General features: G+C 70.4%; 101 protein-coding genes, 1 tRNA gene, 1 other RNA gene and 2 pseudogenes (2 of these 105 cut by a window edge). 50 read left to right on the top strand and 55 right to left on the bottom strand.

Translation table 11 applies throughout. The annotated features are described in order from the left end of the window. Positions 1-601 carry the 3' portion of an AAA family ATPase gene (locus WMF39_RS34020; RefSeq protein WP_437740635.1) on the top strand. Its footprint begins 4427 nt before the window's first position, so 601 of the gene's 5028 nt are visible here — the last part of the coding sequence; the start codon falls outside the window, past its left edge; the stop codon is at positions 599-601. Between the two features lie 122 nt (positions 602-723). Here the strand turns inward: WMF39_RS34020 and WMF39_RS34015 are convergent, their stop codons facing one another. The 5 genes from WMF39_RS34015 to WMF39_RS33995 form a co-directional block, all read right to left on the bottom strand. Next, the gene (locus tag WMF39_RS34015; protein WP_437740634.1) at positions 724-1185 is read right to left on the bottom strand and encodes a hypothetical protein; all 462 of its coding nucleotides are present in this window, start codon (positions 1183-1185) and stop codon (positions 724-726) included. A gap of 82 nt (positions 1186-1267) precedes the next feature. Next, entirely contained in the window at positions 1268-2332 is a 1065-nt protein-coding gene (locus WMF39_RS34010; protein ID WP_437740633.1) for a DUF1835 domain-containing protein, read from the bottom strand. Positions 2333-2522: 190 nt separating this feature from the next. Further along, positions 2523-4067 carry a hypothetical protein gene (locus tag WMF39_RS34005; protein ID WP_437740632.1) on the bottom strand — a complete coding sequence of 515 codons (1545 nt, stop codon included), beginning with the start codon at positions 4065-4067 and terminating at the stop codon, positions 2523-2525. A gap of 38 nt (positions 4068-4105) precedes the next feature. Further along, positions 4106-5701: a hypothetical protein gene (locus tag WMF39_RS34000; protein WP_437740631.1), complete on the bottom strand. Its 1596-nt coding sequence runs from the start codon at positions 5699-5701 to the stop codon at positions 4106-4108. 17 nt (positions 5702-5718) lie between these two features. Further along, positions 5719-6792, bottom strand: a complete 1074-nt coding sequence (locus tag WMF39_RS33995) for a PEGA domain-containing protein (RefSeq protein WP_437740630.1) — start codon at positions 6790-6792, stop codon at positions 5719-5721. A gap of 215 nt (positions 6793-7007) precedes the next feature. Between WMF39_RS33995 and WMF39_RS33990 the strand changes: the two are divergent. Beyond that, positions 7008-7496, top strand: a pseudogene (locus WMF39_RS33990) (RNA polymerase sigma factor); the annotation flags it as partial. Positions 7497-7601: 105 nt separating this feature from the next. Here the strand turns inward: WMF39_RS33990 and WMF39_RS33985 are convergent. The 4 genes from WMF39_RS33985 to WMF39_RS33970 all read right to left on the bottom strand — a co-directional run bounded on the left by WMF39_RS33985 (position 7602) and on the right by WMF39_RS33970 (position 12977). After that, the gene (locus WMF39_RS33985; protein WP_437740629.1) at positions 7602-9458 is read right to left on the bottom strand and encodes a transposase; all 1857 of its coding nucleotides are present in this window, start codon (positions 9456-9458) and stop codon (positions 7602-7604) included. A gap of 359 nt (positions 9459-9817) precedes the next feature. Beyond that, positions 9818-10495, bottom strand: a complete 678-nt coding sequence (locus tag WMF39_RS33980; protein WP_437740628.1) for a hypothetical protein — start codon at positions 10493-10495, stop codon at positions 9818-9820. Next, a complete protein-coding gene (locus tag WMF39_RS33975) occupies positions 10492-11427 on the bottom strand; it encodes a PEGA domain-containing protein (RefSeq protein WP_437740627.1) in 936 nt (311 codons plus the stop codon). Before WMF39_RS33975 ends, WMF39_RS33980 begins: the two co-directional genes overlap by 4 nt. 14 nt (positions 11428-11441) lie before the next feature. Then, positions 11442-12977, bottom strand: a complete 1536-nt coding sequence (locus tag WMF39_RS33970; RefSeq protein WP_437740626.1) for a serine/threonine-protein kinase — start codon at positions 12975-12977, stop codon at positions 11442-11444. A 339-nt stretch (positions 12978-13316) separates the two neighbouring features. Between WMF39_RS33970 and WMF39_RS33965 the strand changes: the two genes are divergently transcribed. The 6 genes from WMF39_RS33965 to WMF39_RS33940 all read left to right on the top strand — a co-directional run bounded on the left by WMF39_RS33965 (position 13317) and on the right by WMF39_RS33940 (position 19548). After that, positions 13317-13967 carry an Isoquinoline 1-oxidoreductase subunit gene (locus WMF39_RS33965; protein ID WP_437740625.1) on the top strand — a complete coding sequence of 217 codons (651 nt, stop codon included), beginning with the start codon at positions 13317-13319 and terminating at the stop codon, positions 13965-13967. After that, complete coding sequence (locus WMF39_RS33960) at positions 13964-14422, top strand: (2Fe-2S)-binding protein (protein WP_437740624.1); 459 nt, start codon at positions 13964-13966, stop codon at positions 14420-14422. The genes WMF39_RS33965 and WMF39_RS33960 overlap by 4 nt, the downstream gene beginning before the upstream one ends. 2 nt (positions 14423-14424) lie before the next feature. Next, positions 14425-16695 carry a molybdopterin cofactor-binding domain-containing protein gene (locus tag WMF39_RS33955; protein WP_437740623.1) on the top strand — a complete coding sequence of 757 codons (2271 nt, stop codon included), beginning with the start codon at positions 14425-14427 and terminating at the stop codon, positions 16693-16695. Positions 16696-16870: 175 nt separating this feature from the next. Further along, positions 16871-17563, top strand: a complete 693-nt coding sequence (locus WMF39_RS33950) for a DUF969 domain-containing protein (protein WP_437740622.1) — start codon at positions 16871-16873, stop codon at positions 17561-17563. After that, positions 17560-18516 (top strand): DUF979 domain-containing protein, encoded by a 957-nt coding sequence (locus tag WMF39_RS33945; RefSeq protein WP_437740621.1) that lies wholly within the window; start codon positions 17560-17562, stop codon positions 18514-18516. Before WMF39_RS33950 ends, WMF39_RS33945 begins: the two co-directional genes overlap by 4 nt. Before the next feature lie 12 nt (positions 18517-18528). Then, positions 18529-19548: a DUF2891 domain-containing protein gene (locus tag WMF39_RS33940; protein ID WP_437740620.1), complete on the top strand. Its 1020-nt coding sequence runs from the start codon at positions 18529-18531 to the stop codon at positions 19546-19548. A 59-nt stretch (positions 19549-19607) separates the two neighbouring features. Here the strand turns inward: WMF39_RS33940 and WMF39_RS33935 are convergent. Both WMF39_RS33935 and WMF39_RS33930 read right to left on the bottom strand, forming a co-directional pair. Further along, a tRNA-Gly gene (locus WMF39_RS33935) sits at positions 19608-19682 on the bottom strand. 246 nt (positions 19683-19928) lie between these two features. Beyond that, complete coding sequence (locus WMF39_RS33930; RefSeq protein WP_437740619.1) at positions 19929-21563, bottom strand: sigma 54-interacting transcriptional regulator; 1635 nt, start codon at positions 21561-21563, stop codon at positions 19929-19931. 151 nt (positions 21564-21714) lie between these two features. Here WMF39_RS33930 and WMF39_RS33925 point away from each other — a divergent pair, with 151 nt between their 5' ends. The 4 genes from WMF39_RS33925 (at position 21715) to WMF39_RS33910 (ending at position 26448) form a co-directional block, all read left to right on the top strand. Then, positions 21715-22887: a cytochrome P450 gene (locus tag WMF39_RS33925; protein ID WP_437740618.1), complete on the top strand. Its 1173-nt coding sequence runs from the start codon at positions 21715-21717 to the stop codon at positions 22885-22887. 54 nt (positions 22888-22941) lie between these two features. Further along, complete coding sequence (locus WMF39_RS33920; protein WP_437740617.1) at positions 22942-24192, top strand: hypothetical protein; 1251 nt, start codon at positions 22942-22944, stop codon at positions 24190-24192. A 372-nt stretch (positions 24193-24564) separates the two neighbouring features. Then, positions 24565-25584: an STAS domain-containing protein gene (locus tag WMF39_RS33915; RefSeq protein WP_437740616.1), complete on the top strand. Its 1020-nt coding sequence runs from the start codon at positions 24565-24567 to the stop codon at positions 25582-25584. 75 nt (positions 25585-25659) lie between these two features. Then, positions 25660-26448 carry an ATP-grasp domain-containing protein gene (locus tag WMF39_RS33910; RefSeq protein ID WP_437740615.1) on the top strand — a complete coding sequence of 263 codons (789 nt, stop codon included), beginning with the start codon at positions 25660-25662 and terminating at the stop codon, positions 26446-26448. A 143-nt stretch (positions 26449-26591) separates the two neighbouring features. Here WMF39_RS33910 and WMF39_RS33905 read toward each other — a convergent pair whose 3' ends face one another. Then, the gene (locus WMF39_RS33905) at positions 26592-27503 is read right to left on the bottom strand and encodes a peptidase dimerization domain-containing protein (protein ID WP_437740614.1); all 912 of its coding nucleotides are present in this window, start codon (positions 27501-27503) and stop codon (positions 26592-26594) included. Positions 27504-27686: 183 nt separating this feature from the next. Beyond that, positions 27687-28274: a hypothetical protein gene (locus WMF39_RS33900; protein WP_437740613.1), complete on the bottom strand. Its 588-nt coding sequence runs from the start codon at positions 28272-28274 to the stop codon at positions 27687-27689. A 504-nt stretch (positions 28275-28778) separates the two neighbouring features. Here WMF39_RS33900 and WMF39_RS33895 point away from each other — a divergent pair. Next, entirely contained in the window at positions 28779-29150 is a 372-nt protein-coding gene (locus WMF39_RS33895) for a 6-pyruvoyl trahydropterin synthase family protein (RefSeq protein ID WP_437740612.1), read from the top strand. Positions 29151-29195: 45 nt separating this feature from the next. On the opposite strand, the gene WMF39_RS33890 is transcribed toward WMF39_RS33895, so the two are convergent. From WMF39_RS33890 to WMF39_RS33870, 5 genes are all read right to left on the bottom strand, one after another. Beyond that, on the bottom strand, positions 29196-31613 hold the full coding sequence (locus tag WMF39_RS33890; RefSeq protein WP_437740611.1) for an ATP-binding cassette domain-containing protein: 2418 nt from the start codon (positions 31611-31613) through the stop codon (positions 29196-29198). Between the two features lie 8 nt (positions 31614-31621). Beyond that, a complete protein-coding gene (locus tag WMF39_RS33885) occupies positions 31622-32041 on the bottom strand; it encodes a DoxX family protein (protein ID WP_437740610.1) in 420 nt (139 codons plus the stop codon). Next, complete coding sequence (locus tag WMF39_RS33880) at positions 32038-32478, bottom strand: SRPBCC family protein (protein WP_437740609.1); 441 nt, start codon at positions 32476-32478, stop codon at positions 32038-32040. The genes WMF39_RS33885 and WMF39_RS33880 overlap by 4 nt, the downstream gene beginning before the upstream one ends. Beyond that, positions 32475-32804 carry an ArsR/SmtB family transcription factor gene (locus WMF39_RS33875; protein ID WP_437740608.1) on the bottom strand — a complete coding sequence of 110 codons (330 nt, stop codon included), beginning with the start codon at positions 32802-32804 and terminating at the stop codon, positions 32475-32477. The genes WMF39_RS33880 and WMF39_RS33875 overlap by 4 nt, the downstream gene beginning before the upstream one ends. A 309-nt stretch (positions 32805-33113) precedes the next feature. Next, complete coding sequence (locus WMF39_RS33870) at positions 33114-34175, bottom strand: toll/interleukin-1 receptor domain-containing protein (RefSeq protein ID WP_437740607.1); 1062 nt, start codon at positions 34173-34175, stop codon at positions 33114-33116. 68 nt (positions 34176-34243) lie between these two features. Between WMF39_RS33870 and WMF39_RS33865 the strand changes: the two genes are divergently transcribed. After that, positions 34244-34456, top strand: coding sequence for a hypothetical protein (locus WMF39_RS33865; RefSeq protein ID WP_437740606.1), 213 nt, complete (start codon positions 34244-34246; stop codon positions 34454-34456). Positions 34457-34673: 217 nt separating this feature from the next. Here the strand turns inward: WMF39_RS33865 and WMF39_RS33860 are convergent, their stop codons facing one another. The 5 genes from WMF39_RS33860 to WMF39_RS33840 all read right to left on the bottom strand — a co-directional run bounded on the left by WMF39_RS33860 (position 34674) and on the right by WMF39_RS33840 (position 38167). Further along, complete coding sequence (locus WMF39_RS33860) at positions 34674-35075, bottom strand: hypothetical protein (protein ID WP_437740605.1); 402 nt, start codon at positions 35073-35075, stop codon at positions 34674-34676. A 606-nt stretch (positions 35076-35681) separates the two neighbouring features. Continuing rightward, the gene (locus WMF39_RS33855; RefSeq protein WP_437740604.1) at positions 35682-36080 is read right to left on the bottom strand and encodes a VOC family protein; all 399 of its coding nucleotides are present in this window, start codon (positions 36078-36080) and stop codon (positions 35682-35684) included. Positions 36081-36126: 46 nt separating this feature from the next. Then, the gene (locus WMF39_RS33850) at positions 36127-36330 is read right to left on the bottom strand and encodes a transposase (protein WP_437740603.1); all 204 of its coding nucleotides are present in this window, start codon (positions 36328-36330) and stop codon (positions 36127-36129) included. A 106-nt stretch (positions 36331-36436) separates the two neighbouring features. Beyond that, entirely contained in the window at positions 36437-36811 is a 375-nt protein-coding gene (locus tag WMF39_RS33845; RefSeq protein ID WP_437740602.1) for a VOC family protein, read from the bottom strand. Between the two features lie 102 nt (positions 36812-36913). After that, positions 36914-38167, bottom strand: a complete 1254-nt coding sequence (locus WMF39_RS33840) for a serine hydrolase domain-containing protein (RefSeq protein ID WP_437740601.1) — start codon at positions 38165-38167, stop codon at positions 36914-36916. Between the two features lie 101 nt (positions 38168-38268). Between WMF39_RS33840 and WMF39_RS33835 the strand changes: the two genes are divergently transcribed. The 5 genes from WMF39_RS33835 (at position 38269) to WMF39_RS33815 (ending at position 41851) form a co-directional block, all read left to right on the top strand. Next, complete coding sequence (locus WMF39_RS33835) at positions 38269-38481, top strand: hypothetical protein (protein ID WP_437740600.1); 213 nt, start codon at positions 38269-38271, stop codon at positions 38479-38481. Between the two features lie 24 nt (positions 38482-38505). Further along, the gene (locus tag WMF39_RS33830) at positions 38506-39159 is read left to right on the top strand and encodes a glutathione S-transferase family protein (protein WP_437740599.1); all 654 of its coding nucleotides are present in this window, start codon (positions 38506-38508) and stop codon (positions 39157-39159) included. A gap of 158 nt (positions 39160-39317) precedes the next feature. Then, positions 39318-39944, top strand: a complete 627-nt coding sequence (locus tag WMF39_RS33825; RefSeq protein WP_437740598.1) for an acyl-CoA-like ligand-binding transcription factor — start codon at positions 39318-39320, stop codon at positions 39942-39944. Positions 39945-40354: 410 nt separating this feature from the next. Further along, positions 40355-41185 (top strand): SDR family oxidoreductase, encoded by an 831-nt coding sequence (locus WMF39_RS33820; protein WP_437740597.1) that lies wholly within the window; start codon positions 40355-40357, stop codon positions 41183-41185. A gap of 210 nt (positions 41186-41395) precedes the next feature. Further along, positions 41396-41851, top strand: a complete 456-nt coding sequence (locus tag WMF39_RS33815) for a RidA family protein (protein WP_437740596.1) — start codon at positions 41396-41398, stop codon at positions 41849-41851. Positions 41852-42016: 165 nt separating this feature from the next. On the opposite strand, the gene WMF39_RS33810 is transcribed toward WMF39_RS33815, so the two are convergent. The 4 genes from WMF39_RS33810 to WMF39_RS33795 form a co-directional block, all read right to left on the bottom strand. After that, positions 42017-42895: a hypothetical protein gene (locus WMF39_RS33810; RefSeq protein WP_437740595.1), complete on the bottom strand. Its 879-nt coding sequence runs from the start codon at positions 42893-42895 to the stop codon at positions 42017-42019. 258 nt (positions 42896-43153) lie between these two features. Beyond that, entirely contained in the window at positions 43154-43351 is a 198-nt protein-coding gene (locus tag WMF39_RS33805) for a DUF3817 domain-containing protein (RefSeq protein WP_437748061.1), read from the bottom strand. A 698-nt stretch (positions 43352-44049) separates the two neighbouring features. Continuing rightward, positions 44050-45183, bottom strand: coding sequence for a hypothetical protein (locus WMF39_RS33800; protein ID WP_437740594.1), 1134 nt, complete (start codon positions 45181-45183; stop codon positions 44050-44052). Positions 45184-45535: 352 nt separating this feature from the next. Then, positions 45536-45688, bottom strand: a complete 153-nt coding sequence (locus WMF39_RS33795) for a hypothetical protein (protein WP_437740593.1) — start codon at positions 45686-45688, stop codon at positions 45536-45538. A gap of 471 nt (positions 45689-46159) precedes the next feature. Between WMF39_RS33795 and WMF39_RS33790 the strand changes: the two genes are divergently transcribed. Then, positions 46160-46708 carry a hypothetical protein gene (locus WMF39_RS33790; RefSeq protein WP_437740592.1) on the top strand — a complete coding sequence of 183 codons (549 nt, stop codon included), beginning with the start codon at positions 46160-46162 and terminating at the stop codon, positions 46706-46708. Between the two features lie 1239 nt (positions 46709-47947). Here WMF39_RS33790 and WMF39_RS33785 read toward each other — a convergent pair. Next, entirely contained in the window at positions 47948-49042 is a 1095-nt protein-coding gene (locus WMF39_RS33785) for a sigma-70 family RNA polymerase sigma factor (RefSeq protein WP_437740591.1), read from the bottom strand. 228 nt (positions 49043-49270) lie between these two features. Here WMF39_RS33785 and WMF39_RS33780 point away from each other — a divergent pair, with 228 nt between their 5' ends. Continuing rightward, on the top strand, positions 49271-50347 hold the full coding sequence (locus tag WMF39_RS33780) for a hypothetical protein (protein ID WP_437740590.1): 1077 nt from the start codon (positions 49271-49273) through the stop codon (positions 50345-50347). Between the two features lie 1364 nt (positions 50348-51711). Then, positions 51712-52002, top strand: a complete 291-nt coding sequence (locus tag WMF39_RS33775; RefSeq protein WP_437740589.1) for a hypothetical protein — start codon at positions 51712-51714, stop codon at positions 52000-52002. A gap of 1032 nt (positions 52003-53034) precedes the next feature. On the opposite strand, the gene WMF39_RS33770 is transcribed toward WMF39_RS33775, so the two are convergent. Further along, entirely contained in the window at positions 53035-53442 is a 408-nt protein-coding gene (locus WMF39_RS33770; RefSeq protein WP_437740588.1) for a hypothetical protein, read from the bottom strand. Positions 53443-53746: 304 nt separating this feature from the next. On the opposite strand from WMF39_RS33770, the gene WMF39_RS33765 reads away from it, so the two are divergent. The 3 genes from WMF39_RS33765 (at position 53747) to WMF39_RS33755 (ending at position 54698) form a co-directional block, all read left to right on the top strand. Beyond that, positions 53747-54016, top strand: coding sequence for a hypothetical protein (locus WMF39_RS33765; protein WP_437740587.1), 270 nt, complete (start codon positions 53747-53749; stop codon positions 54014-54016). 369 nt (positions 54017-54385) lie between these two features. Further along, positions 54386-54553 carry a hypothetical protein gene (locus WMF39_RS33760; RefSeq protein WP_437740586.1) on the top strand — a complete coding sequence of 56 codons (168 nt, stop codon included), beginning with the start codon at positions 54386-54388 and terminating at the stop codon, positions 54551-54553. Continuing rightward, positions 54522-54698, top strand: a complete 177-nt coding sequence (locus tag WMF39_RS33755) for a hypothetical protein (RefSeq protein ID WP_437740585.1) — start codon at positions 54522-54524, stop codon at positions 54696-54698. Before WMF39_RS33760 ends, WMF39_RS33755 begins: the two co-directional genes overlap by 32 nt. A gap of 280 nt (positions 54699-54978) precedes the next feature. Here WMF39_RS33755 and WMF39_RS33750 read toward each other — a convergent pair whose 3' ends face one another. Beyond that, positions 54979-55125: a hypothetical protein gene (locus WMF39_RS33750; protein ID WP_437740584.1), complete on the bottom strand. Its 147-nt coding sequence runs from the start codon at positions 55123-55125 to the stop codon at positions 54979-54981. Positions 55126-55170: 45 nt separating this feature from the next. On the opposite strand from WMF39_RS33750, the gene istA (WMF39_RS33745) reads away from it, so the two are divergent. After that, positions 55171-56706, top strand: a complete 1536-nt coding sequence (istA, locus tag WMF39_RS33745) for an IS21 family transposase (RefSeq protein ID WP_437740583.1) — start codon at positions 55171-55173, stop codon at positions 56704-56706. 11 nt (positions 56707-56717) lie between these two features. Beyond that, positions 56718-57080 carry an ATP-binding protein gene (locus WMF39_RS33740; protein ID WP_437740582.1) on the top strand — a complete coding sequence of 121 codons (363 nt, stop codon included), beginning with the start codon at positions 56718-56720 and terminating at the stop codon, positions 57078-57080. 113 nt (positions 57081-57193) lie between these two features. Here the strand turns inward: WMF39_RS33740 and WMF39_RS33735 are convergent, their stop codons facing one another. The 6 genes from WMF39_RS33735 to WMF39_RS33710 form a co-directional block, all read right to left on the bottom strand. Continuing rightward, on the bottom strand, positions 57194-57451 hold the full coding sequence (locus tag WMF39_RS33735; protein ID WP_437740581.1) for a hypothetical protein: 258 nt from the start codon (positions 57449-57451) through the stop codon (positions 57194-57196). After that, positions 57448-57894: a hypothetical protein gene (locus tag WMF39_RS33730; RefSeq protein ID WP_437740580.1), complete on the bottom strand. Its 447-nt coding sequence runs from the start codon at positions 57892-57894 to the stop codon at positions 57448-57450. The genes WMF39_RS33735 and WMF39_RS33730 overlap by 4 nt, the downstream gene beginning before the upstream one ends. A gap of 6 nt (positions 57895-57900) precedes the next feature. Then, complete coding sequence (gene ltrA, locus WMF39_RS33725) at positions 57901-59490, bottom strand: group II intron reverse transcriptase/maturase (protein WP_437740579.1); 1590 nt, start codon at positions 59488-59490, stop codon at positions 57901-57903. A gap of 485 nt (positions 59491-59975) precedes the next feature. Next, positions 59976-60485: an AAA family ATPase gene (locus WMF39_RS33720; protein WP_437740578.1), complete on the bottom strand. Its 510-nt coding sequence runs from the start codon at positions 60483-60485 to the stop codon at positions 59976-59978. A 2-nt stretch (positions 60486-60487) separates the two neighbouring features. Next, a complete protein-coding gene (locus tag WMF39_RS33715; RefSeq protein WP_437740577.1) occupies positions 60488-61837 on the bottom strand; it encodes a helix-turn-helix domain-containing protein in 1350 nt (449 codons plus the stop codon). A gap of 126 nt (positions 61838-61963) precedes the next feature. Next, on the bottom strand, positions 61964-62572 hold the full coding sequence (locus tag WMF39_RS33710; protein ID WP_437740576.1) for a hypothetical protein: 609 nt from the start codon (positions 62570-62572) through the stop codon (positions 61964-61966). A gap of 424 nt (positions 62573-62996) precedes the next feature. Here WMF39_RS33710 and WMF39_RS33705 point away from each other — a divergent pair. Further along, positions 62997-63404, top strand: a pseudogene (locus WMF39_RS33705) (ATP-binding protein); the annotation flags it as partial. 66 nt (positions 63405-63470) lie between these two features. Here WMF39_RS33705 and WMF39_RS33700 read toward each other — a convergent pair. Further along, complete coding sequence (locus WMF39_RS33700) at positions 63471-64283, bottom strand: hypothetical protein (RefSeq protein ID WP_437740575.1); 813 nt, start codon at positions 64281-64283, stop codon at positions 63471-63473. A gap of 604 nt (positions 64284-64887) precedes the next feature. On the opposite strand from WMF39_RS33700, the gene WMF39_RS33695 reads away from it, so the two are divergent. Genes WMF39_RS33695 through istB form a run of 3 tightly spaced genes read left to right on the top strand, consistent with a single transcriptional unit; the run spans position 64888 to position 67542 of the window. Beyond that, complete coding sequence (locus WMF39_RS33695; protein ID WP_437307435.1) at positions 64888-65259, top strand: hypothetical protein; 372 nt, start codon at positions 64888-64890, stop codon at positions 65257-65259. Beyond that, positions 65256-66755 carry an IS21 family transposase gene (istA, locus tag WMF39_RS33690; RefSeq protein ID WP_437740574.1) on the top strand — a complete coding sequence of 500 codons (1500 nt, stop codon included), beginning with the start codon at positions 65256-65258 and terminating at the stop codon, positions 66753-66755. Before WMF39_RS33695 ends, istA (WMF39_RS33690) begins: the two co-directional genes overlap by 4 nt. Continuing rightward, positions 66742-67542 carry an IS21-like element helper ATPase IstB gene (gene istB / locus WMF39_RS33685; RefSeq protein WP_437740573.1) on the top strand — a complete coding sequence of 267 codons (801 nt, stop codon included), beginning with the start codon at positions 66742-66744 and terminating at the stop codon, positions 67540-67542. Before istA (WMF39_RS33690) ends, istB begins: the two co-directional genes overlap by 14 nt. A 137-nt stretch (positions 67543-67679) precedes the next feature. On the opposite strand, the gene WMF39_RS33680 is transcribed toward istB, so the two are convergent. Both WMF39_RS33680 and ssrA read right to left on the bottom strand, forming a co-directional pair. Beyond that, on the bottom strand, positions 67680-67889 hold the full coding sequence (locus WMF39_RS33680) for a putative sensor domain DACNV-containing protein (protein ID WP_437740572.1): 210 nt from the start codon (positions 67887-67889) through the stop codon (positions 67680-67682). 510 nt (positions 67890-68399) lie between these two features. After that, positions 68400-68744: a transfer-messenger RNA gene (ssrA, locus tag WMF39_RS33675) on the bottom strand. Between the two features lie 423 nt (positions 68745-69167). Between ssrA and WMF39_RS33670 the strand changes: the two genes are divergently transcribed. Continuing rightward, positions 69168-69458: an oxidative damage protection protein gene (locus tag WMF39_RS33670; protein WP_437740571.1), complete on the top strand. Its 291-nt coding sequence runs from the start codon at positions 69168-69170 to the stop codon at positions 69456-69458. Positions 69459-69549: 91 nt separating this feature from the next. On the opposite strand, the gene WMF39_RS33665 is transcribed toward WMF39_RS33670, so the two are convergent. Next, on the bottom strand, positions 69550-70332 hold the full coding sequence (locus WMF39_RS33665) for a hypothetical protein (RefSeq protein WP_437740570.1): 783 nt from the start codon (positions 70330-70332) through the stop codon (positions 69550-69552). 347 nt (positions 70333-70679) lie between these two features. On the opposite strand from WMF39_RS33665, the gene WMF39_RS33660 reads away from it, so the two are divergent. Next, positions 70680-71744 (top strand): esterase/lipase family protein, encoded by a 1065-nt coding sequence (locus tag WMF39_RS33660; protein ID WP_437740569.1) that lies wholly within the window; start codon positions 70680-70682, stop codon positions 71742-71744. A gap of 106 nt (positions 71745-71850) precedes the next feature. Next, positions 71851-73626 carry a hypothetical protein gene (locus WMF39_RS33655; RefSeq protein WP_437740568.1) on the top strand — a complete coding sequence of 592 codons (1776 nt, stop codon included), beginning with the start codon at positions 71851-71853 and terminating at the stop codon, positions 73624-73626. Positions 73627-73657: 31 nt separating this feature from the next. Here WMF39_RS33655 and WMF39_RS33650 read toward each other — a convergent pair whose 3' ends face one another. Then, a complete protein-coding gene (locus WMF39_RS33650) occupies positions 73658-74899 on the bottom strand; it encodes a BamA/TamA family outer membrane protein (protein ID WP_437740567.1) in 1242 nt (413 codons plus the stop codon). A 496-nt stretch (positions 74900-75395) separates the two neighbouring features. Between WMF39_RS33650 and WMF39_RS33645 the strand changes: the two genes are divergently transcribed. After that, complete coding sequence (locus WMF39_RS33645) at positions 75396-77006, top strand: NTP/NDP exchange transporter (RefSeq protein ID WP_437740566.1); 1611 nt, start codon at positions 75396-75398, stop codon at positions 77004-77006. 2 nt (positions 77007-77008) lie between these two features. Here the strand turns inward: WMF39_RS33645 and WMF39_RS33640 are convergent, their stop codons facing one another. The 5 genes from WMF39_RS33640 to WMF39_RS33620 form a co-directional block, all read right to left on the bottom strand. Further along, the gene (locus WMF39_RS33640) at positions 77009-78457 is read right to left on the bottom strand and encodes a GDSL-type esterase/lipase family protein (protein ID WP_437740565.1); all 1449 of its coding nucleotides are present in this window, start codon (positions 78455-78457) and stop codon (positions 77009-77011) included. A 172-nt stretch (positions 78458-78629) separates the two neighbouring features. Beyond that, positions 78630-80141, bottom strand: a complete 1512-nt coding sequence (locus tag WMF39_RS33635; RefSeq protein WP_437740564.1) for an FHA domain-containing protein — start codon at positions 80139-80141, stop codon at positions 78630-78632. A 307-nt stretch (positions 80142-80448) separates the two neighbouring features. After that, positions 80449-81135 (bottom strand): TIGR00266 family protein, encoded by a 687-nt coding sequence (locus WMF39_RS33630; protein ID WP_437740563.1) that lies wholly within the window; start codon positions 81133-81135, stop codon positions 80449-80451. A gap of 15 nt (positions 81136-81150) precedes the next feature. Beyond that, complete coding sequence (locus tag WMF39_RS33625) at positions 81151-81819, bottom strand: TIGR00266 family protein (protein WP_437740562.1); 669 nt, start codon at positions 81817-81819, stop codon at positions 81151-81153. Between the two features lie 20 nt (positions 81820-81839). Next, complete coding sequence (locus tag WMF39_RS33620) at positions 81840-82535, bottom strand: TIGR00266 family protein (protein ID WP_437740561.1); 696 nt, start codon at positions 82533-82535, stop codon at positions 81840-81842. A 159-nt stretch (positions 82536-82694) separates the two neighbouring features. On the opposite strand from WMF39_RS33620, the gene WMF39_RS33615 reads away from it, so the two are divergent. Next, on the top strand, positions 82695-85262 hold the full coding sequence (locus tag WMF39_RS33615) for a protein kinase domain-containing protein (protein WP_437740560.1): 2568 nt from the start codon (positions 82695-82697) through the stop codon (positions 85260-85262). A gap of 9 nt (positions 85263-85271) precedes the next feature. Here WMF39_RS33615 and WMF39_RS33610 read toward each other — a convergent pair whose 3' ends face one another. The 3 genes from WMF39_RS33610 to WMF39_RS33600 form a co-directional block, all read right to left on the bottom strand. Continuing rightward, positions 85272-85793 (bottom strand): hypothetical protein, encoded by a 522-nt coding sequence (locus WMF39_RS33610; protein ID WP_437740559.1) that lies wholly within the window; start codon positions 85791-85793, stop codon positions 85272-85274. A gap of 9 nt (positions 85794-85802) precedes the next feature. Further along, a complete protein-coding gene (locus WMF39_RS33605) occupies positions 85803-87683 on the bottom strand; it encodes an AarF/UbiB family protein (protein WP_437740558.1) in 1881 nt (626 codons plus the stop codon). A 74-nt stretch (positions 87684-87757) separates the two neighbouring features. Beyond that, positions 87758-88900 carry a serine hydrolase domain-containing protein gene (locus tag WMF39_RS33600; RefSeq protein ID WP_437740557.1) on the bottom strand — a complete coding sequence of 381 codons (1143 nt, stop codon included), beginning with the start codon at positions 88898-88900 and terminating at the stop codon, positions 87758-87760. Positions 88901-89052: 152 nt separating this feature from the next. Between WMF39_RS33600 and WMF39_RS33595 the strand changes: the two genes are divergently transcribed. From WMF39_RS33595 to WMF39_RS33570, 6 genes are all read left to right on the top strand, one after another. Next, the gene (locus WMF39_RS33595) at positions 89053-89928 is read left to right on the top strand and encodes a protein-L-isoaspartate O-methyltransferase family protein (RefSeq protein ID WP_437740556.1); all 876 of its coding nucleotides are present in this window, start codon (positions 89053-89055) and stop codon (positions 89926-89928) included. A gap of 571 nt (positions 89929-90499) precedes the next feature. Then, positions 90500-91717 (top strand): type II secretion system F family protein, encoded by a 1218-nt coding sequence (locus WMF39_RS33590; RefSeq protein ID WP_437740555.1) that lies wholly within the window; start codon positions 90500-90502, stop codon positions 91715-91717. Continuing rightward, entirely contained in the window at positions 91717-93180 is a 1464-nt protein-coding gene (locus tag WMF39_RS33585; RefSeq protein ID WP_437740554.1) for a sensor histidine kinase, read from the top strand. The genes WMF39_RS33590 and WMF39_RS33585 overlap by 1 nt, the downstream gene beginning before the upstream one ends. Positions 93181-93545: 365 nt before the next feature. Beyond that, a complete protein-coding gene (locus WMF39_RS33580) occupies positions 93546-94139 on the top strand; it encodes an MlaC/ttg2D family ABC transporter substrate-binding protein (RefSeq protein ID WP_437740553.1) in 594 nt (197 codons plus the stop codon). 78 nt (positions 94140-94217) lie between these two features. Further along, on the top strand, positions 94218-96761 hold the full coding sequence (locus WMF39_RS33575) for a tetratricopeptide repeat protein (protein WP_437740552.1): 2544 nt from the start codon (positions 94218-94220) through the stop codon (positions 96759-96761). A 143-nt stretch (positions 96762-96904) separates the two neighbouring features. Beyond that, complete coding sequence (locus WMF39_RS33570; protein ID WP_437740551.1) at positions 96905-98185, top strand: aspartate kinase; 1281 nt, start codon at positions 96905-96907, stop codon at positions 98183-98185. A gap of 30 nt (positions 98186-98215) precedes the next feature. Here the strand turns inward: WMF39_RS33570 and WMF39_RS33565 are convergent, their stop codons facing one another. Then, on the bottom strand, positions 98216-99916 hold the full coding sequence (locus tag WMF39_RS33565; protein ID WP_437740550.1) for a hypothetical protein: 1701 nt from the start codon (positions 99914-99916) through the stop codon (positions 98216-98218). A gap of 359 nt (positions 99917-100275) precedes the next feature. Between WMF39_RS33565 and WMF39_RS33560 the strand changes: the two genes are divergently transcribed. From WMF39_RS33560 to WMF39_RS33550, 3 genes are read left to right on the top strand one after another with little or no spacing between them, the layout of a single operon-like run. Continuing rightward, positions 100276-100614 carry a DUF4911 domain-containing protein gene (locus tag WMF39_RS33560; RefSeq protein ID WP_437740549.1) on the top strand — a complete coding sequence of 113 codons (339 nt, stop codon included), beginning with the start codon at positions 100276-100278 and terminating at the stop codon, positions 100612-100614. Between the two features lie 7 nt (positions 100615-100621). After that, positions 100622-101344, top strand: coding sequence for a hypothetical protein (locus WMF39_RS33555; RefSeq protein ID WP_437740548.1), 723 nt, complete (start codon positions 100622-100624; stop codon positions 101342-101344). Then, the gene (locus tag WMF39_RS33550) at positions 101341-101904 is read left to right on the top strand and encodes a TlpA family protein disulfide reductase (protein WP_437740547.1); all 564 of its coding nucleotides are present in this window, start codon (positions 101341-101343) and stop codon (positions 101902-101904) included. The genes WMF39_RS33555 and WMF39_RS33550 overlap by 4 nt, the downstream gene beginning before the upstream one ends. A gap of 135 nt (positions 101905-102039) precedes the next feature. Here WMF39_RS33550 and WMF39_RS33545 read toward each other — a convergent pair whose 3' ends face one another. Continuing rightward, positions 102040-102162: a hypothetical protein gene (locus WMF39_RS33545; RefSeq protein ID WP_437740546.1), complete on the bottom strand. Its 123-nt coding sequence runs from the start codon at positions 102160-102162 to the stop codon at positions 102040-102042. Positions 102163-102242: 80 nt separating this feature from the next. On the opposite strand from WMF39_RS33545, the gene tnpA reads away from it, so the two are divergent. The 4 genes from tnpA to WMF39_RS33525 all read left to right on the top strand — a co-directional run bounded on the left by tnpA (position 102243) and on the right by WMF39_RS33525 (position 105410). Next, entirely contained in the window at positions 102243-102584 is a 342-nt protein-coding gene (gene tnpA, locus WMF39_RS33540; RefSeq protein ID WP_437740545.1) for an IS66 family insertion sequence element accessory protein TnpA, read from the top strand. Then, positions 102581-102952: an IS66 family insertion sequence element accessory protein TnpB gene (tnpB, locus tag WMF39_RS33535; protein ID WP_437740544.1), complete on the top strand. Its 372-nt coding sequence runs from the start codon at positions 102581-102583 to the stop codon at positions 102950-102952. The genes tnpA and tnpB overlap by 4 nt, the downstream gene beginning before the upstream one ends. Before the next feature lie 41 nt (positions 102953-102993). Next, positions 102994-104676: an IS66 family transposase gene (gene tnpC, locus WMF39_RS33530; protein WP_437740543.1), complete on the top strand. Its 1683-nt coding sequence runs from the start codon at positions 102994-102996 to the stop codon at positions 104674-104676. 317 nt (positions 104677-104993) lie between these two features. Further along, positions 104994-105410: a VOC family protein gene (locus tag WMF39_RS33525; protein ID WP_437740542.1), complete on the top strand. Its 417-nt coding sequence runs from the start codon at positions 104994-104996 to the stop codon at positions 105408-105410. Between the two features lie 85 nt (positions 105411-105495). Here the strand turns inward: WMF39_RS33525 and WMF39_RS33520 are convergent, their stop codons facing one another. The 4 genes from WMF39_RS33520 to WMF39_RS33505 form a co-directional block, all read right to left on the bottom strand. Next, entirely contained in the window at positions 105496-106338 is an 843-nt protein-coding gene (locus WMF39_RS33520) for an SHOCT domain-containing protein (protein ID WP_437740541.1), read from the bottom strand. A gap of 87 nt (positions 106339-106425) precedes the next feature. Beyond that, positions 106426-107703 (bottom strand): aminotransferase class I/II-fold pyridoxal phosphate-dependent enzyme, encoded by a 1278-nt coding sequence (locus WMF39_RS33515; RefSeq protein WP_437740540.1) that lies wholly within the window; start codon positions 107701-107703, stop codon positions 106426-106428. Between the two features lie 147 nt (positions 107704-107850). Then, complete coding sequence (locus WMF39_RS33510; protein WP_437740539.1) at positions 107851-109806, bottom strand: 2-hydroxyglutaryl-CoA dehydratase; 1956 nt, start codon at positions 109804-109806, stop codon at positions 107851-107853. Positions 109807-109877: 71 nt separating this feature from the next. After that, positions 109878-113486, bottom strand: a complete 3609-nt coding sequence (locus WMF39_RS33505) for a BadF/BadG/BcrA/BcrD ATPase family protein (protein WP_437740538.1) — start codon at positions 113484-113486, stop codon at positions 109878-109880. Positions 113487-113849: 363 nt separating this feature from the next. On the opposite strand from WMF39_RS33505, the gene WMF39_RS33500 reads away from it, so the two are divergent. After that, positions 113850-113889, top strand: partial view of a TetR/AcrR family transcriptional regulator gene (locus tag WMF39_RS33500; RefSeq protein ID WP_437740537.1) — the beginning only. 668 nt of this gene lie beyond the right edge of the window; 40 of the gene's 708 nt are visible here — the first part of the coding sequence; it begins with the start codon at positions 113850-113852; its stop codon lies off the right edge, out of view.

Raw genomic sequence — 113889 nt, 5'->3', positions numbered from 1 at the left:
CGTGCAGCAGGCCCGCGAGCAGCTCGAGCAGCAGGTCGAGGCGCGCACACACGAGCTGCAGACCGCGCTCGAGCAGCTCCAGGCGGTCAACGCCGACCTGGTGCGCCAGGGCGAGGCGCTGCGCGAGGCCCACGCGCAGACGCGCCGCGAGATCGGCGAGCGCGAGCGGGCCGAGCGCGAGCGGTCGGCGGCGCAGGCGGAGATCTTGCGCGTCCAGGAGGAGCGCCTGGCGGACATGGCGGCGCCGCTGCTGCCGATCACGGAGAGCATCGTGGTGATGCCGCTGATCGGGGTGCTCGACGACGCCCGCGCGTCGCAGGTGCTGGCGACGGCCCTCGAGGGCTCGGTCCGCACGCGCGCGCAGGTGGTGATCCTCGACATCACCGGCGTGCGCCAGCTCGATGCCGCCCCGGCGGCGATCCTCGCCCGGGCCGCGAGCGCGCTGCGCCTGGTCGGCGCCCAGGCGATCCTCACCGGGGTGCGGCCCGCGGCGGCCCAGCGGCTCGTCCACGACGCCGCCGGGCTCGACGGCCTGCTGACGCTCGGCACGCTGCAGAGCGGCATGGCCTACGCGCTCGCCCATACCCGCGGCCGCGGCTGAGGCGCCGGCGCCGCGGCCGGGGCATTTCGGCCGCTCCCTCGCGCCTCGCCAGCGTGTCGGCTCCCGGCGCTCGCTTGACAGGCGGGCAGGGGCGGACTTCGATCGCGCGGTGATCGCCGCACCTACCGCCGACGTTCCTGGGCGCCCCGCGGGCTGGGGGGCTGGAGGTAGAACGGGCTTACCTCCTCATCGAGCGTCTCGTACTCCTCCGAACTCGACTTGTGATTCAGGTGCATGAGGACCGCCCGCGCGGCCTCCTGCAACGGCATGGGCGGCGCTCTGGTGCCGTCCCATGCTTCGCAGAGCGCCCGGAAGCTCTCGAGGCGCTCGAGCAGCGCTAGCCACCATGCCCGCGTCTCCGGCTGATCCCGGCGGACTGGCCGGAAGGTGGCGAGCAGGCTGTCGATGTGGCCGAGCGCAGGGCGGCGCAGATCCGCGGGGGGGATCTTCGCGACCATCCTGGGTGACGCGAGATAGCCGCACCACACGAGGGCTGCGGCGAAGGTGGCCGTATCCGGGATCGCTGCCAGCTCCGCCTCGGTAGGCGGCGGGCGCGGGTCCTGGTCTTCCGGCTCAGGGGGCATGGCGAGTCCCTCTATCACTTCGGTCTACAGGGCTGAATCCAGTGGGCCAGCTGGCTTCCGATCGCGGGTTTTAGGCTAGCCCTCACAGGCGAGCGAGCCGTCCGTCTTCGAGCAGCACCCAGGGGGCCACAGGTGAGTACGCTTCGGTCCCCGCTACGGGAAGGCGCGGCGCGTCCGCGAGTTGATCAAGTCCCCTGTCTCGGAGCTGCGCGCCACGTTCGGTGAGGCGGTACACCCACGACTTCATCGCAACGTCAGGCCTCACGTCGGGTGCGGGCTCTACGAACTCGTTCGAAGCGTGCCTCGCCCATTGGGCCAGACGATCTTCCAGGAACAGGTCGCCTGTACAGGAGAGGAGCTCCCGCAGCTCCAATCCAGACTGCGACTTGTGGCAGAACACGGGCACGTCAGTTTGGTACTCACCTGCCGAGAGGATGGTCAGGATGAGTTCATCGAGTTGGCTGAGGCGCAGGCTACATTCCGTGGTCTTCCTGGGAAAGAAAGATGACAGAAGTTCCCACAAGGGGGCAAGTTCCGGAAACCCTTCGACACCAGCCATACAGCTTTCGACGAAGGGCAAAGGATCCTCATCGGCGTAGCTTTCCCAGAGGCGAACGGCACGATCGTAGCGTTCCACTGGCCAAGGGCACGACTTGGCGAGACGATCCAGAAGAACGTTGTCGAGATGGTCGGCGACCGACGCGGAGCAGTTGAACCGCGGCATGCTCGGTGGCTCGCGGAACCTATTCATTGTGCCGTAGACACGCTCGAGCTCGACGATGAGGACGTCACTGCACGCGATCCCGATGTGCCGCAGCCAGCTACAGACCCTCCATAGGTTCACTCGTTCATGGAGGCTCACTGATACCCACAAAACAACGGGCAGCTCCCAGCGAACATCCTGCGAATAGAGCTGATCCCACTTTTGGCCCGATTCGTCTGCATCCGAACGCTTTTCAGACAAAGAGCGCCAGGCCTCACGCGTCCGCACATGTTCCAGGGCATCGAGGCGGCTCGGCCCGACAACAAGGCAATCTGACGAACGCACGACGTTGGCCGCGCCGAGTTGCACCAGGCGGTCTGCTGTTGGCGGGTCAAAGGCAACATGCGTCGCGTCGAGGAGGGCAGGCAGGTCCGTCGTGTTCATTCGAATCCACAGCTGTAGCATTCACTGTACTTGTACGGGCGCTTATCCTGACAATCCTCGCGACAGTAATCGCAAAGGCTCCGATGGCCGATCGGACGCGTGCCTAACCGCACCTTACGGGCGTCGCCCTGGGCTCGTCTGCCTCCGCGGATCGTCTGCGGACCGCGTCGTCCTTCCGAGAAGATCCCGACTAGTCAGGAAACCGGAACGTCTCGGCGGCGATGCCCTCCTCCCCCGTGACCTCGTCGCCGGACCAGATATCCCAGCTCACGCCGCCCTTGCCCGGCAGTCCGAGCTCATAGGAGACGCCCTCCAGCGTGAGCTGATCCTCGTCGAGGTAGGCGATGCCGATCGAGTCGCCGCCACGCCCGGGGCCGCCGTAGCCGCCGGGACCCCCGTCGCCCCCGTTGGCACCCTGACAGGACCACAGGCCGCCCCCCAAGGCGCCTCCCGGAGCGCCGCGACCGCCTCGGCCGCCTTCCTCGGGGGGCCCGCCGTCGCCGCCCTGCCCGGCCTCGGATGTCTCGATCTCGCTATCGCGCACGGTCAGCTTGGCATGAAGCGCGATGATGCCGATCGACGGATAGCCGTTCTCGCCACCTCGGCCGCCTCGACCGCCGCAGCCGCCGGCGCCGCCGGAGCCGCCGCCGGCTCCTCCCTTCGACCCCGCACCGCACACGGAGAGCCCTCCCCGATGGCCGCCACCCCCGCCGCCACCCTGGCCTGGCATGCCCCTGCCCCCGTCGCCGGCTTTGTCGGATTCCCACCCTGCCTCGGTGATGCGCCCCATGCCCTTGCCGGCGGCACCGGTCACACCTTGCGCGCCGCTGCGCCCGACAGCTCCCTCGTCGCAATCGACGCCTGTCACCTCCCCGTCTCCCCCCCGCCCGGACGTCGGGCTGTACGCAACGAACGGCAGCCCGTCCCCGCCGTCGCCAGCGCCGTCGGGAAGCCCGTCCCCTCCCTTCCCGCCGACGCTCGGAATCCCTCCTTCGCACGGGTTCACCGCCGCAGCGCCACCAGGGACGACGGCGGCCGAGCACGCGTCGCCCCCGTACTGCCCATCGGGCCCCTCCGCTGCCTCGTTCGGATAGGGCCATTTCTCGGCATCGCGGCCCCCCCATGCGGACGAGGCGCGAACTTGGCTCCGGATGAGCTCCACGGCCGTGCCGGACTGGACGAGCATCGTGATCGAGCCGTGCGAGACGAGCCGCATGTCGACGATCGTCGATACGCCGTCCGCGGCTCCCGTGTCGCCGGGGCTCGCGGGCACGACGGTCAGGATGGGCTCGAACGTGTCGACGATCTGAAGTGTCGGGCGCCCGCCAGGCTCGTGCTCAAAGCTCAAGCAGTGGTATCCGCCGACGAGATCGACGCCGGATGGCAGCGCCAGGGCGCCGTAGAACCCGTCGTTGCACGCGAAGACTCGCCCTCGTCCGGTGCGCGCGAGCTCGACGCCGCGCTGCAGCGTACGCACCGGCTTATCCCTCGTTGTGCCGGGGTTCGCGTCGTCCCCGTTCCCGAACATGCCCGCGACGAACACCCCGCAGCCATCCTCCAGCACGTTGGCGGCGAGGCGCTCGAGACAGACCGACTCCGGCGGCGCGTCGCCTGGACACGACGACGCGCCGTCGCACGCCGCTCCGCCAGCGTCGCTCGGGCCTGGCGCGGTGCCGCAGCCGGCCGCGACGAGCAGCACCGCGGGGAACAAGGTGATCGCTGCTGTGATTCGCATGGTTCTCCCTCGATGTGACGCGGCGTGCTCCGGGCTCTTCAGCGGGGCGGCTCAGGGTCGGGCGCACCGAACTGAACGTAGGGCAACGAGTGGCCCGCCTCTCCCTCGCCCACAGGGTCATTGGGCGCTGCGTTGCCGCCGGACCCGCCCTTGCCGGCGCCTCCAGGCTGGAGATGGGCATCTAGGCCGATGCCCACGAAGGCGCCGAAGGATGCGACGCCGTAGGAGGGCCCCCCGAGGCCGCCGCCGGCATCTCCGCCGCGACCGCCGTTGCCTCCACGGCCGCCACGACATGCCTCCCACATACCCATCACGAAGGTCGTGCCCCCGTGCCCGCCCCATCGCCCGACACCACCCGGCTGGCCCGTTCCGCCGACGCCGCCGTTGCCGCCGTTGCCCGCGGTCACGGTGGTCGCCTCGAGCGTCACCGCGCTCCCCTGCAGCGCGACAACACCGATGCTCGCCCCGCCAGAGCCGCCGCCGTGACCTCCCCGGCCCCCGCAGCCGCCGCTCCCGCCCGAGCCACCGGCCGCGCCGCCCTCAGGCAAGCCCGCCCGACACGCGAGCTGCTCGCCTCGCCCCTTGCTGCCGCCCCCGCCGCCCCCCCCATGGCCGACGCCGCCCCGCTCCCCGTCCTGACCGCGAACGCCGACCCAGCCGTCCTCGGTGAGGTAACCCATGCCGACCGCGCCGTCAGCGCGACCGGCGGCGGCGCCGTCGGGGCCAGGATCCCCTTCCTTACATCTCGTGAGGGCATCCGCGCCGCGGCCTCCGAGCCCCGTCTTCTCCGGGTCCTGGTTCCCCGCTGGTCTCGGCTGCCCCGGCGCGCCATCGCCCCCCGCGTCGAGCCCGCCGTCGCCCCCGTAGCCTCCGGTGGACTCGGCGCCGTCGTCGCACGCCGTCACGACCGGAAGGGCACCCGTCGGGGAGTCCTCCGTGCAGGCGTCCGCGCCGTCGATTCCCAGCACGCCGTCCGCTGCCCGCTCGCTGTCCGCGTCCTTCCCCGGCTCCCCGTCCTTGCCGTCGCCCGCGACGATCGCGCTCGATCGCACGATCGCTCCGGCCCCCGCGCTCAAGATCATGGCGATCGACGACTTGCCATCGCTCGCGGAGGCGTCCGCCGCCACGACGCGCACGCCGTAGATGACCGACGTCGCGCCCTCGTCCCCCACGACCCGCAGCGGGATCCCCGAAGGCGGGGCGATGATCGTCGGGTGGTTGGCGCCATCGAACGACCACGCGCCGTCATCGCAGCCACGGCCGCCCCAGAGGTGGATCCCCGAGACCAGGGTGACCTCTTCCTCGAACATCTCGCCGCACGCATAGAGGTGGCGCAAGCCCCGCCCTTGCGCCTCCACGATCGCGGCTTGCAGCGAGCCGAGCGGCTCGAGCCGCGTGCCCGCGCGCGCGCCCTCCGCTGGAGCGCTGGCGCTGGCGAACACCCCGCACTCGTCCATCACGGGCCCCATGCCCGGCTCGTTCACCTCGCACGGCGACGGCGGGGGGGCGAGGCACATCCGCTCCTCACCGCAGTCCTCTGTGTACGTGCAGCCGGAGAGCCCTCCCGCGCCGCTCGTCGAGAAGGCGGCGACGGTGCACAGCCGCCGCACGTGTCGTCCCTGGAGAAAGTGCATGTCCCTGGCTCCTCGGATCACCACACCCCGTGCGCCACGAGGCCGATCTGCCCTGGCGTTGAGGCCGGCGAGAACGCGACGCGGGGTCCCGTGGGCTCGGACTGCAGAAAGGAGAAATCCGTGAAGAACGAGGCGACCGTCATGGCGCCGACCACGCCGCTCGCCACCACCATCGCCGTGCCGAGGGCGGCGAACTGATCTCGCTCTCGCCGGAGGACCGCCAGCTCGTTGCACGCTGAAGGCGGCGACGGTTCGCGGCACGCCCACGGCGTGAACCCGAGCGCGTCCAGCTTGCTGTTACGCTCCTTGAGATCGCCGTTGGATGCGCTCGCGCGGACCATGAACAGGGCGCCGAGTGAGGCCGTCGCCGTGGTCAGACCGATGCCGGCGATACGCGCCGGCCCGAGCCACGATGCCACCGGCCCCGGGGCCTGCGGCTTGACCGGTTCGCTCTTCCTCGCGCCCGGATCCGGCGCGCGCGCGGGCGGGTCGACGGCGCGCACGAGCTGCAGCGCCGCGCTGACCGTCTTCCCCGCATCGACCTCGACCCGCTGCGAGCCCTCCCCGTGCCCCGACAGCCGGGCCCGGAGCGTGTACGTCCCCGGCGCGACGAACAGCTCGTGGACCGTGGCGCCCGTGCCGACGGGCTCCCCGTCCAGGAGGATCTCGGCGTCGGGCGGGGAGGCCGCCACGTAGATCCTGCCGACGTGCTCGATCGCCCTGTTGAACGCACGCGTGAACCTGTCGAGGAGCGCGCGACTCAGCGCGGCGTCCTGCTCGAGGCTCTTTCCCAGGTGCTCGGCGGCCTCCCGGTGCTTGCCCTGCTCCAGCTCGCAAAGCCCGAGATAGCCGAGCACCTCGGCCCGCTGCACCGCGGTCATTCCGGCGGCGTCGGGCGCCGCCAGGACGGCTTCGAAGCTCGCTTCCGCCTCGGTCCACTTCCGCGCGCCGAAGGCAATCCGGGCCTTCTGGCGCGCCTCCATCGCTGCCGCGCTCTCGGTCAGCGCAGGTGCTGCGCGCGCGAGCCCGATGCCGCTGCCCAGCACGCCGAGAAGGCAAATCCCGGACAGGGCCGAGCGCAAGAGCGTCATGCAGCCCACGTTATCAACGAGGCTGTCGGCCCAGCAAGCGCGTGTGGATACCGAGCGCGGCGCTTTTGCATGATAAATCTGACGTCGCCTGCGCAATGATTCCACGGAGCCGTGGCCTTCTCGTTATCCCCCTGCGGACGCACCTTCGCGCACCGTTCTTCGTCGCACCGGTCGATTGGGTCACCTCTTTTCGCGCCTGAAGCATCTGGACGTGCATGTATGTGAGCACCTCGGCGAGCCTGGCCATCGTGGCCCCTGGTACGCTTGGTTCCGATCGCTTCCGCCGGCTCGCGCGCGCCATGCGCGTGCCGGCTCAGGACGTCGACGACGTCATCCAGGACGCGTGGCTTCGCATCCTGGAGAACCGCGCGCGCATCGGCCTGGCGAGGGACGCCGCGGCGTATGTGGACGAGCTCGTCAGAAACGTGGTGCGCAACAGCCGGCGGCGATCGCGCCGCCGGCAAGAGGTGATCGCACCCCTCCAGGACGAGGATCCTTCGGACGAGCGGCCGGGCCCGGAAGCCTCCTTGATCGCCCGCCAGCGGGCTTCCGTCCTCTGGCGCTTCATCGACAAGCTCGACGACGCACGTCGCATGGTCTTCATCGAGCACGAGCTCCTGGGCCGGACGCTCGCCGAGATCGCCGAGGCGCACGCGCTCCCCGAGAACACCGTCAAGTCACGGCTCGCTGCCGCCTGGGACAGGATCGAGCAGGAGGCAGGGCGCTGGCAGGCGGCGCAGCACCGGCGCAGGCAGCCCGCGGTGCCGTGTTTCGTGCCCTTCTTCTCCGGTGCGTGGCTTCACGACGCCTTACGGGGGCTTCGCCGGTTCAGGCTGCATGGGACGGCGGCAGCAGGGCTCGTGCTCGGGGCGGGCGCTGCCTGGCCCGGCCCAGCGGCTGGCCTTGCCGAAGCGCCCCTGCTCGCGGCCTCGGGGCGCGTGCAGCCCGCGCTCGAGATGCCGGCGGCGCCTGCTGGCCAGCGCGGCGTGGGGCCGGGCCGACCCGAGAGCGCGATCCGGCGAGAGGCCGTCACGGCCTCCGCCGTGCCCGCCCATCAGGGCAGCACCACGACGGCCCGCGCGGTCTCCGCCGCGGGCAAGATGTCGTTCCGGGAGCACACCGGCGCGGCGCATGCTCGGATCGATCCGAGGATCGAGCGCGCGCGAGCGATGCTCGAGCTCGGGACCACCGAGGGACAGCTCTCGGCGTGCCGTCTCCTGCACGAGCACCGCGAGCGTCGTGGTCGCGGAGAGCACGCCGCGGGGCGCGATGCGCTCCTCCGGCGGGTTCGCTGCGAACGCCACGGGTCGATCGGGGCGCAGAGGTGATCGCGTCGCGCGTGTGGTGGCGGGATATCGGAGAGGGCACGCGCTGCACTCCTCAGGATCGAACTCGACCGTGTCGCCCGGTTCGAACACTTCGACCTGCCCTGCCGGACACGTAATCGTCTTGGTACGCAGGTCAATCTTGAAGTCGCGCTTGCTGAACAAGTCGGGGCTGCGAGCCCGCTGCCCCCAAGGCTTCGAGAACACCCGGCCCTTCGCGCGGATCACGTCATCAACGACGGGACTGTTCACGTAGGCGCGATCGATGTGGAGTTCGACGATGCGCAGCCGCTGACGCTGAATGTCCTTGGCGATCGGCGAGGCTCCCTCTTCTTCGGGCCGATTCGCGGGCGTGACCGCGCAGGCGACAATGATGGGAAGGTCAAGGTCGCGTGCGATGTGCTCCTTGTAGCCGCCGAACCGCTTCGAGCGGCTCTTGCGGCCGTGGCGCATCTCAGCATCTTCGATGGAGACACGGCGGTCAGGCGCAACGCCTTGCCGGATGCGTACGGTCCCATCCTCGACTGTTTCCAGGTCTTGGTCTCGAACCTGGGTGACCGCATCCAGATAGATGCGAAGCGGCTGCTCGACGACGTCGTCCAGGTGGCGGTCGACCCACTGCTGCAGCGACGAGACCTGCCGCTCCAGGATCTGAATTGCCGCCGCCTTCTGTTTCGGGTCGCTCCAGTCCAGATCGAGCCCGGCCTTGATGCTGGGAGCCAGGAGCAGCGGGATGCCCGCCTTGCGGCAGATCTCCTCGGGCGGACGCTCCGTGATCTTCGACACGACGCGGACGATGCTGCGTGCAGCGTGGCCGAGCAGGTTGATCGTGTCCTCAACCCGCCCGGCCCCCGCTAAAGGGCGGCTATCGATGGCCACGCGCAGCGCCTTGGACACCGCACGCCTCTCGCCCTCCGTCATCGCGCCGGACCGAACAAGCGCCACGGTCCGCTCCAGCAGCATCCCGTCCATCTCGTGCGCGACCATCCTCTCTCGGAACGCCTGCAGTGCGCCCTGCGAGAACGGGGGCGTCGCCGCACCCAGGCAGCCGAGCACCATCTGCCAGCGCAGGTCGACGACGGACAACTCCACCGCCTCGGCATCCGATGCGCCGACGTAGCCTTGGAGCAGCGTGACCATGCACATCAGCGCCGGTGGATGCGGCGGCTCGCCTGCCCCCGTCGTCCGGTACATGCCCTCCAGCTGCTCCTGGAACGTCTCATCGAACAGCTCGTGCCGGTGCAGCCTGAGAAAGCCGAACAGTGCTCTCACGCGCGTCAGCCGCTTCATCAGCGCCTGCTCTTGCCGCGACAGCTCCACCGGCGGCAACCATCGTTCCATCCGTGCACCTCCGGACGCGGACGAGATCATGGCCCGACGAAACCGTCGAGCCTTGCATCGAAGCGACCGGAATTATCGCAAAATCAACCTGATCGGTCCTCTAGTACTACAGCCGCACGTCGCCGAATCTCCGCGGGACTCGATGAGCGGCCGGACGATCATGACGCTTGGCTTGTCCGCACACTGGTGGAGCCCAGCTCGTTCGGCGCTCACCGACGTGCGGCTGTAGTACTAGACGTCGCCGCCCGCCCCCGCGGCGAGCGCTTCCCGCTCCCAAGGATCGGCTGCCCAGGCGAACGCACCGGCGGAGAGCAGGCAGACTCCCCCGCTTGCGGTGCCGTTCGCGAGGCGGGATCGACCTAGTCGCCGGCCGCGCACGCCGGAGGAGGGCAGCGGCCTTCCAGGATGTCGCGGCACACCTTGTCGCGCGCCTTCTTGTCGACCGCGCCGAGCGCTACGTAGATCTGCTGCGTGCTGCACCCGAGCGACCCCTCGACCGTGAGCGAGCCGCACGCATTGAACACCTCCGGCGCCGGCAAGGCCGCGCAGAGGGCCTCGCAGGCCGCGATGTCCGCGAGCTCGATCGGGCAAACGGCCGCGTAGAGCGTGCACATCGCCTCGCACCGCCCGACGCACACGGCGTCGCCCTCCGGGCCGAGCGGCCCGGCCGCGGTGCAGCCGGCGGGATCGCCGGTCTCCGGCGCGCGGCACCCGACATAACCGTCGGGCGACGGCATTGCCTCGCAGACCGTGCAGCACGCCTCGACCGACGGATACTGCGGCGTGAGCTCGCAGAGATCCATCGATCGGGCGCAGTGCGCCGAGCACGCGGCGATCTCGCACGGGCCGGCCTCCTGCGTGGGCGGAACCCAGCTCTCCGGGCTCCCGTCGCCGGCGTCGCCCGCGGCGGCGCCGCTGTCGATGCCGTCGCCCCCGGCCGAGGTGGCGCCGTCCTCGCCGTCGGGCAGCGGGGCGACGACCTGACACCCGGCGACCCACGCGGCGAACGCGCAGGCGGCAGCGCGGCGCGCCCTCACAGCGTCCCTCGCATGCTGATGTAGCCCGGACCGACCGCCCAGGTGACGCTCGGGGCCGGAGCCTTCGAGCGCTCCAGGCCGAGGGTGATGCCGCCGACGGCCGCGCCGGCGATGGCGAGGCCGAACCCCACGTTCGAGATCCAACCCAGCGCGTTGGCGTCGCCTCGCGCATCTGCGGAGCAGCCCGAGGCGCCCTGCCGGCACGCCTCGGCGAGGTCGTTCCTCGCGCTCAGGTAGGCCGCGCCCACGCCGAGCCCCACCGAAAGCCCGGCGCCCGAGGCCACGAACCCGCCGATGGCCCACGGCGAGACGCCGTCCGGGCGGGGCTCCGGGGTGAGCGCGACGTCGAGCGCTGTGATCTCCCGCTCCGGGACGTAGACCCGCTGCCGGGCGCCGACGTAGCCGTCGGCCTCGACCTCGACCCAGTGGTTGCCGGGATCGATCAGGGTCCCCTCCGAGGAGGCCTTCACCTCCTGGCCGTCGATCCGGAGCTTGGCTCCGGCGGGGCTCGGCACGAGCCGCACCTTCAGCCGGGGGATGCGGTCGTCGAGCTCGTCGCGCAGGGCGTCGGCGCGGCGCCGCGCCTGCATGAACGGCCAGGGCTCCCCGGGGAGCGCGCGCGACGAGGCGATCGTGGACGCGAGCTCGCGCGCCTCGCTGAGCCGACCGATCGCCACGAGCGCCTTTGCCACCTCGATGGAGGTCGAGGGCACGCGGACGAGCTGCTCGGCGCGCTGGTAGGCGCGGAGCGCCTCCGCGTACCGCCTCAGGATGAAGAGCTCGTCGCCCAGGTACACGAGCTCCCGGGCGTCGCGCCGCGCCTTCTCGTCCGCGGCGTCGCCGGCGGTGTCCGCCGCGTCGCCGGCGAGCGCCGGCGGCGATGCGAGGATCAGGCTGGTGATCATCAGCAGCGTGCTGGGCCGGGGGCGCATGGGTCTCCTCTCTGTCAGAAGCCGAGATCGCGGCGCCAGCGCGTGCGGGTCGCGACCGTCTTGCCTGGCGTCGCGGCAGGCGCGGCGAGCGCCGCCGGCAGGGCGCTCCGGGCGCCAGACACGGCCGGCACCCTCGCGTCGGCTGCCGCCCTGGCGGCAGCCTGCGCCGTGGCCGCAGCCCGCGCCTCGGCCTGGTGCGGCCTGGCATCGTCCTGCGCCGTGGCCGCCGCTTGCGCCTCGACCTGCGGCGCCGTGGCCGCGGCCCGCGCCTCGGGCTGCGGCCCGATCGTCGCGCACTGGGCCGCGGGCTCGGCGGCGGGGGCGGCGCGCCCGGGGGCTCCGCCAGCAACCATCGCGAGCGACGCGGTCTGCGCTGCCGGCGCGGTCCGGGCGACGCCGGATGCCCCCGCCCACGCCAGGGTGCTGAGGCCCATGACGGCGCCCGCGGCCAGGGCCCAGGTGCGCGCCCGCGCCCGCTGCCGGGGCGAGCTCGCGCCCAGCGTGCCGAACGGCATGAGCGTGGTCACGAGGGACGAGTAGCCTTCGCTCGAGCCGAGGGCCTCGCGCGGGGGCATGAGCTCGGTCTGGGCGGGCCGCGCGGCGCGCGGGGCGGCGACGGCCGCGTCCAGCGCCTCGAGGACGGCGCGCGCGCTCCGGGCGCGGCGCGCCGGGTCGGGCTCGAGCAGCGAGAGGACCCAGGCGTCGATCGCGGGCGGCACACCCGGGGCGAGCTGGGACGGCGGCGGGGGCGGCCCGCGGTCGATCGCCACGGCCACCGCGGCGACGGTGGCGCCGCCGAAGGGGATCTGCCCGGTCAAGCAGAAGTAGGCCACGACGCCGAGGGCCCAGAGATCGCTGTGCGGTCCGACCCGCGCGCCGCCCGCCATCTGCTCGGGCGACATGAAGTGCGGCGTCCCCAGGATGGCGCCCGTGACGGTGAGCCGCTCGGCCTCCTCGACGGTGTTCTTGGCGATGCCGAAGTCGAGCACCTTCACGAAGGGCTCCCCCTCGCCCTCCACGAGGAAGATGTTCTCGGGCTTGATGTCGCGGTGAACGATCCCCGCCTCATGCGCCCTGGCCAGCGCGGCGCAGAGCTGGCGGAGGATGGACACGGTCTCCTCGAGCGACAGCCGCCGGCGGCGCTCGACCCGATCTTGCAGCGTCTGCCCTTCCAGGTGCTCCATCACGATGTAGGGGACCCCCTGGTCGGTGAAGCTCACATCGAACACGCGCACCACGTGCGGGCTCTGGATGCGGGCCGCGGCCTCGGCCTCCCGGTGGAGGCGCACGACGGCCAGCGGGTGGTCCATGTACATGTCGCGGAGGAACTTCACCGCGACATGGGTCCTGAGCGCGACGTGCTCGGCGAGCCAGACGCTCCCCATCCCTCCCTGGCCGAGCGCGCGGATGAGCCGGAGCTGGGAGCCCACGTGCATCCCCGGCAGCGGCCCGCGCTCGGAGCTCGACGCGGTGTGGCAGCCTGCCTCAGCTGGGGCGATCAGGCAGGGCGATGGCTGGGTGGCCTCGCCTATTCCTAACGTCTTGCTCATGCCGGAGCTGGCTTGCACGCCGCGAGCCATCGCTCTGGCAGAGGGGTTGCGGGGACATGCGCCGGCGTCGGGGTGTCTCGTCGTGGCGTGGAGCCGCGCTGCGTAGCGCCCTCGTGACAGTTCGCTACAGGCGCGCTAGCGGCTGCGCTGCGCGCTGTCGACGCCGGCTCACACGGTTCACGGCCGCCGTCCTCGCGCGCTCCACGCGTCGCCCTGTCGCCGGAAACCGTGACGTAACGCGAACTGCGCTGTCAGTGAACGCGACGGGGGACGCGCCGAGGGCGCAGGTCGAATCGGGGCTTGTCGTCCGCGCGCCGAGTCACCAGGGTAGGCCGGGCGATGCAGCCTCTCCTCCTCTGTTCCCTGCTGGCTGGCGTCGGCCTCCTCGCCGCGGCGTGCGACTCGCGTCCCGCGGAGGCGCCCAGTCCGGTCGTTCTTCCGCCCGTCGCTCCGGGCGAGCTCCGCAGTCCGGAGGCGTTCGCGGCGATCCGGGACGACGACGCGCGCGCGGCCTCGCTCTTCCTCGAAGCGAGCAAGGTGCTGCTCCACCCGCGCTGCGTGAACTGCCACCCTCACGATGGCGTCCCGCGCCAGGGCGACGCCGGCGAGCGCCACAGCCCGCTGGCCGAGCGCGGTCCGAACGATCGCGGGGTGGCGGCGATGGAGTGCACGTCGTGCCATCAGGCGCAGAACCTCGAGCTCGCCCGCGTCCCCGGGGCGCCGGGCTGGCACCTCGCGCCGGCGGAGATGGCGTGGCTCGGGCGGTCGCCGGCGGCGATCTGCGCGCAGATCAAGGATCCGGCGCGCAACGGCAAGAAGACGCTCGCGCAGATCGTCGAGCACTCCAACCGCGATGAGCTCGTGGCGTGGGGGTGGGCGCCCGGCCATGGCCGCACGAAGGCGCCCGGCTCGCAGGCGGCCTTCGGCGCGCTCGTCGACGCGTGGGTGAAGGCGGGCGCGGCGTGCCCGCCCGAGGAGTCCCGACCATGATCATCCTGAAGGTGAACGGCGCGGAGCAGAAGCTCGACGTGGATCCGGACATGCCGCTCCTCTGGGTGCTGCGCGACGTGCTCGGCCTCACGGGGACGAAGTACGGCTGCGGCCAGGCGCTCTGCGGGGCGTGCGTCGTGCACCTCGACGGCGAGACCGTGCGCGCCTGCGTGACGCCGGTGAAGCGCGCCGCGGGCGGCGCGGTGACGACGATCGAGGGGCTCAGCCCCACCGGCGATCACCCGCTCCAGCGCGCGTGGGTGGAGCTCGGCGTCCCGCAGTGCGGCTTCTGCCAGGCGGGGCAGATCATGAGCGCGGCCGCGCTCCTGCGGAAGACCCCGCGGCCCTCGAACGACGACATCGACAGGTCGCTCGCCGGCAACATCTGCCGGTGCGGCACGTACACGCGCATCCGCGCGGCGGTCCGCAAGGCCGCCGGCCTTCCCACGGAGTGAAGATGGAACAGCAACGGGTCGTCCTCCTCCGCCGCTCCTTCCTCGCGGGGCTCGGGCTCGCGGTGGGCGGGCTCGCGCTCGGGGTCGCCGAGGCCGCGCCGCCCGCGCCGGCTGTGCCGCCCACGCCCAGCGGCGCGCAGGCGCAGCCGGGGCTCCGGACCGGGGTGTTCCTCCACATCGCGCCCGACGGGACGGTGTCGATCGTCTGCCACCGGTCGGAGATGGGGCAGGGGATCCGCAGCTCGCTGCCGGTCCTCGTCGCCGACGAGCTCGGCGCGGACATGGCGCGGGTGAAGATCGTGCAAGCCGACGGCGACAAGGCCTACGGCGATCAGAACACCGACGGCTCGCGCAGCGTGCGCGGCAGCTACGAGCCGATGCGGCGCGTGGGCGCGACCGCGCGCGCGATGCTCGTCGGGGCCGCGGCCAGGAAGTGGCGCGTCCCCGCCGCGGAGTGCGTCGCCCAGCAGCACGCTGTCCACCACGCGAAGTCGAAGCGCTCGCTGGACTTCCGCGAGCTCGTGGCCGACGCGGCGAAGCTCCCGGTGCCCGACGCGGAGGCGGTCGCGCTCCGCCCCGCCTCGGAGCTCAAGCGCGTCGGCGGCCCGCTCCCGCTGCTCGACGGCCCGGCCATCGTCACGGGCGCGGCCCTGTTCGGCGCGGACGTGCGCCTGCCCGGCATGCTCACCGCGGTCATCGCGCACCCGCCGGTCGTTGGGGGCAGGGTCGTGCGGTACGACGGGACGCGCGCGCTGGCGGTCCCGGGCGTGAAGAAGCTCGTGGAGCTGCCGGCGCCGAAGGGCGTCGGGGTGGGGTTCCAGCCGCTCGGCGGCGTGGCGGTCGTGGCGGACACGACGTGGGCCGCGATGCGCGGCCGCGCGGCGCTGCAGATCACATGGGATCACGGCGAGAACGCGTCGTACGACTCGGCGAGCTACCGCGAGGCGCTCTCGCGCGCGGTGCGCGCGCCGGGCAAGGTCGTGCGGAAGGTCGGCGATGTCGACGGGGCGCTCAAGGCGGCGGCGCGCACGGTCGAGGCCGAGTACTACGTGCCTCACCTCGCGCATGTGGCCATGGAGCCGCCCTCGGCGGTGGCGAAGGTCGACGCGGGCGGCTGCGTGGTCTGGGCGCCGACGCAGAACCCGCAGGCGGCGCGGACCGAGGTGGCGCGGGCGCTCGGCGTCGACGAGGGCAAGGTCACCGTGCACGTGACGTTCCTCGGCGGCGGCTTCGGCCGGAAGTCCAAGCCGGACTACGTCGCCGAGGCGGCGCTGCTCGCGCGCGAGCTGGGCGCGCCGGTGCGCGTGCAGTGGACCCGCGAGGACGACGTGCAGAGCGGCTACTTCCACAGCGTCAGCGCGCAGCACCTCACGGCGGGGCTCGACGCGAGCGGCAACGTGACGGCGTGGCTGCACCGGACGGCGTTTCCGCCGATCCCGTCGACGTTCGACGCGAAGGTGAAGACCCCGAGCGAGAACGAGCTCGGCCTCGGCGTGCTCGATCTCGCGCTCGCGGCCCCGAACGTCCGCGCCGAGGCGTGCGACGCGCCGGCGCACGTCCGGATCGGGTGGCTCCGGTCGGTCTGCAACATCTTCCACGCCTTCGCGGTGCAGAGCTTCATCGACGAGATCGCGCACGCGCGGCAGGCGGACCCGCGCGAGGTGCTGCTCGAGGTGCTCGGCCCTGCCCGGAAGGCGACGCCCGCCGAGCTGGGGGTCGACAAGGTCCCGAACTACGGGGCCTCGATCGAGCAGCACCCGGTCGACGTGGGCCGCCTCCGGCACGTCATCGAGCGGGTGACGGAGCTCTCGGGGTGGGACGCCGCGCGCAAGGCGGGCCGCGCGCTGGGCCTCGCCGCGCACCGGAGCTTCCTCACGTACGTGGCGGTCGTCGCCGCGGTCTCGAAGGACGCGCTCGGCAAGGTGAAGGTCGACGAGGTGTGGCTCGTCGCGGACCCCGGCACGGTCATCAACCTGGACCGCGTGCGCGCGCAGATGGAAGGCGCGGTGGTCTTCGGGATGAGCATCGCGCTCCACGGCGCCATCACGATGAAGGGCGGCGCGGTCGAGCAGACGAACTTCCGCGACTACCCGGTGGTGCGGAGCCCGGAGGTGCCGGCGCGGATCCACGTGGAGATCGTGAAGAGCGACGCCCCGCCCGGGGGTGTCGGGGAGCCCGGGGTGCCGCCGGTGGCGCCCGCGATCGCGAACGCGGTGTTCGCCTTGACGAAGACGCGCGCCCGGGAGCTCCCGCTGCGGCGCCTGGGGCTGTGATGAGGGCAGGGCGCGCGGAGGGGTGAGCGAGAGGACGCCGCCGCGAGCGGCCCGGATGGATTGAAAAGCTGAAATTGGCGACGGCGGCCGCCGGGGGCCTCGGTCGCGCACGAGCGGCCGTGGACTGTGCCGTCGCCGGCTTGCGGCGTCGCCCGAGGACACGAGGGTAAGCAGCATGCTCACGTTCCTCGGGGTCGTGGTCGTGGTCGTCGGCTTCGTGGCCCGGATCCATCCGCTCCTGGTCGTCGCGGCGGCCGCCCTCGTGACCTGCCTCTCGGCGGGGATGGGCCTCATCGAGGGGATCTCCGTCCTGGGCAAGGCGTTCAACGACAACCGTTATGTGAGCCTGGTCTGGCTCGTCCTGCCGGTCATCGGCCTCCTCGAGCGATCGGGCCTCCAGGAGCGGGCGCGCGCGCTGATCTCGCGGGTGAAGACGGCCACGACCGGGCGCATCCTGCTCGTGTACTTCGCGGTGCGGCAGCTCAGCGCGGCGCTCGGCCTGACCTCGCTCGGCGGCCACGCGCAGATGGTCCGCCCGCTGATCGCGCCCATGGCCGAGGCGGTGGCGGAGAACCGGTACGGACCGCTGCCGGACAGGACCCGCTGGCTGATCCGCGCCTCGGCGGCGGCGGCCGACAACGTGGCGCTGTTCTTCGGAGAGGACATCTTCCTCGCCATCGCGTCCATCCTGCTGATCAAGGCGTTCCTCGAGCAAAATGGCATCTTCGTCGAGCCGCTCCAGCTGTCGGTCTGGGCCATCCCCACGGCGGTGCTGGCGCTCCTGATCCACGGGACTCGGCTCCTCCTGCTCGACCGGCGGCTCCACCGCGAGCTCGCCCGCGCGGACGCGGGGAAGGCGGCCGAATGATCACGCTCGATGTCGTCTACCTCGTGGCAGGGCTGTTCTTCGCGGCGTCGGCCGTCCTGAGCGCGGTCGACCGCGAGAACTCGAGGCGGTGGAAGAACACCCTGTTCTGGGGTCTCCTGGCGGCGAGCTTCCTCTTCGGCTCGCGCCTCGGGGATCTCGGCAACGGGGTGCTCGTCATCTCGCTTGTGGCCCTCGGGGGCATCAGGGGCCTGGGCCAGGGGCGCCCCGCCACCACGACACCCGAGGAGCGGCGCGCCAGCGCCGAGCGGCGCGGCGACCTCCTCTTCGTCCCGGCGCTGATCATCCCGGCGACCGCCCTCCTGGGCGCGCTCGTCCTCAAGCGGGTCGAGATCCGCGGAGCGCACTTGCTCGACCCGAAGCAGGCGACGCTGATCTCGCTCGCCCTCGGCGTGGTGCTGGCGCTCGCCGTCTCCGTTGCGTGGTTGCGCCCGCCGCTGCTCGCGCCTTTGCAGGAAGGCCGGCGCCTGCTCGACATCGTGGGCTGGGCGGCGATCTTGCCCCAGCTGCTGGCCGCGCTCGGGGTCGTGTTCGCGGCCGCGGGCGTGGGGGACGTGGTCGGCGAGCTGGCCGGGAGCGCGCTCCCCCGGGGCGGCCGCCTCGCCGCGGTGGCCGCCTATACCGTGGGCATGGCGATGTTCACGGTGATCATGGGGAACGCCTTCGCGGCGTTTCCCGTCATGACGGCGGCCGTGGGGCTCCCCCTGATCGTGCGCCGGCTCGGCGGCGACCCGGCGATCATGAGCGCCATCGGCATGCTGTCCGGCTTCTGCGGGACGCTGATGACCCCCATGGCCGCGAACTTCAACATCGTCCCAGCGGCCCTGCTCGGGCTACCCGATCGCGACGGCGTGATCAAGGTCCAGCTCCCCACCGCGCTGCTCCTGCTGATCGGGAACACGCTCCTCATGTACCTGCTCGCCTTCCGGCGCTGAGGTCGCCATCGCATGACGCACGCCCTGACACCGGACATCGCCTCGCGTCTCGCCGCCATCGCGCTCGGGCACGTGACGCGGGAGTATCCGAACAAGCTCGATCACGTCATGGCCGGCCCCGAGGACGTGAAGGGCCCGCGCGACCTTCACCCCATCTTCTACGGCAGCTTCGACTGGCACTCGTGCGTTCACGGCCACTGGCTGCTCGCGCGGATCCATCGCCTCTTCCCTGGCGCGCCCGGCGCCGCGCCGGTCCGCGGGCTGCTCGACGCGCAGCTCACGGGCGAGAAGGTCGCCGGCGAGCTCGCCTATCTGCAGCGCCCGTCGAGCCGCGGCTTCGAGAGGCCTTATGGGTGGGCGTGGCTGCTGATGCTGGCGGCCGAGCTCTCGCGGTACGAGACCGAGGAGGGGCGGCGCTGGTCGGCCGCGCTGGCCCCGCTCGGCGAGGCGTTCGCCGGGCGGCTCCTCGAGTACCTGCCCAGGGCCACCTACCCGGTCCGCGCCGGCGCGCACACGAACAGCGCCTTCGCGCTCGCGCTCGCGCAGGAGTACGCCGCCGTGAAAGGCGATGAGCGGCTGTCGCTGCGCTGCGCCGAGGCCGCCCGCGCCTGGTACGGCCGCGACGCGGACTGCCAGGCGTGGGAGCCCTCGCAGGACGATTTCCTCTCGCCCGCCCTCATGGAGGCCGAGTGCATGCGCCGGGCCCTGCCCGGACCGGAGTTCCGCGGCTGGTTCGCGCGGTTCCTGCCGCGGGCGGCGCGGGGCGAGCCCGCGACCCTGTTCGAGCCCGCGACGGTCAGCGACCGCAGCGATGGCAAGATCGCCCACCTCGACGGGCTCAACCTGAGCCGCGCCTGGTGCTGGCGCTCGCTCGCCGCGGCGCTGCCCGAAGGGGACGCGGTCCGCGCCCGCGCCCTCGACGCGGCGGAGCGGCACCTCGACGCCAGCCTGCCGCACGTCGCCGGCGACTACATGGGCGAGCACTGGCTGGCGAGCTTCGCCCTCCTCGCGCTGGGCGAGGGCGTCGATTGACGCGTCACGGGGCCGCGGAGCGGTGCTCTGCGGCGGCCGGTGTTGCAGCGTCTATGTCGTGGAGCGGGAGACGGGATTTGAACCCGCGACGTCAACCTTGGCAAGGTTGCACTCTACCACTGAGTTACTCCCGCAAACGGCGAGCCCAATGCTCAGGAAACCACTCTCGTGCGGCGTGGACAGCGATGAGGCTGAGCGCGCCGGGACCTCCGAGGAGGTCGTTTCCGTCGATGGGCGCGGAGGAGTACCAACCGACGTCGCCCTAGTCAAGCACCGATGTGCATGGTCGTGGAGCTTCTCAGGAACGGAGAGCTGGGTCCCATGGTTTTCCGGGTTCCGACACCGGCGGGGCCCGGCCGTCGCCGACACATTGCATCTCTCTACCCCGCGCCGCGGGCGTACCTCCTGAGCTTTCGGTAGAGCGTCGACGCCCCGATCCCGAGCTCCGCGGCGGCGCGGGCCTGGTTGCCGCCGTGCCGCTCGAGCGCCGCGAGGATCGCTCGCCGCTCGACGCCCTCCAGCGTCCGCGCGGCCGGCTCCTCGCCCCCGCCGCCGGTCGGCGCGGCGCCGCGGACGTCGTCCGGCAGGTCCTCCAGATCGGCGACGCCTCCCCGCGCAAGGGCGACCGCGTGCTCCACGGCGTTCTCGAGCTCGCGCACGTTGCCGGGCCACCCGTGGCGCTCCAGCGCGCCTTCGGCCTCCGGCGTGAAGCCCGCGACAGGCCGATCGAGCCGTCGCGACGCCGTCGCGAGCAGCGCCCGCGCGAGCGGCAGGACGTCCTCCCGGCGCTCGCGGAGCGGCGGAAGGCGTATCTCGATGACCCGCAGCCGGTAGTAGAGGTCCCGCCGGAAGCGGCCCGCCGCCGCGTCGGCCGCGAGATCGCGGTTCGTTGCCGCGAGGATCCGGGCGTCGACGTGGCGGCTCGTGTTCTCGCCGACGCGGCGCACCTGCCGCTCCTGGAGCGCGCGGAGGAGCTTCGCCTGCACCCCGGGCGGGGTCTCGCCGACCTCGTCGAGCAGCAGTGTGCCCCCGCGCGCCGCCTCGAACAGCCCGGCGCGGTCGTGGGTCGCGCCGGTGAACGAGCCGCGCGCGTGCCCGAAGAGCTCGCTCTCCAGCAGCGTCTCGGTGATCGCCGCGCAGTTGACCGCGACGAACGGGCCCGCGGCGCGCGCCGACGCGCCGTGGATGAGCCGCGCCACCCGCTCTTTCCCGGCGCCGCTCTCGCCCGTGAGCAGGATCGTCGAGTCCACCGGCGCGACCCGCCGCGCGCGGTCGAGGGCCCGCTGCATCGCCGGGCTCTCCGCGACGAGCGGGGTCGGCGGCTCGCCCCGCGGCGCGGCGAGGGGCAGGGCGCTCGCCTTCGCGTCGAGGCCGCGCCCTGTCGCCCTCCGGGGCGGCGCGGGCTGCGCGGGCCGGCGGAGCGATAGGTCGAGCACGCTCTCGCGGAAGAACGGCAGGTGCTCCTCGAGCGCGGCGCCCCACGCGGCGCGCGTCCGGCCCTGGAAGTGGCAGACGTCGTCGCCCCGGCCGATGCACCGATCCTCGATGACGTAGACCGCCTCGCCCGTCGCCCGGGTCATGTAGCCGCTCGCGATGCCGGCGAGCATCCAGCAGACCGGCTCGTCCGCGCGGCCGAGGTGCAGGAGGTGCTGTTCGGCCTCGTACGACGAGAGCAGCGTGGCGCCGCGCGAGGCGAGGGGCGTCGTGTCCCCGGGCGCGAGCCGGATGAAGCCCTGCAGCGTGTGGAGCAGCGCCCCTGCGCCGTGCAGCTCGGCGTCGCTGTCCCAGGGGAGCCGGGACACCATCGCCTCCGCCATCCGGGCGCCGTGCTCGACGCCGAAGCGCGTGAGCACGGCGCGCGCCCCCGCGAAGCCCGCGAGCCGGACGAGCTCCCCGCGCAGCGTCCCGAGCGCCCCGGCGTCGAGGATGACCGCGCGCTCCCCGGCGAAGCGGACGACACCGCCGCGCGCGTCGACGTCGAGCAGCTTCCGGATGTCGAGATCGGCTGCGCGCATGGGACGACCTTTCAGGGCGACAGGCGTGACCGGTCACCCTGACCGGCGGGCTCGCGAAGCGCCACGGACGAGCCGCGGATCTCCCGTGGAAAGCGGCCTCTCCCGCGCGGGCCCGGCGTGTGCTCGGGGCCGTCGCGGGAGGTCTCTTCGCATGAGCGAGCGCGTGGACATCATGACACCCGCCTTCCGGGCGGATCCTTATACGCCGTATGCAGCGATGCGCCGCGAGGCGCCTGTCTGCCAGGTGGATCCTGGCGGGATGTGGGCGGTGAGCCGGTACGCCGATGTCGCGACGGTCCTGCGGAGCCCGGAGCGGTTCTCGTCCCAGGGGTTCCGGGCCGCCTGGCAGCCGGCGTGGGTGGGGCACAACCCGCTCGCGAGCTCGATCCTGGCCATGGATGGCCCGGATCACGCGCGGCTCCGCGGCCTGGTGAGCCGGGCGTTCGGGGCGCCGGCGATCGCGCGCATCGAGCAGCGGGCCCGGGATCTGTGCGAGCGGCTCGCGGGCCGCCTCGACGGCGAGGTCGACTTCATCGCCGCGGCCGCGGCGCCGCTGCCGGCGTTCGTGATCAGCGAGCTGCTCGGCCTGGATCACGCGCTCGAGCCGCGCTTCAAGCGGTGGATGGACGATCTCCTGTCCGTGACGCCCGAGCCGGCGAGCGCCGAGCACGCCGCCCGCGTCCGCGCCACGATCGCGGAGCTCGACCGGTACATGGCCGACGTCATCGCGGCCCGCAGGCGATCGCCCTCCGACGACCTCGTGAGCGAGCTCGCCCGCGCCGGCGAGCTCCTCGGCGACCGCGAGATCATCGATCTGCTCGTCAGCATCCTTGGCGGCGGCCTCGAGACCACGACCCACTTCCTCGGCAGCTCGATGCTCCTGCTCGCGGAGCGCCCCGCGGAGCTCGAGCGGCTGCGCGCCTCGCCGCAGCTCATCCCGAGGTTCATCGAGGAGATGATGCGTTATGACGGCCCGACCCAGTCCGTCCCCCGGCTCACGACGTCGGACGTCGCGCTGGCCGGGGTGACGATCCCCGCGGGCTCGCTCGTGCTGGCCCTGGTCGGCTCGGCGAACCGCGACGAGCTGCGCTTCACGGATCCCGATCGGTTCGATCTGCACCGCGGGCAGCCGAGCCTGACGTTCGGGCACGGCGCGCACTTCTGCCTCGGCGCTGCGCTGGCCCGGATGGAAGCGAAGGTCGCGCTCGAGGTCCTGGTCCCGAGGATCGGCGAGGTGGCCCGCGCGCCCGGCGAGATCCCCTACAACCGCACGCTCACCGTGCGTGGCCCCGTGTCGCTGCCGCTCCGCTTCAGGCCGGCCTGACGTGCCAACGAAATGAGGGGATCTGTCAGGTCCTGTTCTGCACAATGGCTGTCCATGCGATATCGAGCGTTCCTGCCGCTGGTCTTCGCTCTGCCGGCGTGCGGCCCTGCGGCCGCGCCCTCGCCTGCCGCGGGCGCTGCGCCCGCCGTGGCCAAGGCGGCCCCCGCGGCGCCGTCTCCGTCGGCGCCCGCGGTGGGCGTCGCACCTGCGCCTGCCGCGAGCGCCGCGCCGGCGCCGCAGAGCGCCTGTGCGCTGGAGCGCGGCTTCCACGGCACGATCGGGCCGAAGCTCGAGGTCTTCGCGCGGATCGAGCGCGACGGAGGGACCGTGCGGGGCCGCTACTTCTATGCCCACGTCGGCGTCGACATCCCGCTTTCCGGGTCTGTCACCGACGCCGGCGAGCTCGCGCTTGTCGAGGGCAACCCGGCGCGCCCGACGGGGCAGTTCGCGGGCACCTGCCGGGCCGACGGCCACCTCGTCGGGACGTGGACGAGCCCGCGGGGCGCCTCGCTGCCGTTCGACCTCGCCTCGGTGGGCGCCCGCGATGTGCTGCTCGTGGCCACGAAGAAGAGGGCGCGCCGCTTCCCGCCGCAGCCGAACCCCGATGGCCCGTCCGACGGGATCGGGATCCCCTTCGAGCCTGGCGAGGCGTGCAGCGAGGATCTCGCCTGGCCCGAGATCTTCGGCGCCGCGACGGCGAAGAGCGAGGCGGCCCTCAACCGCGCGCTCGAGAGCGGCGCGTGGGTGTTCGGGCAGGGGGACGAGGCGAGTTTGCGCGCGTGCAAGACGGGCGAGCGAATGGCCGCCTCGCGCACCTTCGAGATCTCCCTCAACGAGAAGGGCCTGCTCGCGGTCCGCTCCCACGATGCGATGCGGTACGAGGGCGGCACGCACCCCTGGGATCCTGGGGCCGAGCGCTGGCAGGTGCTCGACGCGCGCACGGGCGCGCCGGTGACCCAGCTGCTCGACCGGTCCGCCGCGTCGAAGAAGGCGCTACGGCCCTTGCTGGAGCGCTGCCTCGCGCCGTTGGCCGGCGGCGACGCGACCGTGCTCGAGCTGCTGCGGGAGCGCGTGAGCCTCGACAACCCGGATCTGCTCCTCCTGCCGACGCCCGGCGGGCTGAAGCTCGCCGCGACCGGGTATCCGCCGCCGCTGCGCGTGCTCGAGGGCGATGGCCCCATCCTGACGTGGGCGGCGCTCGCCGCCGCGGGCGCGGTCGGCCCGAGGAGCCCGCTCGCTCGCCTCTGGGAGGGCCGCAGCGCGGCCGCGGCGGCGGACCCGTGCGCCAAGCAGGGGTCGCCCTGAGCCGGACCCGATCGGGCCTGTGAACCCGACCCGGGTTGAGGCAAAAGCCGACGACCCGACGCGGGTCGAGGCATCCTCGGCAATCCCATGGTGTGACGAGCCCGGGAACCTGGCCGGACCTCGCCGAGCTGGACAGTTGGATCCGCCGCGCCGTCGTGAGCCGCGACGCCAGTGAGCTCCTCATCCAGCAGACATCCGCCGGGTTGAAGCTCGCCGCGACCGGAGATACAACGCTGCGCGCCTCCTGTCGGCGTGGGCCGTCATGTCATCAACGCGCGCCCGTGGTCGCGCTCGTTGTACGTAACCCAGCCCCCACCGAGGCCATCTTTCCCGGGGAGGATGCTCGTCACGGAGCACGCGGACCGAAAGAACATGGAACAGAAGACAACTCCGACGATCACCGAGCTCGAGCGTGAGATCGATGCGCTGCGCCGACGCGTTGCCGAGCTGGAGATCCCCGCGCGCCGCTACAAGGCCCTGCTCGACGGGGGCATCGTGAGCATGATGATCTACGATGGCGAGAGCCGCGTGCTCGAGGTGAATCGTCGGTGGGAGCAGCTCTGGAGCTTGAGCCTCGGGGATGTCGCCGGGTGGCGGTTGCTGAAGGACGAGCAGGTATCCGCGAATGGGTCGATGCCCCTCGTCGAGCGAGCGTTCTGGCGGGGCGAGGCCACGGCGCTGCCCACCATTCGCTACGATCCGGTCCAGGCAGACACGCTCCAGAAGGGAATGGCCCGCTGGGTCGCCTCCTCGCTCCATCCCATCAACGACGCTGCGGGCAACGTGCGCGAGGTGCTGCAGATCCACGTGGACGTCGGCGAGCTCAAGCAGTCCGAGGACGAGCTGCGGGCTCAGACGGCGCGGCTCGAGGCCGCGATCGCCGAGCGGACCCAGCGGCTCGAGGAGCAGCTCCGCGTGAGCGAGGAGCAGCAGCGCGCCATTGCCGTGCTGTCCACGCCCGTGCTCAGGCTCTGGGACGGCATCCTCGCGCTGCCGCTCATCGGCCACATCGACGCCGAGCGCGCCGCCCGCATCCTCGAGGTGCTGCTGCAGGCCATCGTGGACACGCAGGCGGAGCATGTGATCATCGACGTCACCGGCGTGCCGTTCGTGGACGCGGAAGGGGCACGCCACCTCCGCGACACGGTGCGCGCTTCCTCGTTGCTCGGGGCGCAGTGCGCCATCGCGGGCATCTCGCCGGCCATGGCGAGATTGCTGATCGACTGCGATCTGGGCTTCGATGGCGTCACGATTGTCGCGAGTCTCCAGGACGGGCTTCGGCGCTTGTTGTCCAGCCGCAACGGCGATCGAACGATAGGCGCCGCTGGCGCCGTCGCCGCCGGCGCCCAGAGGCGGGATCCCGCGCGCCGCGACGAGCCGCGAGAGCGCTGAAGTTCAGCCGGGCCGGAGGAGCGACAGCGGGCGTTCGATCCTCGCGCTGCCGGGGATCGTGCTACATCCGAGCGCGTGCCGACGCTCATCCTCTCACAGCGCTATAGCCCTGACTCGAACGCGCTGTTCGCCGCTGCCCTCGCGGCCGGCTGGGACATCGAGCGACTTCGCTCGTTCCGCTGCCCCGAGGGTCTGGCGGCGCGCGACCCCGTGCTCTATGGCGAGACCATTCTCGCCGACGCCATCATGGATGACCTCGAGGTCGCGCTGCTCGAGCCGACCGCCGACTGGCTGCCCCGCCTGCCCCAGCGCCATCGCCTTCGCAGCGTGCGCCTCACGACCCTCGAGGATGCGCTGGCGCTCCGTGAGCCTGCGTTCATCAAGCCAACGGATGAGAAGCTGTTCCCCGCGCGCGTGTACGTGGACGGCGCCGCGATGGATCCGGACCCGCGGCTGCCGCTGGATCTGCCCGTCCTCGTGAGCGAGCCCGTCGTGTTCGAGGTGGAGTTCCGGTGCTTCGTGCTGGAGCGCGAGGTGGCGGCGCTCTCGCCCTACATCCGCGGCGGGGAGATCGCCCGCACCGCGGCGGGCGACTGGGAGGCGGATTCAGAGGAGGTCGAGGCGGCATCCGCGTCCATCTGCGCGGTGCTCGCCGACGCCGACGTCGAGCTCCCGCCCGCGGTGGTCGTGGACGTCGGGCGCATGGCAGGGCGGGGCTGGGGCGTCGTCGAGGCGAACCCCGCCTGGGCCTCGGGGCTCTGCGGGTGCAACCCGGCAAGGGTGCTCCCCGTGCTGCAGCGGGCAACCGTGCCGCGCAGGATGGTCTCGGAGGCAGAGCAGCGCTGGCTGCGGCGTGTCGGGTGAGGGATCTGAAGTATCCCCCCCCAAATTTCCGGGAGATTCACAGGGAGGCGGGGAGATGGGGAGTGAAGTCCCATGAATCTCCCTGTCTCCCCGCCTCCCTGTTCAATTTTTTTTTTTTCTCTCTCTAAAGATGCCGACAAAAGTCACGTCATCTTGGCGAACCAGCGGTCGAGGATGGTTTGCGCCCGCGCGAGCTCCGAAAGCTCCGTCACCTCGTTCAGAGCGTGCATCGTCCGCTCCGCGCCCGGTCCGAAGTTCGCCGCCGGGATCCCGAGCGTCGTGAAGCTTGCCACTTCCGACCAGGTTTGCCGGGCCTCGACGCCTTGAACGCCGCTTTGTTCGAGAGCAGCGATGAGCGCGTGGTTCCGGTTCGGCGGCGCCGGACGGGAGAGCTCCTCGAACCGGACGGCCCCCACGCGGTCCACGAGCGCCATCAGCCGCTCTTGCGAGGTATGGGAGCTCGTGCTCGGACCGTACGTGTGGTGCACGTTCACTTCCAGGTGGTCCGGCACGACGCTGCCGGAGCGGCCCCCGTGCGCCGAGGTGGCGTTCATCATCTCGTACCAGGTGAGGCCGTCGACGACGTCGGGTACGGGCTCGAACGCGGCCAGCTGAGAGAGCACGCGCGCGAACTTGTGAATCGCGTTCACGCCGGCACCGGGCAGCCCGCTGTGCCCGGTGCGGCCGGCAAACGCCAGCGTCGCGTGCGTGGAGCCTCCCGAGCCGAGCTGAAGCTTGTTGTCCGTGGGCCTGAGCACCAGGGCGAAGTCGGCCCCCCGGAGCTCGGTATCCTGCTTCATGACCACCCTGAGCTCGCTCGCGTCGAAGCCGCACGCTCCGCGCGCGTGAAACACGAGGGTCAACTCGGCGTGTACCTGCGGCCGGCGCTCGGCCAGATCGAGCATCAGGCAGAGGCCGCTCTTCTCTGCGGCTCCAGCGCCGAGCGCGCGGTTGTTCTCCGTCCGCGCTTCGCCCCGTTGCCCTGCGTTCGCCACGTCGAGCTGCCCGACGAGCAGAATCTTGGGGCCTCCCGACCCGCGCGTGACTGGCGCCACCAGAGAGTCCCCGTAGCGGCGTGGCGGCGAGGCCAAGGGCAGCGCTGCGAGCCGTTGAGCCAGCTCGTCGGCCAGGTTGCGTTCCTCACCCGTCGGCGAGGGGATCCTGCACAGCCACAGCAAATTCTCGAGTAGCTCCACGTCGACCTCCGATCAGACCAAACGATGCGCGCTGGCTCCCCCTCAGTCGTACCGGAATTTTCGGTACCAGGACACCAGCCAGAAGGCGAGTATCGCTCCCAGCACGGTCACGTGCTTGCCGGTGAGCCAGGGCCTGGGGTGAAGCGCGATGGGCAGCACGCCGGCCGCGAAGATCGCCGCGAGTTGCCCGAGGTGGATGATCCGGAGATCGGCGAGGCCTCGCGGGTGACGCACCCGCAGGGGAGCCCCACCGAGCGTGGTCGACGCGTCGAAGTACGGCCTGAGCTCGCGCACCAGCGCGTCGTGCGAGGCATCATCGTCGGGCACGCCCTGCAGCACGATCTCGACCCGAGAAGTCCACCAGAGCAGGCGGCGGAGGTACCACCGCTGGAGGACTCCTCCCGCCTGGTGCCTCGCCGAGAAGTCAATGTAGCGAAGCAGCGCTTCGCACAGCGGCGCGGAGAAGGTCTTCCGGGCGAATGGGCGGACGATAAGAATTTCCCCGAGGTGCGCCGGATCGAAGCGAGCGTCGCGCTCCAGGAGCCTGCCGTCGTTCCACCACGCCGCCTGCTCCAGGGGCACGACCCTCGCTTGCCGGTCCTCCTCCGTCTTCGCGAGGGAGCGGTCCATGGTGCGGACACTCTCCGTCATCTGGAGCGCGTTGCGGCCCACCGCGAGCACGCCGACGGGCGGGTAACCGCGACGCGGCCGCCGATAGATGACAGCGACGGCGGCTTCCTCCTCGAGCGAGATCCCACGGGATGGGATCTCGGCCCGGATTCGGCGCTCGTCAGCGTGAAGGCGGATCACGTGCGGCACGCAGGATCCTTAATCCGGTGGAGCTGCGCAGGCGAGCAGATCCACGCCATCGCAGCTCGGACATAGCACCGCCGGAGACGGATGACCTGATCACGCGGGCGGCTGCTCCGTTCGTGGAGGCGACCGCGGTCGCGAGGACGGCTGCTGCGAGGTTCGCCGGCGGAGGCTTCGGCCGGGCCAGCGGATCTCTTGCCCCGGCGCTATGATCGTCGCCGGCGAGGGGACGTGTACCTCGCGGTCGCGCGCGTGGCCGATGTGCTGGCGGGCGTCGGGAGCGGATCGCGCCCGGGGGGGCGCTCAACCGAGGAGACCGAGATGTACGAGCTCACGATCGAGCGCCTCCTGCATGTCGCCCACGCGCTGCGGCTGCACGAGGGCAAGTATGAGCCGCTGCACTGCCACAGGTGGCAGGTCCACGCTCAGGTGTCGGCGGAACGGCTCGACGCGGTCGGAGGGGTCATGGACTTCAACGAGCTCGATCGGTTGCTCGCCGACGCTATCAGCTCGTTCGATGGCAAGACGCTGAACCATTTACCCGAGTTTGCGGACCTCAACAGCTCCAGCGAGCGCATGGCCGAGGTGCTTTATCGCAAGCTCGCGCCGCGGCTGCCGCCGGGCGTACGCCTCGACTGCGTAACCCTCTTGCGCGACGAGGCAATCCGCGCCCGGTTCACGTACAAACCCTAGTCGGACCCGTCTGAAGTCTTGCGCCCACGGAAAAACGCGGCTCGCTCAGCGAGATTGGCGAGACGCGGCAGCCTTCGGCTGGCTTCCGACGAACGCCGCCAGGTGCTCGCCTGTCAGCGTCGACTTCGCCGCGACCAGGTCGGCCGGGGTGCCTTCGAACACGATCCGCCCGCCGTCGTGGCCCGCGCCCGGCCCGAGGTCGATGATCCAGTCGGCGTGCGCCATCACCGCCTGGTGGTGCTCGATCACGATGACCGACTTGCCGGAGTCGACGAGCCGGTCCAGCAGCCCGAGCAGCTGCTCGAGGTCGGCCAGGTGCAGCCCGGTTGTCGGCTCGTCGAGCACGTAGACGCCGCCGTCGGCGCCCATGTGTGTCGCGAGCTTGAGCCGCTGCCGCTCGCCACCCGACAGCGTGGTGAGCGGCTGGCCGAGCCGCAGGTAGCCGAGCCCCACGTCGGCCATGCGCTGCAGGATCGCGTGCGCGGCCGGCGTATGCCCCTTGCCAGCGCCGAAGAAGCCGACCGCCTCTGCGACCGATAGATCGAGCACCTCGGCGATGTTGAGCTTGCCGAGGCGGTACTCCAGGACAGACGCCTGGAACCGCCGGCCCTCGCAGTCCTCGCAGACCGTGGTGACGCCGGCCATCATCGCGAGATCGGTGTAGATCACCCCGGCGCCGTTGCAGGTCGGACAGGCACCCTCGGAGTTGGCGCTGAACAGGGCGGGCTTCACGTTGTTGGCCTTCGCGAACGCCTTGCGGATCGGCTCCAGCAGGTCGGTGTACGTCGCCGGGTTGCTCCGCCGCGAGCCACGGATCGGGGTCTGGTCGACCGACACCACCCCGTCACGGCCAGACACCGAGCCGTGGATCAGCGAGCTCTTGCCCGACCCCGCCACGCCGGTCACCACCACCAGCACGCCGAGCGGGATGTCGACATCGACGTTCTTCAGGTTGTGCGCGCGCGCGCCGCGCACCTTCATGACCCCCGACGGTTTCCGCACCGACCGCTTCAGGGAGACCCGGTCGCTCAGGTGACGCCCGGTGAGCGTGCCGCTCGCCCGCAGCCCGTCGACGGTGCCCGTGAAGACCACCTCGCCGCCGGCGGTGCCGGCGCCGGGGCCCAGGTCGACGACGTGGTCGGCGATCGCGATCGTCTCCGGCTTGTGCTCGACCACGAGGACGGTATTGCCCTTGTCGCGCAGCCGCAGCAGCAGCTCGTTCATCCGCTGGATGTCGTGGGGGTGCAGCCCCACCGTCGGCTCGTCGAAGACGTAGGTGACGTCGGTGAGCGACGACCCGAGGTGGCCAATCATCTTGGTGCGCTGCGCCTCGCCGCCCGACAGCGTGCCCGACGGCCGGTCGAGGCTGAGGTAGCCCAGCCCGATCTCGACGAACGAGTCGAGCGTGTGCCGCAGCGTCGCCAGCAGCGGCTTGACGGACGGCTCGTTCAGATCGCGCACCCACCTGGCCAGGTCGTTGATCTGCATCGCGCATGCGTCGGCGATGTTGATCCCCTTGATCTTCGAGGACCGGGCAGCCTCGCTGAGCCGCGTGCCGCCGCACTCGGGACAGGTGGAGAACTTGATCGCGCGCTCCACGAACGCCCGGATGTGGGGCTGCATCGCGTCGACGTCCTTGGACAGCATCGACTTCTGGATCTTCGGGATCAGCCCTTCGTAGGTCAGGTTGATGCCTTCGACCTTGATCTTGGTCGGCTCCTTGTGGAGCAGGTCGTGGAGCTCCTTCTTCGTGAACTTGCGGATCGGCTTGTTCGGGTCGAAGAAGCCGCAGCCGTTGAAGATGCGCCCGTACCATCCATCCATCGAGTAACCGGGGATGGTGAGCGCACCCTCGTTGAGCGACTTGCTGTCATCGTAGAGCTGGGACAGGTCGAAGTCGGAGACGGATCCCATGCCCTCGCATTTCGGGCACATGCCTCCGTTGACCACGAACTCGCGCTTCTCGGTCTTCTTCCCGCCGGCCTTCTCGATCGAGATCGCCCCGACCCCGCGGACCGACGGGACGTTGAAGGAGAAGGCGTTGGACGAGCCGATGTGCGGCTTGCCGAGGCGGCTCCACAGCACCCGCAGCATCGCGTTGGCGTCGGTCGCGGTGCCGACCGTCGAGCGGGAGTTGGCGCCCATCCGCTCCTGGTCGACGATGATCGCGGTCGTCAGCCCTTCCAGCACGTCGACCTCGGGCCGAGCCAGCGTCGGCATGAACCCCTGCACGAACGCGCTGTAGGTCTCGTTGATCAGCCGCTGCGACTCCGCCGCGATGGTGCCGAACACAAGCGACGACTTGCCCGATCCCGAGACGCCGGTGAACACGGTCAGCCGCCGCTTGGGGATCTCGACGCTGACGTCCTTGAGGTTGTTCTCCCGGGCGCCCTGGACCCGGATCAAATCGTGGCTGTCTGCGGCTTGCTGTCTGTCTGCGGCGTGCTGCTTGGAGGAGGCCATGTTCGCGATCATGTCATCAACACCGACGGTCTGTGAAGGGGTTCCGGCAACCTGCGCGAGTCCGGCCGCAGCGCCCACGACGTCACCGCCAGCGCGAGGACCACGAGCGGCGCGAGGATGTGGCCAGCGTTGCTCGTGGAGTCGCTGGCGCCGACGGCGGCCCAGGCGAAGGCGGCGCCGGTGAGGTCGAACACGAGGCCCGCATACGCCCACTCCTTCAAGCGCGGGAATCTCGGCGCCAGCAGCGCGAGCGCGCCGAGGATCTTCCAGATGCCGAGGAACGTGACGAAGTGCAGCGGGTAGCCGAGGCGCACGAAGCCGTCGACGCTCGCTGGCGCGTGGAGGACGTGGGCCACGCCGCCCGAGACCATGGACGACACGACCAGGCCTGTGGTCACCCAGTAGGCCACGAGCCTCGCCCGGCTCATGAGACCCTCTCGAGCAGGTCGACGAGCTTCCCGCCCATCATCTTCCAGCCGTAGCGCGCGCCGGCGAAGTTCTGCTTCTGGTCCGGCTTGAAGCCCGATTGCACGAGGGACAGGCGCGTGCCCGACGCCGTGGGCGTGAGCGTGAAGGTCACGACGGTCTCCAGGAAGGGGACGCTCCACGTGTAGCTGAGCTTCCGACGGGCTTCGATCTCGACGAACCGGCAATTCACGGTGCCGTCCCAGCCGGGGTACGGCTGCGTCTTCAGTGTGAACGCCGCCCCCGGCTCGAGCTGGAGACCGATGGTGGGCAGGAGCCACTCCGCGAGCAGCGCCGGTTCGGTGAGCGCGCGCCACACCTTCTCCGGCGCATGCTTCAGATCGAACTCGAACGAAATGGATTCGGTTTGCGATTGTGCGGTCGTGTCGGTGGGGTTCATTCGTCCATTTTCTCCAGCAGTTGTTCGAGGCGATCGACGCGCTCCGTCCAGAAGGCGCGGTAGTGCGTGATCCAGTCGACGAGCGGCTTCAGTCCGCGCGGCTCCACCCGGTAGTAGACACAGCGCCCCTCGCGCCGGCCGCTCACGAGGCCGGCGTCTTTCAACGTGGCGAGGTGCTGCGAGATCGCCGGCTGCGAGATGTCGAAGCGCGCCGTGAGGTCCTTCACCGCCGCTTCGCCACGCGTGAGCGACTCGAAGATCGCCCGGCGGCTGGGGTCCGCCAGCGCCTGGAAGATCTTGTCCTCGACCACGGCCGCGCTCTGCATCCACAACTTATAAGCCGCGGCTTATTGATTGTCAAGCGCGCGGATCGGGCTGCCTGGGCGCGTCGGGGTTGGAAGGCATGATTCTTGCGTTGCTTCTCGTGCGATACATCGCAGACCACGTCGATGTCGACGGGCTGGACACCAGCGTCGCCCCCGCCGAAGACTGCCTCGCCGTTCACCAACGGCCCGTGCTCTCCGAGAGCGGCCCCGTTGCGATGAGCTGGGGGTGAGCTACGGCACACCGAGCATCGCCAAGGCGTCGAGTACGGCCCGGAGCCGGCCGTTATGCCAGGCGCGCCTTCCTGTACCTTAGGTGTCCGTTGCCGGGACGATCTGCAGCATCATGCCTGGGAAGATACCGAGCTCCGCGAGTGTCTTCCTGCCGAGTTGCATCAGGTTCTCTCGAGATCCAAATCGAAATACCTTCCCGCTCATGCAGTCGCGAAGCAGCCAGCTCTCTTGGTACGTGAAGGGGCGCACGAACGGGTGGATGCCTGCGGTGAAGTAGATGGTATTTAGTAAGTCGTTGAACGATTTGCGCGGTTTGTAGCGCACTTCGACGAGCGGTCCCGCGCGATGCGTGAGCGGTGATGGATCAATCAGCAGAACATTACTTCCGTCGAACCGAGCGGGCGGCGTTCGTGGCGACGTGGCTGGCGCGTGGAAATTCTTTCGTGGAGGCTGATGCGTGCTGGGACTCGCGCATGCCTCGGGCCGCTCTGTACCGCTTATTGCTGTCCGCACGCTGGGAGGCGTCGGCTCGGGGAGGGGCGTGTGCCTTCGTGCGACGGGATGAGCCTTTTGGGAGGCCAGGCTCTGCAAAGTGATCTCGCTGGCCGTGCCGGGTGCTGGGGGAAGCCCCCCGGCGCGCAGCCTTCCCTCAGGCGTGGCGAGAGCGGAGCTCTGCGCGCCCGAGCACCCCGGTGAGCTCGCGATCTCCTCCACGATTGCGCGGATGCCGCGTGCCACGCTATTCCACGCCTTGTCGCGGTTCTTGTGGCTCGTCACCGGCTTTCCGGTGCGCGGGAGAGTGGTGATTCCGTCGAACGGCGCACCCTGCCAATCGCAGGCGCGCACGATGATGGCAACAACACGTGCCTGCCCCACACGTTGCCGCTCGAGCGCCAAGGCAGTCTGCTCGACGCAGGCGGGCGACGCGAGAAAATCCGCGCTCACGAGGAGCAGGATCACTCGCGCGGCGTTGAGCTCTTCGTGCAGCGCCCGCGCCCGATCCTCGCCGGCCACGACGCTCCCTTCATGGACATCGCGCAGGAGGCGTCTCTGACGGAGCACAGCGAGGTGCGCCGCAAGCTCTTCGCGCAGCGCTTCGTCCTTGGGGGCATACGAGAGGAAAACGGTGAGAGGAGACACGGGGATCCGTTATAACATCGATCGCGTTCGGGCTGCGGCTGGAGCTCGGGCTCGGCCTGGCGCTCGGCGTGGTGCGGTTCCCCCTCGGCTCGGGCTCGGTCGTGCTCGGCGGCTCCGCGCTGGTGCAGGCGGAAGGGGCCTACGACGGCTCGCCGACGCTGCGTGACGCCGCCTGGCGCGACCTGCAGACCCTCTCTGCGGCGCTCCTGCGTATGCACGGGGACGAGCGCGCTCCTACCGTGATCGAGATCGCGCTCGCGCCGGGCCACGCAGGCGCGTGATCGTCCGCTTTGGGACGCGCCTCGTCGTTGCCGCTCCGGAGTTGCCCTGACCGCCGCCGGCGTGCCTCCCGGGAGGCTGCCGGTAGCCTACGGTCCGAATTTGAATTCTCCCGGGAGGACGCCGGAGCCCTCCGGTCTGAGGGGCACGTGTTCCCGGGTACTGTACGAGGGACTTGCGCAGCGCCCGACGTCGATGCGACGCGGTGCGCGGCGGGGATCACCAGGAAGTCCGCGGGCAGGCGATGAGGCTACAGTTCGTGAAGGTGTGTCCGTCCGAAGTCGTATAGGTGTTGCAGAGATCGCACGCGGGGAGCAAGGGATTGTCGAATGTGGGGCAGTCGAAGCGGCGCTGTTTGTAATAGCGCGACGTCTCGCCGTCGGCTTCCCGGTAATTCGGGTCGCACTCCCAGTTCACCCAGCCCACGACCGTCGTGTAGGACGCGTCGCTGTAGTACGTGCGGAAGTAGCCGCTCGACGGCAGCGGCTGCTGCGCTGACTCGACCAGCTCGCCCTCCTCTCCGGCGGGAGCCTCTCCGGCGGGGTCGGCGCTCATCACGCAACCGGCGATGGTGGCGGAGGCGACGAGCGAGGCGAGGACCAGGCGAATCTGTTGAATCATGGGTAGCTCCTTTTTGCGAGGCGAGAGGCACAGAGAGGGCACGACGGCTGCGGCGATCACCGATCCGCCGTCGCGCTGGGGGTCATTGCAAGGAGGGGACCACACGGCGACGCGCGTGCTCCCCCGGCCACGAGCGGCGCGGGCGCGCGCAGGGGAGTGGCGAATTGAGCGATCCTTGCGCAACTTGCGCCGAGGGCGCGCTACGGCGCGTCGTGACCGGCCGACGAACGCCATGGGCGAGGCCCCTTGCAGCTCTCGCCGGGGTCGACGATGCCGGGCGCGCGGCGTCTGCCCGCGGCCCAGGCGGGGAGTGTCAAGATAGCTGGCCGTTCCAGCAGCCCCTGCTCGCTGATTGCCGCCCGCTCACCCGTCTGGGCGACCCTTCGTCCGAGCAACGGGCCGCCGGTGGGCGCCGCCGGTGCGACGCGAGCGCGACGAGGCCACCGGCGCCTGGTGACGGGGTGGCCAACCGCGGCGAACACGCGTCGTCGGTGGGCCGGCCAAGCGGCGGCCATCTGGCGCCGCCATGGCGGAAACCGCCGCTGCGACCCGCCGCCCGCGCCAGGTGTTCGAATCCTTCTCCTCCGCCGAGATCCGTGCGGCTTACTACCCGGCCGTCGGATCCATCCACACCACCTCCCAGTGGTGCCCGTCGAGGTCCTCGAAGCTCCGGCTGTACATGAACCCGTGGTCCTCCGGCGGCCCCGCCTCCTTGCCGCCGCCGGCGAGCGCCTTCGCCACCATCGCGTCCACCTCGGCACGGCTCTCGCACGAGAGCCCGAAGGCCCCCTCCACGTGCGTCGCGGTGTCGCAGATCTCCTTCTTGGTGAACGTCTTGAAGAACGGCTCGACGAGCAGCATCGCGTAGGCGTGCTCGCCGATGAGCATGCAGGCGGCCTGCTCGCCCGTGACCTTCGGGTTGAACGTGAAGCCGAGGGCCTTGAAGAACGCCACCGTGCGATCGCGGTTCTTGATGGGCAGGCTGACGAAGAGCTTGTGGGACATGAAAATGTCCTCCTTCTGCTCCATGGACCCCCGGCCCGCGGAGAAATCATCGGTCGCTCGAAAAAATCTTCGCGCCCTGCTCCGGCAGCTCCATGGGCGCGGCCTTGCGCCACTCGCCGAGCTGCGCCTCGTGCAGCCCCTCGCGGCGGAGGAGCTCGCCGAGCTCCCGCTCGGAGAGCGCGGCCGCCTCCGTCACCGCGCGCAGCTTCTGCTCCCCGCGAGACCATCGGGCGGCTGCTCGCAGCAGCACAGACAAGGAGGTCGAGCGCTCCGGCGCGTAAGCAGCCCAACGTTTGGGCTCACCCGCTCGCGGAGGCCGCCGGAGGCGGCTGTAGCGAGTCGGGGGCAACGAAGGGTCAGGCCTCGGGTTCGTGGCAAACCGCTTCGATGTTGTGCCCGTCCGGACCGATGACGAACGCCGCATAGTAGTTCGCGTGGTAGTGCGGGCGCAGGCCAGGCGCGCCATTGTCTTTGCCGCCCGCCTCCAGCGCCGCGCGATAGAAAGCTTGGACTTGCTGGCGATTCTCGGCCGTGAACGCCAAATGAAGATGGGCCGGCTTCTCCTCGGTCTGGTACAGGCACAATGATGCCTGACCCTTTGCGCTAAGCTCGACACCGTACGTCGGCGGCCCCTCCGAGACAACAGCTACGCCGAGCGGTTCGAGCGCCTTCAGGAAGAACGCTTTGCTCGCTGCATAATCGCTGACTCCGAATTTGACGTGGTCAAACATGAGTTCTCCTGAAGTGCGTGGGCCTTCGCGAGGCCTGACGTCTGGCCGTTCGGCTGCGGGATGCGTGCGTCAGCGCGCGTCCCCGTCAGCCGCGACGGCTTGTTAGCCGGCTGCTGAGTGAGTCGGTCGTCGGCGGTCGTCGGCCGACGCCAAGGCCTGGAACTGGGTGATGGCTTCGTAGACTCCCAAGCCGATGCCTCTGCTGAGCTGGTCCCGCTCGACCATGTTATGTGCCAGGAAAATCAGCACCGAGTCGTCGTTGGCGTCCGCGCGCCACCAGCCTCCGAAGCCGCCTGGCCAACCGACTGCACCCTCGCGGCCCCCACACACCGTGGGCTCGGCCTTCTTCGGATCGAGCACCACGGCGACGCCCATCCCGAACCCGTGACCGCCCCGGAAGAGCGGGATGCCGCCCACTTCAGCCGTAGCGCGCTGCTGCTCCGTGAGACGGTTGGAGGTCATCAAGGCGAGCGTTTCGGGCCGCAAGATACGCACGCCATCCACGGCGCCTGCTCCCAGGAAGATGCGCGCGAACGCGAGGTAGTCGTCCAGCGTCGACCACAGCCCCTGGCCGCCGGAGACATAGTCCATGTCGTCAGGCCGTTCAGGAACCGTCGAGCCGCCTGGGCAGGTGAGGCGCGCGGAGAGGCGGCCCGAACCATCGAACCCGTAGTTCTTGACTCGCCGGCTCCGCTTCTCACGTGGCACGATGAAGCTGGTGTCGTCCATGCCAAGCGGATCGAAGATCCGGCGCTTGAGCACGTCGCCGAGCGGCGCGTCCTCGATGCGCGCAATGAGCAACCCGAGGAGATCGGTCGAGTGACCATAGTGAAGGGTGGCCCCCGGCTGGTCGAGCAACGGCAAGGCAGCCAGCCGCGTGATCCAATCATCGGGCGCCACGTGGCTGTCGATGTCGCCTCCCAGCGCCTCCCCATAGGCCTCCGCGATGGGTCCACGATGCAAGGCCCCGTAGGTCAGTCCCGAGCGGTGCGTCAGCAGATCCTCGAAGGTGATCGGTCGTTCTGCCGGGTCGGTCTCGTCGAGCGGGCCCGTGGGAGAACGCAGGACGCGCATGTCTCTGAACTCCGGTGCCCAGCGAGCGATCGGATCGGTCAGCGCGAAGCGCCCCTCCTCGAACAGCATGAGCGCCGCCGTCGAGGTGATCGGCTTCGTCATCGACGCGATGCGGAACAGGCTGTCATGCTCGAGGGGCAGCCTGGCCTCCAGGTCTCGCCACCCAAGGGACGCGCGCTGAACCACCTCGCCGTCGCGCCAAACCATCGTTGCTGCGTTGGCGAGCGCGCCAGAGTCTACGATCGCTCCGACGGCCCTCGCGATCTGGTCTCCTCCGTTCATTCGTTCCCTCGATTCATTCCATGTCCGGTCAACGTCGCGATCAGCTGCGTCGCAGGGCCTGCCGGTGGGTTATAGCATGTTCGGCGCCATCGTCGCCGTCCGTGAGGGCCGCGACCGGCCGGATGCCGTCGCCTTACGGAGAGGTCGAGGCGCGCGCCCTCCTCGGCCAGCTCTCGCTGGTGGAGCCCAGGGGGCTGATCCTCGTCGATGAGGGCGAGCAGGTCAGCGAGGCCCAGACGGGCAGGAGGCGTGGCCTCACGTTCCGTGGCAAGCGCTCGGCCATGGTTGCAAAGGTCTGCCTCCGCGGTCTATGATTTTCGCCAAGGAGGAGCCTCTCGATGACCATCACCATTACCGCCTTTGAACGCTCACCCGATGGTGGCAAGGGACTGGCGCGTGATACGCGTGTTCGCTGGGCGCTCGAGGAAGCGGGCCAACCCTACCAGGTTCGCCTTGTTTCGTTTCGTGCGATGAAGGAACCCGCGCATCTGGCGCTTCACCCTTTCGGCCAGATTCCGACCTATGAGGAAGGCGATCTCGCGCTGTTCGAGACAGGGGCGATCGTGTTTCACATCGCCCAGCGACATGCGGGCTTGCTGCCGGACGATGCCAATGCTCGGGCGCGCGCGATCACATGGATGTTCGCCGCGCTCAACACGGTAGAGCCACCGATTCTCGAGCTCGTAACCGCCAGGATCCTGGAGGGCGACAAGCCCTGGTATGCGGAGCGCCTGCCTCTGGTCGAGGACCGCATCCGCGCTCGGCTCGGCCAGCTTTCCGTTCGCCTGGGCGATGCCGGCTGGCTCGATGATGCGTTCAGCGCTGGCGACTTGATGATGGTGTCGGTGCTGCTCAGGTTGAAATTATCGGGCATTCTGGACGAGTACCCAAACCTGGCCGCTTATGTCGCCCGCGGCGAAGCGCGGCCCGCCTACAAGCGAGCCTTCGACGCTCAATTGGCGGTCAACACCGGCAAGTCATCGACCGGCTGATCGCAGTCTTCGCTGACAGGGCTGAGAAGTCCGCGAGGAGCAGCCCGCGAGGCAGCCGCACCTCGACCCACGGCGGGGCACCGCGAAGAACAATGTGCACCTCAGTAGCGTTTGTCAGGGAGGAGCACCCGAAGCGTGTGCGTGGTACCTTGGCCCGCATGAAGGAGGCCGGCCCCTCGGGGCTCAGGGAACGCAAGAAGGAGCGCACGCGCGCGCAGATCATCGAGACGGCGATCGAGCTCTTCCTGAAGAACGGCTACGAGCAGACGACCCTCGATGACGTGCTCGGGGTGGTCGAGGTCTCTCGGAGGACGTTCTTCCGCTACTTCGAGTCGAAGGAAGACCTCGTGATCGCGTGGATGGACCAGTTCATCGAGGCGGCGCGCGATGCGGTGCGGGCGCGCCCGCGGAGCGAGCCGCCCGTCGAGGCGCTGCGAAACGCCGTCAAGACGATCGTGAAGCTCCACGAGGGGGATCTGCCCCGCTTCGCCCTGATCCAGCAGTTCGTCGCGCGGACGCCGGCGATCCGCGCGAGGCAGCGCGAGCGGCTGGGACACTGCGGGGAGGAGATCTGCGAGCCGCTGGCCGAGCGCATGGGCCTGGACGCGCGGCACGATCTCGCGCCGCGCGTGCTGGCGAGCTGCGCGATGGCGGTCGTGCAATCCGCGATGGACGCGTGGATCGCGCGCGGGGCCACCGAGGACCTGCCAGAGCTCGTGGACGAGGCCTTCCGGACGCTCGCGCGCGAGTTCGGCCGCGGTGGGAGCGGCACCTCGCCCCAATGAGCGCCGGCTCGGTCGTTTCCGCCTGAGGCGCGCCGCCGGTTCGTCTGCCGGCGAGGAGCGCGCGCGAGAAGAAACGCGCCTTCTTGACAAATGCCACTGAGGGGCTATTGTCCCTGGGTAGCTGCTCCCCGCCGCGTTCCGGTGCTCGATCGCTCCACGATCCTGCGATCCGAGAGGTGCTCAGCGCGCCTCTACAGCTTCCGTCTGGATCGACCTTGCCGGACCGCTTCGCCAGGGCGGCCACGCCTGAAGTGGCGGCGGACGCTCACCATCGCGCGACGCCAGCGCATGAGACCCTCCATGGCACCTGGGGGCGCGGCGGGGCGGGCTTGCTTCTGATTCAGCTTCGAGGGGTGTCAGACCGTCGGCGGCTGGCTGGACAATGCCGGTCACGATGAGAAAGGAATCCTATGGCAAGGGTATTGATTACCGGGTGCAGCAGCGGGTTCGGTTTCGAGGCAGCCAAGACGTTCCGAGCTCGTGGGGACGAGGTGTTCGCCGGCGTGCGTGACTTGAGCGGAAGAACCGTCGGCATATTGAGAGAGCTCGGCGTGACGCCGGTCGTGATCGATGTCACCGACGACGTGGCCGTCGAGCGCGGTGTCACCCAGGTGCTGGCGGCAGGCCCGCTCGACGCGCTGGTCAACAACGCGGCGATCTTCCTGCGCGCCACGGTCGAGGAAACGTCGGACGCTCAGGCATACCGCATGTTCGAGACGAACTTCTTCGGTCCGCTGCGGATGAGCAGGGCGGTGCTGCCCTCGATGCGCGCCAGAAGACAGGGGGTGATCGTCAATGTGTCTTCAGTTGCCGGTTTCCTCGGATTGCCGGGGGATGGCATCTACGCCGCGACCAAATTTGCGCTCGTGGGCATGTCCGAAGCCCTCTACCATGAAACCAAGCCGTTCGGCGTCCGCGTGCGGGTCGTGGAGCCCGGCGCCTTCCCAACGACGGAGATCTTGCGCAAGGCTCTGGGATCGGCGCGTCACTTCGGATCTCCTTACCAGGCCCACATGGACGCCTTCGCGTCGGCGATGAGCTCGTTCCAGAAGGCCGCACCGGCGCCGGACGAAAGCCTCGTGGTCGAAGCCATCTGGCGCGCGGTGCACGAACCGGAGACGCCGTTCCAGCAACCTGTCGGCGCCGACGCGCAGGCCGCGGCGGCCGCTCGCCGCGCGCAGCCATTCGAGGCCATCGAAGCGATGATCCAGCGGACGCTCGGGCTCGGGTCAGCGTCGTAGGTCGCGCGAAATGCGTCGCCTCCGAGACGCGCTGCCGCCGTCCTCGGCGGCCTTCTCCTCTTCTCCGCGGCCGCGTATGCCGCTCGGCGATCTGGGGCTCGACGTGGAACCTGCGTGATCGGTTACCCTGAGTTCCTCGTGCGCCTTCACAGCCAATAGCGCGCACGGCCCTTGACATCCTCGAATTCGTTTGCTTTTCCTTCCCCCTCAATGCGCCTGGTGAAGATCAACCCGCCCGACGTCCACCAAACTCCCGGTTATCACCACGTCACGATCGTCGAGGCAGGCCGGCTGGCCTTCCTCGCCGGCCAGTGCCCACTCGACCTCGACGGCAACGTGGTCGGCGCGGGCGACTACCTCGCGCAGGCCGACCAGGTGGCAGCGAATGCGCTGACCGTCCTGAACGCGGCCGGGGCGCAGCCCGCCGACGTGGTGCGCTCGGTGATTTACGTGGTCAGCGACGACGACCAGGTGCTGGGCGCGGTGTGGCAGCGACTGAACGACTCGGCGCTCGGCCCGGCCTTTGGTGCGGCCAGCACCCTGCTCGGGGTCGCTTCGCTCGGCTTCACCGGTCAGCTGGTCGAGCTGGACCTGACCGCCGCGCTCCCCGGTGATCCTGCGGCGGCCGGCATCGACGGCCCCGGTGCGCGGCCTTGCCTTACTTGAGGCCCGCAGGCTGGAGGTCCCTGCCGACGTGCGGGAGCGCATCCTCGCGAGCACCGACCCCGCCGAACTGGACGGCTGGATCGCTGGATCGGCCGAGCCGCGGTCGTCAGCGATGCCCGAGTACTCTGCTCGCCGGTGTCGGCCTCGCAGACCGAGGACCCTCGTTCAGCGGAAGGCGAAGCGGTCGACCGTGATCTTGTAGCTGAGTTGTTCGCCGCGCTCGATGCGGCCACCGAGCGATAGGTTGTGCTCCTCGCCGCTCGTCGTCACGTACTTCGCGTCGGCCGCCACGAACGTGCACGCACCCTCGATCGGCTGCGGGCGCTCGGAGAGGCAGCCGTAGCCGTCCTCGGCGACGGGGCGACAGATGCGGGTGTCGATCTTCAGCGCCTCGACCTCCTCGCGCGAAAACAGGCGCTCCTCGTAGGTGACTTTCATGGGCTTCTCGCAGCGAACGTAGATGGGCAGGTACTGGTGCTGCGCGTCCCGGTACACGACGCCGTCTTCGATCTCCTCGCGCGTGCCCTCGGCCACGTCCAGATAGCCCTTCAGGCGGACCGGCGCCTCGACCGCGGCGGGGAGACCCTCGGCGGGCATCGCCTCGGCGTGCGGGTGATCGCCGGCGTAGACGAGGACGTTGAGGAAGCGGTGCCGCGCGCCGTCCCCGGCGGGGTCGAAGAGCTCGCTGACCGCGTCGCATCGTGCGGCCTGCTCGGCGGAGTGGCTCTCCATGTTGTCCCCGATCGACTCGAACCCGAGCTCGTAGACGCCCACGCTCGCTCCCCAGCCATTGTCGTCCTTGGACGCGGCTAGGCCGGCGGCGTCGTTGTCTGGGGCGATCCAGAGGTTGTTGGTGGTGAGCGCGGGGACGTGCGTCAGCGAGCGAACGAGGGAGCCGTTGTCGCCGCAGCCGCGCCCGATCTGTTCATAGGTGGTGTCTACCTCCGCCGGAGTCGACGGGGTTGCCGGCGCCTCGGTGGGCTCGGCGATCGTGTCGCCGTCCGATCCGCCGCAGCCCGCGACGAAGATGAAAGGAGCCCCCACGAGAACCAGCGAACGAAAGCAGTTCCTCATGACGGCGGCGGGAGCAAAGCTCGTACCTCCCCGATCCATGCGGATTTTCCGTCCAAATCGCAGCGCGAGACGCGACGCGTGAACGGGGCGCCACACCTCGGCCGCTTACGACGCGGCCGGCGTCATCGACCTTGCTGCCGAGAGCACCCGGCGCGGCGGGTAGCCCCGGCTGGGCCCGCGCTCGCGGCGGGCGACGTGGCCATCGTCAAAAGGCCCGATGCCGTGGCGTCAGCCATGGGGCGCAGTCCCCGCGTCGCCCTCGATCTCGCGCTTCAACGTCCGATCCAGCGCGAAGGTCCCGCCCGGTACGAGCGACGCGAGGAGCGCCATGAGCGAACGGCGACGCGGCCAGTCACGCTCGGTGGCCGCGCGAAACAGCGCGGAGACGAAGAGGAGAAAGAAGAGCCCGTGGGCGCTGCCGGCGATCCGGACCGCGATCGGCAGGCCGAAGATGTACTTCGTACAGGATGACGCCCAAGAACTTGATCAACCGTAGAATCTGGTAGGCGGGCATGAGGGGGGCTCCATGGCGCGGCGCGAGGCGCTCTTCACGGTTCGCCTTCTCGGGATGACCACGACGCCTCCGAGACGTGAGACGGTCGGAGGGGCTCGCAAACGAGGGGATGCCCCGGATGCCAGTGGCAACAAGCCGTCATCGCTCGGCATATGGCACGGCCGGGATATGGCACAGCCGGGACGGTGCCGCGAGGGGCGTTCGTGCCAATCTTCGACGACTTCTGGCCAGTCCGACGTCCCGGACCCGCGCCGGATCATGAAACCGTTGGCATGAAGTGGAACATCAAGCATCTTTCAGCCATGCACGTCGTGGCTGTGGTCGCGATGGACGGGGTCGTCCCCTTCGACCTGTCGACGCCCTGCGAGGTGTTCGGGCGTGTCCGGCTGCCCGGGGGTCGAGCCGGGCCTTCCGCGCCGCGCCGATCAAGGCGAACGGACGCCGGGGGGCGAGCGTGAAGTCGAGCGCTTCGTGAGCGCTGGATCGGGCGAGGCGCCCCGCGCCCTCCCGGTCAGGCGCCCTTCCACCCGAGCCGCTGCAGCCGCTCTCTCGCCCCTTTCACCCCGAAGATCGTCGCGTCTCCCGGCGGCACGATCGGCGCGATCCGCCCTCAGTCTTCGGCCCTGACGATGAACCCGTCCCCCGTCGATCCCGGTCGTTTGTTGATGGCCAGGTAGACGCCGCTCGTGTCGGCCGCGATGTGGGAGATGGAATCGTCGGTCTTGACGAGCTGGGTGGGATTCTTCCCGTCCACGCCGACGCGCCACAGCGCTCCGGACGAGGCCCAGTAGAGCGCCTGTGCGTGGGCGACGAAGAAGGTGCCCTCCACGTCGGGGGACGAGAGCACCTCGGTCGGATCGCCGCCGGACACGGGCACGCGCCAGATCGCGCCGGGGCTCATGTAATAAATGAACTCGCCGCCGATCGCGAAGCCCAGGAGGGGGCCACCGTCCACAGTCACGATCACCTGCGGCTCGCCGCCGGTCCGGGGGGAGCGCAGGATCTCGTCCTTGTCGAAGGACTCGGCGGATTGCCAGTAGACGAACCCGGAATCCAGGGCCAGCGTCGTGCTGAAGATGTCGCCGGCTGGACCATGCACGACCTCGTCCCCGGCGTCGAGCCCGACGCTCCTGACCTCGAGCGGCCCCGAGCGCACTTGCTGGGTGAAGAACATGCGCTCGCCATCGGTCACGACATCCTCGATGCCGCCAAAGTCGTCGACGAACGTCACCAGATCGATCACGGCACCGCCCGATTTCGGCATCGCGCGGACCCAGTGCGTGACCGAGTTTTCGGCCCAATACACGTTCTTCTCGTCCACCGCGACGGACAGGGGGACATAGGGTGAATCGTAGATCTCCTCGCGCCCTCCCCCCGCCTTCGCCACGCGCGCGACGGCGGTGTGTGAGAGCTGCTCGACCCAGTACACGTGCGACGCGTCGACCGCGATGCCGTGATCGATGGACACGTGCTTCCCGGCGTGCGCGAGCACCGTGCAGCCGCCGGCCGGCACGCCCACGGGGAGGCACGCGCCATTGCAGGACACCTGCGCTTCTGGGCAGTCGGCGGGCCCCTGTCCGCCCCCGCCGGTCTCGCTGCCCGCGCTCCCGCCGGCCCCGCCCTCGCCCCCTTGCACCTGCCCCCCAGCCCCTTGCGCTTGCCCCCCAGCGCCCTTGTCGTCGCCTCCACAACCAACGATCGCCGACATCACCACGACGGTGCTCCCGAACCAATTCAGCCGCATACAACTCTCCTGTTCCGATCTGCCGACCTGTACGCGCCCGCCGGCGCACGTTTTCGTCGCCGGGGGTCGCGCTGGCGCGGCGTTCGACGGTCGCGGGAGCGATCCATTCGACGCCGCGCGTCGCGCTCGCTCCCGGGCGATCGAGGCACCCGAGAAGGCCGCTCCCGACGCCGCCCCGCGGGGTGACCGCCGGCGATACCCGTGACGTGTGCCTATGCTCCGCCACGGCTTCCTTGCGTGTCATGAACGTGCTCGTTCTCCTGGCCCGGTGCAGGGCGGATCTCGGCCTGGCGTCGCTCAAGGACGCCGCCGTCTCCACCACTGGCTATCTGTCGCCAGGGCCGCCGCCGATTCAGCGAAGTTGCAGCAGCAGCGCCTCGCGCTCCCGGGCCAGCTGACCCCGAGGGAACTCCATGGCGTGCATGTCGAGCAGGCGTCGCGCCTCGACGTCAGCCCTGGCGTTGTAGGCCTCGATGGCCTTGCGCGCCTGGAGGATCAGGTCCATCTCGCGCTCGCTCGCCCCCGCTCAATGCGCCTGGTTAAGATCAACCCGCCCGGTCAGCTGGTCGAACTGGACCTGACCGCCGAACTCCCCGATTGATCCAGCGGCGGGTCGCGTCCGGAGCGGCCGAGCCAGGCGCGTGTCCTTTCCGCGCCGGCGCCGAGGCGCGTCGGTGAGCAGCGCCAAGAAGATGGTGGCCCCCGGGCGCCATCCTGAGCGCATTTTTTGAGGGGCGGCAAACAAGCCCAGCCGACGCCAGTAACGGGACGGAGAGCCGTCGAGCAATCCGCCTCAGACGTAGTGAACGAGCGGGTGAACGGGACGGTGCCGAACTCGCTGACGCACACCTTGACCATCCACGTTGCCGATGGCGCTCTGACCCTCGTCAGCAAGGACCGTTTGGACGTAATGTGGCCTAGGTCACCTGTTGACGCCGCCTTCCGTTAGGAGAAGCATCCGGGATCGGGGGAGGGCATGGGGCACGGGCTGAAGGCAAAGGAGCGCGTGCTCGTGCTGTGCGGCTGTGCCTGCGCGCTCGCCAGTAGTGTTCCGGTGCCGGCACACGCACTCGAGTTCAGCGGCGGCGTCAGCGTGGGCGGGATCCAGATCGGGATCGAGCCCAGGCTGGCCGTGAGCCCCTTCGCCGGGTGGCTCTGGCGCAGCGAGGGGGACTTCAGGCTCGAAGCCCATAACATGCTCAGCATCGTTCCAGGCGATGGTGTCGGGTTCTACGACCGAACGGCCGTCACCCTTGGGTACGCCACGAAGACAACGACCGTCAGCCTCGGGCCGTCCCTGGCGATCTACTCGATGCCGGTATGCAATATCGTGATCTGTAACCGCGTGGTGGGGGTTGCACCAGGCGGCCGCGCCCATTCCGATTGGTACTTCGCCGGGCCCTTGGGCGTGTCCACCAGCGTACATGTGGACTGGACGGGCGGCAGTAGTCGCGTTCTTCCTGGAAGTCTGGTTGTGATGGTGGCCACCGGAGCAGTTTGGAGATTTGGGGCAAGGTCGAAATGAATAAGATATTTGTTGTTCTGTGCTTCGGGCTCGCGGCGTGTAATTACGATGTGGGAGAGTGCTGGGTCCGCGGTGAGGGAAACGAAGGTGCCGGCGGTAGCATCATCACCCCGACAGGAGGGGATGGGGCCTTCGGGTATGTGCCGGCAAGGCCGCAAAACGCACCGGTGGGAAGCGGAGCCTCTGAGGCGATGGCAGGGTGCACCCCCGACTGTCTAGAGGCGTGCAAGGAAAAGTGTGACAAGATATGGGAACTCTGCCGTGACAACTGCCCAAGGGGCGACACGACCTGCCTAAAACAGTGTACTGATGAATATAGTCGATGCCTCAAAGACTGCGACAGGAGATGTAAGTGATGCTCGAGCTGACCTTTAAGCTGACCCCAGAAGAGGGCGAGCCGCGCGACATCGTGGTTCGGATCCACGAGCCGACGCGAAACCCTCCGGGAAAAAAGTGGCCTTGGGCTGTCACTGTTGACATCGATGGGCGCCCATCTACTACATACGGGGTAGACCCTCTCGATGCGGTTGAAAACGGAGCCCAGCACGCCGCGATCGTGTTGCGCGGGGTCCATGGTGATGCGCTCGATCCGCCCATCGAGCCGCGGATTAAGGAGGGCCAATAATCGACTCACAGATGCGCCAAGCCTGCCCATAGCCGGGACCGAAGCGTACTCGGCGTCGGCTCCCTGGGGCCTGCTCCAAGGCGGCCGGCTCGATCGGCTGGAGGGCTAGCGTTCGGCAGGGGACCGGCCTGCGTCGCGTCGCCTGGGGTTGGGGATCTCCGCGGGCCCGCGGCAGCGCGGGAGCGCGTCCTCGCGAGCACCAACCTCGCCGAGCTGAACCACTGGAGCCGCCAGGCCGCCGGCAACAGCGGCGATCGAGAGCTCCTCATGAGCAGCGCCAAGAAGATGGAGGCACGCAGGCGCCGAGCAGGAGCGCTGATGCGGCGTACAGGATGTGGCGGAGCATCGCTCGACTGTCGGCGCGGCCGCGCCGTGGGTCAAGCAGGGCGCCGCCGCGGAGGAGCGAGGGCGGGGCCTGGACGCCGATGCAGCCCGACAGCGACTCGCCACAGCAGCATCCGCTTCGTCACGGCCGACGGCGTGGCGGGTAGCGCCCGCTTCGGCAGCCTCGCGGCTCGGGTCAGCGTCGTAGGTCGCGCGAAATGCATCGCCTCCGAGACGCGCTGCTGCCGTCCTCGGTGGCCTTCTGAGCGCGGGGCGCTCCGGCCGCCGATTCAGCGAAGTTGCAGCAGCAGCGCCTCGCGCTCCCGGGCCAGCTGACCCCGAGGGAACTCCATGGCGTGCATGTCGAGCAGGCGTCGCGCCTCGACGTCAGCCCTGGCGTTGTAGGCTTCGATGGCCTTGCGCGCCTGGAGAATCAGGTCCTTCTCGCGCTCGCTCGCGACCGTGCGTACGGCGCGGACGGGCGGCGAGGAACGCGCAGCTGTTGCGGCCGGCGAAGCGGGGTTGCCGTTCATTGCGGCCGGTGCATTCTCGCCGGGTGCCGGGATGCCGCCCTGCACCGGGGGCGAGGCCGCGGCGACCGCGCGGCGTGCGTCTGGCTCGTCGAGGGGCGGTGTGGTGTGCTGCTGCGGGCGCGTGGCCGCACCGGCGTGGATCGCTGCCGGCCGTAACCACGGGGTCGTACTGGCCGAGCTTGACGAGCGTGGAGCTGTCGCGACGACGGCGCCCGTCAGCACGACGAGCGCCGCCTGCGCGAAGACCTTCGCCCCGACCTTCTGCAGGTGCCGCGCGGTCGTCCACCACGAGCGACGGAACAGGCCGAACGCCACCGGAACGCAGGGCACCTTGTCCCAGCCCCGGAATTCTTGCTGCGCCATCCAGCGCCGCTTCGCCTCCTCCAGCTGCTCGCGTGCCCTGCGGTGCTGGCTCCTCACGGTGTCCAGCTTGAGCCCCAGCTCGGCGGCGATCTCGGCGAGCGACCTCTCCTCGAGCTCGTGCTCGACCAAGAGGTCGCGGTACTTGGGGTCGACCTGCTCGATCAGGTCGCGCATGACGGCTTCTCGCTCCTGCCTCCGGAGCAAGGCTTCCGGGCTCGGTTGGTCCCCGCGGAAGTCGTGCTCGTCGAACGGGGTCAGGACCTCACCTCGACGGCTCGCGTCCCGTAGGTGGCTGCGGGCGAGGTTCAGGGCGATGGTGACGGAGTACGGCGCTGGATCCACGCCCGGCTCGAGCTGCCCTCTCGCCTCCCAGTCCCGCAGGAGCGCTTCCTGCGCGAGGTCCTCGGCGTGTCGCGCGGGGACACCGACCCGCCTGATGAGGCGGCGAAAGCGTTCGAAGTGGGGGGGAGTTCGTGCTGGCTTGCCCACAGCTGGTAGCACCCCTGAGCTGGCCGGAAGGGTTCAAGAAAGAGCAGGGTGGGTCAACTTTGGTAGGATAATGTACGCTTTGTGATGTGCGTACCTGGGCAACTCCACTGCGCGGAGGGTCGACGGTCGCCTTTGCGTCGTCGGGCCGATCTTTGCCTGGCAAAACGTTCTTTCCCTTCGAATTTGTCGCCGTTGACGCCGCGCGCCGGGCGTCAGTACGTTCCGCGCATGCGTGACGTTGCGCCTTCGTTGTTGTTCTGCCTGATGCTTGGCGCCGCTGGTGTCTACACGAGCCCCGCCAGCGCCGAGGACCTCTATTCGACGCTGGAGCGAAGCGGCAGCTCGACGGTGAAGGACCATGTTCGCCGTGCGCAGAGAGCCCGTGACGCAGGTCGGTGGACCGAGGCACACGCGGCCTACAATGCGGCGCTCCAGGCGACAGACCCGGCGTCGAACACGGAGAAGGAGCGCGCGGAGCTCGCCGGAGAGCTCGGCCTGTGTGAGCTCGAGCTGCGCAAGTACCGTGATGCTGCCGAGCATCTCGCCTGGAGTCTCGAGCAGCGCAACGTCCTGCCCCTTGAACTACAGCTGCGGTTCGAGGCCGGGCAGCGCAAGGCAGCGTCGCATGTCGCGACCCTCTACCTGTCTGTCGACCCGCCGGACGCGGAGGTGCTCATCGACGGCAAGCCCATCAGCGCGCCTGCACGGACCTACAGGCTATTCCTGGAGCCCGGTCAGCACATGGTGCGGGCCCGGTTGGCGGGCCATGAGGAGGCGTTCGCGTCGTTCGACGCGCAGGCCGGGAAGCCGACGACCATCTCGCTGCAGGTACCGCGCGCCGCAGCGCCGGGCACCCCTGCGAAGGGAACCTCAACCAAGAGCTCCGCGCGAGGAGCGCAGGCGTCGTCCGTGGCGCCGTCCACCACCGCGTCGACGCTGCGCATCGGCGGCGCGGTCGTGGCGGGGGCAACCATGGCAGCCGGCGGCGGGTTGCTGATCTGGAGTGCCTACACCGAGGATGAGCTGCACGACCGAGCTACCGCGCTGCGTGGCGCAGACGAGGACGCGGGCCGATGTGCCCGCCCGAACGCACCGCGCGCGTGCTCGGAGCTGCGCGACCTGCAAGGGAAGCGGGATCTCCTGAAGAAAGCCGGCTGGGTGACCCTTGCGTCCGGCGGCGCGATCGGTGCGCTGACGCTCGCGTCTCTGCTCGTGGACCGAACCTCGCCGCCCAGCGATGGCGTGCGTGTCGTTCCCACGGTGAGCGGACAGCACGCGGGGCTGATAATAATCGGTGCATGGTGACGAACGTGGAGCTCCAGGTCATGAGAACCTCACGGAAAGGCCGGCGCAAGGTGGCTACCTTGGTGGCCATCGCGCTCGGGTGCGAAATAGCTGCTGTCGTGTGCGGGTGTTCCTCCGGCCCCACGGTACCCGTCTGCGACGAGGATCCCACGGTGAGACCTCCGGAAGACGGCTGCGGCATCTTCGTCAGCGCAAGTCTCGGTGACGACGCGAACCCCGGGAGCCGCGCGGAGCCGGTGAAGACTTTATCCAAGGCCATCGAGCTTGCAGATATGGGCAGCCACCGTGTCTACGCATGTGCCGAAACCTTCGATGAAACGCTCGGGCTCCACAGCACGGGTATCTGGGGCGGATTCGACTGCACGAACGGCTGGCGTCATCCCGGGGCTAGCGCGAAGACCGTCGTCGCCCCGGAGCGGCCCGTTTCTCAAGTGGTATGGCTCGGAGGACGAGCAATCGCTATGCTCGCGAACCTGCGAATCGTCGCTCCTGATGGCAATGACGCAGATGATGACGCAAGAGGCTCCATCGGGATAGATGCGCTTGAAGGGGTTCAGCTCAAGCTCGTGGCGAGCGAAGTCATCACCGGGCGTGGTGGAAGCCCGGGCGGCAGCTCGATCGCGATCTACCTTCGAACCGGCAGCGAGCTCGAGGTGATTGACAGCATTATCGTTGCGGGCGACGGAGCGGACGGTGAGCCCGGAGCCGCGGCAGAGGGCACGGCGGCAGCCGATGGTGAGCTGGGGCACCCCGGAGCTGACGCGTGCACCTTGGACGCCTCGGCTGGGACGCCGGCCGTCACGACCATGTGCGACGACGGAAACTCAGCCAGCGGTGAGGGCGGCCTAGGGCTGGCGGATCGGGGTTCCGGCGGCGGGAATGGGGAGCCTGCCCCAGACCCGAATCCGACGGGCGCCGGTGCCGGAGGCATCGGTCAGCAGGGGAGCATGGCGTGCAGTGATGGCCAGCGCGGCCACGACGGTGCCGCTGGTCTACAGGGCCAAGGAGCGAGGCGTCCGGGCGTCGTCGCATGGGGCCGCACCCTGGGCAAAGGCCAGGACGGGCTGGTCGGGCGCCCTGGTCAGGGGGGCGGCGGTGGCGGCGGCTCGCGCGGCGGTCCCGCCGCCTGTGGTGCAGGCCCGGCCGGCGGGGCGTTCGGCGGCTCGGGCGGGTCGGGGGGCTGTGGCGGCAAGCCGGGGAAAGGGGGGTTCGCCGGGGGGGCGAGCATCGGCATCGCTACGAGGGGGTCTAAGGTCACAGTCCGCGGGTCGACGATCCAGACGGGCCGTGGCGGTCGGGGTGGCGCGGGAGGGGCAGGCTTACCGGGAGGTAGCGGAGCTCCTGGCGGCGATGGCGGCAGAGCGGTGCCTGACACGCTCGCAGGGTGCCGCGGAGGCGACGGCGGCAACGGAGGGCCCGGAGGCGGCGGAGGCGGCGGCCTCGGGGGCCATTCGATCGGCATCGCGTACCTCGAAACCGCGGAGGTGACACGGGATGACGTCGAGGCGACGTTCGTGCTCGGGACTGCGGGCAAGGGCGGGCCCGGCGGTGACCCCGACGCGGCGGAGAGCGCAGGTGATGACGGCGCGGCGGCCGAGTTCCTGCCCTTCGTGGCCGAGGATTCGAACGACCCAGACGCCTGGACGCTGGAGTAGGCGCGAGCAATGCAAGGAGATTCGATGATGAGCAAAGCATCGAGGCGCAACTGGCGGCATCGTGTGTCCGAGGCGTTGCCTCTGCTGCTCGTAGCCTTGTGGCTTTCCGGAATCGCGGCGACTGGGTGCGGCGCCGATCCGGGTACATGGGAGCCCTGCGAGGAAACACTCACGTGCACGCCGGTTGTGGCTTGTAATGCCGACCACGGCAACCCTGACCGTTCGGTCGACTGCGATGGCGTGTATTTGCGGCAGGATGGTCGTGACGATCACCCGGGCACGCGAGACGACCCGGTGAAGACCTTCGCGCGTGCGTTTGATCTCGCGCGTAATAAGGGGATGCGGGTGTATGCTTGCGCCGACATCTTCGAGACAGAAGTGCGTGTGCCGGCTGGCATGGAGGTGTGGGGAGGACTCGACTGCCGCGATCCCCGTGGACATTGGCCTATACATCCGCTGGGCGAGCTTACCACCATTGCGCCAGGCCCGAACCTGACCCCGCTCACCGTTGTGGACCAGACGGCGGAGCCCTTACCCGAAGCTGACGTGACCACGACGCTAACGAGAATGCGTATGGTCGCACAAGATGCCACCGTGCCGGGCGGCTCCTCCATCGCCATGCGCGCCCTGCCGGGGGTGACGGTGGACGTACGCCTGAGCGAGATCGTGGCCGGGGACGGCGCAGATGGGGCCGCTGGCGCTGACGGAAGCGCCGAATCAGCACGGGAGGGTGCACCAGGGAACCCGGGAGCCGTGGCGTGTTCTGCGGACGTCGTGACGGGAGGGGCGCGGGTCACCACCGCATGTGACGACGGCGTTTCCTCAGGCGGGATGGGCGGCGTCGGTACCAAGGGCGATGGTAGCGACGGCGAAAGTGGCGACCCTGTGCCAGTCACCAACCCGATGGAGTACGGCTTGGGTGGAACTGGGCAAGACGTCATGTCCTGCACAGATGGAACGCGCGGCCTGGTGGGGGATGACGGCGCGAACGGTAACGGTGCGTCAGGGCAGGGGAGGCTCACAGACACAGGGCTAGAAGGCAGCGCTGGCGAGGATGGCCAGACGGGGCAGCATGGCTACGGCGGCGGCGGTGGAGGCGGCTCGCGCGGCGGAGCCATGTTCTGCGGCACAGGAGCGGCACAGGGCGGCGCTTCGGGCGGTTCCGGCGGTGCTGGCGGTTGCGGCGGCGAGCCCGGCAAGGGCGGCGGTCCAGGCGGATCCAGCATCGGGATTCTGTCTTACCACGCCAGCGTCCACGTGAGTAAAACCAGCATCATCACGGGTCGGGGCGGCAATGGCGGGCGAGGCGGAAAGGGCCAGTACGGCGGCGTGGGTGGGTACGGCGGCACTGGCGGAGGCAACAGGGCTGGGTCGCAGCCAGGCTGCCGTGGTGGCGATGGCGGGAAAGGCGGCAATGGCGGTCGGGGCGGTGGAGGCCACGGAGGACACTCTCTTGCGGTGGCACATACCGCCGACCAGGGCCCCAACGTCGAGTCCGACTCTCCGATTAAGTTCGGCATCCCTGGTGACGGTGGAGGCGCTGGCGATCTGAACGCGAACCCGGGCAAACCCGGTGCCGCAGCCGTCTCGATGGGCTTCCAAGACTAGAGGCGTGCAAGGAAAAGTGTGACAAGATATGGGAACTCTGCCGTGACAACTGCCCAAGGGGCGACACGACCTGCCTAAAACAGTGTACTGATGAATATAGTCGATGCCTCAAAGACTGCGACAGGAGATGTAAGTGATGCTCGAGCTGACCTTTAAGCTGACCCCAGAAGAGGGCGAGTCGCGCGACATCGTGGTTCGCATCCATGAGCCGACGCGAAACCCTCCGGAAAAAAAGTGGCCTTGGGCTGTCACTGTTGACATCGATGGGCGCCCATCTACTACATACGGGGTAGACCCTCTCGATGCGGTTGAAAACGGAGCCCAGCACGCCGCGATCGTGTTGCGCGGGGTCCATGGCGATGCGCTCGACCCGCCCATCGAGCCGCGGATGAAGGAGGGCCAATAATCGACTCACGGATGCGCCAACACCCGCCAGCTGGGTGCCCGTCGTGGAGCGCCGTGGAGCCCCGTACCCTGGCGTCGCCCGCCGCGCCTGCGCTCGGTGATCCCGCTCACGCGGGACCCACCAAATCCAGCAGCGCCAAACTTTGTCAGGTCACACGCAGGGCACACAAAAAGCAGAAGACACGGCTCTCGCCGTGTCTTCTTGGTGGAGGCGCCGGGAATCGAAACGCCTGCCGAGGGTAGGGATCCGCAGGGATCGCGTAGGTTTCCGCATGCGACGGGAGCGGCAAGCGTGCCGACGACGGCGGCTAAGTGCGCGAAACCTCGTGAGCCGGACGAATCCCGGACGAAACCGGCGGACCCGCGGACGGTGCTGCTCGGCCAGCTGGCGGAGTGCATGAAGGCGGCGCTCGCGGCAGGCGACGTGGAGGCGGCGCGCATCGCCCACGAGACGATCGGGCGCCTGCTCGGCGCGCCAGGGGCCGATGCGGGCGGCGTCATCGACCTTGCCGCCGAGCGCACCCGGCGCGGCGGGTAGCCCCGGCTGGCCCGCGCTCGCGGCGGGCGACGTCGAGGCGGCGCGCATCGCCCACGAGACCATCGGGCGCTTGCTCGGCGCGCCAGGGGCCGATGCGGGCGGCGTCATCGACCTTGCCGCCGAGCGCACCCGGCGCGGCGGGTAGCCCCGGCTGGCCCGCGCTCGCGGCGGGCGACGTGGTTCACGTCCGGTCGTCTTCGTGACCTCACACTCCGAAGGCGTCGTAACTATCGCGCACAGGGTGATAGACCACGTGGCCATAGGCGTCTTGAAATATCGCGGCTGCTGGACCGTCAGCCGATGCGATCAAGGCAATTCGGCGCGGCGACTCGGCCACGAAACAGGCGGCGCTTCGGTGGCGGGTTCCTTTGTGCGGATTTCACGCCATCGTGATCACCGAGATCACCGCATCGTGATCGCTCGGATCACCGCATCGTGATCACCAGGATCACCATCGTGATCATCGGGATCACGGTCGTGATCGCGCGGATCGCCGCTCGTGATCGCGCTGGTGCATCCTGCGCGGCCCACGAGGCTGAGGCGTAGCGGCGCTGGACGTCGGGTCCACCCACCCGGGCCTCAGAGGAGGGTCCCAGGTGGCGACGGAGCGACTGTCCATGCACAAAACACGAGAGATTCTTCGGCAGAAGTGGCTCCTGGGCCGCACGCACCGGCAGACGGCGGTGAGCAACGGCACGAGCCCGGGGGCGGTGGGCAACGTCCTGGCACGCGCCAAGGCCGCCGGCCTCACGGCTTGGGAGCAGGTCACGCAGCTGGACGACGATGCCCTGGAGCGGGCGCTCTACGGCACGTCCGTCGTCGAGCCGGGGGTCGCGCCCGTCGAGCCCGACTGCGCCTGGATTCACCGCGAGCGGCACCGGCCCCACGTGACGCTGGAGCTACTGCACCTGGAGTACCTGCGCCAGCATCCCAACGGTCTTCGCTACACTGCCTTCTGCAACCGCTACCGGACGTGGCTCGATCGGCGCGGCCTGGTGATGCGCCAGGTCCACGTTGCGGGCGAGAAGATGTTCGTCGACTACGCCGGCAAGAAGCCGAGCCTCGTGGACCCCGCTACAGGCACGGTCGCCGAGGTCGAGCTGTTCGTCGCGGTGCTCGGCGCCTCCAGCTACACGTACGCTGAGGCGACGCGCAGCCAGAGGGGACCGGACTGGATCGGAAGCCACTGCCGCGCCTTCGTGTTCTTCGGCGGTGTGCCGCGCGCTGTCGTGTGCGACCAGCTCAAGAGCGGCGTCACGCGCGCCTGCCGGTATGAGCCTCAGGTGCAGCGGACATACGAGGAGATGGCCGAACATTACGGCACGACGGTGCTGCCCGCGCGACCGAAGCATCCACGCGATAAGGCCAAGGTCGAGGTCGCCGTGCAGGTCGTCGAGCGATGGATTCTTGCCCGTATTCGCAACGAGGTGTTTCACTCGCTCGCAGCGCTCAACGCGCGCATCGCCGAGCTGCTGGTCGACATCAACAGCCGTGTGATGAAGCGCTACGGCGAGAGCCGGAAGGAGCTCTTCGAGAAGCTCGAGAAGGCAGCGCTCGCCGCCCTGCCTGCGGAGGCATTCGAGTACGCCGAGTGGAAGAAGGCGCGTGTCAACATCGACTACCACGTGGTCTTCGACGACCACTTCTACTCGGTCCCCCACGTGCACGTGCACGAGGAGGTCTGGATAAGGGCGACGGTCGCAACGGTCGAGGTCCTGCTGCGCAGCCGCCGGATCGCATCGCACCCCCGCTCGCGAGCGCGCGGGCAGCACTCGACCGTGCGTGAGCACATGCCGAGCGCCCACCGGGCGCATGCGGAGTGGACGCCCTCGCGCCTGCTCGCGTGGGCCGAGAAGGTCGGCCCGGCAACCCGGCAGCTCTGCGCGGCGATCCTGGCCGAGCGGCCTCACCCCGAGCAGGGTTTCCGGTCCTGCCTGGGCCTGCTGCGCCTCGGCAAGCGCTACGGCCAGGAGCGGCTGGAGGCTGCCTGCGTGCGCGCCGGGCACGTCCGCGCTCGCTCCTACCGGCACGTCGAGTCGATCCTGAAGAACGGGCTCGATCGCGTGCCGCTCGCTCATGACGACGGCGCCCCGGCCGCCCCTCAGCCCATCGACCACGAGAACATCCGTGGCCGTGACTACTACCTCAACTGACGGAGAACGACGTGTTGACCGAACCGACGCTCGAGAAGCTGAAGAGCCTTCATCTGTACGTGATGGCGAACGCCTGGGTGGGGCAGCGGACTGACCCCGCGATCGCCGAGCTCGACTTCGATGGCCGCTTTGCGCTGCTCGTCGACGCCGAGCACATCGCCCGTGACAACAAGCGGATCGGGCGCCTGCTGCGCGAGGCGAAGCTGCGGATCCCCAGCGCGTGCCTGGAGGACATCGACTACGCGCCCAAGCGGGAGCTCGATCGGGCCCAGATCCGCCAGCTCTCCTCGGGTCGCTGGATCGCCGACCACGCCAACGTGCTCATCACCGGGATGACCGGCGTGGGCAAGAGTGTTACCGAGCAGGCTGTTTGATGGCCGGAAGATCCGGCTCTGTGATGGCCATCATCGAACTGGATCTCCGCTCACCGCGATTGCAGCGAGGCGATGCGCCGGGTGACTGCGGCGGTCGCAGAGCGCCGGCGCTCTCAGTCGATGCGGAGGGGGAGGCGGTCATTGCCGTCGAGGACGGCGTGGTAGCGAGCGAGAGCGTCGTCGAGCCGATCGAGGTAGTGGAGCACGACGTCGACGGCGTAGAGGCGAGAGCAAAGCGGATCCGGGTCGCCCGGGTAGCGCGCGGTGAGCGCGTCGCGGGCGAGCGCGAGGGCCGCGACGAGGGCGGCGGCCGCGCTGGCCGCGGCGTCGCCGCGCAGCGTGTCCCCCTCGGCCAGGGGGACGGGGTTCATCCGGCCTCCTCTGCGTCCAGCTGCAGGATGCGGCTCAGGACGTCGCGCTCGACGAGCTTGCGCTTCTTGCGCGCAGCGGCGCGGAGCGCGGCGGTGGCGAGTCGATCGGTGTCGCGCAGGCTGCTAGCGGCCGCCTCGTGCAGCATGGCGATGGCGTCCGAGGTGAAGAGCTCTTTCGTGCAGCCGACTCGGCCGAGACGTACACGCAGATAGTCGGCCGTATCGTCCGGCGTGAGCGGGTCGATGGTCAATCGGTAATGGAGGCGCGAATACAGGGAGCGATTGCGGCGCACGCGGAGCCGCTCGCCGAGCTCGGGCAAGCCAAGCAACACGAGCGAAAGCAATGCGCGGCTATCCCAGGCGTAGGTGGGTGGGCGGCCGGCGCCGTGTCTGGCTTGCGCCAGATCGGTTTCCGGCCGCCCCCCTCCGAACCCGGCGTGCACCTTTCGTTATGCACCGGGCTCTCCATCGACGCTTGTAGCGAAGTACGGCGCGTGCATCCAACCCAGCTTGTATTGCTCAACGGTGAGCCGGGAGGTCTCGAAGAGGACAACCTCTCCGTCCCTCCAGCGCACGCATCGGCCGCCTGGCTTTCGCCAGCCGTAGCGGCTGGCGAGGCGCTTCAGGGAGAGCCGATGCTTCTTCTTGAGCCAGCGGGCGACCGTCCACCAGACATAGTGGTCGAGGAAGTTGAACACCTTCTTCGCACCCCAAGCATGCCGGTAGAAGTTCGCCCAGCCTCGCAGCATGGGGTTGAGCTTCCGGAGTTGCTTGCTCAACGACTGGTTCTTCGTGGAGTTCGAGAACAGCCGCTTCACGCGCTCCCGAAAGAGCTTGCTGCGTTCCTTCGGAACGAGGCTGGCGCTCACCATCCGGCGGTGGCCGGGATGTCGCCGTACCAGGATATGGTGGCCCAGGAAGCGCATGGGTCTCGTGATCGGGGTCACGAGCGTTTTCGCTTCCGACAGCTCCAATCCTAACTCGTTCTTCAGGAAGGCGGCCAGCGCAGACTTCTCCTCGTTTGCATATCGCTCGGCGTCCGCTTGTTGCTGCGGGCCGGGCGGTGCGCCGACGAGAAGGATGAAGTCATCCGCATACCGAATAGGGACGAACACCGGGAGACCGCGCCGCCTGTCGGTGGTACGTCTCTCGTTGGCCCGCCGTGTAATCGTCTCCGGATCGGTGCGAAGCGTCGGCGTGCGGCGTGGCCACACGTGTCGCTCGTACCGTTCCTCGATCACGCTGAGCGCGATGTTCGCGAGGAGGGGAGACAGGATCCCACCTTGCGGGGTGCCTGCCTCCGTCCGGGAGAATTGCTCCTCGGACAGGACGCCCGCCTTCAGGAAGGCGCTCACCAACCGATTCACCTTGAGATCGCCGATGCGCCGGCGCACCCGGTTCATCAGCGCGTGATGGTTGATGTTGTCGAAGCACCCCTTTATATCTCCCTCAATGGCCCATTGGTATGGAAGCCGATTCACAGCCTTGCCCTGTTCGCGGATAGGCCGGGGACGCAGAAGCATCCGGAGATGCTCCAGCGCTCCATGGACGCCGCGCCCAGGACGGAAGCCGTATGAGACGGGGAAGAAGTCCGCCTCAAAGATCGGCTCGAGGATGCTCTTCAACGCTGCCTGCACGACACGATCCTGGACGGTGGGGATGCCCAGCGGACGGTACTTACCAGGCTGACCTGTCTTCGGGATGAGCACCCGACGCACTGGACTCGGCCGGTAGGTTCGGCACCTCAACTCCTCCCGCAGTTTCTGCGCGAAGCTCTCCGCGCCGATGTCCCGGATGAGGCTCCCCATCGTGATTCCGTCTACGCCCGCCGTGCGGCTCCCACGGTTGCGAGCCACGCGGTGAAGGGCGCATCGCAATGTGCGAGGATCGACAATGAACCCCCACAACTTGCGAAACACGTAATCCGGATCTTCTCTACTTCGCCGGTGTAGCTCACGTTGTACGCTCCGGAGCCAGTCCAGATCGGACTGAGATGCCGCATACACGGCTTTCCCCGGCGCAGCGTGAGCCGTCCCCATCGACTGCCCCCCTTCGCCTTGTACGCGGCTTTCCCGCGCTCCGACTACTACGGGGGCTCCGCCCCTCGTCCGAGACATGGCCGGACCTGTCGGCTTGCCAACGCTTGCGGCGCTGGCGCCCGGATCGAGGTTCCCGTGTTCACTGATACAACCCGTGGTGCGGTAGGTGGTCGGCTTTGCCCCTGGCAGCGCGGACCGGTCTCCCGTTCGAGGCTGGGAGCCGGCGTGCCCAGGCTGGGCACACCCAGTCGTTTTCAACTGACAACCAGGCTCTGGCTGCAAACCCGCGCGAGGCGGGGCATCCTTCCGTACAGAGGGTTCCAACACCGACTTCGATTTGCCTGAACGATCGTTCATGCGGCTCTCACCGTGGCACCTTCGGTCACCGGCCTCGGTCGCCAATGGCTCCCTGCGCCGGCTCTTCACGCCGCTCGGCTGTTGCAGGCCTCCGGTCCAGTCCCCGGAGACGTTCGCGGCGCCCTTCTTCACCCAGCTCGACCCAGGTGAGGGGGACCCCTTGTGGTCCCCGGTCGTATCAGCGCCTCACGGCGCACATTAAGGAGTATGTGAAGATGATCGAGTGTGTCCTGATGAAGTAGATGGGCCTCATCGAGGACGAAGACCGGAAATACGCGCTCCTTCGCGAGCTCTTCGACGTGCGTGCTGACCGCGTAGAAGACGTCTCCAGCGGTGCTGCAGCGCGCGAGACCGAGGGCCAGACAGAGCTGGCGATAGAAGTCCCGGCGTCCAAGCGTCACGTTGGCGCAGTAGGTCAAGCGAAACGTCTGCGGCGAAAGGGCATGACGGAGCGCGCGGAGCAGACACGTCTTGCCGACGCCGGGGTCACCGGCGAGCAGCACGCTCTTTCTGGCGTGCACCGCCTCGATGAGCATCTCGAGGAGCATCTGCTTGGACGGGGGGAGCCAGAGCTCGCCGTCTTCGACCTCCTTGGAAAATGGCTCTGCGGTGAAGCTGAAGTAGCTGCAGAAGTCCATGGTCATCCCTCCTCGTCATCGCGGGGCGTTCGTCCGAGAGCCTTGTCCAGGAGGGTCTTCGGCGGGTCAAAGGGGACGCGCGCCTCATGAGCGACATCGAGGTTGCAGGCCGGTCGCGGCCGATGGGCGTTCTTCACCGGATCGACCCGGTGCAGGGCGAAGCGTTTGCCCTCGTGTTCGATCCAGGGCGGCTCGTTCGGCGTGACGAGGCACCTCGACACCGTGACGAGGCGGCCGGCGAGGAAGCCGAGATCGGTCTCCCAGTCCTGCCCATCCATCGAGAGCGTGCTGTCACGCCGCACGCGCCGGCGGGCCTGGGTCGTGAGCGCGTCGCGCAGCTTCCGCTCGTCGAGGTCGTCGGTGACATGGGGATACTCCTCGTAGACCTGCGCGGGGGACTTGCCGAAGAGCGCCGCGTGCGGTGTGCGGTGGTAGTGCTCGTCGACCCATGCGTAGAGCCGGACGTTGAGGTCGTGGAGCGACCCGAGCGCTCCGGTGAAGTCCAGGCACCTCTCGCGCAACGTCCTCCAGAAGCGCTCCATCTTGCCGCGCGCGGGGGCGTCGTACGGGCGGGCGTGGATCAGGGTGGTGCCGAGTCGCTCGCACGCAAGGTGCAAGGTGTGCCCGCGGTAGGTCGAGCCGTTGTCCAGGTAGAGGGCGTCGGGAGCGCCGTGCTTGCGCAGCGCCCGGATGAAGAGCGCCAGCATGTCGACCTCCCGCTCGGCGCTCATCGCCTCGATCGCGAGGACGTACCGCGAGGCGTCGTCGAGCAGCGCGTGAATGCGCACCGGCGCCGGGCTGCCGTTAACGAGGATCGGCGACGCGTGACACACATCGCCGTGCCACAGGGCGCCGGGATGCTCGGCCTGCCAGCGCAGCCGCACCTTGCCGCCCGTGCGATCGCGCAGCGCGACGCGATCGAGGTGGTGTTCGGCATACAGCCGTCGCACCGTGGTGGCGGAGATGGCGCCCTTGTCGATGCGGCCCGCCGCGATCAGGGTGTCGAGGACGAGCGAGACCGAGGCGCTCGGGTGCTCCTCTCGGATTTCGAGCAGCATCTGCCGTTGCTCGGGGGTGAGCTCGCGCGCCCTCCCCTTGTCCTTGCGGGGCTTGGGGCGTAAGCCCTCGAGACCTTCGGTCTTGTACGCGTAATACCAGCGCTCGAGCGTGGGGACGGAGTAGGTGCGCGGGGAATGGGCGCGCGGTGGGCGAAACCGCTGCTTGCTCAGGTCACCGAGCGCTTCGGCGAGCTCTCCGCGGTCGAACTCGCGGTGCATGAGCGAGCCAATGATCTCGCTGCGATAGAGCGCCACCGCTTCGGCGTGGTCCTTCGGCTGGAGGGGGTCTTGCACGTCGTGTCCTTTCCGCGCCGGTGACACCGCACCGGCCGCACAGCCATCCAAGCGCAAGGCGCTCCGCCGACCGAGGATCCAACCGGGTGGGGTCCGGCATGAGCTGGGCGAGCGGGCCGCTTGCCATCACGCAGCCCGCGCGGCGCCCGCCATGACGGCGGCCTCGGGGACCTCGGCCTCAAAAGGCGCCATCGCGACGAGCGTCATCGCGGCCCGCTCGGCCCGCTGCCGCAGCGATGCAGCGAGGGGACTGGGGCGGACCGCCGCAAAGAGGCGCTCCTGGTCGATGGCGCGTAGCCAGCGCCGCACGGTCACCCAGCTGTCAGCATCGAAGCTGGCGGACCAGGGGCTGACGCGCCGCCGTACCTCGATGAGCGCTGCACCGGCGACGCCGACGAGCAGCAGGGCCAGACCGATCGCCGTCGCGGCGAAGTGCCGTCGCGGCGCGACGCCCCGCGGAACGACCGTGATCGCGGCGCTGCAGCGGCGGCATCGATAGCGGCGCGCCTCGATGGTGACGAGTCCGCCGCGCTCGCCGGCAGCCAGCGGCCCGCGCACCTGCCGCGACCGCGTTCCGTGACCCCACAGCCCCAACCCGCCCCCCAGCGGGCACCCCGCCGCGCCGCAACGGGGGCAGCGGGCTGGCCGCGCGCGCTCTACGGTGGGCGGGGAACCGAGCCAGCCTTTGACATCAAGGTCTAAATGGACGATTTGTTGAGGGCTCCGCTCTTTCAAGCGATTCGGAGCACGACGGGAGGGGGCACGCGGCCAAACGAGCTCCTCCCGTCGCCTATTTTGTGGCCGGCGCCGCGCCGATGCTCCGCTCCTGCCGCTGACCTACTCCGTTCGTTACGCCGACGGGCGACGAGTCGTGCTGGTAATTTTCGAGAGGCGAACGGAATGCACGGTCCCTCTTTTCCTGTGCTCCTGGATTCGACCGGCGTGATCGTGCTCAGGACGAGCTACGCTGAGAATTCTATCGGACTCGGCGCAATGCATGGCCGGGGAGCGCCCTGGCAGCTTGCTGCCCTCGGACACCCCCGTCATCGCACCTGATCCGCCTCGGTGATGGTGTTCTCCGGTGGGTCGAGCACCCTGCCATCAAAGAGCTGGATCGACAGGCGCACCATCGGCATCAACGACGGTGCTCAATAACAGCAAGAGCTACCTGGCCTGCGCGCTGGCGCATCAGGCATGCCGCGCTGGTTTCCGCGCGCTCTACCGGCGCGTGCCGCGCCTGCTCGAGGAGCTCGCCCTCGCGCACGCCGACGGGACGTACACGCGCCTGCTGGGGCGGCTGGCGAAGATCGACGTGCTCGTGCTCGACGACTGGGGGCTCGCCCCGCTCAAGGACCAGGAGCGCCGCGACCTGCTCGAGGTCTTCGAGGACCGCCACGGCCTGCGGTCGACGGTCATCACCAGCCAGATTCCTGTCGGAAAGTGGCACGATCACCTCGGGGACCCGACAATCGCCGACGCGGTCCTGGACCGCATCGTCCACAACGCGCACCGCGTCGCGCTGAAGGGCCCCTCGCGTCGCAAGGACAAGGAGACCACGGAGACCTGAACCCCAGACCCCGACGGACCAGCGTCGCTTCGCTCCGAGGGCGATCACGATGCGCGATCGCGGTGATCACGATGGCGTGATCTGCGTGATCACGATGGGCGGTCTCCGCACTTTGAGCTTCAGGTCAAATATTCCGCGCCGTCCATCGGCATTGACCCGCATGATCGGCGGAGTTGATTCCGATGCTGAGAGCTTTGCTCGGAATCCTACAATAGCAAGTTCCGGCGTGGCGACCACGGCACCATCTACGGCGCTCATCCGCCCGATGACGCTGAGAGCACGATCGCACTCGGCTGCCGCGTTCTGCGCGTCAGCGATCACGTCGTCGCTGGGATCCATCCGACTTCCCTCTACCATCGATGTCTCCCAACTCGAGGCGACCAATTTGCCAAAGTTGAGCGGCGCCTTGAGCTTCGAAGCGTTAAAGGTGCGCATCGATGCCGCGTCGTCCTTGTTCAAAATCGCAATAATCCCTCCGTGTCTACGGCGGATAACCTCAGTGATAAGCATTTTTAGTGCAGCGGTTGCGAGTGCGCGCTTGTCTTGGACAATTTCGCTCATATTGTCCATGGCCTTCACAATGTCATCCAGCGCTGGCTCCGAATGCATGGGATGCCATCTGACAAGCGGCTCGTTCTTTCCGCCTGCGTAATACGCAATCTCTGCGCTCCGGTGGAAGAAACGAAGAGCGCCCGCCCCGACCACGCGAACGAACAGGAGATTGTCGCCGGGCCAGCGCATCTTCTTGTGGCCGACCCCCGTGATCAACAATTGGTCGTTTGCGCAATGTACGATCAGGTACTCGTCGTCGCCTTGAGCGAGAGGTGCGTACTTTGCCACGTTTGCGGATGTGAAATCGTCTGGTGTCTCGAAGTCCACAACATCCCACGGTTCCCATCTGTTGATGGTCCCCCCGATCCGCAGATTTCTGCCCCTCACCTCGTGACGCCTGGGGCGAGCGCGGGCGGCCGGGAAGTTCGCCAGCGCGAGGCGCGGCGGTAGAGATCGAGCCCAAGCGGTGCGCTGGAAAGAAGAAGGCCCTGGGTAGCGACCAGGGCCTTCCGGGGATCGGCGACAGACCGATGTTCGGCCTGTCTCGCACGACCCAGCCGCCGAGGGCAACTTCCCGGCGCCCTGGTCCGGGGACTCGTGCAAGACAGCTTCCGGCTCGCCCGCTGCGGGCTCTGCGCCGTGATCTTCTTCGTCTGCGGCCGGTGTGATCGAGGGCAGCTCTACTGCGGCAGCGGCTGCCGCGACACGGCTCGCCAGCGGGCGCAGCGCGCGGCTCGGCTGCGGCACCAGAGCTCCCACGAGGGGCGCCTCGATCACCGTGATCGCCAGCGTGTCTACCGCGCCCGACGGGGCCGGCGCGTGATGGATATCGGTTCCGACAACTTGCCCGCATCCGCCAGCGTATGCCCGCGGATCGGCGCGCCGACGTCGAAGGACGACGTGGCCGTCGCCGGCCCGCAGGAGTCGAGGGATGGACGAGTTGGTGATGACGATCTCCGCGACGCCGCAGGAGACGCGGGTGCTGCTGACGCAGGGGCCCGACGAGGTGATGAAGGCCCGGCTGCGGTCAGTGGCCACGCCGGCGCATCGGTTCGCCGGGCCGATGCTGTGCGAGTCAATGGCGCTCTGGCACGACCAGAGGGTCCGTGCTGTCGTTTCTGCGGAGTCCGAGGACATCTTGTTCGCGCTGGGTTTGTGCGACGGCCTCGGCGTCGCGCGCGCGACGCTGCACTACGTCGTCGAGCCTCTGTTCATGGACGCCCCGCCCCGCCGCGGGCAACGCCTGCCGGGACTCGGTAACTTCCGCGGCGAGCATCGCCTTCGCAGGAGCCTCGGTCGATGACGATCGACGAGGCCAAGGAGGCGGAGATCCGCCGCCTGCACTTCGCCGAGCACTGGAAGATCGGCACCATCGCGACGCAGCTCGGCCTGCACCACGACGCCGTCGAGCGCGTGCTCGGCCTCGGCAAGGGGGCGCGCTCGCGGCCCGTCGTTCGCGACGCGGATGCCGCGGTGAGCGAGGTGCCTTTGCCGCTGCGCGGCTACGAGGCCTTCGTCATCGAGACGCTGACACAGTATCCTCGGCTCCGCGCCACGCGCCTGTACGACATGCTGGTGGAGCGCGGCTACGAGGGCAGTGTGCGCACGGTGCGACGGCATGTTCGGCTCGTGCGCCCGGCGCCGAAGAGCGAGGCCTTCCTCCGCGTCGAGCCGCTCATCGCCGAGCAGGCCCAGGTCGACTGGGCTTACGTCGGCAAGCTGCGCGTCGCGGGCGGCACGCGCCAACTCTGGGCCTTCGTCATGGTCCTGTCGTACTCGCGCGCGATCTGGGGTGAGCTCGTGCTCGACCTGTCCGCAAGCTCGCTTCGCCGCTCGCTCGTGCGCGCGTGCTGCTACTTCGGCGGCGCGACGAGACAATGGCTCTTCGACAATCCCAAGACCGTTGTCCTCGAGCGCCACGGCGACGCCGTGCGCTTCCACCCGGACCTGCTCGCGCTCGCCGGTCAGCTCTGCGTCGCGCCGCGGCTCTGCGCCGTGCGCAAACCGCAGCAAAAGGGCAAGGTCGAGCGAGCGATTCGCTTCCTGCGCGACCGCTTCTTCGCCGCGCGCACGATTCGTGACCTCGAGCGTGGCAACGCCGAGCTGCTCGTCTTCCTCGACGAGATCGCCAACGTGCGCCCGCACCCGCGATGGCCTGAGCGGCGCGTCGACCAGGTGCTCGCGGAGGAGAGGACGCGGCTGCTCGCGCTGCCCGATCCGCTGCCGGAGACGGACCTCGTCGAGCCCGTGCCCGTCGACAAAACCGCCTTCGTGCACTTCGACGGAAACCGCTACTCGGCGCCGTCGATCCACCACGGCAAGACGCTGATGCTCGTCGCCAATGACACGACCGTGCGGCTCTCGGACGGCGGCACGGAGGTCGCGCGGCACGTGCGCTGCTGGGGACGACACCAGAGCATCGAGGCGCCCGAGCACCGTGCCGAGCTGCTCGACCACAAGCGCGCCGCGCGCGAGGCCAAGGGGCGCGATCGGCTCGGCGCCGCGATCCCCGGCTTCGAGATCCTGCAAGAGCGCTGGGTGGAGGCCGGTCGCAACGTCGGCTTCATGACGGCCAAGGCCCTGCGCCTTCTCGACCTGTACGGCGTCGAGATCCTCGGCGCTGCGGCGCGCGAGGCCATCGCCCGCGGCACCCACGATCCCGGTGCCCTCGCCGTGCTCTGCGAGGAGCGCCGCCGCGCCGCCAACGGCCCTGTCCCCGTCGACATCGCTCTCGGAGCCCACGTCCCCGATCGCGACGTGATCCCCCACGACCTGGAGTCCTACGATGCCCAACGATGACGTCGCTGAGCTGGTTCGCTCCCTCGGCGTACGCGTGTCGCGCGAGGCGCTGCTCGCGCTCATCGCGCATGCCACCACGGCGCGCCTGTCGCCGGTGCAGACGTTCGAGGAGCTCGCCGCCATCGCCCACCGCGAGCGCGCCGAGCGCAATCTCGCCGCGCGCGCCAAGGCGGCGACCATCGGCACCTTCAAGCCCCTCGATCGCTTCGACTGGAACCACCCGCGCACGATCCAGCGTGAGCTCGTCGAGGAGCTCATGACGCTCGACTTCATCGCCAAGGGGCACAACATCCTGCTCCGGGGTCCGAGCGGCGTCGGCAAGACGATGCTCGCCCAGAACCTCGGCATGCTCGCGCTCCAGCGCGGCTATACCGTGCGCTTCACGACGCTGTCGGCCGCCCTCGCCGATCTGCTCAAGCAGGAGTCGCTGCCGGCCCTCGAACGACGGCTGCGGAAATACACGGCCCCGTCGCTGCTCATTCTGGACGAGATCGGCTATCTGCCGTGCAGCCGTCAGTCTGCCGACCTGCTCTACAACATCATCAGCCGCAGGCACGAGAGCCGCTCGCTCGTGCTGACGACGAATCTGCCGTTCAAGCAGTGGAGCACGGTCTTTCCGGGCGCAGCGTGCGTCTCGGCGCTGATCGACCGCTTCGTCCAGCACTGCCACATCCTCGACATCGACGCCGACTCGTGGCGGCAGAAGGAGTCGCTGGCCATGAGCGAGGCGCGACCCAAGCCGGGGCCGGAGGCCCCCGAGCCGCCCGCGGCAGCGAAGAAGCGCTGACCCGGCCGACGCCAGGTCAGATTTCCGCGGCGCCCGGGGTCAGATTTCCGCGGGCGCCGCGGTCATTTTTCTGCGGACGCGCGCGGCACGTTTCCGCGGATCTGCGTGGTTAGATTCCTGCGGATCTCCGAGGCCATCTACACCCATCCTTGAACACGCTCAGGTGTGGGATGCGTCGGGTCAAGAACGCCCGGATAAGCGACGTTGAATGTGAGATCGTGGCCCTCTTCGCGCAACAGCGAGGCGAAGAAGAGGACCTCAACTAGCTGCTCCAATTGGGGTGGCGCAGCTTCCTCCAACTCGCGGGCGAGCGCCCTGGCAACGTCTGCGGGGTATGCGGCTTTCATCGGAGTGGAATCTTGCTCGAGTCAAGTGTCGCACGGCGCTTGACAACGAGACGACCATCTCGTTGACAGAAGACCAGGTGGCGCAACCCCACGCGCCGACGGGTGCGGTCCGCGCCCAAAGAGCGTCTCTCCGGTCCGCTTTGCCGCTCGATCCACCCCATCGCCAACTCCCTCTGTGAGGTCAGCGGAGATACCGTCTCGTGTCAAGAAGAGCCCGCTCGGCAGACTCGTCTCGGGTGGGTAGGGAGATCGGGGTCGCCGCCGGTCCACCTACATCCGGTCCTGCTCCACTGGTCCCGGCTTCCAGCTGGGCGGACCCGGGATCCGGGTCGCGGGCCCCCAGTCGGCCATCCCGCCCCGTTCCGTTCCGTTCCGCCCGTTCGGCTATGGCTACCCACTGCCGGTGCCCTGTCTCACACCGTCCAGCCCCGCCCAGACCCCTACCGAAATTTGTCAGGTCACACGCAGGGCACACAAAAAGCAGAAAACACGGCTCTCGCCGTGTCTTCTTGGTGGAGGCGCCGGGAATCGAACCCGGGTCCGCAAGGCATCCAGTCTACCTTCGTTCACGTGCGTAGTCGCCATGCGCCGGCGACGGCGTTCGTAGATTCGGCTACGACCTATCCCTCACTGAATCTCGGCCGCGTTATCGAGGGCGTCCTCACGCGACCCAGCCCTGTGGTTGACACCCTTAGAGTACTAGGACGACCTTCTCCTCGGATGGCTTAGCGGTTATTAGGCCGCGACAGCGTATGCGTTGTCGTTCGCACTTGTAACGTCCCGCTTGATAGGCGGAGCAGGAGCCGCCAGCACGCAGACAGACCTTCAGTCCCCACGTCGAAGCCGATCGCCCCCTCGTGGTTCGTTCAGACGGACCGAATATTGCTAGAATCCGTGCCGCCGTCAACCCTTCGGCGCCAGATCGTTCCGTCGATGTCGCCGTCGCGGACGTCGCCGTGCGCCGGTCGGGGTCCGCTTCGTCCGATTCTTCCGGCTTTCCTGCCTGCTGCTGCCCCCACGCGCCTCCGCCGGCCTTGCCCGTCTCCATCTGCCTCAACCTGGTGCCGCCCGCCCGCCCGCCCGCCTGGTCTGGTCGGGCCCCTATCTGGCTGGTCGGCCACCCGCTGACCTCGCCTGCGTGCCTGCCCCGACGGCTCCTCGCGGCTCAGCTACCTGGCCGGTCCCCCCCGCTGACCTCGCCGGCACGCCTCCCGCTCTCGACGGCTCCTCGCGGCTCGGCTAAGAAGCCCGCGAAAAGGAAAAGGAGTCGGGCAACTTATGGCGAGGATGGTCCAGTGCGTGAAGCTCGGCCGTGAGGCGGAGGGGCTGGAGAAGCCGCCGCTGAAGGGCGAGCTGGGCAAGCGGATTTTCGACAACGTCTCGAAGGAGGCGTGGAAGATGTGGCTCGAGCACTCGAAGATGCTCATCAACGAGTACCGCCTCGACCTCATCTCCGAGGCCGGCCAGCGGATCTGGATGACCGAGCTCGACAAGTACTTCTTCACCGGCGGGAACGAGGCTGCGCAGCTTCCGCCCGACTACGTGGCGCCCAAGGACAAGCCGGAGTAGCCGACCGCGACCGCGGTCCCCCGTCCCTCATCGGCCCGGCGGCGCTCCCACCCACCCCCATCCGGAAGCGCCCCGCTCCCCCCTCCGCCCCTCAGGGCAGCGGACCCGGCGCCGGCAGCGCTCCGCCGTCGCGCACGTACGCGATCAGCGCCGCCGCCATCTGCTTGTCGACCTTCTCGCACTTCGCGGTGACCGCCCCCATCGTCGCGCCCTTGCACTCTCTCTTCCGCTCGATGATGAGCTTGCCCGTCTTCTCGTCGGCCAGGAACGCGTCGCGCGTCTTCTGATCGAGGCTCTTCCACGGGATCGCCGCGAACTTCGGCTTCGGCGGCACGTGCTGCCGGACCTCCTCCGCCATCAGCGTGGCGCACGTCCCGTCCCACCGCAGGACCTCGTATCCGCCGCCGGCGCCGCTCACGACCATGCCCCCCGTCTCCGGCTCCCGGTGATAGAGGATCAGCACCTCCTCATCGAAGACCAGCTTGTCGTTCGAGGACGACCCGCCAGAGGCGTTCACCGCGTCGGTGTCCCGCGTCAGGTACCCGCGCGTGAACGGCGACCCCTTCGCGAACAGGGTGAGCGCCACGTCGGGATGGAACCCGCTGCAGAGCCGCTTCACGAACGCCGCCGGCGGCAGACACTCGTTGCCCCGCTGCTCGCACGTCGTCGGGATCTGCCGTGACGCCTCCGCCGCCGCGTCCTCCTCCTTCTTCCCACCTTCACCCTCCGCCGCCTCACCCTCCTTCGCGGCTGGCGCCGCAGCAGCCACCTCGGCCTCCGCACGATCCGGCTCCGACGGAGGAGGCGCCGCGCCACCGCAAGCGGCCAGGGTACCCACCAGGAGAAGCGCAAACGAGCTCTGGACAGATCGCATGGCCCACGAACCTACCGGAGCCAGCCCGCCCCTCCGCATGGAAAAACAACGTCGACCCGCGACGCAATGCGCCAGCACGGCGTCAAAACCCGTGGCGCATTGCAGGACGCCCACCGCCGCCCCCAACGCAAAGCGCCGAATGTCTTGAATGGTTCAAATTTCCGACAGCGCTTGACATCAGCATCCCATCAGCAGAGTCTGAGCTGATTCCGGCAGGAGGTGGTCGTGCTGGATCTTTCTTCGTAAGCATCCTCGTCATCGCCTGTTGGTGGTTCGCGTAAGTGCAAGTCTCACACGGGGGCTCGTCAATGCGACAGTGGGTGATCGCTGGTCTCGTAGAGTGTGCGATGGTCGTCTCCTGTGCGCTCCTCGCGGGCTGCAGCGCGGCCGGGGAGCAGTTCGATCCGCCGGCGAGCACCGGCGAAGTGCTCACGGGCGCGGGGGGCGGCTCCACCTCGGGCGTCTGGGCGAGCTCGTCGGGCTCACCGGACGACCCGGGCGGCAATGGCGGCGGCTGGCCGTCAGGGAAGCTCGGCCCGCCGTATCCCATCGTGCTGGCTCACGGCTTCTTCGGATTCGAGGACTTCGCGGGCGCGGGGTACGTCAGCTACTTCTACAACCTCAAAGAGGCCCTCGCCGAGAGCGGCGAGACGATCTTCACGCCCTCCGTCGACCCGTTCAACAGCTCCGAGGTCCGCGGCGCGCAGCTGCTCGCGCGGATCGAGCAGATCCTGGACGCGACAGGCCACGAGAAGGTGAACATCATCGCCCACTCGCAGGGGGGGCTCGACGCACGCGTGGTGGCGCACGATCGGCCCGATCTCGTCGCCTCCATCGTCACCGTCGCCACACCCCACCTGGGCTCGAAGGTCGCCGACGTGGCGCTAGAGCTCGTCGCCCACGAGCGCCTGCAGGACATCCTGGACGATCTCATCAACGCCATCGGCGCGCCGCTCTACGATCAGATAGGCAACGAGACGAGCGTCTTCGCGGCGCTCGAGCAGTTCTCGACGCCCGGCATCGCGGAGTTCAACGCGAGGTTCACCGATTCTCCCGGGGTGTTCTATGCCTCCTTCGGCGGGCGGACGAACCGCGCGCGCGGCGGCAGGGACTGCACGACGCTCACCCCCGCGCCCTTCGTCGCTCAGTTCGACGACGGCCTCGACCCGGTCCACCCGCTGCTGTCGCTGACCGAGACCCTGCTCGACGGGGGCATCGGCGAGTCGTTCCCGAACGACGGCCTGGTGCGCGCGCGGGACGCGCGGTGGGGGGACTTCTGGGGCTGTATCCCGGCCGACCATTTCGACGAGATAGGCCAGCTCTTCGGACAGAGTCCGGGCGACGGGAACCCCTGGCTCTATATCGACTTCTACCGCTCCGTGATCGCGCGGCTCCGGCAAGAAGGCTTCTGACGAGCCCGCCATCGCCCGCGCGCACCCGCGCTCGCCCGCGCTCACCCGCGCTCGATTCTCCGAAAACCGCCCCGAGCGGCGCCCTCTCCACTACCATCACCCGCCGATGCTCAAGGCGCCGCTCACCCGCGCTCTCCCGCTGCTCGCCCTGCTCAGCGCGGCGTGCAGCGGCGACGTGCGCCGGTTCCCCCTGCGCGATCCGGTCTGGCGCGACGCCGACCTGAGCCCCGTCTCGTTGCCCTGCCGGCCCGATCCCGAGGCCCCCAGCGACGATCCGCAGCACCGCCTCTGCTCGCCCGCGCCCTACGAGTCCTCGTTCGCGTGGGACGCCGCCGACAACCTCGTCTTCCGCCCGGTGTCGCGGTTCTTCGCCGTGGAGCCAGGGGGCGAGGCGGCCAACGTGAACAGCGTCGACGAGGTGCCGGACTCGAGCTGGTTCACGAACCGGCTCGGCAAGCGGCCGCTCTCCGCCGAGGAGCTGGTGCGCGGGCCGTGCGGCGACAAGACGCTGGATCCCGAGGCGCCGGACGGGTCCTGGGTCATCGACATGGGCAAGCCGAACGGCGCGAACCCCGGCTTCCGGATCAAGGTCGAGGGCGTCGGCAAGTTCATGCTCAAGGCCGACCCCTCGGACCAGCCCGAGCGGGCCACCGGCGCGACCGCCATCGCGGCGCGCCTCTACCACGCCGCCGGCTTCTGGGCGCCGTGCGACAGCGTGGTCTACCTGAAGCCGTCGATCCTGAAGCTGTCGCCCGGGCTCACCGTGACCGACAACAGCGGTGTCGCCAGGCCCTTCGATCAGGCGGCGCTCGACGGCGTGCTCGCCAAGGCCTCGAAGCGCGGCGACCGGGTCCGCATGGTCGCCTCGCGCTGGCTCCCGGGCCGCGCCATCGGCCCGTTCAGGTACGAGGGGACCCGGGAGGACGATCCGAACGACGTCATCCCGCACGAGGATCGCCGCGACCTGCGCGGGGGGCGCCTGCTCGCGGCCTGGCTCAACCACTTCGACTCGCGCGAGCAGAACTCGATGGATGTCTGGCTCGCCGAGGACCCGAAGGACAAGGACGCGTCGCCGGGCCACGTGCGCCACTACACCATCGATCTCGGCGACTGCTTCGGCAGCGAGTGGGAGTGGGAGGAGATCTCGAAGCGCCTCGGCCACGCCTTCTACTTCGACGCCGAGTACGCGCTCCTCGACTTCGTGACGCTCGGCATCCCCGAGCGGCCCTGGGACCGGGCCAGCCACGATCCGCAGGGCGACATCTTCGGCTTCTTCAGCGATCGCGATTTCCGGCCGGAGGCCTGGCGCGGCGGCTACCCCAACCCGGCCTTCGGGCGGATGACCGAGCTCGACGGCGCCTGGGCCGCCCGGACGCTCGCGCGCTTCACGCCGGAGCTCATCGAGGCCGCCGTGAAGACCGGCGACTTCACGGCGCCGCGGCACACCGCGTTCCTGATCGGCAAGCTCCTCTCGCGACAGCGCGCGATCATGGCGCGGTACCTGACGCGCCTGTCGCCCATCGCCGACGTCGCTCTGGCCTCGCCGGCGGCGCTGTGCGGCGTCGATCTCGCGCGGCGCACCGGCGTCGCGCGCCCGCAAGACCTCCGCTACGAGGCCGCGATGTACGCCGGCGAGGCGCTCGCCCTGCGCGCCCGGCCGGTCGTGCGCCCCTCGCCGGACGGCCGCGTGTGCCTCTCGCTCCCCCACATCGCCGCGGACGGCGGCGCGCCCGACGACGCGCCCTCGCGCTACGCCATCATCGATGTCCTGAACGGGCAGGCACCCGGTCCGCTGCGCGCCCACCTCTACGACCTCGGGCCGCGCCGCGGCTACAAGCTCGTCGGCATCGAGCGTCCCGACGACGCCGAGCCGCCCGACTGAGGTTCCCCTCGGGACACCCTCTGCCGCTCGATCAGAAGCCGTGGGTGGCGCCGACCATGAACCGCAGCTCCTGGAGGCCGGCCCCCTGCTCGAAGGTCTCCGTCGCCGAACCGATCAGGACATCGATGGAGTGGTCACGCTCGCCGCTCGTGCGCAGGCCGAGCACGAACGACATGCGGAGCAGGTCGAGATCGAAATCGCGGAGGTGCTCGCCGAACACGTTGCCCGCGGCGACCTGCACCGTGCCGTCGACGAACGCCCAGACCGGATAGCGGTACTCGAGCGTCGCCGCGGCGGCGCTCCGCCCGCGGAGGCGCCCTTCGCGGAAACCCCGCATCGGCGCGTCGCCGCCGAGCTCGGCGAGCTCGGTGAAGGGGACCTCCGCGGCGCCGAGCGGGTCGGCGAACGCCGCCGAGAGGACGAGGCTCACGATGCGATCGTGCCCGGTGAGGTCGACGAACCCGCCCAGCGAGCCGCCGTAGCGGAGCCACCGGCTCTCCAGCGGCCGCTCCAGGTCGACGGCGTGCTCTCCGGAGAGCTCCAGCCGGACGCCGTTGCCCCGCGCCGGGCGCGGCCGTCGCGAGTCGAGGCCTGCCCGGGCCCCGATCCGGTAGGAGGTGTATCCAGTGTCGTACGACGGCGGCATCGGATAACGGCCGCGCGCGACCCGGAAGCCGACCGTCGGCTTGCAGCAGATGTCGTGGAAGTCGACGGTCTTCGCGCCGGTGGTCGCCTCGACGAAGCTGAACGCGCCGAAATCGGCGTGGAGCGTCGCGGTCCCCTCGACGCTGCGGGCGTTGTAGCGGGCCCAGTCGCGCTCCAGCGAGCTCGGGCCGATCCCTGAAAACAGCCAGTCAGGCCGGGTGTCCGCCTCGCCGCGGAGCTTCAGGTGAGCGCGCCCGCCGAGGGGGATCCGGTCGGCGACCGTGAGCCTCCACCAGTCGACCCCGCCGGTCGCGGCGTGGACGCGGAGCTCGTTGCCGGCGACGAACAGGTCGTCATAGAAGAAGTAAACGCCGACGCTCGCGCGAAAGCCGAAGTCGAAGAGCGCCGTCGGGACGACGCCGATGTTGTTGTTCGGCCCGAAGGTGAAGATGTCCTTGAGCTCCTTGATCCACTCACCCTGCTCCGCCGCGACGGTGAGAGCGCCGAGCGGCCGCCGGACCAGGTACTCGCTGGCGAGGTAGGCAGGGAAGAACACGACGCGCGGCACCCAGAGCAGCGCGTCGCCGGCGCTCGTCGCCTCGTCCGGGCGACCGTCGTAGTCCGGCACAGGGCGCTTCGCGCCGGGCGAAAGCGGCGCCGCGGCGGGAGGCCGTGGCCGCGTAGCAGGCTCTGCCGGCGCGCGAGGCGCCGCCGGCGGCGCCCCCGGGACCACGGGCGGCGGCACGGCGCCCCCCGCCTGTGGCGCGGCCTGTGCCTCGGCGCACAGTGACAGCGACAGCGCGGCGCAGCTCGCGAGCGCGGCCGCGCGCCGCCAAGCCGTGCCGAGCGCGCGCGTCGGTCCCTCCTCGTTGGTGCCCAATCCGCCTCGCCTCTCGCACGGAAACACGTCGCGGCGCGGGAGCATAGCGGAGTTCCCGACCCGAGAGACGCCTGTCTGCGCGGCGCGCGCCTGTCGAGCGTCCACGCGACGGCGCGGCGGGTGCGGCGGTTCACACGCGAGAGGGAGGTTGCCGGCCGGGACCAGGCTCGATAGCCTCCCGCGCTCGGCATCGGTCCTGTGCCGGTGCCGCCAGAACGGCGGTTTTCCGGGCATGGAGCGGCGGGTGGCGAGCACAGGCGAGAACGAGACACGGGCCCGGAGCGTGCTTCACAGGCTCCTTGCGATCTTCGCCGAGGTGAAGCCGCGCGAGGTCTTCAGCGTCCTCGTCCTCACGCTGAACGTATTCCTCCTGCTCACGGGCTATTACCTCCTCAAGGTGGTCCGCGAGCCGCTGATCCTCGCGGGCGGCGGGATCGAGATCGGCGGGCGGCGGCTCGACCTCGACGGCGCCGAGGTGAAGGCCTACGCGGCGGCGGGCCAGGCGCTCCTCCTCGTGGGCGTGGTCCGCGCCTATGGCGCCCTGGCCAGGCGCTTCGGGCGCATGCAGCTCACCACCGCGCTCACGCTCTTCTTCGCCGCGAACCTCGTCCTCTTCTTCCTCCTCGCGCGCCTCGGCGTCCCCCTCGGGGTGCCCTTCTATCTGTGGGTGGGCTGCTTCAACCTCACCGTGATCGCGCAGTTCTGGTCCTTCGCCAACGATGTTTACACGCCCGAGCAGGGCAAGCGGCTCTTCGCCATCGTCGGCATCGGGAGCTCGCTCGGCGCCATGTTCGGCGCGCAGATCGCGAAGCGCGTCTACGTGCCGATCGGCCCCTACAACATGATGCTCCTCGCGGCGGGCGTGCTGCTCGCCTGCCTGGGGCTCACCTACCTCGTCCACCGCGACGACCTCGCGGGCTCGAAGGGCGCCGCGGACAAGGCCGACGCGCCGCCCGGGGGCGCGGCGGGCGGCTTCAAGATCATCGCGCGCGACCGCTATCTCCTCCTCATCGCCGGCCTGACGCTCGTCCTCAACTGGGTGAACTCGACCGGCGAGTACATCCTCGATCGCACCCTGATCGAGTCCGCCACGAGCGCGCTCGACCCGGGGAGCGAGCAGCGCGGCGCGCCGGACGCGGCCCCCGCCGGCGCAGCCCCGGGCGCGCCGCTCGCGGCGGGCGCGCCGGTCTACCTCGTCGATCCGCAGGCGTCGCGCCTGCTCGAAGGGAAGATCGCCGCCGTCAAGGGCGGCGCGTTCGACGTCGAGGCAGGCGGCAAGATCGTCGAGGGCGCCGAGGCGGGGCTCGTCCACCCGCGCACCGAGAAGGGGAAAAAGGCGGCGCTCGGCGCGATCATCGGGACCTTCAAGGGGGATTTCTTTTACTGGGTCAACACGTTCGGCGTCGTCCTGCAGCTCTTCTTCGTCTCCCGCATCTTCAAGTACCTCGGCGTGCGATTCGCCCTGTTCATCCTCCCGGCCATCGCTCTGCTCGGCTACGCGTCACTCGCCGTCCTGCCGGCGCTCGCCGTCGTGCGCGTCGCGAAGATCGCGGAGAACAGCACCGATTACTCCATCCAGAACACCGCGCGGCAGGCGCTCTTCCTGCCGGTCGGCCGCGACGCCAAGTACAGCGCCAAGGCGGCCATCGACACCTTCGTCGTCCGCGCGGGCGACGTGCTCGCCGCCGGCGGGGTGATCGCCGGCCAGGTGCTCGCGCTCTCCACTCGCCACTTCGCCATGATCAATATCGCCCTCGGGCTCGTGTGGCTCGGCGTCGTGGCCGGCATCGCCCGGGAGCACAGGCGGCGCGCCGCGGACGAGCCGGCGGCGTCCGATGATCTCAAGGCTGCGTAGCCTCAGGGTCGCGCGGCGTTCGCCTTCCAGCCCTCGTAGGCGTCCATCAAGGCCAGGTACAGCCAGCGGCCGATGACCTCGGCCCCCGCGCCCGACGGGTGCGCGAGATCGGCGCCGCCGAGCCCACGCTGGACCCAGATCCCCATCGAGCCGGAGCCGCCCATCGCGCCGAAGGTGTCGAAGTAGCCGCAGCCGACCTGCCCGGCCACCCTGCGCTGGATCGCCGCGAGCTTCGGGATCACCGGGCGGCTCCGGTACACCTCGCCCTTCTTGTCGGCGCGGTCCATCGGGCCCACGAGCAGGCACGACGACCCGGGCAGCGCTGCGGTCACCTGCTCGAGCACCGCCTTCATCGTCGACTCGTATTGATCGAGCGGGAACAGCTCGCCGTCCTCGCTCTCGTTCATGCCGTAGTGGAACACCGTCAAGGACGGGCTCCGCGCGCGCAGCTGCTCGGCGAAATGGGCGTCGTCGCTCTTGTCGAGGAAGCGGATGCGGCAGCCCTGGATGCCGATGGCGTCGAGCACCACCCCCGGCGTGTCCCGCTCCATCCAGACGCCGAACGCCCGGACCCCCGGGCCGTGCGCCCGCACCTCGATGGCGTGCGGCCCGTCCGGGACCTCGTAGGTCGCGATCGCCGAGCCGGCCGCGTCGGCCCGCGTGTCGATCATCTCGCGGCTCTCGCCGTCGATCTTGATCTCCATCCGCCCGCCCTCGGGGTGCTTCAGGTAATCGACGGCGAACCGCGAGACCGCGCGCCCGTAGGTCCCGGACTCCGCGGTGGCGAAGCGCGAGAACACCCCCGCGCCCTGCGAGCGGAACGACACGCCGCCGAGCCCGTAGAGCCCGTCCTTGGCGAACGGGCCCACCACGCGGCTCACCTGCCAGCCTGGGCCGGCGAAGCGGACAACGTCGTTGTGGAAATATCCCGGCCAGGCGTTCGCCATCAGCATGAACCCGTGGCCGGCGTCCCCGAACCGCTTCTGCAGCTTGCGCCGCAGCGTCGCCGTCACGAAGTCGCTCGCCACGATGGAGTCGCCGAAGTAGGTGATGCGCGCGATCGACTGCGGCGCCTTGCGCTCCACCGCCGCGAGCGCGCGGAAGAACGGCGTCATCGCCTTGCCGCTCGGGTCCTCGATCGGCCGTGGCGGCTTGCCCTCGGAGGCGACCGCCGCCGGCATGAGCTCGGCGGCCGCGGCCGGCAGCGCGACCTCCTCGGGCTGGCGCAGCTCGGCCTGCTCGGTGGTCTCGGTGACGAGCGTCGTCTCGCCGACCGACGCCACCGGCGCCGGCGCCGGGACCACGACGAGCCCCTCCCCCTCGGGCAGCGGCGTGAGCACCCGCAGCCGCGACAGGCTCGGGTGCGCGTAGGGGACGAGCACGAGCAGGGCGAGCGTCGCCATCGCCCGGGCAGCCGGCGAGGCGAGCCCGTTCCGCGCCGGCGAGCTCACGGTCACAGAGCCTCCATCGCGCGCAGCCGGAGGCACATCACGCCCGCCCGGCGGGGGCGCCTCGTGGACGTGGGCCTCGCGCGCATCCGGCGCGTGGACGGCCGGCTCGTGAGCCCTGGTGCTGCTCCTGGAGGTCATCGACGCACGTGGGGAAGAAGGATGGAAGCGGCGGCTACAGGCCCTTCTTGTCCAGCTTGTCCAGGGCCGCCGTCGCCTTGTCGCGGCAGACCGCGTCGCCCTGGTGGATGCAGATCGCGCGCAGCAGCTTGATCTCGCTGGCCGACGCCTTCCCGTTCCAGACCTTCGGCTCGAGCGCCCGCCGCTGCGCGGGGTACGAGCTCGAGTCGAGGCCAGAGCTCGCCGGCGCGGCGCCCGAGGCCGAGGGCGCCGGCGCCGAGGCGGAAGCCGAGGCCGATGGCGCGGACGCAGGCGTGGGCGCGGGTTGCGGCAGCCAGGACGCCTGCGAGCCGACGTGCTGCGGCACCGGCTCCGGCTCGGGCGGCGCCTCCGGGTCGACCTGCCGCCGCATCTCGGCCACCCGCGCGCGGAGCGCCGTCGGGACGCCCGTCGTCTTCGCGATCTCGTTGAGCAGCGCGAGCTTCTCCGCCTTGGTCCCGGCCTGCTCGACCTGCCGGAACATCCCCTCCGCCCAGCGCTCCTCGATCTCCTTGAAGCGCGGCGTCTCCCGGACCGGCGACGTCTCGGCGATCTCCTGCAGCTTCCGGTGCGCGGCGTCGATGTTCCCCGAGCGGAAGTGCTCCTGCGCCGCGTCGAGGATCTGCGCGTCGTCGCCCGCCTGCGCCGCCACCACGGGCCTCACGTCCGGCTCGGGCGTCGTGGACCCGTGCGACCGGGCGCGCGTGGCCACGATCACGGCGATGACGACGATCAAGGCGACCGCGAGCAGGAGCCCCATCGCCTTGCTCGCCCCGCCGAGCGAGCGGGACGGCTGCGCGGAGGGGGCCACGCTCCCGTAGGCGCCCGGCGCCACGCCAGGCCCGCCGTCCGGCCCCGCGCGAAAGATCTTGCCAGCAGCGACGAAGCGGAGGCGGACGTCGCCGAGCTCGAGCGCGTCGCCCGCCTCGAGCAGGCCCCGCTTGAGCTCGACGCCGTTGATGCGCACGCCGTTCGCGCTCTGCTTGTCGACGACCTCGTAGCGGCCGCTGCCGAGGCTGATGAGCTCGGCGTGCAGGCGGCTCACGGAGCTGTGGTTGATCGAGATGGTCGCGTCCTCGGAGCGCCCGATCGTGAAGCGCTCGCCGTCGAGCGGGAACTCCGCGCCGGGGGTCGGGCCGACGACCATGACGAGCCGGTTCGGGCGGGTGTGGAGCGGCAGGTGCGCCGTGCTGCGGCTGCCCGGCGGCGGCGTCGGGCTCGTCACGGCGGACGAGAGCGCCTCATCGACGATCTCGATGCGGTAGTCGCCGAGCTGCACGAGGTCGCCGTGGCGCAGGTGCTGCTCGCCGTGGACGCGCCCGCCGTTGACGTACGTGCCGTTGTAGCTGTCGAGATCCCGGATGACCCAGCCCTGGCCGTTCTTGGCCAGCGTGGCGTGGGTGCGCGAGACGTTGCGATCGGTCAGCCGGATCGAGTTCGACTCTCCGCGTCCGAGCGCGTACTCCTCATGGGCGAGGGGGAGCCCCGTCTGTTTCCCCTCGTCATCCTCGATCGTCAGCTTCCACATAGCGGGTTCGGGGTACTCGGGCGGGGCCAGGCTCGCCCCGCGAGCCCCGGTGGATCCGTGGCACCCCACCGCTCGCCGTACGAGCCTCCTCAGCGAGGCGGGACTACTTTAGCGAGTCCGCCTCCGGGAAGGCAATGACGGCGCGCCGGCCCATGGCGGACGGCCGGGACCGCGCCGTCGCCAGCGCCGAAATCCACGAGCGCGTCTCGGATCGTCGCGCGCGCCGGGCAAGCACCGGGCGGGCCAGGCAGGCCGCCCGCCGGCGCGGCGATCCCGGAAGGCCTGGCCGGACCTCCGGCGGGCGGAGCTAGTGGCCGCCGCCCACGGGCCGGAACGGATGGAGGAACGCCGAGAGCGCTCCCGGGTTCCGGGTCTGCAGCCAGAGCCTTCCGTGCCCCTGGAACTCGCAGACGAGCCCCTCGCCGGACAGGAACAGGCCCTTCAGGCCCGGCAGCTTGCGCACCTGGTACCTCAGGCCCTCGGTGAACGCGAGCAGATGGGTGTTGTCGCAGAGATAGCCCTCGTGCTGGCGACCGACGTCGATCGCGTGGATACCGCCGTAGCTCGAGAACCAGATCAGCCCCTCGCCATACGCCCGGAGCAGCGACAGGCCGCCGGCGAAGAAGCCCTTGGCCCCCTGCCACTTCGTGTCGAGCGTGATGCCGGGCGTGGAGGCGAGATAGGCGCCCGACTGGAGGAACACCTCCATGCCCGAGCGCAGCACGAGGCGCTCGATCGAGCCCTCGGGGGCCGGCGCGAGCCGCATCGACTGCATGGGCGCCGTCGCCGTGAAGGTGCTCTGGAAGAGGCTCTCTCCGGCCGTCATCCTGCGCTTCCGCGCGCTGGCGAGCCCGCCCTGCAGGCTGGTCTTCATGTCGATGGCCGCGTCGCGCGCGACCATCGCGCCGCTCTCCGCGACGATCTGCTCGCCGGCGTGCTCGAAGGTCACGTGGAGCACGCCGAACTCGGGGTTGCCTCGGATCTCGTCGCGCACGCCGTCCCCCGATCTCTAGGGCTGCCGCGGGGCGAGCCGCGCGCCGATCGCCGCGCCGTACCTGCCGGCGTTGCGCGACTGGACCCACAGGCTGCCGTTCCCCTCGACGTGGCAGACGAGGCCCTCGCCCGAGAGCCACGTGCCGAGCCACGTCGACGTGTTCTTGCCGATCCGGCAGGCGAGCGTCGACTCCCACGCTGCGATGTGCCCCGTGTCGATGACGACGTGGCCTCTCACCTCGAGCTCCTCGAGCGCGCCGAACGCGCCGATGATCATCTGCCCCTGCCCCGCCGTCTCCAGCGCGAAGAGCCCCGCCCCCGAGAAGAAGCCGCGCAGGCCGGACGAGCGCGTCCTCACCTCGACATCGGGGCTGGACGCGACATAGGCGCTGCTCTGGACGCACCATTGCCGGTCACCCACCTCCAGCACGGCCATGTCCCCGGACAGCGGTGTCGCGAACAGCACCTCTCCGCGCCCGCCCTCCGCGGCGAACGCGTTCCTGTAGAAGGACTCTCCGGCCAGCATCCGCTTCAAGCCCGACATGATGCCGCCCGACTGCGTCTCCACGCGCACGTTCGTCGACATGCCCACGAGCGCGCCGCTCTCGGCGAACACGCGCTCGCCCGGGTCGAGCCAGCACTGCGCGAGGGCCTGGGAGGGACGGTAGAGGAGATTCACCTGCATCGGACGTCTCCGCCGCTCCCTCAGGGCGGGAGCAGCGGCGCGAGCCACCCCACGAGCGCGCCGGCGCTGCGCGACTGGATCAGCACGCGGCCGCGGCCCGAGAGCTCGCACACCACGCCTTCGCCAGAGACCATGAGGCCCATGAGCCCGCCGCCAGGGCTCCTGATCTTGAGCGCGAGCGACGCGTCGAACCCGACGAGGTGCCCGCTGTCCACGACGAGCGAGCCGTCGCACGGGAGCTCCTCGATCGCCCCGTAGCTCGTGATCCAGAGATCCCCGACGCCGGACGCCTCGATGAAGAATACGCCCTCCCGGGCGAGGATGGCGCGCAGCCCACCCCAGCGCACCTTGACGTCGACGTCGCCCGCGCTCGCGAGGTACGAGCCCGCGCCGAAGAGCACCGTCTCTCCCTGGAGGCGGACGTGCTTGATGCCGCCGCTGAGCGGCGGGGCGAGCCACACCCACCCGCCCTCCGGCGCCTCGATCCGGTTCACGAAGAACGTCTCGCCCCCCGCGAGCTTCCGGAGCAGCGCGACGAAGAACGCCTTGAGCCGCCCGAGCAGCCCGGCCCCGCGGCCCGCGTTGAGCCGGACCTCGGTCCGCAGGCTCGGCGACCGCGCGACCATCGCGCCCGCCTCCGCGAGCAGCGCCTCGCCCGGATCGAGGCTCACCTCCAGCAGAGAGGACGACGGCTCATGCTTGGTGCGATGCTGCATTCGTCCACCCGCGGAGCGCGTACATATAACGGAGCGACGCCAGGAGCGGAAGCGGGAAGAAGGTATGTCGAGGTGAGCAGGATGCGGCGAATTTCATGTTTTCTGTCCAGCGGTTCGCTCGCGCTGACTTCTGCCCTTCAGCGTGGGTAGACTGACCGGGTGAGCGACAGGCGACTTACCGCCTCCGAGCCGACGCCGCGCAGCGAGCCGAGCCATGGGTCTGGCTTCGTCGCGGCGCCTCAGCGCATCGCCGGGCGCTACGAGATCCTCGGCCTGCTCGGCACCGGCGGCATGGGCAGCGTGTACCGCGTCCGCGACGTGGAGCTCGACGAGGTGGTCGCCCTCAAGATGCTCCGTCGTGATCTCGCTGACTCCGCCGGCATGCTCGAGCGCTTCCGGCAAGAGGTGAAGCTCGCGCGCCGCGTCACGCACAGGAACGTGGCGCGGACGTTCGACTTCGGCGACCACGACGGCGAGAAGTTCCTCACGATGGAGTGCGTCGAGGGCGAGTCGCTGCACGGCGTTCTCGCGCGGACGGGCCCGATGCCGTCGCAGCAGGCCATCGGCATCGGCTGCTCGCTCTGCGACGGGCTCGGCGCCGCGCACGCGGCGGGCATCGTGCACCGCGACCTCAAGCCCGAGAACGTCCTCATCGACAAGAACGGGCGCGTCGTCATCACCGATTTCGGCATCGCGCGCACCTCGTCCGGGCCGAGCGCCGGCGAGTCGCAGGGCTTCGTGCTCGGCTCCCCCGCGTACATGTCGCCGGAGCAGCTGACCGGCGAGCCCGACCTCGACGCCCGCACCGACATCTACGCGCTCGGCATGATCCTCTTCGAGTGCCTCACCCACCGGCGCGCGTGGCCGGGCGCCGGCGCGATCGCGGCCGCCATGTCCAGGCTCAAGTCCCCGCCGCCCGACCCGCGCTCCGTCCGTCCGGACGTGCCCCTCCCCGTCGCGGACGTCGTCCTGAGGTGCATGGCGATCCGCCGTGAGGACCGCTACGCCAGCGCGGCCGAGGCCCACCGCGCGCTCCTGCTCGCGCGCTCGCGCCTGTCGATCGCCCCGCAGCCGGCGCAGTCGCTCGTGTCCGCCATCGCCGCGTCCTCCGCCACGGCCGCGCCGACGGCGCCGCAGCCGATCGAGCAGAACCCGACCCGGGTCGCCGCGTCGTCGGTCGAGGCGGTCACGGCGCCGCAGCGGCGGCTCAACTCGCCCACGCTGGCGGCGCCCGCGCCCACGCCCGCGCCGACGCCGACGTCGTCGCTGAAGACGGTCGCCGTGCTCCCGTTCCGCAACGTCGGCGCGCCGGACGACGAGTACCTCGCCGACGGCTTCACCGAGGACCTCACCGACACCCTGTCGATGACCGCCGGCCTCAAGGTCCGGCCGCGCGCAGCGGTCTCCCGGGTGCGGCTCGACGGCCGCGATCCCAGGGATGTCGGCCGCGAGCTGGGCGTGCAGGTCGTCGTCGAGGGGTCGATCCGCCGCACCGGCAGCGGCTACGCCCCGGAAGGGCCGCGCTCGCAGCCCCCGGCGCCGTACTCGCGGCCGGCGTCGCGCATGCCGCCTGGCGGCGTGCGCGTCACCGTGCGCGTCATCGGCGTCGAGGACGGGTTCCAGCTCTGGGCGAAGCGGTTCGACAGCTCGCCCGAGGCGCTGCTCACGGTGAGCGACGACGCGGCGAGCGCGATCGCCGCGGCGCTCACCGTCGACGCCGCCAGCCGCGAGCGCGAGTCGCCGAGCGACCCGCGCGCGATCGACCTGTACCTGCGCGCGCGCCACCAGATGCGGCGCCTCTGGTACGGGGACGCCGCGCCGGCCGTGGCGCTGTTCGAGGAGGCGCTGTCGTTCTCCCCGAACGATCCGAGCATCCTGTCCGGTTACGCGATCGCCTTCGCGCGGCTGATGGGCGCGCGGGGTGAAGGCGCGGCGCAGTTCGCGAAGGCGCAGCAGGCCGCCGAGCGGGCGATCGCGCTGGCCCCCGCGCTCGGCGAGCCGTGGGTGGCCCTCGCCACGGTCCGCTTCAGCGCGGGCGATCCGGTCGGCGCCGTCCCGGCGCTGCGCAAGGCGCTCCAGTGCGCGCCGAGCCTGGCCAAGGCGCACGAGCTGCTCGGCCGCATCCTCCTCGAGGCGGGGCTCGTCGACGAGGCGATGTTCCGGCTCGACACGGCGCTGGCGCTCGATCCGAGCGAGCCGTTCCCGCGCTGGGAGCTGGCGCGCGGCCGCGCGCTGCTCGGCGACTGGCCGGCGGCCGGCGTGCTGCTCGACCTGCCGGCGGAGGACCCGTCGAGCCGCTTTCACAAGGCGGTGATGCGCGCCCGCTTCGGGCTGTGGCGCGGCGCCGCGTTCCCCATCGACGATCTGCCGCTCGCGATGGAGACCATCCCGATCCAGTACGCGCGCATCTACCGCGACGTGCTCGCGACGTCGCGGCTCTCGGACGAGCAGCGGGCGTTCCTGAGCGCGAAGGCGGACAGCTCCGAGCCGGGCAGCCGGCTGCGCCCGCTCTTCTTCCAGATGTACGCCGAGATCCTCGCCTTCCTCGGCGAGGACGACGCGCTCTTCCGCGTGCTCGCCGGCGCGGTGGACGCAGGGCTCTTCGACGCCTTCTGGATGCAGCGCTGCACGGTGCTCGACCGCGCGCGCGCGGACGCGCGCTTCGCCCCGCTCCGCGCGCGCGTCGAGGAGCGGGCCGCGGCGATCATCGCCGCGTTCCGGGGCTGAGCGCCGCGCTCAGCTCCTGCGCGCGTTCTTGGCCGCCTTGGAGACGGCGGGCATCAGCAGATCGCCCTCCACGTGCCCGGACACCTCCAGGATGGTGCGCCCCTCCGCGTCGCGCCCGGGGCGCTCCCGCGTGTAGCGCTCGGCGGGCGCGGCGAGCACCACGCCGAGGTCGCGCGCGGCGCCGGTGAGCTCGGCCGAGAGCGCCTCGTCGACGAGGCGGGCCCGCTCGACGCTCGACGAGCCGGCGGGGATGGCGACGGCCACCGAGCCCGCGACGACCCCGCCCTTCGCGAGCAGCCCGTGCGGCGAGCCGGTCGTCTGCGCGAGCTTCAGCGCGACGCGCGCCGCCTCGCAGCGGTCGCGCGCGGCGGCGAGCGACGCCGCGCCGCGGCGGAGGATCTCGCGCGCGTCCTCCGCGGGAACCCCGCGGTACTCCTCGGCGAGCGCCGCGTTCGCCTCCCTGATCCGCGTCACCTCGGCCTCGGCGGCCGCGACGTCGGCCTCGTACTGGGACAGATCGATCGAGCTCATGGCGTGTCGTCACCCTCGGTTCGTGAACAGGAGGCTCCCTGCGAGCAGCGCGCCGGCCGCAGCGGCGCCGTAGAGGCAATAGCGCGCGAGCGCCGCCTGGCCAGCCAGGTACAGCTGGAGCCCCGCGAAGCCGGCGGCGATCGCGAGCGCCGCGTAGATGAGCTGGCGCACCCCCGTGTAGACGAGCGACGCGGCCTGGGCGAGGCCGCGGATCTTCACCTCGGCCTCGCCGCGGTTGGCGCGCGTGAGGTACTTGCGCAGATCGTCCGGGATCGTCAGCGCCTTGATCCCCATGTCCTTCGCCGCCTCGAGGGCGATCTGGGCCCAGTCGCGGCTGCCGAGGACGAAGTCCTGCAGGTAGGGGCGCACGACGTCCATCGGGTTCAGGTCCGGATCGAGCTGCGTGCAGACGCCGGTCAAGAGGAGGAGGGTGCGCTCGAGCAGCACGAAGTCGCGCGGCACGTGGAACGCGCCGGAGAGCTCCTTCAGCCCGATGTTCATGCGCCGGAGGTCGATCAGGCTCTCGATGCCCTTCTGCGGATCGAGCTTGATGTCCTTCAGGTTGAACGACTCGAGCTTCACCTCGTCCTGGAAGCGCTGGTGGAAGAACTCGACGACCTTCTCGCTGACGTCGACGGCGTCCCGCCGCGAGAAGAAGCGCATCTTGCGCAGCGCCTTGATGATCCCCTCCGTGTCGCGGCGGATCACGGCCTCGAGGAACTCGGGGATGCCCTCGCGCATCTCCTGGGAGAGCTCGGCGACCGCGCCGAAGTCGAGCAGGATGAGCTCCCCGCCCGGCCCGACCAGCATGTTCCCCGGGTGCGGATCCGCGTGGTAGACGCCGTCGATGAAGATCTGCTGGCAGAAGACCTGCACGATCTGCCGGGCGAGCGCCTTGCGATCGACGCCGTGCGCGTCGAGCGCCGCGACGTCGCCCACCTTGATGCCCTCGACGAACGTCGTCGTCATCACCCGGCGCGTGCAGTAGGCATCGATGGGCCGGGGGAACCGGACCTGCGGCTGCTTCGCGAAGTTGTCGGCGATGCGCACGATGTTCCTGGCCTCGCGCACGAAGTCGAGCTCCTCCAGGATCATCGAGCGGATCTGGTGGTAGTAGGCGTCGAGCCCCTGCACGGGGACGAACTGCGCGACGATCGCCATGATGCGGCGGATGGTGAGCAGGTCGAGGCGGACGATCTCGTCGATGTCGCGGTGCTGCACCTTCACGGCCACGCGCGTGCCGTCCATGAGCCACGCCTCGTGCACCTGGCCGAGCGACGCGCTCGCGAGCGGCTCCCTGTGGAAGCGGGCGAAGACCTCGCCGATGGGGCGCCCGAGCTCCTCGGCGATGCGCGCCTCGATCTCCTCGTAGGGGCGCGGCGGCACCTGGTCCTGCAGCCCCTCGAGCCCCGCGCGCAGGGTCGCGGGGAGGAAGTTCGCCATGATGCTGAGCATCTGGCCGACCTTGATGAAGAGGCCCTGGAGCTCGACGATCGTGCGCTCGATGCGGCGGGCGTTCCTCGCATGGACCTCGTCCACGCGGTTGTTCGCCCACGTCTCTCCGAAGAGGCGGCGGAGGAAGAAGAACCAGAGGTAGCTCGCGAGGACGGTGAACGTCGTCAGGTACGCGCGGATGAAGCGGCCGCTCTGCGCGGCGTTCTGGCGGAGCGAGCTGGGCTTCGCGGCGGAGGGCTGCGCGCGCCGCAGCGCCCTGGCGGACCCGGGCGGCGGGGCGTCGCCCGCGCCGGGGGGCCTCGGCGCGTCGCCCGCGTCGTGCTCGCGCTGGACCACGCCGGGGGGCAGCTCGCCGGGCGCGCGCGGCGGCTCTGCGGGCGAGCGAACCAGCCCGGAGGACGGGCCCAGCTCTTCGGGGACGGCGCCGTGTGACACCGCGGCAGCCTAGCATCGCTCCGCGCCGGCCCGCGAAAACGCGGGAGCGATGCGGCGCGCCATCCGCCCTCGCGTCATCGCGCCCGCGCCATGGCCTCCGCGATCGCGTCGTAGACGGCGGGCCGCGCGCGACGGATCGCGTCGGAGGCGCGCGTCGGGTGGACGCGGTTCGTGAGCAGCACGCCGACGAGCTCCGCTTCCGGATCGATCCAGAGGCTCGTCCCTGTGAAGCCGAGGTGGCCGAAGGTCTGCGGGCCGAAGCGCGCGCCGGAGCTCGGGCTCTCGCCGCTCCTGCCGTCGAACCCGGCGCGCAGCGACCCGCCCGGGCGCGGCGCGATCAGCCGCTCTACCTCGTCGCGCGAGAGCCACTCCGGGCGCTCGCCCGCGAGCGCCTCGAGCAGCGCGACCCCGAGCCGCGCCACGGACATGGCGTCGCCGAAGAGGCCCGCGTGCCCGGCCATCCCGTCGCGCGCGATCGTCCAGGCGTTGTCGTCGTGCACCGCGCCGCGGAGCACGCCCCCGCGGAACGCGACGTCCTCGGTGGGGACGACGCGCTCGTCGAACCGCGGCTCGCGCCGCCGGAGCGCGCGGACCGGCGCGACCGCGAGCCCGAGCGGGCCCGTCACCTCCCGCGCGACGACCTCGTCGAGCTCGGCCTCGCCGCGCCGCGCGACCGCGGCGCCGAGCAGCAGGTACCCGAGGTCGCTGTACACCGGCGGGAACCCGCCGGCGGGCGGATCGCCCTCGCACTCGGCGCGGCGCCCGTTCGCGCAGTCGAGCAGCGCGCCGAGGGGATCGATCGGCGCGTCGTCGCCGGGCGGATGGAGCGGGCGGTGCGCCTCGAGCCCGGCGCGGTGGGCGGCGAGGAGCTCGAGCGGCACGCGCGCCGACCGCGTGCCGGCGAGCTCCGGAAGCACCTGCCCGAGCGGCTCGTCGAACCTCACCTTGCCTGCGCGGGCGAGCCGGGCGAACGCGAGCGCGGTGAACGGCTTCGTCACCGACGCCAGATCGAAGATCGCGTCGCCCGTCGCCGCGGCCGGCGCCGCGCCGCGGGCGCCGGCCGGCGGGCTGCCTTCCAGCCACAGGCGTCCAGCGGCGCCCGCTCCGTACCGGACGTTGTCTCGCGTGCGCGCGGCTGCGGCGACGCACGCGCACGGCGCGGCGCGGTGCGCTTCGATCGCGAGCGCTGCGATCGGCGTGAGATCGACGGGGGTCATGGCCGAGGATGAGGAGGGCAGGGTGCCCCTGTCAAACGAGCTCTGGCGGCAGGCTGGATGACTCGGCGGATGAGCCGGACGACGCGTGGACAATCGCGACGCGCTCCCCGAAAAATCGAGCCGCACGGGCGGTCCTGCTTCAGGATCTCCCCGTGGCTTCTCCCGTGGGCACCGAAATACGCGCCGCCGTTGCGCCGCTCGCCGCGCTTGCGGCGAGGTACGACGATCGCCGGCCCGATCGCTGGGAGCCGGTCCCCGAGCGGCTCGACGCGGCCATCGCGTGCGACGTCGAGCTCGCCGAGGCCGGGCGTGTCGCGCGGGCGCCGCTCGTTGCCGAGCTCGCGCGCCGCTTCGAGTTCCTCGCCCACTACCTGGACGCGATCCTGCTCGTGCCGCGCGAGCGCTTCGTTCTTCCGGAGGATCTCGCCGCGTCGGCGGACGACACGCCGTTGCCGCTCGACCGCGCGGGGCACGCGACCGTGAGCGCGCCGCACGCGTACCTGCTCACGTACAGCCTGCTCGATCTCGGGCCGGGTGACCGTCTGCTCGAGCTCGGCACGGGCACCGGCTACGGGGCGGCGCTCGCGCGGCGCATCGTCGGCCCGACCGGGCACGTCGCCTCGATCGAGATCGACCCCGTGCTTCACGCGCGCGCGGTTCGGCTGCTCGGCGCGCGGCCGGATCGCCAGGAGGGCGACGAGACGCTCGCGGCCAGCGCCGCCGGGCCGTCCGACGAGGGCGCGGGCGTCACGCTGCTGTGCGGCGACGGGCGCTCGCTCGCCGAGCGCGTGCTCGCGGGTGAGCGGACGTCGCCGTCGGAGCGGCCCTGGAAGGTCGCGGTGACGTACGCGCTGACCGAGCCTCCCACGGCGCTCGAGGCGCAGCTGAGCGACGGGGGTGTCCTTGTCGCGCCGGTCGGCGCGTGGGAGGGCCACCAGGAGCTCGTGCGCGTCGAGCGCCGGCAGGGCGCGCTCCTCCGCGAGGTGCACGGCGCGGTCCGCTACGTGGCGGAGCGCGGGCACAGCTAGCTCTCGCAGCGGCCACGCACCGACGCCTTCGCCGTCCGGTGTTGACCCATCCGGACCAGACGCCCCGTCCTCCGGATCGGGTAGGAGCTGTCGGGCTGGGATCGAGGTGAGCGCCGGCGGGGGTCTCCGCGCGGCGGGGGCGGGTGGGCGCGGCGAGCACCGACCGAGGTGCCATCCGGTCTCAGAGGGCGCGACGTCTCAGGCGCGCCTTGTGTGGCGCGCGACGAAACGTTCCAGGTGGCATAGCCCGAAGGGAGACATGCCGGGCGGTGTTCTCAGCGCAAGCGCTTCGGTCCCCGTCTTGGCGGATGGCCGAGCGCCCGCCCGCCCCCGCCGCGCGGAGATCCCCGCCGGCGCGTGCTGCTCGGCGTGGCGCCCTCTCCCTTCCTTCCCCGTCCCCCGTCCCCCGTCCCGTCGCACCGCTCCCCACCGCCCCCCCTGCCGGATCAGAGAACGCGCCACCGTCTTTGACCCTGGACCGCCTGGAACTTTATCCTGGCCTCCCCGAGGCGGGGCCGCCCCTGCGCGTCGGCTAGGCCCGTCGTGGACCAGGGAGAAGACCGGGAGCACTATGGCGGAGTTCGTTTGGGAGGCGCGCGGCCGCACCGGAGAGATCCGGAAGGGCACCATGGAGGCCGAGAACGAGGCGGCGGTGCAGAACCGCCTCCGCGCTCAGCAGCTCAACCCCACCCGCGTCAAGAAGAAGGGGGCGCAGCTCAGCCTCAGCCTGAGCTTCGGCTCGGGCGTCGAGCCGAAGGACCTCGTCAAGTTCATCCGCCAGTTCGCGACGATGATCGACGCGGGCCTCCCGCTGGTCCAGTGCCTCGAGATCCTGGCGAACCAGGAGCCGAACAAGATCTTCCAGGCGGCGCTGAAGGACATCAAGAACACGGTCGAGCAGGGCGCCACGTTCAGCGACGCGCTCCGGCGCCACCCGAAGATCTTCGACGACCTGTTCGTCAACCTCGTCCAGGCCGGCGAGGTGGGCGGCATCCTCGACAGCATCCTGAACCGGCTCGCGATCTACATCGAGAAGCGCGTGAAGCTCGCGCGCCAGGTGCGGGGCGCGCTCGCGTACCCGATCGCCGTCATCGTGATCATGGTCGTCGTCATGGTCGTGCTGATGTCGTTCGTCATCCCGTCCTTCGAGACGATGTTCGCGGAGTTCGGCGCGAAGGACGCGCTCCCGCAGCTCACGAAGATCGTCATCGCCGTCTCGAAGACGTTCGTCACCTACCTCCCGCTCATCGTGGTCGTGGCGGTGGGCGCGGTCGTCGGCGCGACCTACTTCTACCGCTCGCCGTCCGGCAAGCGGATGGTGCACCGCCTCATCCTCAGGCTCCCCATCATCGGCCCGGTCATGCAGAAGATCGCCGTCGCGCGGTTCTCGCGCACGCTCGGCACGCTGCTCGGCTCCGGCGTGCCGATCCTCGACGCGCTCGACATCGTCGCGAAGACGGCCGGCAACGTCGTCGTGGAGGAGGGCCTCATGTACTCCCGCCAGAAGATCTCCGAAGGGAAGAACATGGCCGAGCCGCTCGGTGAGATGCAGGTCTTCCCCGGCATGGTCGTGCAGATGGTCGCGGTCGGCGAGCAGACCGGCGCCCTCGACACGATGCTCAACAAGATCGCCGACTTCTATGAAGAGGAGGTCGACGTCGCCGTCGCCGCGCTGACGTCGCTGCTCGAGCCGCTCCTCATGGTCATCGTCGGCGGCATGGTGGGCGTCGTGCTCATCTCGATGTACCTGCCGATCTTCGATCTCGCCGGCAAGATCAAGGCGGAGTGATGTCGCCCGCGGCCTCCCCGGCGAGCCCGGGCGGCGAGGCCGGGGCGCCGCGAGATCACGCCGATGCCGCGCCGCCGCGCGACGCCCGCGCCTCGACACCGGCGATGCTGCTCCCGTCCGGCGCTCCCGGCGGCGCCGAGGCGCCGCTCGCGAGCCGGCTCACCTGGCTCATCGCGCTGCGCCTCGCGGTGCTCACGGTCTTCCTCGTCGTGACCGCGGCGGTGTACCTCGGCGGCTTCACCCCCGGGAGCTTCTCCAGCAACGTCGCGCTGGTCACGGTCGCCGCCGCGTACGGCGTCTCCGGCATCTACGCCGTGTTCCTGCGCATGAACCGCGCCCTCCGGGCGATCGCGCGGGCGCAGCTCGTGACCGATCAGATCACCTGGACCGCGCTCGTGTACATCACCGGCGGGGCATCGAGCGGCGCGACGTCGCTCTACGGCCTCACCTGCCTCACGGGGGCGATCCTCCTCGGGCTCCCCGGCGCCATCGTCGCCGCGGCGTCGGGGGCGGCGGCGTACCTCGTCCTGTGCGCGGCGCTCGGGCTGCACCTCCTCGGGGTGCCGCCGGATCAGCCCGCCGGGGCGTACGCGACGCAGTGGGGCGAGCTGCGGTACCCCATGTTCGTCAACCTGCTCGCGATCGTGGTGGTCACGCTGCTCGCGAGCTACCTGGCGGAGCGGCTGCGCGCGACGGGCGGCCGGCTCGTGCAGGCCACCGCGCGGGCGGAGCAGGCCGAGCGGCTCGCGGCGCTGGGCCGCCTCGCCGCGGGGCTGGCCCACGAGATCAGGAACCCGCTCGGCTCGATCGCGGGATCCATCGAGCTCCTCCGCACGGGCGGGACGCTCTCCGACGAGGACCGCAAGCTCTGCGAGATCATCGAGCGCGAGACCGCGCGCCTGAACGACCTCGTGGGCGACATGCTCGATCTGTCGCGCCCGCGGGTGCCCACGCTCGAGGGCGTGGACCTCTCGGCGACGGCCCGCGACGTCGTCGTGCTCGCGGGGCGCTCGGGCCGCGGCAGCGACGTCGAGGTGCGCTTCGATGGACCGTCGTCCGCGCCGGTGACCGCCGACGCGGCCCAGATGCGCCAGGTCGTCTGGAACCTCGTGCGGAACGCGATCCAGGCGAGCTCCGCGGGCGCCGTCGTGACCGTGCGCCTCTGGCGCGACCCGAGCGCCTGGCTCCTGGAGATCCGCGACAAGGGGCGAGGCATCCCCGCGGGCGCCCGCGATCGCCTCTTCGACGCGTTCTTCACGACCCGCACGCACGGCATGGGCATCGGCCTGGCCGTGGTGAAGCGGATCCTCGACGATCACGGCTTCGCGATCGAGGTGGACAGCCGCGAGGGCGAGGGCACCGCGTTCCGGGTGAGGGTCCCGGACCGGCCGCCGGAGTCCGGCGGCGCGGAGCGCCTCGCCGTCGCCGCGGAGCTCTCCCCACGATCGCGCCCGGCGGGCTGACGCGGAGCCCGCGCAGCCGCGGTCGATGCATCGTCACATCGGACGCGTGGCGCTCCGTTCACGCCCCGCTGCGCCGCGCACGAGCTTCTCCGGGCGCCCAGCCGGGAGATTGCGGCCGAGCCCGTCGCCGCGCGTGAATAGGCCGCCGAGGCCGTCGTCTGCCCCTGGGGAGCGGGCCAGTGCAGTCGGATTGCTGTCTCTTTTCGCGGTGTTCATGGAGAGCAGGGGCGGGACGTCGCCGGGCCGCCGGGCCCTGCGTCCGACCTGGCAGGCCGTTTGCGTAGGACCAAGGTGAGCAGTAGAAGCCTCCCGAGGCGCGCTCGCTGCCCGCAGGCACAGAAGGAGAACCATACGTGACACGCAGGATGAACCATCTCTTCGCGGCGGCGTTCTCGCTGCTCGCGCTCACGCTCGGCCCGGTGGGCCTCGCCAGCGCCGGGCCGGCGACGGACGTCGTCAAGGCCAAGCAGACGGCCCTGTTCGACCTCCTGAAGAAGGGGGGGGGCGAGAACCAGAAGAAGGTGGGCGCGGTCTTCGACGAGATGCTCGATTACTCGGCGCTGGCGGAGGCCTCGCTGGGCAGCGAGTGGGCCGCGCGGACCGACGCCGAGAAGCAGCAGTTCAGCGAGCTCCTCAAGCAGCTCGTGCGCAAGGCCTACGAGCGCAACCTGAAGAAGACGCTCGACTTCAACGTCGAGTACCTCAGCGAGACGGCGAGCGGCAGCGCCATCATCGTCAAGACCAAGGCCGCCTCCAGGAAGGACGCGCGCGAGGAGCCGGTCGAGATCGCCTTCAAGCTCTCCGAGAAGGGCGGCGTCTGGCGCGTGCAGGACATCGTCACCGAGGGCGTCAGCCTTGTGGGGAGCTACCGCGCCCAGTTCACGAAGATCATCAAGAAGGATGGGTTCCCGGCGCTCATCCAGAAAATGAAGGACAAGCTCGCCAAGGGCGACGTCTGACCCGCCCCGCCGCGCCTCGTCCGGCGCGATCGCCGTGAACTCGCCTGAAATGCCGCCGGGTTGATACCCTTGGCGGGTATGGCTGCTGGACAGAGGCGCGGCCGGCCGGCGCGCGCGCTGGGCCTTGCGCCGTCGATCCGCGCGCTCGCGCCCGGCGGCGGCGCGGCCCCGCGCCCGCCCGACGACCGTCCTGTCCTCCGGCTCGCCGTCAGCAAGGGCGCGCTCGCCATCGAGCTCGGGGAGCCGTTCGCGCTCGGTCCGCTCCGCGTCACCGAGCTCGTGGTGCGGCTCGCCGGGATCCGGTTCCCCGTCGACCTCTCCGGCGGCGTGGCGCGCTTCCGGCACCGGCGTGGCCAGCTCGTCCGGCTCTCCGTCGAGGCGCAGGGGACCGAGCTCGCCGGCTGGGCCGCGCCGCGGCTCCGCGGCCTCCTCGGCGACGGCGCGCCGCAGCTCATCATCGCGCCCATCGAGGACGGCGCGCTGGTCGCGCTGCGATCCGGCGAGACGGCGCTCGCGTTCGACGTCGCCGTGGCCCCGGGGGAGCGCGCGCTCAGGCTCCTGCCGGAGCGCGCCCGCGGCATCGGCCTCGCCGCCCCGCCGCACGCGCTCGCGCTGCAGGCGCTCTCGATGATGGCGGGTACGCACGGGCGCCTCGTCGAGGGCGCGATCGTTCTGGACGCCGCGGTCGAGCGGATCGTCCGCCTGCTCCTGCCCGCGGCGGGCGCGCGGGCGCCCGCGGTGGAGGGGGTGCAGTGGGCCGTGGTCACCGCGGAGGCGGGCCGCTTCCGCGCCGAAGGCGCGCTCGGCGCGGCGCCTCCCGCGCTCGGCGACCGCGCGCTCAGGGCGCTCGAGGCGGCCGAGCTCGCCGGCGCCGCCGACGAGCTCGCGTTCGCGGGCGGGCTCGACGAGGCGCGGCGCGCCTACCTCGCCGCGCTGGAGCGCGCCCCGCGGCACCCCGAGATCTCCTCGCGCCTCGCCTGGCTCGACCTCGTGATCGGCGAGCGCGCCGAGGGGGCGCTCTCGACCGTCGTCGACGCCATGCCCGCCGTGGACGCCGGCCTCCTCGGCGGCGCGCTCCTCGAGGCGGTCGGCGATCATGACGGCGCGTTCTCCGCGCTCGCGCGCGCCGCGCACGCGGAGCCCTACGGCCCGCTCGCCGCGCTCGCGTGGCTGCGCGCGGCGGCGCTCGCGGACGCCGTCGACGTGCGCCTCGACGCGCTGAACCTCGGCGTGGCGCGCGCGCCCGGGATCGAGGCGCTGCGGTGGGCGCGATTCCACGCGCGGCTCGACGTCGCCGACGTGCGCGGCGCGCTCGCGGACGCCGAGCACCTCGAGGCCTCCGCGCGCGGCGCCGAGGCGCGCCACGCCGTGTCTCGCAGGGCCGCGGAGGCGTTCCTCGCGCGGGGCGACGTCGCCGACGCGCGGGTGCTCTTCGAGCGGGCGCTCCGCTACGCGCCGGAGAGCCCCGACGTGGTCGCGGGCCTGGCGCGCTCGCTGCGGGCGGCGGGGGAGGGGAGGCGCGCGCTCGACCTCCTCGCCCGGGCGCGCGCCCTCGCCGCGCGCAGCGGCGCGCCCGCGTGCGCGCTCGATCTCGAGCTCGGCCGCGGCCTCGCGGAGATCGCGGGGGATCTCCCGGCGGCGATCGCGCGCGTGCGGAGCGTCCCGCCCGGCGTGCCGGAGGCGCTGGAGGCGCGGCTGCTCGAGGGCCGCTGGTGCGCCGGGCTCGGCGATCTCGGGGGAGCGTCGGTCGCGCTCGGGCGGCTGCGCGACGCGGTGGAGCTCGCCCTCCAGGGCCGCGCGGACGACGCGGGCCCCGGTCGCGCGAGGGGAGCGCCGTTCGGCGACGGCGCCGCCGCCGTCGCGGCTCTTCTCGCCGAGGCCGCCGAGATCGAGGAGCGAACCCGGGGGGATCTCCTCGCGGCGCAGCGACAGCTAGGCCTCGCGCTGCGCCTCCGGCCGCGCGATCCAGGCATCACCGCCGCGTTCCGCCGCGTCTCGGGCGAGATCGCGCCGCCGGTCGCGCCTGCCCCGGCGGCGCCGCCTGGCCCGGTCCAGCGGCCCCGCGCGGCCGAGCAGCGGATCGAGGTCCACGTCGCCGCCCCGCGCCGGCGCACGGTCCCGCCCGAGCCCGTGGTGATCGCTCCGGCGCCGAACAAGCCTCCCCCTGTCTCCCGCGCGCCGACCTCCCCGCCCGAGGCCGCGCCGATCGACCCCGGGACCATCGACGAGATGCCCACGCTCGATGGCACCGACACGTCGACCGACCTCACGGCGCCCATCCCCAGCAGCGTCACGCTGGCGGAGGGGCAGGTGCCGCTGGCCCGCGCGTTCGGCGTCGACGACGAGCTCCTTGCCGAGCGGCTGGCCGATCGGCTCCGCGCCGATCCCGCCGACCAGGGGGTGGCGATGGCGCTCGCCGATGTGCTCGATCGGCTCGGTCGCGATCTCGATCTCCTCGCCCTGCTCTCGGCGCGGATGGAGGAGGGGGACGACGCCGTCCGCCTGGAGGTCGCGCCGCGGCGGCGCGACGTGCTCGCGCGGCTCGCTGCTCGGGCGCGGGCCGAGGGGCGCGACTCGGAGGCGGAGCTCTACGAGATGCTGCTCCAGAGCGAGCTCGCCTGAGCGCGCCCGCGCGGCCCGCGCCCTCGCGGCGGAGGCGCGCGCTTGGCCCGCGCCCTCGCGGCGGAGACGCGCGCTTGGCCCACGCGTCGCGCCCGTGATAGCCCGAGCTCTTGCGCAGCGCGCGCAGCGCTTGGAGGTGCAGCATGGCCGAGCAGCCGTCGAACCGCGCCCAGCAGGAGGGCTCGCCGTGCGAGCCGGGCGCCTCGCCCGCGAAGGCGGGCCGTCCGATCATCGTGCAGAAGTATGGCGGCTCATCGGTCGCCGACGTCGACAGGATCGGCAAGGTCGCCGAGCGCGTCGTCGCCGCGAAGCGCGCCGGCAACGACGTCGTCGTCGTGGTCAGCGCGATGGGCAAGACCACCGACGGCCTGCTCGCGCTCGCCCGGCAGGCGGCGAGCGCGGCCGCGGATCCTCCCCGGCGCGAGCTCGACATGCTGCTCTCGACCGGCGAGCGCGTCTCGATGGCGCTCCTCTCGATCGCCATCCAGGCCCGGGGCTTCGAGGCGATCTCGTTCACGGGCTCCCAGTCCGGCATCCTCACGAACGATCGCCATTTCGACGCGCGCATCATCGAGGTCCGCCCGTTCCGCATCGAGGACGAGCTCGCCCGCGGCCGCATCGTGATCGTCGCCGGCTACCAGGGGATGAGCTACCGCCGCGAGATCACGACGCTCGGCCGCGGGGGCTCCGACACCACGGCCGTGGCGCTCGCGGCGGCGCTGGGCGCCGAGCGCTGCGAGATCTACAGCGACGTCGACGGCGTGTACTCGGCCGACCCTCGGGTCGTCCCGGACGCCCGTCACCTGCCCGAGCTCGACTGCGCGGTCCTCCAGGAGATGGCCGAGTGCGGCGCGAAGGTCGTCTGCGCCCAGGCGGTCGAGTGGGCGCGGCGCTCCGGCGTGGCCCTGGTCGCGCGGTCGACCTTCGACGCCGGCCCCGGCGCGCGGGAGACGGTGGTGCGCCGGTTCGCGCCGGGCTCGGCGCCTCCGGCGCTCGCGGCGCGCGCGATCGTCGCCGAGGGCAACGTCGTCCTCGCGCGGGCGCACGGCGGGCTCCGGCTCGACGAGGTCCTCCGCGTGGCGGGCGAGCTCGGGCTTGGCTTCCGGGATCTCTCCTTCGGTCACGGCGGCGGCGCGTTCGTGATCCCGCTCCTCAACGTGCCCGAGTGGCAGGGGGCCAGGCGAAAGCTCGCCGCGCTGCTGCCGTCGCTCGAGCTCGTCGAGGGGCTCGCGGCGGTAAGCGTCGTCGGCGACGGGCTCTCCGCGACGGCGGAGCCGCTCGCGCGCTTCGTGGAGGTCCTCGGGCGCGCCGGCATCGCGCCTCGGTTCATGGTCGCGGGCCCCCTGCGCCTCGGCGCCCTCGTCGACGCCGCGGACGTCGCGGCCGCGCAGCGCCTGCTGCACGCGTCGTTCGTCGGCGGCTGAGCGCGCCGCTCGCGAGGCGGAGGACGACCGTCAGTGCTTTCTCTGTCGCGTGAGCGCGACGAGCCCCGCCCAGCACGCGACCCACACGATCTCGCGCGACGCGTCCCAGGCGATCGCCGCCGGTCCGATCGACGCGGCCTCCTCCTCGGGGGCGCCGGGGCGCGTCGCCCCGAGCTCGGCGACGAGCGTCGGGGCGGCGTTCGACGGCACGTGGACCAGCTGCGCCCGGCGCTCGCCCTCGCGCGCGAAGAGCGCGAGCAGCGGTGAGGTCTTGTGGTCGCCTGCGAAGGCGAGGGCGACGACCACCGCGAGCCCCTCCAGCACGCGGAAGGTCTCGCCGCCGTTGCGCGACACGCAGAGGAGCCCGGCGCCGGAGATCGCGATCGAGCGCCCGCCGGCCGCCGCTGCGAGCCTGCAGTCGTCGGACTCGGCCGCGCGCCGCGCCGCTCCCGACAGCGGCACGACCGGCGAGCCTTCGTCGTCGCCGCGGAGCCGCTCGAGCTGTGGTCCTTCGGCCGCGCTCGTGAGCGCGACGATCACCCCCTCGCTCGCGCTCATCCGGAGCACGCCGTCCCGCAGCGCGGGCCCGGGCGACAGGGAGAGCGCGCCCTTCGATGGAGACGGCGCGCCGTCGCGGCGGGGCGAGCCCGCGGCCACGGCGGAGCCGGTCTCCGGCGCTGAAACGACCGCGCCGGCCGCGGGCGACCACAGCGTCTTGCCGGCCAGCACCCACAGGCGCCCCGGCGTCGTCGCGAGCGTCACCGGCGCGCCGCCCGAGCCCCACGCGCCGAGCGTGCTCGCGCTCTTCCCCCGGTCGTCGCTCAGCAGCAGGTTGCCGCGGCGCGTGGCGATGAGGATCGCGCTGTCCGACAGCGCGATCGAGGACGCCGACGTGTCGATGCCGGCGCGGCGCGCGGAGAGCGCCCCCGCGTCGACGACGAGCACGGTCCCGCGCTCGCCGCCCGCCCGCTCCGCGCGGCGCGGGCGACCTCCCGATCGCGCGGCGGGCTCGCTCGTCAGCCCGGGCTCTGCGCCGGCGCTGCCTGCGACGACGTAGCCGCCGGCCACCGCGAGCGTGCTGCACGGGACGGCGGCGCCTGCGTCCTCGACGACGACCCAGGGCAGCGCATCCCAGACGGGGGCCTGGTCGTCGGGGAGATCGGGCAATTCTGCGAGCAGATCTTCGCCCTCGTAGGCGCCCTCCTGGTCCGCGTCGAGCGCCGGCAGCTCCCCCTCGTCCACGTCGTCCGCCGGGTCCTCTCCCGTCCCTTCCGCGCCGCCGTCGTCGCCGTGCGCCCCGCCGTGATCGTCGAGATCGTCCTGCTCGGCGTCGCTCTGCTCGACGGCCTCCTCGGACAGCCACGTGCTCGCGTCGGCCTCCGCGATCCCCTCGTGGAGCGCCCCGACGTCGACGCCTTCTTCCGCGGGCTCGTCCTCCCCGGTCCCGCCGTCGTCCACGGCGAGCTCGACGCCGATCTCGAGGTCGCTCGCGTTCGCGTCGTCGAGCCCCTGCTCCGCGTCGTCGAGCGTCTGCAGGAGGTCGTCGAAGCCCTCGTCGCTCCCTTCTTCCTCGTCGTGCCCGAGCGGCGGCAGGTCGATCAGCTTGCCGTCGTTCTCGTCGTGCTCGTCGTGCTCGCGCTCGTCGTCATCGACGGCGGTCTTCGGCTGCGGCGCCGGGCACGTCTCGCGGCGCTCCTCCATTCGCTCGCTGCAGGCTCGTGAGGCTGACATCGGCGGGAGTGTAGCGCCCCTGGCGGCGCTTTCGCCCCGCGCGGCGATCCCCGAGCGCTCCGTGGGCCCCAGAGCCCGCCTGCCCCGGCTCGCGGCGGTGGCTCTCGTCGGCTCTCGTCTGGCTCGGGCCCGCGGCCCGTCGCCTCCCGACGACGCCGCCGGCGAGCCGCCGGTGCGAATCATGAAGGGTGAAGGTGAGCGGCCCGACGATCTCGCGCCGCTTTGGCGGGCGCGAGAACGCCACGGGGCCCGCGGATCGAGGGAGGGACGTGGCATCTTGACGCGGCGAGGGGGCTGGCCATCCCCGCCGGGTGTGCCCGCTGGATCCCTCCGGCGAGCGGTGCTTAGCTCCGCCGTCCATGGGCCGGAACGACAGCAATTCCAGGCGAGTCGCGTCCGCGTCTCCGGCCGGCGGGCAGCCCTCGGGGGCAGCGGGGCAGCTCGGGCCCGCGCGCGGCCCCCTCTCGATCGCGGATGCGAGCGCCGGGATGCTGGTGCAGCACGTGGTGGTCCATCCAGCGGACGTCGTGTTCGTGAAGAGCATCGTCGAGGCGAGCGACGGCGTCGCGCTCCTGCTCGCGGATCGCGGCGGAGAGATCACGCTCGCGGCGCCGCTCGGACGGGGCGACGAGTTCGCCGAGCTCCTGCGCGATCTGGAGTGCGACGTCGGGGCGCGTCGCCGCGACGCGCTGCGCTGAGGGTGGCATGACGGAGCGCCGCGACCCGAGCTCGGTCGATCTCGTCCAGGAGCCCTCGCTGGACGCCGCCGCGCCCGACGGCGCGGCGCAGGGCCTGCCCGCGTCGTCGGGCGCGCTGCTCGACCCGCGCATCCTCGCTGCCTGGCGGGAGTGGCTCGCCGCGCTCGCGACCGACGCCGAGGCGGCCATCGCCGCGGCCCACGTGTACGGGGAGCTCGGCCCCGAGGCGCGCGAGGCGTGGCTCGACGTCCTCGCGGAAGACGCGCCCAAGCTGCAGGTGCCTGCGGTGGCGATCTATGCGCCGCTCCTGTCGGTCGAGAGCGACGCCGGTCGCCGCGAGCGGATCGAGGTCGCGATCGAGGGGGGGGAGCACGCGCCGCGTCCGACGGGCGGCTTCGCGCTGCGCGGCGTCGCCGCGGGGGGCGATCGCGTGGTGGCGCTGGTGACGCCGCTCTACCTGCGCTTCGTGCGGGTGCTCTGGTGCCGCTATCTCCCCGAGGATGGCATCGCCTGGGCGCGGCACGATCCCATCGTCCGCGCGGAGGACGCCCCGGGTCCGGGGATCCTGCTCGACGGCGCGCAGCTCGAGGCCACGCCGATCAAGCTGGTCATCGAGGAGCTGTGCCATGCCGTCCTGGCGCAGCGGCGCAAGGGCGCCGAGCTCCCGCCCTCGCTGCAGCTCTGCGCTGATCTCTTCGACGCCCACCTGGAGGGTGATCCGCTGCCATGAGGCCGCTCGCGCCGTTCTGCACGCCGCTCTTGCTGCTCGCGATCGGCTGCGGTGGGGGCGGCGACGCCGTCCGGGAGCCAGCGGCGGGGCCGCCGGTCGCCGCGGCGGCCCCGGCGCCCGGCCCGGTGCGGAGCTTCTCGTACGAGACCCTCGACGGCCGCGAGCTCTCGACCGGGTCGCTCTCGGGCAGGTTCAGCGTGATCGGCTTCGTCGCGACCTACGATGTGGCGTCTCAGGCGGAGGCGCGGTTCCTCGCGGGGCTGTTCCGCGATCACACGCCGCGCGTCAACGCGGCGCTCCTGGTCCTCGAGGCGAGCGAGAACCGGCCGCTCGTCGAGGCCTTCGTCGCGGCGCTCAAGCTCCCGTACCCGGTGGCGCTCGCGGACGCCCCGACGATCGCCGGAGAGGGGCCCTTCGCCGGGCTGCACCACGTGCCGAGCGTCGTCGTCCTCGACGCAGGGGGCCGGGAGGTCTTCCGGCACGTGGGTCTCATCACCCAGGAAGCGCTCGAGGAGGTCCTCCGCGGCCTCGAGCGCGCGAGCGCGCGGCCCGCGCGGTAGGCCAGGCAGCGCGCCGCCAGTCGGCCACCGCGGCGCCGGGCAGAAGCTCGCATGTGGACGGATGGTGCGGTTTGCGCGCGAGCGGCCGTGGCGCGCAGTGCCGAGTTCGTGCTGAAGATGGCAATCCCGTGTGGCCTATCGGAATGCCGTGCACAGCGGTGCCTGGTGCGCCTCGCCGGGAGCAGAGGTGCAGTCGCTTTTCTTCGGCTGGCGCGCGTCTGTCTGGGCGATGATGGCGCGCATGATGATCGACCACATCGGTTTTCCGTACGCGTTCTGCGGACCACATCCTGTCTTCGAGCCTCTGCGCCGCTTAGAAACCCGCGCCGGAGGTACCGATGGACGAGAGCACACGCACCTGGCGCGACCGCGTGGCGCGCTGGCACAAGAGCGGGCACTCCGCCCGCGTGTTCGCGGAGCAGGAGGGGGTCAACGCCGGCACACTGTACTCCTGGAGCCGCCGACTGGGCATGAAGCGGAGCGAGTACCGGCAGCGCTCGGAGAAGGCGACGCTTCCGACGCTGCTGCCCGTGGTGGTCGCCCCGCCAGCATCCACGACGCCCTCGCCGGGCGCGGCGCTGGAGATCGTCTTGCCGGACGGGGCGGTCGTCCGCGTCCCGCCGTCGTTCGACGAGGTTACGCTGGCGCGCGTTGTTCGTGCGCTCGGGGGGGCGCGATGATCCCTGGCCGCGTCTCGATCTACGTTGCCACCGAGCCGCTCGATCTACGGCGCTCGTTCGATGGTCTCGCTGCCGTCGTGCGCGAGGTGCTGCGACAAGACCCGCTCTCCGGAGCGCTGTTTCTCTTTTTCAACCGGGCAGCCGATCGCTGCAAGGCCCTTTGGTGGGACCGCAGCGGGTACTGTCTACTTTACAAAAGGCTCGAGCGTGGGGCGTTTCGAGCCCCGCGTGCCGTCACTCCGGGAGCCACGAGCGTCCTCATTGACGCCGCCGAGCTCGCGAAGATCCTGGAAGGCATCGCCCTGTCGCCTTCGAAGTTGCGGCGAGCGGTCCCGTTCGCCGAGACCGCACCGCCTCCGGTCCCCTGATCTCGCCTGACAGCCTCGCACGCTCCTGGGTAGCCCCACGGTTGCATTGCCTCGAGCGACATAAATTTTCCTCCACAAGCCCCTTCAAAAAGCAAGAGCTCACGAGTACTTACCGCGCCGTGAGCAAGCCGGTCGAAGAGCAGATTCGCGAGCTCAAGGACAAGCTCGCGCGCGCTGCCCACGAGCGGGACGAGTACCGCAAGCTCTACGAGCTCGCCAGCATCGAGCTGGAGCGGCTTCGCCGGCACATCTTCGGCCAGAAGGCCGAGCACGTCGACCCCGGGCAGATGCAGCTCGCCTTCGATGCGATCGTGCAGATGCTCGCGGGCACCGGGGCGCAGCCGGATGCGGGCGCGACCGGCTCACCCGACGGTCGCGATGGCGCGGCGCCGAACGGCTCCTCCGGAGGCGGGGACAAGGGGCGCCAAGCTCGCCCGCACGGGCGGCAACGGCTGCCCGAGCATCTGCCGGTCGAGCGGATCGAGCTGTTGCCGCCGGAGGCGCAGGACGAGCGCGCGACCGCGCTTGTCCGCATCGGCGAGGAGGTGTCGGAGACGCTGGAGTGGCGGCCCGCGAGCTTCGTGCGACTGCAGATCGTGAGGCCGAAGTTCGCGGTCAAAGGTGAGCCCGAGCAAGGCATCACGATCGCCGACGTCCCCGACAGCCCTGTCCCGCGCAGCCTCGCCGGTCCGGGGTTGCTCGCGCACGTGCTGGTGAGCAAGTACGCCGACCACTTGCCGCTTCACCGGCAGGAGAAGATGTTCGAGCGCTGGGGCCTTCACCTCTCGCGCTCGACGCTGTGCGGCTGGGTCGAATCGTGCGCCGGCAAGCTCGCGATCGTCGTCGAGGCGATGGCCAAGGACGCCCTGAACGCGCACTGCATAGCCATCGACGCCACCGGCGTGCTCGTGCAAGCAAAGGAGAAGTGTCGGCGGGGCCACTTCTGGGTCCTGGTGGCGGACCGAGATCACGTCCTGTTCCGTTTCACGCCGCATCACAACCAGGATGGTCCGAAGGAGTTCCTTCGCGGCTACAAGGGCTATGTCCAGGCCGACGCCTCGAACGTCTACGAGCAGCTCTTCCGCACCGAGGGGGTGACCGAGGTCGGTTGCTGGGCCCATTGCCGGCGAAAGTTCTTCGAGGCGATGACCTCCGACCGGGACCGCGCGACGGTAGCCATCGGCTTCATTCGCAAGCTCTACGCGATCGACAAGGCGACCAAGGAGCTGGCTCCGAACCGTCGAACCGAGCAGCGCCGGACGGATGCCGAGCCCGTGCTCGTGGCCTTCCGCGCGTGGCTTGAGACAGAGGACCTGCTCGTCCTCCCGAGGAGCCCCATCGCAGGCGCCATCGGCTACGCGCTCAACCAATGGACCGCGCTCACTCGCTTCCTCGAGGATGGTCGGCTCCGCCTGGACAACAACCGGAGCGAGCTTGAGCTCCGCCGTGAAGCCGTGGGCCGTAAGAACTGGCTCTTCGTGGGCAGCAAGGACGGTGCCGAGTGGAACGCCACCATCGTGTCGCTCATCGCCTCCTGCGCGCTGCACGGCATCGAGCCCTGGGCCTACTTGCGCGACGTGCTGATCCTGCTGCCCACCTGGCCTCCCGAGCGGGTCATCGAGCTCGCTCCCAAGTCCTGGAAGCAGACCCTCGAGAACGCCGACGCTCGGCAACGGCTCGCGGCCAGTCCGTGGCCCCGGGCGCCGGACGCGACGCCCAGCTGATCGCTCCTCAGCGTCGCCGTCCGCTGCCGTGGGCAACGTCGCCGCCTTGCCGCCCGCCGGGCGCACCGGTCGCCGGCTTTGGCGCGCTGGTGCCGGCTCTTCGGCGCTTGCGCGGTCGACGCGTGGCTTCCGGCGCCTTGTCAACGATTCGGGCCCGGCAGAGGCATCGGCGGCGCGCGGCTTCGCCGCCGCACGCCTGCGGGCGACTTGCACGCGGGCGGCGACGTCGGCGTCGACTGCCGGTTCCCCGACTCGCTGGGCCAAGCCCCCCTTCGTCGCAGGCCGCTCTTGCTCTCGCATCGCGTCGCGAATCTACGGTGACGGCGCGCACCTCGCGACGATGTGGTCTACAGAACGGATACGGTTTTCCAGTCTCGGATTATGAGCGGAGCAAGGCCTTCTATCTGGCGGCCCTGGCCCCTCTTGGCTACGGGCTCGTGATGGAGATCACGCCGGAGATGACCGGGGGGGCGGGCACCCACGCCGGCCTGGGGCCCGAGGGGAAGCCGGACTTCTGGATCGGCACGGGAACCCCGCTGCAGGGAAGCTTGCATGTCGCCTTCGTCGCGAAGACGCGGGCCGACGTCGATGCGTTCTACCGGGCCGCGCTCGCCGCTGGAGGCGTCGACAACGGTCCGCCGGGGCTACGGCCGCAGTACCACCCGGGCTACTACGGTGCGTTCGTGCGTGATCCTGATGGGCACAACATCGAAGCGGTCTGTCATGGCGGGTGAGGGCTGACGGGAGTCCGGCGCGCGATCCTCTCCGGCGCTGGCCGCCCGCTCCTGGTCGCCCTCGGCGACCGTCCTCTCCTCGCGCTCAGAGCCTGCCGAGGAGCTCCGTCTTCTTCGCAGCGAACTCCTGCTCTGTGATGAACCCCTTTTGCCGCAGATCGGCGAGTCGCTCGATGGCGGCGAAGATATCCCCTTCCTGCGCCGGAGCAGGGCGGGGGAGGGCGGCGTCCGCCTGCGCCGGAGCGGCCGCTTGCGCGGGAGCGGGCGGGGCGATCGGCGCCTGCTTCACGGCAAGGTCGCCGGAGATGATTGGCAAGCTCAGCACGCTCACCACGCCGTACTGGCTGGTGAACGTCACGGACGCCCCCGACCCTTGCTGCTGCGACACACCGCCGATCTGATGATCGAGCGTGTCATAGACGCTGATGCGCCCGTTGACCTCGACGGCCAGGCGCCGCGCGCCGGGGAAGTAGGCATATCGGACGTTGTTCTGCGATCCGCTGGAGCTCGGCACGCCGAGCTCCCCGGGCCACCAGCTGCCCGAGCCCCCTCCCGACCCCGGGACGAACAGGCTGACCGGTGATCCCCCAAAGCCTCCGCTGCCACCTTGCTGCTGCTGCTGACCGCCCTGCGATGGATAGCGCGGGGGCGCTGGAACGAAAGGCTGGCTGGCCAGCAGGCTGGACAGCTCGGAGCACAGGCCGTCCACCTTGGCCTTCAGACCGTTGTTGAACATGTCCCCGACCATGGTCATGCCGCCCTGCATCCACTGCCCACCGCCGCCCAGCTCGGGGTGGTAGAACTGCGCCATCGTTCCATGGCCGTTCACGAGCGCCTGCAACAACGTCATCACCGCGTCGGTGCTGACGAAATAGCGCTGTGACAGGTCGGAAACTCTCTGCTGACCTTCGAGGGTGAGTTGCTGCATGGTGAGGCGCTCCGAGAGGGAGCGCCCACCCTTGCACTGCGGTGCGTCGATCGCAATGCGGGCGAGCGACGATGACGATGACGGCGATCAGCCAGCGAGCTTGCGGACGCTCGCGAGCTGGACACAGACCGCGACGACGTCCATGGCGACGCGGATCTGATCCAGCGGCGGCATCGAGGGCGCGACCCGGATGTTGCGGTCGCGAGGATCGCGGCCGTATGGGTACGTCGCGCCGGCGCCGGTCAGCTTCACGCCCGCCTTGTTGGCCAGGCGCACCACCTCCTTCGCACAGCCGTCGAGGGTGTCGAGGCTGACGAAGTAGCCGCCGCGCGGCGAGGTCCAGGTGGCGATGCCCTTGCCGCCGAGCTCGCGCTCGAACGTGGTCGTCACCGCCTCGAACTTGGGCCGCATGAGCTCGGCGTGCCGCTGCATGTGGCTCAGCAAGCCCTTGTAATCCTTGTAGAAGCGTACGTGCCGCAGCTGGTTCACCTTGTCCGGACCGATGGTCTGGATGCCGAGGTGCTTCTTCGCGTCCGCCACGTTCGCGGGGCTTCCCGCCATGGCGGCGACGCCGCTGCCGGCGAACGAGATCTTCGACGTGGAGGCGAAGACGATCGGCCGGTTGGGGTGGCCCGCGGACTGGCACGCCGGCACGATGTTCGCGAGCGGGTCGCCCTCGGCGTAGAGGTCGTGGACCGCGTAGGCGTTGTCCCAGAAGAGGCGGAAGTCGGGGGCCGCCGTCTTCATGCTGGCGAGCCGGCGCACGACCTCGGGGCTGTACGTGGTGCCGGTGGGGTTGGAGTACTTCGGCACGCTCCACATGCCCTTGATGGCCGCGTCCTCGGCGACGAGCTTCTCGACCTGATCCATGTCCGGACCGTCGTCGCGCAGGTCGATCGTGATCATCTCGATGCCGTGGTGCTCGCAGATCGCGAAGTGACGATCGTAGCCGGGGCTCGGGCACAGGAACTTCACCTTGGGCTGCTTCACCCAGGGGCCGCTGCCGTCGGGCACGCCGTGGATGAGCGCGCGGACCACCGCGTCGTGCATCATCGTCAGGCTGCTGTTCCCGCCGACGATGACCTGCTCCGAGGGGACCTCGAGCATCTCGGCGAAGATGGCCTTCATCTCGGGCAGGCCGTCGAGGCCGCCGTAGTTGCGCGTATCCGAGCCGTCCGAGGCGACGAGGTCGCCCGCGCCGGGCAGCGCGAGCATGCCGTTCGCGAGGTCGAGCTGCTCGGACGACGGCTTGCCGCGCGTCATGTCGAGCTTGAGGCCGCGGGCTTCAAAGGCAGCAAAACGCGCCTCGAGCTCACGGGTGAGCGAGGCAAGAGCATCGGGAGACAACGAGCGCAGTTCGGTCATGGCGCGCGATATCTAGCAGAATTTCGCGCGTGCGTCGCGGCCGGACGGCGCGCGGCGGGCGGGGCGGCGCGGCGCTCGCGGAGAGGCGCGGAGAGGTCGAGGGGGCCGCCGGGCGCAGCTCGCCCGGCGGCGTCCGCCTCGTCCGCCTCACTCCGCGGCGATGGGCTCCACGCTGTTCGCCGCGTGGCTCACGTGGCGCACCTCGGGGTTGTTCTCGAAGTACGCCTTGCCGGCCAGGCGCTTGACCAGCGGGCTGAAGCGCTCCGCGGCCTTGCCGCCGACGATGTCGCGAATCAGCGCGACGTCCTCGCGCGCCCGGGCGAGCGTCTCCGGATCCGTGAGGAACTCCGCTGCCGCCTTCGCCTTGGCCGGGGCGGCCATCACGGCGCCGCGGAGCGCGCCCGCCGCCGCCCTGGCCTTGCCCAGGGCGCGCTCGGCGGCCGTCTGCTTGATGAGCGGCGCCACCTCGTAGACGAGGTTGGCGGCCGAGCCGGCGACGCGGTGCGGCGCGTGGTGGAGCGGGCTCGCGTACTTCGGGTTCCTCGCGAGGAACGCGCGCACCTCGGCCTCCGTGACGCCGGCCTCCTCGTAGGCGCGGGTGAGCTCCTGCTCCGCCACGATGCGCGCCTTGAACATGTACATCTGGATGCGCGAGTAGAAGTTCGTCGCGCCGTCGCCGCTCGTCTCCACCGCGCAGAAGATCGTCCCGGGGTAGCGCGACGTGATCAGCGACTGGACGCCGTCGGAGACGCCCGACGAGGGCATGCAGCCGAACGGCTTCACGCTCACCGTCACGTGCGCCTTCGACTTCACGGCGTTCACGATGAGCTTGCCGACCTCCATGTGCCCCTCGCCGCCGCGGAGGTCGTTCGAGTAGTAGTCCTTCGCCACCTCCGCCACGAGCTCCATGTCCGGAAGGTGGTAGTCGAGCAGGCCGAGCGGCAGCGCGAACGCCTGGAAGCCGACGCGCAGCGCGCCCTCCGCGAGGCGCATGGTCGCGAGGCGCTTCGCCACGCCGAACTCGTCCAGGCTGGCGAGGCCGTAATTGCCCTCGTCGGCGCCGCGCAGGTCGCGCCGCTCGCGGGTGTCTCGGGCGCACTCCCAGATGTTGTAGAGCAGCCACGCCGTCGTGAGCTGGATGTCGTTCTCGCCGCCCTCGCTCTCGAGGAACTTCTGCAGCGCGTAGTTGCCGTCTCCCTCGGTCGTCATCGCCCAGAACTCGCCGATGATCGACGTCTTCGCCTTGGGCCGGAGCTTGTCCACCCGGACGCCCTCGAACTCCTTGCGCGCCTCGTAGAGCGCCTTGAACACGTTCGTCTGCTCGTAAAGAGCCTTGTAGAGGATGCGCTTCGCGCTCTCCATCGCGCGGTTCGTCGCGCCCGGCTCGACCTCGTAAGGCCGGATCCGGTAGCCGAGCGCGTTCAGCGTGTCGCCGCAGACGATGGCCTTGATGATCGCGATGAAGAAGGCGGGGTTCATCTCGAGCCCGACGTCGTCGCCCGTCGCCTGCGAGAGGCCGCCCGTCTGCTGGAAGAGCATGACCCGGAAGCCGTCGAAGCCGGCGTCGCGGAGCGCCTTCCTGTACTCGGTCACGTACATGCCGAACCGACAGGGCCCGCACGCGCCCGCCGTCAGGAACACGTAGTTCTTGATGATGTCCTCGGTCGACATCCCCTGCTTGTCGCGCAGGTCGATGAGGTACTTCACGAGGCCGCCGACCGTGAAGTACGTCGGGTTGCACTGCCCGCGGTTGCCGAACTCCTTGCCCGTCTGCAGCCCCGCGTTGTCGCTCATCCCGAAGTAGTGGACGTTGTAGCCGAGGCCCTTCAGCGCGCCCTCGCACAGGAAGTCCTGCGCGGCGGTGAGGCCGCTGATGAGGAGCGTCACGTTCTCGCGCTCCTTCTTGGTCATCTTCGGCTTGAGCATGTTGTCGACCCACTGGCGCCGCTCGGATTTGAGCCCGAGCCGCTCCCGCTCGGCCTCCTCGAACGCCCTGAGCTCCGCCTCGATGTCGACGTCGGTCTTGTTGGATCGGGCCTCGCCCACCAGAGGAAGGCGCGTCTTCTGCGTGGTCGTCGTGCTCGTCGTGCTCGTATGTTGCATGGCGTGGCTTCCCTTCGCTTGGATGCTGGAAGGGGCGGCCCCGCCGTCCCCCCCTCGACCTTCGACGTGGTTCAGGCTTCCAAGGGGACGACGGTCCCGTCGGACTGCTTCTTCTTGAGCTGCACGAGGCCCGTCTTCGGCGCCTCGGGCGGCGAGACCGGCGCGACGTAGCTCCGGACCTTCTCGGCGAGCGCGGCGATCTCCCGCTCGAGCGCGGGATCCGTGATCTTGCGCGCCGCCTGCTGGTCGCGCTTCAGCTGGAGCAGCTCGAGCCGCTTCTCCTCGATGCGCTGGACCAGCTGCGCCTTCTTCTTCGCCGCGTCCTCGAGCGCCTCCTCGTGCAGCTTGAGGCTGTGCGCGTACGTCTTCACGCGGATCTTGATCGAGCCGCCCGGCTTGTTGGCGTCGATGTCGTGCAGCGCCGCGTACGGCGTCGCGCTCGAGCTCACGATGCTGTCGATGATCCCGTACGTCGGCGCGTCGTGGCCGCACTTGAAGCTCGAGAGATCGAGCAGGACGACGTTCGGGTGGCGGGCGGCGAACTTGGCCGCCCAGACCTTCTGCGCGCTGTTGGCCGAGTAGTTCTCCGGCCAGACGTCGTTGATGTCGAGCGGGTGCTGGCCGATCGCGATCTCGTCCTTGAAGTACCGCGCGAGGTACTCCATGTCGCGCGGGATGGACCGCACCGAGAGGATCGGATAACCGAGCACCTGGAACTCCTCCGGGATGCCGTGGTTCAGGCCCGGGTCGGAGTGGTACGGCCGCCCGATCATCAGGATGGCCACCCGGTTCTCGGACTCGACCGTCTCGAGGATCGCCCGCCCCTTGTCCTGGAGGTCGCGCTCGAACTGCGAGAGCGCCCGCATCCCCTCGCGGTGCGCGTGATCGCTCTCGTCCTCGGTGATGCCGAGCCGCGGGCCCCAGGTCTCGAACATCCGGCGCGCCGTCAGCGTCATCTCGGAGAACGTGAGCGCGGGATCGAGGTACTCGATGCCGCGCGTCTTGAAGAAGTCGACCTCCTTCGTGAACGCCGCCTTCATGACGTCCGGCACGCCCGCGACGATCGGGCAGCTCGTCTTGTCCATCACCCCTTCGCCGAAGCTCGGCACATGGGTGAGGATGGGGAAGAAGATGTAATGGAGCTTCTTCTCGTCCGTGTGGTGGTGGAAGAGCAGGTTGTGGACGTGGGCCTGCGCCACCTTGGACGGGAAGCACGGATCGATGGAGCCGTACTTGCCGCCCTCGACCCACATCTCCTCGCTCGTCGCGTCGCTGAAGACGACGTTCTGCTTGGGGACGCCGAGCGCCTCGAAGTAGGCGCGGTAATACGGGCCGGTCGAGTAGATGTTGAGGACGCGCGGGATGCCGATGCGGACGCGGCGGAGGCGCTCCCGCACCTCGATGCCGCTCCGCCGGAACGGGCGCGTCGTCTCCACCCGGCGGATGCCGAGGAAGCCCTTCTTGACGACCGTGTCCTTCACCGGCGCGCCTTCCTCGGGGAGCGGCGCCGTGTCGTAGAAGTGCCGGAAGGCGAGCTTCGACTCGTAGTCGACGAGGTTCGGGAACTGCTTCGCGATCTTCTTCCGCTCGGCGACGAGCGCGAGCATCGCCTGCTCGCTCTCGACCGTGCCCTTCTCGCACGAGAAGCCCGAGATGTAGCGGCTCGTCGTCCCGTCAGGCCGCTTCGTGTCGATGAAGGTCCGCTTGCACTCGTTCGGGCAGAAGTGGCAGACTGTCTCCTCGTCGTTCTTCGTCGTGTATTCGAGGGCGATCGCCGCGTCGATCCCGATGAACGTCGACCGGCCCTTGCGCTTCACGACCCGGAGCGTCTCGAACGCGGCGCCGAGCGCGCCGGCCTCGCCGGTGTGCGGGTGGACGAACACCTCGGCGCCGGGGACGCGCTCCTTGATGTAATCGACCTGCGCCTTGACCGCCGCGAGGTTGTACTGCGTGCCGCCCTGCAGCACGTAGCGCGTGCCGAGCGCCGCGAGCCGCGGGATCTGCACGACGTACTGCCACACGTTCTTCGGCAGCACCTGGGCGAGCCCGGCGAGCAGCTCCTCCTTCGAGAAGCCCTCCTTCTGGAAGTTCACGCGGTCCGTGTCGAGGAAGACTGCGCAGCCGTAGCTGAACTTCGGCGCGAGCTCGGCGCCGAACGCCGTGTCGGCGTACTCGGTCACCTTCAGGCCGAACTGGTCGGCCATCGCCTGGAGCAACATGCCGTTGCCCGCAGAGCACGAGTTGGAGAGGCGGAAGTTCGCGATATCGCCGTTCTTCATGAACAGGACCTTGATGTCCTGTCCGCCGATATCGCAGATGACGTCGACGTCGCCGAAGAACTTCACCGCGCTCATCATGTGGGCGACGGTCTCGACGATGTTGACGTCGGCCCGCATGCACTCCTGGAGCACGTCGGCCGCGTACCCGGTGCCGCCGAAGCCGAGCACCTCGAGCGTCGCGCCCTCATCGAGCACGTACTGCCGGAGCTGGGAGAGGAGCTCCTTCGCGTCCTGGATCGGGTTGCCCTTCGAGAGCTGGTAGGCCTTGCAGACGATGTTCCCGTCCTCGTCGATGAGCACCGCCTTCGACGAGGTGGAGCCGCCGTCGAGGCCGATGACCCCGCGCACCACCTGGCCGGGCGCGAGCTTCATCGGCGTGAACCTCGGGATGCTGTAGAGCTTCCGGAACTCGTCGACCTCGTTCCGGGTCTTCACGAGCGGCGGGCCCGCGCTCTCGCCGAGCCGGGCCTTCCTGCCGTTCGTCATGTACTCGATGAGCCCCGACTTGCCGGCGTAGAGGCCGACCTCCGGCGCCTCCTTGAGCCCGTAGACGCACGCGCCGAACGCCGCGTAGTACTGCGCGTTCTCCGGGACGAAGATCGTCTCCTCGACCGGCTGGTCCTTCGGCCAGCTGTAGCCGCGCTCGTCCCAGGTCTCGGGGATCCGCTTGCGCCAGCACTCCTGGAGGAAGGGGAGGTAGGTGTTGGGGCCGCCGAGCAGGATCACCTTGTGCTTCAGCGTCGAGCCGCGCGTCAGCACCGACAGGTTCTGGAGGACGATCGCGTCGGCGAGCGAGCAGAGGATCTCCGTCGAGGGGATGCCGCTCTTCACGAGGTTCACGATGTCCGTCTCGGCGAAGACGCCGCACTTCGCGGCGACGTGGTGGAGCTTCGAGTCGTCGAAGTGGATCTTCACCACCTCCGTCGAAGGGAGGCCCACCTTGATCATGCACTTGTCGATGGTGGCGCCCGTGCCGGAGGCGCACTTGTCGTTCATCGACGGCGCGGCGGTCTTGTCACCCGTCTTCTCGTCCCGCTGGAAGATGATGATCTTGGCGTCCTGCCCGCCGAGCTCGATGACGCTGCCCACGTCCGGGTGCAGGTTCTCGACCGCGAGCGTGACCGCGTTGACCTCCTGGACGAACTTGGCCCCCAGGCCGGGGCAGAGGGGCGCGGCGCCGGAGCCCGTCATGAACACCCGCCAGCTGTTCCTTGGCGACGCGGGGAACGACGCCTCGATGACCTCGAGGAGCTCGAGCACCTTCTCCGGCTGCTTCGTCTGATGCCGCTGGTAGTCGCTCCAGAGAATCTCGAGCGTCTGCGGATCGAGCACGACGGCCTTCACCGTCGTCGAGCCGACGTCGATGCCGACCACGACCGGTTCTTGGATCTGCCTTCCCATCGGGGCTCCTCCCACCGCCGTCGCCGGTCCCCAGCGTCCGACTGACTGGCTGGTCAGTCGTGATGGCTACAACGGGATGTCCGGGAAATCAAGCAATCCGGTGCGTCTTGGTCGCCGCGCGATGCCGTTTTCCGGCCATCTCGGGCCATCGCTGCGTCCAGGGTGCAAGGTTCCGACGCCGCGCTCGGTTGCGGCTGGTTGCGTTCGGTTGCGTCTGATGGCGCGCGGTGCCCCCCCGGCGTCCGCGTGTCGTGCGCTGTGCCGCGAACTTTCCGGATCTTTTCAGACGGCGGGCTCGCACGACGCCGGAGGGGAGACATCGGTCCCCAGATGGCGGGCCGGTGATGGTAAAGCGACCGGCCCATGGACAAGGCCGAGCGCCGCCAAGCGCTCCTCCGCGCCG

It is taken from the genome of Sorangium sp. So ce1504 (genome assembly GCF_051521635.1).
GTDB lineage: Bacteria > Myxococcota_A > Polyangia > Polyangiales > Polyangiaceae > Sorangium > Sorangium cellulosum_B.
This window is presented reverse-complemented; position numbering and strand designations above follow the sequence as displayed.

Excerpts from the sequence above, each read along its gene's own strand:
- WMF39_RS33660 (WP_437740569.1), top strand. The coding sequence starts at position 70,680 with ATGGTCGTCTCCTGTGCGCTCCTCGCGGGCTGCAGCGCGGCCGGGGAG.
- WMF39_RS33930 (WP_437740619.1), bottom strand. The coding sequence starts at position 21,563 with ATGCGCGCAGCCGATCTCGACATCCGGAAGCTGCTCGACGTCGACGCG.
- WMF39_RS33670 (WP_437740571.1), top strand. The coding sequence starts at position 69,168 with ATGGCGAGGATGGTCCAGTGCGTGAAGCTCGGCCGTGAGGCGGAGGGG.
- WMF39_RS33790 (WP_437740592.1), top strand. The coding sequence starts at position 46,160 with ATGGGGCACGGGCTGAAGGCAAAGGAGCGCGTGCTCGTGCTGTGCGGC.
- WMF39_RS33820 (WP_437740597.1), top strand. The coding sequence starts at position 40,355 with ATGGCAAGGGTATTGATTACCGGGTGCAGCAGCGGGTTCGGTTTCGAG.
- WMF39_RS33955 (WP_437740623.1), top strand. The coding sequence starts at position 14,425 with ATGGAACAGCAACGGGTCGTCCTCCTCCGCCGCTCCTTCCTCGCGGGG.
- WMF39_RS33995 (WP_437740630.1), bottom strand. The coding sequence starts at position 6,792 with ATGACGCTCTTGCGCTCGGCCCTGTCCGGGATTTGCCTTCTCGGCGTG.
- WMF39_RS33695 (WP_437307435.1), top strand. The coding sequence starts at position 64,888 with ATGGACGAGTTGGTGATGACGATCTCCGCGACGCCGCAGGAGACGCGG.
- WMF39_RS33900 (WP_437740613.1), bottom strand. The coding sequence starts at position 28,274 with ATGGACCGCTCCCTCGCGAAGACGGAGGAGGACCGGCAAGCGAGGGTC.
- WMF39_RS33920 (WP_437740617.1), top strand. The coding sequence starts at position 22,942 with ATGCGATATCGAGCGTTCCTGCCGCTGGTCTTCGCTCTGCCGGCGTGC.
- WMF39_RS33585 (WP_437740554.1), top strand. The coding sequence starts at position 91,717 with ATGTCGCCCGCGGCCTCCCCGGCGAGCCCGGGCGGCGAGGCCGGGGCG.
- ltrA (WP_437740579.1), bottom strand. The coding sequence starts at position 59,490 with ATGGGGACGGCTCACGCTGCGCCGGGGAAAGCCGTGTATGCGGCATCT.
- istB (WP_437740573.1), top strand. The coding sequence starts at position 66,742 with ATGCCCAACGATGACGTCGCTGAGCTGGTTCGCTCCCTCGGCGTACGC.
- WMF39_RS33815 (WP_437740596.1), top strand. The coding sequence starts at position 41,396 with ATGCGCCTGGTGAAGATCAACCCGCCCGACGTCCACCAAACTCCCGGT.
- WMF39_RS33925 (WP_437740618.1), top strand. The coding sequence starts at position 21,715 with ATGAGCGAGCGCGTGGACATCATGACACCCGCCTTCCGGGCGGATCCT.
- WMF39_RS34010 (WP_437740633.1), bottom strand. The coding sequence starts at position 2,332 with ATGAACACGACGGACCTGCCTGCCCTCCTCGACGCGACGCATGTTGCC.
- WMF39_RS33845 (WP_437740602.1), bottom strand. The coding sequence starts at position 36,811 with ATGTTTGACCACGTCAAATTCGGAGTCAGCGATTATGCAGCGAGCAAA.
- istA (WP_437740583.1), top strand. The coding sequence starts at position 55,171 with ATGCACAAAACACGAGAGATTCTTCGGCAGAAGTGGCTCCTGGGCCGC.
- WMF39_RS33510 (WP_437740539.1), bottom strand. The coding sequence starts at position 109,806 with ATGCAACATACGAGCACGACGAGCACGACGACCACGCAGAAGACGCGC.
- istA (WP_437740574.1), top strand. The coding sequence starts at position 65,256 with ATGACGATCGACGAGGCCAAGGAGGCGGAGATCCGCCGCCTGCACTTC.
- WMF39_RS33985 (WP_437740629.1), bottom strand. The coding sequence starts at position 9,458 with ATGGAACGATGGTTGCCGCCGGTGGAGCTGTCGCGGCAAGAGCAGGCG.
- WMF39_RS33975 (WP_437740627.1), bottom strand. The coding sequence starts at position 11,427 with ATGCGCCCCCGGCCCAGCACGCTGCTGATGATCACCAGCCTGATCCTC.
- WMF39_RS33800 (WP_437740594.1), bottom strand. The coding sequence starts at position 45,183 with ATGCGGCTGAATTGGTTCGGGAGCACCGTCGTGGTGATGTCGGCGATC.
- WMF39_RS33965 (WP_437740625.1), top strand. The coding sequence starts at position 13,317 with ATGCAGCCTCTCCTCCTCTGTTCCCTGCTGGCTGGCGTCGGCCTCCTC.
- tnpA (WP_437740545.1), top strand. The coding sequence starts at position 102,243 with ATGGACGAGAGCACACGCACCTGGCGCGACCGCGTGGCGCGCTGGCAC.
- WMF39_RS33915 (WP_437740616.1), top strand. The coding sequence starts at position 24,565 with ATGGAACAGAAGACAACTCCGACGATCACCGAGCTCGAGCGTGAGATC.
- WMF39_RS33515 (WP_437740540.1), bottom strand. The coding sequence starts at position 107,703 with ATGACCGAACTGCGCTCGTTGTCTCCCGATGCTCTTGCCTCGCTCACC.
- WMF39_RS33765 (WP_437740587.1), top strand. The coding sequence starts at position 53,747 with ATGCTCGAGCTGACCTTTAAGCTGACCCCAGAAGAGGGCGAGTCGCGC.
- WMF39_RS33520 (WP_437740541.1), bottom strand. The coding sequence starts at position 106,338 with ATGCAGCAACTCACCCTCGAAGGTCAGCAGAGAGTTTCCGACCTGTCA.
- WMF39_RS33555 (WP_437740548.1), top strand. The coding sequence starts at position 100,622 with ATGACGGAGCGCCGCGACCCGAGCTCGGTCGATCTCGTCCAGGAGCCC.
- WMF39_RS33825 (WP_437740598.1), top strand. The coding sequence starts at position 39,318 with ATGAAGGAGGCCGGCCCCTCGGGGCTCAGGGAACGCAAGAAGGAGCGC.
- WMF39_RS33545 (WP_437740546.1), bottom strand. The coding sequence starts at position 102,162 with ATGTGGTCGATCATCATGCGCGCCATCATCGCCCAGACAGACGCGCGC.
- WMF39_RS33795 (WP_437740593.1), bottom strand. The coding sequence starts at position 45,688 with ATGGACCTGATCCTCCAGGCGCGCAAGGCCATCGAGGCCTACAACGCC.
- WMF39_RS33895 (WP_437740612.1), top strand. The coding sequence starts at position 28,779 with ATGTACGAGCTCACGATCGAGCGCCTCCTGCATGTCGCCCACGCGCTG.
- WMF39_RS33855 (WP_437740604.1), bottom strand. The coding sequence starts at position 36,080 with ATGTCCCACAAGCTCTTCGTCAGCCTGCCCATCAAGAACCGCGATCGC.
- WMF39_RS33655 (WP_437740568.1), top strand. The coding sequence starts at position 71,851 with ATGCTCAAGGCGCCGCTCACCCGCGCTCTCCCGCTGCTCGCCCTGCTC.
- WMF39_RS33720 (WP_437740578.1), bottom strand. The coding sequence starts at position 60,485 with ATGGACTTCTGCAGCTACTTCAGCTTCACCGCAGAGCCATTTTCCAAG.
- WMF39_RS34000 (WP_437740631.1), bottom strand. The coding sequence starts at position 5,701 with ATGCACTTTCTCCAGGGACGACACGTGCGGCGGCTGTGCACCGTCGCC.
- WMF39_RS33890 (WP_437740611.1), bottom strand. The coding sequence starts at position 31,613 with ATGGCCTCCTCCAAGCAGCACGCCGCAGACAGACAGCAAGCCGCAGAC.
- WMF39_RS33875 (WP_437740608.1), bottom strand. The coding sequence starts at position 32,804 with ATGCAGAGCGCGGCCGTGGTCGAGGACAAGATCTTCCAGGCGCTGGCG.
- WMF39_RS33560 (WP_437740549.1), top strand. The coding sequence starts at position 100,276 with ATGGGCCGGAACGACAGCAATTCCAGGCGAGTCGCGTCCGCGTCTCCG.
- WMF39_RS33625 (WP_437740562.1), bottom strand. The coding sequence starts at position 81,819 with ATGCAGGTGAATCTCCTCTACCGTCCCTCCCAGGCCCTCGCGCAGTGC.
- WMF39_RS33570 (WP_437740551.1), top strand. The coding sequence starts at position 96,905 with ATGGCCGAGCAGCCGTCGAACCGCGCCCAGCAGGAGGGCTCGCCGTGC.
- tnpB (WP_437740544.1), top strand. The coding sequence starts at position 102,581 with ATGATCCCTGGCCGCGTCTCGATCTACGTTGCCACCGAGCCGCTCGAT.
- WMF39_RS33880 (WP_437740609.1), bottom strand. The coding sequence starts at position 32,478 with ATGAACCCCACCGACACGACCGCACAATCGCAAACCGAATCCATTTCG.
- WMF39_RS33635 (WP_437740564.1), bottom strand. The coding sequence starts at position 80,141 with ATGTGGAAGCTGACGATCGAGGATGACGAGGGGAAACAGACGGGGCTC.
- WMF39_RS33945 (WP_437740621.1), top strand. The coding sequence starts at position 17,560 with ATGATCACGCTCGATGTCGTCTACCTCGTGGCAGGGCTGTTCTTCGCG.
- WMF39_RS33575 (WP_437740552.1), top strand. The coding sequence starts at position 94,218 with ATGGCTGCTGGACAGAGGCGCGGCCGGCCGGCGCGCGCGCTGGGCCTT.
- WMF39_RS33830 (WP_437740599.1), top strand. The coding sequence starts at position 38,506 with ATGACCATCACCATTACCGCCTTTGAACGCTCACCCGATGGTGGCAAG.
- WMF39_RS33550 (WP_437740547.1), top strand. The coding sequence starts at position 101,341 with ATGAGGCCGCTCGCGCCGTTCTGCACGCCGCTCTTGCTGCTCGCGATC.
- WMF39_RS33970 (WP_437740626.1), bottom strand. The coding sequence starts at position 12,977 with ATGAGCAAGACGTTAGGAATAGGCGAGGCCACCCAGCCATCGCCCTGC.
- WMF39_RS33610 (WP_437740559.1), bottom strand. The coding sequence starts at position 85,793 with ATGAGCTCGATCGATCTGTCCCAGTACGAGGCCGACGTCGCGGCCGCC.
- WMF39_RS33590 (WP_437740555.1), top strand. The coding sequence starts at position 90,500 with ATGGCGGAGTTCGTTTGGGAGGCGCGCGGCCGCACCGGAGAGATCCGG.
- WMF39_RS33940 (WP_437740620.1), top strand. The coding sequence starts at position 18,529 with ATGACGCACGCCCTGACACCGGACATCGCCTCGCGTCTCGCCGCCATC.
- WMF39_RS33840 (WP_437740601.1), bottom strand. The coding sequence starts at position 38,167 with ATGAACGGAGGAGACCAGATCGCGAGGGCCGTCGGAGCGATCGTAGAC.
- WMF39_RS33505 (WP_437740538.1), bottom strand. The coding sequence starts at position 113,486 with ATGGGAAGGCAGATCCAAGAACCGGTCGTGGTCGGCATCGACGTCGGC.
- WMF39_RS33960 (WP_437740624.1), top strand. The coding sequence starts at position 13,964 with ATGATCATCCTGAAGGTGAACGGCGCGGAGCAGAAGCTCGACGTGGAT.
- WMF39_RS34015 (WP_437740634.1), bottom strand. The coding sequence starts at position 1,185 with ATGCCCCCTGAGCCGGAAGACCAGGACCCGCGCCCGCCGCCTACCGAG.
- WMF39_RS33580 (WP_437740553.1), top strand. The coding sequence starts at position 93,546 with ATGAACCATCTCTTCGCGGCGGCGTTCTCGCTGCTCGCGCTCACGCTC.
- WMF39_RS33735 (WP_437740581.1), bottom strand. The coding sequence starts at position 57,451 with ATGAACCCCGTCCCCCTGGCCGAGGGGGACACGCTGCGCGGCGACGCC.
- WMF39_RS33780 (WP_437740590.1), top strand. The coding sequence starts at position 49,271 with ATGCGTGACGTTGCGCCTTCGTTGTTGTTCTGCCTGATGCTTGGCGCC.
- WMF39_RS34005 (WP_437740632.1), bottom strand. The coding sequence starts at position 4,067 with ATGCGAATCACAGCAGCGATCACCTTGTTCCCCGCGGTGCTGCTCGTC.
- WMF39_RS33565 (WP_437740550.1), bottom strand. The coding sequence starts at position 99,916 with ATGTCAGCCTCACGAGCCTGCAGCGAGCGAATGGAGGAGCGCCGCGAG.
- WMF39_RS33665 (WP_437740570.1), bottom strand. The coding sequence starts at position 70,332 with ATGCGATCTGTCCAGAGCTCGTTTGCGCTTCTCCTGGTGGGTACCCTG.
- WMF39_RS33860 (WP_437740605.1), bottom strand. The coding sequence starts at position 35,075 with ATGATTCAACAGATTCGCCTGGTCCTCGCCTCGCTCGTCGCCTCCGCC.
- WMF39_RS33600 (WP_437740557.1), bottom strand. The coding sequence starts at position 88,900 with ATGACCCCCGTCGATCTCACGCCGATCGCAGCGCTCGCGATCGAAGCG.
- WMF39_RS33680 (WP_437740572.1), bottom strand. The coding sequence starts at position 67,889 with ATGAAAGCCGCATACCCCGCAGACGTTGCCAGGGCGCTCGCCCGCGAG.
- WMF39_RS33885 (WP_437740610.1), bottom strand. The coding sequence starts at position 32,041 with ATGAGCCGGGCGAGGCTCGTGGCCTACTGGGTGACCACAGGCCTGGTC.
- WMF39_RS33950 (WP_437740622.1), top strand. The coding sequence starts at position 16,871 with ATGCTCACGTTCCTCGGGGTCGTGGTCGTGGTCGTCGGCTTCGTGGCC.
- WMF39_RS33620 (WP_437740561.1), bottom strand. The coding sequence starts at position 82,535 with ATGCAGCATCGCACCAAGCATGAGCCGTCGTCCTCTCTGCTGGAGGTG.